Source organism: Hymenobacter qilianensis, from assembly GCF_014638675.1.
Taxonomy (GTDB): Bacteria; Bacteroidota; Bacteroidia; order Cytophagales; family Hymenobacteraceae; genus Hymenobacter; species Hymenobacter qilianensis.
Map to the genome: position 1 here is coordinate 57,672 of NZ_BMFN01000001.1, position 115,343 is coordinate 173,014.

The following is a 115,343-nucleotide window of genomic DNA, read 5'->3' on the forward strand; positions in this document are numbered from 1 at the left end:
TCGTGCCGAAAGCTCCCACAGAGCTACAGTCAGTGGAGCTGAATGTGCTACCGACCTTTGAAGTTGAAACCGCCGCCCAGGTAAAAACGGAGCCGAGTCTTTTACCAGCTAAAGAGCGCACCGACAAAAAGCCCTTGGGCAAATACCTGATCTTGGCGGGTCGTTTCTGGAAGGCTGAAAAGCAAGCTGAATTTCTGGCCGACCAGGTAGCCATAGCCAAAATAGACTCGACGTTTCCGGGCAAAGCCTCCCTGGTGTATGATCAATGGCGCGAGCTAACGCGCGTATTGGTGTATAACCATAATCTACGGCCGGTAATGCAGCAGCGCATAAACATGATGCATGACGTAGCCAACCGGCGCATGCAGTCGTTGCAGCAAATGCGCGAAAACTATTCTCTGGGTCGCCCACCAATGAATAGCGAAGTACTCAAGACCCTGGCACCGGTGGAGGATATGCTGTATGAGCTGCGCGGCGGTAAGCAGCCCACCCATCACATCGATCTGACGGTGGCGCGCTGAGAATCAGGCTACTGTCCTTATGGACCCCGACGAACCCCTCGATCTATTCGCCCAGAAAACCGATGCTGAGCTTTTCTTTCTAGCTCGGCAGGCGCAGCGCTTTCCGCCCGCGGTGGTCCAAGCGGCCGTACGCGAGTTGCAGCGGCGCGGCCTTGTGCCAGCCGAGGCCCCCGCGCCGCCCCCTCCTCCGCCCCCACCGCTCCCCGACGAAAGCACCGGCCGCCTGTTGCTGCGGAGCTTGCGGGCGATGCTGTGGCCGGCCGGGTCGTTCTTCGTCACGCCCCTGCTGCTCGACCTGAACTTGCTTATTTATGCGCTCCTAGCGCTAACGGCCGCCGATCCGCTCGCGCCGGGCGGCGAGGAGCTGGTAATGTGGGGGTCTAATTTTTCGCCTCTCACCCTGCATGGTCAGCCCTGGCGCCTGCTTACCAGCTGTTTTCTGCACGGCGGCGTGGCGCATTTGCTACTCAACGGGCTGGGATTGTTGTTTTTAGGATCGTTGTTGGAGCCGCTGCTGGGCCGTTGGCGCTTGCTGGGGGGCTTTTTGGTGTGCGGCATCGGGGGTAGCTTGGCCAGCTTGTGGTGGAATACCGCGGGCGTAAACTCGGTGGGTGCCTCGGGGGCCATTTTTGGGTTGTATGGGCTTTTGCTCGCTTTGCTTCTGACGCGTGCAGTGCCCTTCGGCCGCTCTCAGCGCCGAACCATGCTGTGGTTTGTTTTCTATTTTATGCTCAACGGACTGGTAGGCGGGCTGGGGGGCAATATTGACCACGCGGCGCATCTGGGGGGCTTATTTACCGGCTTACTGGTTGGGGCAATACTCGGCCGGACGCGGCTACCGGGCACTACTGGAACCTCCTGATTTTTTGCATTTTCTTACAAAAGCGCAGCGGCGTTCTTTTTGTTGCTCGAATTAGCTTCGAACAAACAACCAAATAGCTAATCAGCAACGTAGTGTACCCGTATCTTACAGCTGAGCGGGCCGCTGCTTTGCTCTTCTTTTATCCTACCTCAATCTGACACCTGCATGAAGGCTTCCTTACTTTCTCTTTTAGTACTCAGTGGTTTATGGTGGTCGGGCACGGCCGCGGCCCAAAGCACGTTAGCGAATGGCACTTTTGAAGCCTGGGTCACGGCAAGCAACGTAGAAGCGCCCACACAATGGATTACCTCCGACGAGATTGGAGCGGCAATCTTGCCCTTAGCCATAAACGGGGTATCGAAATCGACGGAAGCGCATGCCGGACAGTTTGCCGCCCGCCTGATGTTTAAGAGCTTAAGCATCCCGCTGGTAGGTACTATTCCGGTGCCGGCAGTACTGCTACTCGGTACCGAAACGCCGCTCATCAACCCCAATAATCTTCCTCGCACGCAGGAGGATATCCTGCGGCTGCGGCCCGGCGGCATTCCGTTTACGGCCCGCCCGACTTCTATGCAGTTTTGGTTTAAATACACCGGAGCCTCAACCGAGACGGGCCAAGTAGGCTTGGTATTGTCGAAAAGCGGCCAAATCATCGGACAAACCTCGATTCAGCTTACGGGTGGCGTACCCGATTATCGGCAAATCAATCTCCCTATCACCTACACCGCTACCACAGCACCCGATACGCTGCGCATTTTCTTTGTGGCCGGCACCGGTGCAACACCTTCTCCTACTGCCGCTTTGTTTGTGGATGACGTGACCCTGCCCCTCACGGTCACTGCCAACCGAAACCCACAACTGGACGCTGCTTTAGTTGTTTATCCCAATCCCAGCTCCAATGGTGACTTCTCGCTGGCTTCTTTACAAAAACCCGGTGTAGCCACTGCTCCTTTCACCATCTCGGATGCCGCTGGCCGGATAGTACAGCGACAGGGCGCGGCGCCCATCAGCGCCGCCAATGGCCGGCTTATCAGTCTGCGGGGCCAACCTGCGGGCGTTTATTTACTGCGCCTGAGCACGCCGGAAGGCACGCTGACGCGCAAACTATTGATTCAGTGACCGAAAAATTACCCCCCGAGAGCTCTGTACCCAACCCCGACGCTGATAGCCCACCGCCAGACCAAGAGCCGTCGTCGCGGTGGCAGCGGGCCAGAGCGGCTATGCGCCGGGCAGCCGCTTTGCCCGTCACGGGCCTTGATTTTCTGTATCGCACGGGTCAGGCGTACCGTCATTTTACCCTACCGGTGCTCAACGGCGCCATCGGCGACCAGCTAGCCGAGCGCCAGGACCGCCGGGCCATTCAGATGAGCTTTCGCCAACACGGCGCTGATGTCGACGTCGCTGATTTACGCCTGAGCAGTGAGCCGCAAAAAACCGTTGTGTTTTTGCATGGCCTGATGGGCGATGAGATGATCTGGCAATCGGGTGCGGCCGATACACCGCGCTACGGACCGCTGCTGCAAAAGGAGGCCGGTGTGCGGTCGCTGTATGTGCGCTACAATAGCGGCCTGCATATTTCGGAGAATGGCCAGCTGCTCAACACGTTACTGACCAAATTATTCAAGATTCACGCCGCTGCTATCGGCGAACTGGTGCTGGTGGGCCATTCCATGGGCGGCTTAGTCATTCGCAGTGCAGGCTATTATGGTACTCGTAAAGGTCAGGAGCAAGCGCCGTGGGTGAAGCACCTGAAGTCCGTATTCATGCTGGGCGTACCCAACGACGGCTCTTTTCTGGAGCAAAACAGCCACTTAACGTCGGTGCTGCTGCGCAAGATAAATGTGGCCCCCACGCGCTTTCTCAGCAAAGCCATGGATCAGCGCAGCAACGGCATCAAGGACCTGCGGCATGCCTGGCTGGTGGATGAGGACTGGCAAAACCCGCGCGCCAACGACATTTTTGCCCCCCGCACCGTGGTTCCGCCCCTGCCCGGCGTGCATTATCATGTGCTGGTTGGCTCCTTGCTCAAAACGATGGGCTCAGCCCTCGACCATTACTTCGGCGACGGCCTAGTGGGTGGCGGCAGCGCCATCGGCCGCACCTTCGGCGACCCGGCGCTACCAGCCGGCACCATAGTGACTACCAGCGTATTTGCTCAGCAAAGCCATATCGGGCTGCTCAGCAACCCCGAGGTGTATCAGTATCTGCGGGCACATGTGTAACTGGCTTCTCCGCGCAAAAAAGCCCCCCAGAAACATTCTGGGGGGCTTTTTCATAAGTAATTCTTACTAAGCAAGTGCTGTTATTTAATTACAACCTCCGCAAAACCTGCATGCACGATAACTTCGGGCAGCACTGCATCTGTCTCAGTCGTAGTTTCCGCCAATGCAGATGATTTGCTGTCGGTAGTAGCCTTCAGCGGCGCGAAAGGCAGACCGTGAAACACTACCCGATACGTGGTGAAGCTAGGCTGATAGTCGCCTTCAATTTCCTGACGGAGCGTGAGACTGGTGTCGGTGCCGATTACCGTGAAGCGGCGCGTGGTGGCGTGCCCTTCCTGGTAGCCGTAGCCTTCGCCCCCATCATCGTAAAGGACGCTGTACTCCGTGCCGTTTTTGTAGTACACATGCAGGGTTACTTCTTCCACTACCTTCTCGCCCACGTACTGCAAGATCGGATAAAGCGGAATAACAGCGCCAGCTTTCACAAAGAGCGGTATACGGTCAAGGTTGGCACTTGCCCACACTTCGGCGCCACCAGTACGTTCCTCATCCGTCCACCAGTAGTACCACTGGCCTTTGGGCAGATACATCCAGCGGCCATCGGCGCCGGCGGTGGTGATGGGGCACACGAGCAGGTGGTCGCCGAGGCTGAACTCAGCCATGCGCAGATACGTGTCCGTGTCGGTCTGGTCAAGGAAAGCCAGGGGGCGCAGCATGGGTGTACCCTGCTGCACATACTGCCAAAACGTAGTGTACACGTAAGGCAGCAGTTGGTAGCGCAGGCTGATAAACTTGCGCGCCAGATCGGTTACTTCTTCGCCAAAAGACCAGGGCTCCTGGTCGCCGTGGTCGCCGCTGGAGTGGGTGCGGAAGAACGGATGGAAAGCCGCCAGCGCAATCCAGCGGGCATACAGCTCGCCGTCGGGCGTTTCCACAAAGCCCCCCACATCACTACCCACGAAAGAGAAGCCGCTGATACTCAGACGCTGGCACTGAATATTAGCCAGCCACAGGTGATCCCAGGAGGCAATATTGTCGCCGGTCCAGGCCGAGGAGTAGCGCTGACCGCCAGCGTAAGTGCTGCGCGTGATGGTGAACGGCCGATTGGGATACGTGAACTGCTTTACGCCCGCAGCCGTGGCCCGCGCCATCTGCATTCCGTAGATGTTGTGCGCTTTTTTGTGCGAGGCGGGGTTGCCGTCATAGTTGAAGCGCACATCATCGGGGAAGGTACCTTTCTCGAACACGGCGGGCTCGTTCATGTCATTCCATACGCCGCGCACGCCATCTTCCTGAATCAGACCTTTAAACAGCCCCGCCCACCACTCGCGCACATCGGGGCGGGTGAAATCGGGGAAGTTGCACAGGCCCGGCCACACCGAGCCGCGCATGAGTGGCCCATCGGCGCGACGGCAGAAGTAGTCATTGGCTAGGCCTTCGGTGTAAACCGAATATTCGGGGTCGATCTTGATGCCGGGGTCGATGATGACAATGGTTTTGAAGCCATCGGCGGCCAGTTCCCGCACCATGATTTTGGGGTCGGGAAAGTGTGTGGGGCTCCAGGTAAAGCACCGGTAGCCATCCATGTAGTCGATGTCCAGATACAGGGCATCGCAGGGAATTTGCCGCTCCCTAAAACCCGCGCCAATCGCCTTGAATGTACTTTCGGGGTAATAGCTCCACTTGCACTGATGGTAGCCCAGGGCCCACATGGGGGGCATTTCGGGCGGGCAAGTGAGGCGGGTGTACTCCTGCGTGACTTCGGTAAGCGTGGGGCCGTAGAGGAAGTAATAGTTCATCTCGCCACCTTGGGCCCAGAAGCTGGTTACGTCAGCACGCTCGGCGGCAAAGTCGAAGCTGGCTTTGAACGTGTTGTCGAAGAAAATGCCGTGGGCAATTTTCTGGTGCAGCTCCAGATAAAACGGGATGTTCTTGTACAGCGGGTCAGAGCCTTTTACGTAGCCGTAGGTGTCGGTGCCCCAGTTGGTAAAGCGCTTGCCGCGCAGGTTCATATTGTCGGGCTTGTCGCCGAGGCCATAGTAGTGCACGCCGCTCTGCACGTGCTTGCTCATCTTCACGATGTCGTTGCCAGTGTCATCGTCGTGCTCCCAGTGAAAGCCTTTTTCATCGGCCGAAAGCACCGTACCGGAGCGGTCAAGCACGCGGGTGGTCAGGTTTTCCTTGGCAATGGTGCAGATAAGCCGGTCGGTAGTGATACGGTAGTGATCAGTCTTTTCCCGAAACTCCAAAAAATCCAGGGCGGCGCGAGGCAGATCGGCGGGTACGGCATAGCTGAAGTCGGGCGCGAAGCCAACTTCCGTAGCGTAGCGAAAACGGAGTATTTTATCCGTGATTACCTGCAAGCACAGCTGTACGCCGTTGTCGCAGGTGAACAGAAAGTCGTTATCTATTTGCTGGCATGATACAATCTGGCCGGGCGAAAGCTCTTGCTTCCCCTTGGTAGCCAGGTCGTTCACCATGTAATTATTTTCCTGAATGATATCAGCCATGAGCGTAAGCAGCAGTTGAGATGGGCAAAAAAATACCGGCAGCGCCGGAAAGTTTTTTCACATAAGTCTGCAAGGTAAAACTGATTACCGCGAAAATTGCCTAACCTTAGGAGCAGAATCCGTTAAACACGACTGTAGAGCTTCTACAGGGCTTTTTTGTTGCCCATTTTTTTCCTGTCATCGTCCCGTTCCCATGGAAAATCCCAATCTCAAGGTATTGTTGTTAGGCTGGGATGAGACAACGCAGGTCAACGACTCGGATCAGCCCGACTCGCTGCCGCTGTTGCAAGCCTTAGCTTCTCGCACTGCCCTGACGGCTATTTTGCCGCATCTGCCTACGGGCCAACTTTCTAACGCGCGCATTACAAGCCTCGACACGCTAACCCTAGCGGACCTGGACGAGCTGCAGCCAGTGCGTGATATTAGCTCCTGGCAAGCGCCGGCCGCGCCGTATATAGGCGCAACGCAGGATAAGGCAGAGAGTGCAGGCCTCAGCCAAACGGCGCCCGATGAGAAGGATTATCTAACACAAAATAGCCCCCCAGACCTTCTCCTGACCGATGAGCAGGCAGTGGAAGCGTCGGAGCCCGGAGCAGATGAGGCCCACGACCTGGACCACCCCGGCGATAATCTGACCCTGGACAAGCCAGCCGTGACTGTTCAGCCAGAATATTTGCCCCCCATCGAGTTTACGGCTGAGCGGGCTACGCTACGCAATCTGTTAACGGCATTGCCAGAATCTCCCGGCGACCTTAATTTTCAGATAATTCAGTACACGCGCTTCGCTACGCGCTTGGCTTTGCGCGAACAGTTCGGCGTGATCTACGCGCCCGAGTGGCATGTGTGGTTGGCGGGCCTCGAAATCCGGCAGCTTACCGGCCGGCCGTTGGTGTTACACGTGCATTCGCTGGCGCTGGACCGCGATTCGCTTAACGACCGGGGCTGGATTCTGGAGCTGGAGCGGTTGGCGCTTCGTCGGGCTACATTGGTTCTGGCCGCGTCTGAAATCTTGGCGGAGCGCCTGCAAAGCGCTTATTCTGTGGCCGCCGACCGTATTAAAGTGGTTGCGGCTCACGACGAGGAAGCCTTAACAGTAGCGCTGCAATCCATCAACCGGAACTAGTAGTAGTTGGCAGCGTTGTTTCTTTGTCAAAAAATTGACTGATGACGACTCCCTCCCCTACCGCCTCTGAGCAAACCTTCGACGCCCAGCTTGAGCTACACCGCTCCGATGGCGGCGTATTCCTGACCATTCCTTTCAATGTGGACGAAGTGTACGGACAGCGCGGCACCTTACACGTGCGCGGCACCATCGATGGCTTCCCGTTTCGTTTGCCCCTGACGCCCACCCCCGAGGGCGAGCACATATTGACCGTGCACAAGCAGATTCGCAACACGATTGATAAGACATGGGGCGAAACGGTGCATGTTGTGCTGACCCCCGACACTGAAGAAAGCGTTCTGGAAATTCCAGCGGAGCTGACGAATGCGCTGGCTCAAAACGATCTGCTCGCCAAGTTTGAGCAGCTTTCCTACGCTCAGCGCAAAGAGTACGCGCAGTGGATAACCCGCGCCAAGAAATACGAGAAGCGCGCCGAGCGGGTAGCGGAAGCAATTGAGCGGATTAAAATTGGCCGCCGCTTTCGGTAAGAAATCAGCCTACAAGCGAAACCGCCCTACCAAGCTATTACAGCTTGGTAGGGCGGTTTCGCTTGTAGTTGCCAGCCGTTTTTCTGGCTGTGTTGTCTTGTTATCGGATGCTAGCTTCAGCTACGGGCTGCTCTGGCATGACGGTGGATGGGTCCATGTACATGACTTCCCACAGATGGCCATCTAAATCCTGATACCCATGCCCGTACATATAGCCGTGGTCCTCAGGCTCTCTGGTTATGGTACCACCAGCATTTACCGCTTTGCTGATCATCTCATCTACCTGCTCGCGGCTATCCGCCGAAAGACAGATAATGGCCTCCGTACTTTTGGTAGCATCCACGATTTCTTTTTTGGTGAGAGTTTGAAAGAATGGCTCTACCAAAAGCATAACGTATATGTTCTCGCCTACAATCATGCACGTGGCGTTCTCATCCGTGAATTGCTGATTGAAGCGGTAGCCGAGTTTTGTAAAAAACTCCACCGACCTGAAGAGGTCTTTTACGGGCAGGTTTACGAAAATCTGAGTTGCCATAACGTTGTTGTTTTAAAGAGTACACAACAAAGATATTAGCCCCCCATAAGAGCGAAACTGTGTGAATGCGACAATGTAAGGGGGTATTTGCGACATATTTTTCAGCCGTGTTTACCTCTCACAATTTGACTCATTTGCCCTGATAAAAGCTTACACCCGCGCCAGCACCAACGCCGTGCGGCTCGTTACGTACAGGCTCAATTTGTCAACATCATCTTCCCTGAAAGTCTCATAAATCAGGGCGTCATCTACGCGGTTGAAGCCATCGAACTGAGGCGAATCGGAAGAAAGGATGACACGGTAGCGACCAGGATTGGGCACGAAGAATCGGTAGTCTGGCACACTGCGCTCAACATGGAAATTGAACACGAATATCAGCCCCCCACGCTCGAAAATAAGGACCTGGTTTTCGGGGTCATTGTTGAGCAGTTGCGCATGACCGGCGGCCAGCAGGCGGCGCGATCTGGCCATGCCTATCATTGCCTTATCGAAGGCCAGTAAGTACTGATATTTAAGGTCGGGGTTATCGGCCAACGACCACTGCCGACGGGCGTAGTGGTAGCTCCAGTCGTTGCCCTGCCGCGGAAAATCGACCCACTCAGGATGCCCAAACTCGTTGCCGATGAAGGTGAGATAGGCTTCTCCACCCAATGCCAGCGTGATAAGGCGAATCATCTTGTGCAGCGCCATGCCACGGGCTACAACCGGGTCGGGGTCATTTTTGCTCATGTGCGAGTAGATGGCCGCATCCATAAGCCAGTGCGCCAGGGTTTTATCCCCTACTAGCGCCTGGTCGTGCGACTCGGCGTAGGCCACGGTTTTCTCGCCCACGCGGCGGTTGGTGAGCGTGTACCATAGTTCGCCCAGATTCCAGTCTTCGTCGCGGCGGTGCTTGAGCAACTTAATCCAGTAATCAGGAATGCCCATGCCCAGGCGGTAGTTGAAGCCGACGCCGCCCTCGCTGATGGGCCGGCACAAGCCCGGCAAGCCGCTCATATCCTCGGCAATAAGCAAGGCGCCGCGCTTTAGTTCCTGCACCAGCGTGGAGGCCAGTTGCAGATACAAAATAGCATCTTCATCGGCCTCGGGGCCAAAATACTGCGCATAGGTACTGAACGCCACGCCCTCGCCGTGATGATGGTAGAGCATGGAAGTCACCCCATCGAAGCGAAAGCCATCGAAGTGAAACTCTTCCAGCCAGTAGCGCAGGTTGGACAGCAAAAACTGCTGCACCTCCGGCTGCCCGTAGTTGAAGAGCTTGGAGTCCCAGCCGGGATGGTTGCCACGGGGCCCAGCGTGGAAATATTGCCCCCCAGAGCCATCAAAATCGGCTAGTCCCTCAGCCTCATTTTTCACCGCATGCGAATGCACCACATCCAGCAGCACCGCGATGCCCCTGTTATGAGCTTCGTTTATCAGATGCTTCAGCTCTTCGGGTGTGCCAAACCGTGACGAGACCGCGAAGAAATTAGCCACATGGTAGCCAAAGGAGCCGTAATATGGGTGCTCCATCACGGCCATAAGCTGCAAGCAGTTATAGCCTAAAGCCTGCACGCGGGGCAGCACTTTTTCGGCAAACTCTAGGTAGCTGCCTACCTTCCCTTCTTCCGTAGCCATGCCTACGTGGCACTCATAAATGAAGGGCTCGCGCACATAATTATTGATGCGAAACTTCTGGTCAGTCCAGATAAAGGGCGCTTCAGGGCGCCACACCTGACCTGTATAATCTTTGGTCTCGGGGTCCTGTACGGCCCGGCGCAGCGTGGCCGGCAGGCGGTCTTTTGCCCCCTTCTGGGTGACTACATGCACTTTATAGCGGCTGTGGTGCGTGAGCCTTTCCTTGTAGTCTTTATCGGACAGAAACACCTCCCACACGCCATTTTCACCTTTTTTCAGAGGAGTGGCGGCGCGGTCCCAGCCATTAAAATCGCCCACCAGAAACAGCCCTTCGGCCGCCGGCGCCCACTCCCGAAACCAGTAGCCGCGGCGGCGGGAGTCATAGTTAAGGCCCAATTGCTGATGAGCGGTGGCAAATTTGCTCAGCGAGCCATGCGACTGCTCAATTTCCTGCAAACGCTGTCGCAGGCGCTCTTGCCGCGCCAGCAGCACAGGTTCGTAAGGTTCGAGCCAGGGGTCCTGCTGCACGATGGGCAGGCTAGCGGTGGGGGCAACAGTGAGGTCAGGAGTTTTCATAGCGCAACTAGAGTTTAGGCAAAACTATCATTACCGTCGGATTATCACCGGCTCTTCTTGCGGAGGCGGTGTTAGTGAGGCAGTTCGGTTCTTAAGCTACTCAAAGCTGCCTTATTTTTATCTTCTCAGCGTAACATGCCGTGCTGGGGGGCAAATTTGGGGTCGTTTTAAAAAATATATTTTACCAAGGCTATATTATTAAAAGGGGCACAAAGCTTGGTAACGGCTGTAAGCCTTATCTTACTTGCATGAAGTCCCGCTTTTACTCCTTCGTCCTGTTGGCGCTGCTGGCGTGCACCACCAGCACGCCAACCGCTTCTGTTACTCCCGCCAACACGCTGGCAGCGCCGTTGCCAGATTCCGAGCCGAGCCTGATTACGGCGCAGGCCATGGTAGTATCGGCTCACCCGGAGGCGTCGCGCATTGGTCTGGAAGTATTGCAAAAGGGCGGCAATGCTTATGACGCAGCCGTAGCGGTACAGTTTGCGCTGGCAGTGGCTTTACCAACGGCCGGCAACCTTGGCGGCGGCGGCTTCTTTCTGTATCGGGGGAATGAGGGCAGCATAGGCGCCCTGGATTTTCGGGAAATGGCCCCCAGCGCCGCCAGCCGCGATATGTACCTGGACAAGCAAGGCAATGTCATTACGGATCTGAGCACGGCGGGCCACCTGGCGTCGGGGGTTCCGGGCACAGTAGCCGGCATGATAACCGTGCACCAAAAGCTGGGCAAGCTCCCCTGGACCGAGCTGGTGCAGCCCGCCGTAGAGCTGGCTCGCCGCGGCGTGGTGCTCACGAGCAAAGAAGCCGCTGGCCTCAACCGCACCCGGCCGGATTTCATTAAGTATAACCCCAAGCATACGCCCGCCTACGTGCGGCCCGATGGCGATACGCGCCCCTGGCAGGCCAGCGACACCATTCGCTACCCCGACCTGGCGCGCACCCTAGAACGCATTCGTGACAAGGGCTGGGCGGGCTTTTATCAGGGTCAAACGGCCAAGCTCATCGTGGCTGAGATGCAGCGGGGCGGCGGCATTATTACCGAGCAGGATTTGCTGAGGTACCAACCCAAGTGGCGCGCTCCGTTGCGCGGTAGCTACCGGGGCTACGATTTGATTGCAATGCCCCCACCAAGCAGCGGTGGCGTGGCTTTGTTGCAAATGCTGCAAATGCTGGAGCCCTACGATTTGCGCGCCGCCGGCTGGCACTCGCCGCTGGCCGTGCATTATATAACGGAGGCTGAGCGCCGGGTGTATGCCGACCGCGCCACCTACCTCGGCGACCCGGACTTCGGTAAAGTGCCCGTAGCCCAACTCACCGATCCGACTTATGTTAAGAATAGGATGAGTACGCTGGAAAATAACGGCCGGGCCACGCCGTCGTCTGAGGTGCAGGCTGGCGCGGGCCTGCCCGTGTACGAAAGCGACCAAACCACTCACTACAACATCGTGGATGCTATGGGCAACGCGGTATCGTGCACTACTACGCTCAACGGTAGCTACGGCAGCAAAGTGGTAGTGGCTGGCGCGGGCTTTTTGCTGAATAATGAAATGGACGACTTCTCGGTGAAAGCTGGCGCGCCCAACTATTATGGCCTGGTCGGCGGCACTGCCAACGCTATTGAGCCCGGTAAGCGCATGCTTTCGTCTATGACGCCGACAATCGTTACGCAGGGCGGCAAACTGTTTATGGTGGTGGGTACGCCCGGCGGCAGTACTATTATCACCAGTGTGCTTCAAACCATCATCCACGTGCTCGATTATGGCATGACTATGCAGCAAGCGGTATCCGCACCGCGCCTGCATCATCAATGGCTCCCCGACCAGATTGACGCGGAAGAAAACGCCCTCCTCCCCGCCGCCCGCGACACGTTGCAACGGCGTGGTTACAAAATCAATCCGCGTAGTGCCTGGGGCCGCGTAGATGCCATCCGTGTGCTACCCGACGGCCACCTGGAAGGCGGCGCCGATCCAAGGGGCGACGATAAGGCGATGGGTTATTAAGGCGACTAATACTTAGTAGATCATACACTAAAAGAACGTCATGCAGAGCGGCAGCGAAGCATCTCGCGTGCTGATGTTGTGATAGTAAATCAACCAAACACGCGAGATGCTTCGCTCCGCTCTGCATGACGTTCTTACAAGCATAAGCTGATTTATAACCAAAGCAGGAGGTTGATTACATGCTATAAACCAGCATCTAATCAACCCCCTTCTTGTTCTTCTAAATGAGAATTACTTTAACTGGCCGGCCGCACTGCTGAGCATTTGGCCTAACTGCTGTAGCTTATCGGCGGTGGCGCCGTCGGCACCAGCGGCGGCTTTGATGGTATGCTCGCCCAGTTTAGTGAGCGACTGGCTAAGCTGGGAAGTATCCGGCATGGGTAAATCGAGCAGGTCTTTGAGATTTTCCAGCTCGTGGGCTACACCGTTTAATTTAGTATCGGCGCTCACCTTTAGGGTATCGATCCAGCTGTTGATGCTACGAGTAGCACCGTGACGAGCTTCGTGCAGGCCTCCATTAAGCGAATTGAGGGTCGAATCGAGGTGGGCGAGGTTATTTGGGGATGTTGACATAGCAGAGAAAGGCTTTGAAAAAGAGCAGAGAATAAGGATAAAGAAAATCGGACCATGCCATACAGCAACAATCCGATTTCTGGGGGGCAAAATGAGCGCTTAATGAATCTGGCTGGCGGCCGAGCTCAGTGCCTGACCTAGCTGGCGCACTTTTTCTTGTGAGCCTGGATCGGCCGATTCGGCGGCCCGCATGGTATGTTCGCCCAACGTTTTTAATGACTGCTGTACCTGCAAAGTATCGGGCGAGCTGCCCGATAGCGCGTCGTTGAGACGCTCCAACTCGGAGGCAATACCGGAGAGCTGGCCGTTATTGGAGTTCTGCAACGTGCTGATCCAGTTTTGAATATTAGAGCTAGCCTGGGGGGCTAATCCGGCAAGGTTGCCGCCTTGCAGAGCTTGAATAGTAGCGTCGAGTTGGGCAGTACCGGTGAATTTGCTTTCTTCTTGCATAACGATTGGGGTTTGGTAGGTGGATAGATGGGCTTACGAGACAGGTTTAGTACAGTTGAGTTTTAGATAGTGCAAAATTATGTCCAAAATACTCATTATCAGATACTTAAAACTAATATTAAGCTTGCTTGTTAAGCACCGAAACGAGCCGCAATAATTCTTCCTCAGTTGCTGTATTATGAATTCCAGGCAGTCTTAAGGGCCACTCTACTATACTCTTAAAGCTTCAAGCCTTCTGTTGCAAAAACAAGCACCACAGGGCACATTATGCGGCTCAATGACCATAGCTTGGAACTAACAATCAGCTGACGTTAAAATCCTTCGAACCCGTAAAAAGAGTCGGTTGCTTCTTCCTAGAGTAGCCGACTCTTTTTCTTGCTTCGGCTAATAGCCCATGACGATACGCCGGAGGCTATTTCACACCGTTGCTTTGGGAAGGAGCTTGCCCGCGGCTACATCCAGTATCTTGCCCCGCAAAGTCCCTACGCTATGCCCCTGCTGTTAAGCCATTGCCTTCTCCTGCTCTTTCTTTCAACCACGCTGAGCCTGCCGGGCTTCGGGCAGCGCGAAGGTGAAGGGCCACCTACCCAGGACCCATTCCAGAAGCCTGCCGCCCCGGCGCGCCCTATTGCGGCGTACCGCTCGCATCAGTACACGGCCGGCCAGCTCAGCATCAGGGCTACCGATGGGGCGACGCTGCGGGTGCGCCCGTGGGCGACGGGTGTGGTGCGCATAGAGTACTTCCCTGCTGGCAGCCCCGTGCAGCCCGATGCGTCGGTGAGTGTGGTCACGCAGCCAAGCGCTGGTCTGGCAACGGGTGTTCGTGAAACCAGCCGAAGTCTGGAGGTCGGGTTAGCCGAAAACCTGCGGGTGGCAGTCAGCAAGAGTCCGCTGCGGGTGCACCTGCTGCGAGGCCCCGATACGGTGGCGACGGAGGCCTGGGGGGCTTTTCAGCGCGGCGCAACTACCTCATCCTCAAATGAAACAGGCGTGAGCTTCCGGCTGCGGCCCGGCGAGCAGCTTTATGGCACCGGTGCCCGGGCCTTGCCGCTTGACCGCCGGGGCCGCCGCCTGGAGCTGTACAACCAAGCCCGCTACGCCTATCAGAACGGTACCGAAAACCTCAATTTAACGCTGCCAGTTGTGGTGTCGAGCCGGGGCTATGCGGTGTTCATTGACAACCACACGGCTGGCTACCTCGATCTGGGCGCAACCAATAAGAGCGTGCTGGAATACGGTGGCGAAGGCCTGCGCAACCTGGGCTACTTCCTCGTAACCGGCGACTCATACGCCACTATTCTGGACCGCTACACGGCGCTTACCGGCCGTCAGCCGCTGCCTCCGCGCTGGGCATTGGGCCTGATTCAGAGTCGCTTTGGCTACCGCTCCCAGGCCGAAACCGAAGCCGTGGCCCAACGCATGCGCCGCGAAGGGTTTCCGCTGGATGCGTTGGTGCTGGACCTGTACTGGTTTGGCACTACCAAAGACCAGGGCAACCTCGATTGGAACTACCCGAAATTCCCGAAGCCCGCCGCAATGATGCGCAATCTGGATTCGGTGGGCGTCAAGACCATCCTGATTTCGGAGCCGTACGTGATGCGCGCTTCCCGCAACGACTCCGTTGTGCGCACCCAGGGCCTGGTTGGCACCGACTCGGTGGGGCGTCCGTTCACGGTGGCTTCCTTCTGGGCCGGGCCGGCGTCGTTGCTCGATATGTTTAAGCCCAGCGCCCGCCAGTGGCTGTGGTCGTACTACAAAAAGCGCAAAACCGAAGGCGTGGGCGGCTGGTGGAGTGACTTAGGCGAGCCCGAAAATCACCCCGTGGAGATGCACCACGTCACCGGCCCCACGCGCCAGGTGCATAATGCTTATGGGCAGGCGTGGGCCAGCATTCTTGCCGAGAAATACGCCCAGGAATATCCACAGGAGCGATTATTCAACCTGGCGCGCTCCGGGTGGGCGGGCATGCAGCGCAATAGCGTGTTTCCCTGGTCGGGCGATATCAACCGGTCGTGGTCGGGCTTCCAGGCCCAGATTCCCATTATGCTAGGCGTGAGCATGGGCGGCGTGGGCTACATGCATTCCGATGCCGGCGGCTTCTGCGTGGGGCCCATCGACCCGGAACTGTACACCCGCTGGCTGCAAATGGCCTCGCTTTGCCCGATCATGCGCCCCCACGGCGAAGGCGTTCCGCCCGAGCCTTACTATTACCCGGAGCCCTACAAAAGCATCGTGCGCAATGCCGCCCGCCAGCGCTACGAGCTGCTTCCCTATCTCTACACTCTGGCCTGGCAGAATGCCCAGACCGGCGCGCCGCTCGCCCGCCCGATGAACTACGAGGCAGCTCCGGGGCTGGATAATGAGCAGCTGGGCAACGTGAACGACCAGTATTTGCTTGGGCCAAACCTGTTGGTGGCGCCCGTAGTGCAGCCAGGGCAGCGCCGCCGCAACGTGCTGCTGCCCGTCGGCAACTGGATTGATTTTCACTCCCATGAAACCCTGGCTGGGGGGAAAATAGCAGGGCGTAGTGCCCCGTTGGAGCGGGTGCCACTTCTGGTGAAGGCCGGTGCTTTTCTGCCGCTGGCACCCTACGTCAACACCACGGCCCGCTACCACACCGATACCCTGCGCGTGCGCTTTTATGCTGATTACGGCGTTCCTGAATCCAGCTTTACGCTTTATGAAGATGACGGAAAATCAGCGCAGGCAATGGATGGGGGGCAATTTCAGCTACTTTCTTTTGCGGGCACAACGGCCGCCAACCAAACCGAGATTCAGGTAAGTGCCAGTGGCCAGGGCTACGCCAAAATGCCCCCCAGCCGCGTTATCGAGCTTCTGATTCCGCGCGTAGCTGCCGCCCCTACCGCTGTGCTCGTAGCCGGACAGCCCGCCCCCGCCGATACCTGGCGCTACGATACTACCGAACAAGCTTTGCATGTGCGTGTTCGCTTTCAAAATCAGCCGCTTACCGTTGCTATTCAGGGCCTTCGCCTGAACAGTGCTTCTACTGCCGCCGCTCCCGAAACGTTAACGCTGACGGCCCCCAGCGACCGGGTGTTTGGCGGCCGCACTACCCTCCACTATACGCTGCACACGCCCGGCCAGCACACATTGCGCATCCGCGATGCCCAAGGCCAGGTAGTGCGCACTTTCCAGTCATCCACCGAAATGGGTCCTCACGAGCTGCCCTGGAATGCTGAAGACCAAAACGGTCGTTCCCTGCCCAGCGGCGTGTATACGGCCGAAATGCTAGGTCAGCATCAGCGCTTGGTGCTGGTGCGCCCCGACTAACACTTGGTGCTGGGACAACTGCCTCACTGACTTTTAGCCTTCTGGTTTCTTGCTTTTCCTACCCTACTCGCTTTCCAACGTAAACCGAAAGCATTTCTAACCTGGCTTATTTAAGCAAAACACCATCTATTATCATGAACAAGCGTCAACTAGGTAACTCTTCGCTCTCTATAGCTCCTCTCGTATTAGGCGGCAACGTATTCGGCTGGACCGCTGACGAGGCTACTTCTTTCGCCGTGCTCGACGCCTTTGTGGCGGGGGGCGGCAATGCCATTGACACCGCCGACGGCTACTCCGTGTGGGTGCCCGGCCATGTGGGGGGCGAATCCGAAACTATTATTGGTAAATGGCTGAAGCAGCGCGGCCGCCGCGACGACGTGGTTATTGCCACCAAAGTAGGCTGGGAAGTGAATGCGGAGAACAAAGGCTTGGCCAAGAACTATATTCTGCGGGCCGTGGAAGGCTCGCTCAAACGCCTCCAAACTGATTACATCGACCTATATCAGTCGCACAAAGACGACCTGACCGTGCCGGTAGAGGAAACGCTGGAAGCCTATGCTCAACTGGTGAAGGAAGGCAAGGTGCGCGTGATTGGTGCCTCCAACTTTTCGGCGGCACGGCTGCGCGAATCGTTGCAGGCCAGCAAGCAGCACGGCTTCCCCCGCTACGAGTCGTTGCAGCCTCTTTACAACCTCTACGACCGCACCGAGTTTGAGCAGGAGCTGCTGCCGTTGTGCCGAGAGCACAACGTAGGCGTCATTCCGTATTACGGCCTTGCCTCAGGGTTCCTGACGGGCAAATACCGCTCGGAAACTGACCTCAAGAAAAGCGCCCGCGGTGGTGGCGTTGGCCAGAAGTATCTGAACGAGAAAGGCCTATCTATTCTGGCAGCTCTTGATGCGGCCAGCGCCCGCCTGCACGCGACGCCCGCCCAAGTAGCCCTGGCCTGGATTATGGCCCAGCCCGGCCTCACCGCGCCTATTGCCAGCGCCACCAGCGTAACGCAAGTAGAAGAGCTGCTGAAAGCCACCGATCTACAGCTTGATGCAGAGGCGCTGGAGCAGCTGCAAGATGCCAGCGTAGCAGCCTAGCTCCAGCAGCAGAATCCGGCTTGCTCTTCGGATGTATCGATAAAAAAAGCCCCCCAGAAACCTGTATAAAGGTGTACTGGGGGGCTTTTTTATGAGCAGGCAACTTTTACTTACCTGAGTAATTGTAGGGCACATAATTCTCCCAGCGCCAGGGCGTGGCGGTATCGCCGAGTATCTTTTCCAGCAGCTCCTTGAACAGCTTATCCGCGTTGGAGCTGTTGCTCATGATAACCAGGCCCTTCTTCTGGTCACTAAACGCTACGCTGTGGTTTTCCCATCCGTCGTCGTGGCCTTCCTTGAAATAAGCAGGACCATACGGCGACTCAAACACGCCCCAGCCCAGCCCATAAGCCAGCTTAATCGCCTTGTTCTCGTCGGTGGCTACGGTGGCTAGCGGGCCAAACTGCGCCTTGAACGGAATAGCTACCTGCGCCCGCACCATCTCCTGCTTCGCCTTGGGAGTGAGGTCTTTGCCTTGCATCACGGCGGCCATAAAGGTTGCGTAGTCGGTGATGGTTGTTTCCATGGAGCCGGCCGCTTGTGCTTCATCGCGCTTTTCCTTGGGCACCGCCTTGCCATCCTCCATATAGCCAATGGCGTGGCTCAGCTCGAAAGCCGGCTGCCAGATATAGCTGGTGCGCGTCATCTTAAGAGGCTTAAACACTCGCTCCTCGCTTAGCTGAAGCAGGCCCTTTCGAGTAATTTTCTCCACCACCACTTGCAGTAGTTGGATGCCTTCGCCGGAGTACCAGTATTTGGTGCCGGGCGCAAACTTAAACCGCAGCTTCTCATCGGGTTCAAACCAGCGCCAGTTGGGGAAGCCGGTGGTGTGGGTGAGGGCCATACGCGCGGTAATTTGCTTCCAGCGCTCATCAGTAGCGAGGTCCTGATAACCTTTTATTTCGGGCAGGAGCTTGCCAAGATATTGATACAGTGGCTTATCCAGATCCAGGGCACCTTCCTGCACCAGTTGCATTACCAGGTAGGCAAACACAGCTTTACTGAAAGACGCGGCATACATGGCCGTCTGCGGTTCCAAAGGCAAACGCTTCTGCACGTTGCGATAGCCGAACGTTTTCACGTATTGCACCTTATTATCTTCCAGAACAGCCAATGCCAAGCCCGGCACCTGAGCCGAATCCATGAGTGCGAGCACCAATCGCTCTATTTCCGGCACGGATATACGACTACCATCAAGCCGCTCAATAGTAGCTTTCTGAGCCTGAGCGGCCGGAGCCATCGGTAGCACCAGCGTAAAGGCGAGCAGCAGCTTCCATAGTCGTAGGATCGTGTGCATGGGCATACTGATTAGTTGTACTCACCTATATTTTACGATATCAAATCATACACTACATGGGGAAAGTTAAGCATCTTTGGCTGTCCTGAAAAAGCCCCCCATGCGCCACACCCCCTACTATCTCTTCGTTCTTCTCACCTTTTTGGGCTGCGCCAAAACGCCTTCCCAAACCGCGCAGCAAACCACCCAGACCCAAACCGACCTCTACTTCCCCGCCGCCGGCGACGCCTGGCAGCGCAAAGAAGCCGCACAGGCAGGCATGGATGCGGCCTTGCTGGAACAGGCTGTAGCCTTTGCCAAGCAGCAGGAAACCACCCAGATGAAGCCCGACTTCTCCACCCAAAAGGAGATTTTTGGCGAGCCTCTTGGCCCATTGCCCCCCAGCCGGGCCGCCACCAATGGCCTTATTCTGCGTCATGGCTACATCGTGGCGGAGTGGGGCGATACCAAAGCCGCTGACCCCACTTACAGCGTGGCCAAAAGCGTGCTATCGACTATTGTGGGGCTTTCAGTAGAGAAGGGCATTATCAAAGATGTGCGCGACCCGGTGGCCAATTACATCAAAGACGGCAGCTACGCCTCCGAGCAGAACCGGTCCATTACCTGGGAGCATCACCTGCGCCAGACCAGCGAGTGGGCCGGCGCGCTGTGGGGCAAAAACGTCAATTTTATTGGCAAGGAAGCCTTTGGACAAGGCGAACGGAAGCCCCGCGCCCTCCAGCCGCCCGGCACATACTACGAGTACAACGATGTGCGCATCAATCGCATGGCGCTGTCCTTGTTGCAGCTTTGGCGCAAGCCGCTGCCGGACGTATTTCGGGATGAAATCATGACTCCTATCGGGGCATCCGACACCTGGAAATGGGTTCCTTATCGCAATTCTATCGTCGAAATTGATGGTAAGGTGATGCCTTCCGTGAGCGGCGGCACGCGCTGGGGGGGCGGCCTCTGGATCAGCACCCGCGACGAGGCCCGCTTTGGCTACCTCATGCTGCGCCAGGGTCGCTGGGGGGCAAAACAGCTCGTGCCGGCCAGCTGGATAAAGCAGGCCACTACCCGCGGCCCCGTCGGCCCCGACTATGGCTATTTGTGGTGGCTGAATACGGAGCAGAAAGCCTGGCCGAGCGCCCCAGCCACTAGCTACGCCGCTCTCGGGGCCGGCTCCAACACCATCTGGATTGACCCTGAGCATGATATCGTCGTTGTATGGCGCTGGCACGATGGCAAACCCGATGAGCTGATCAAGCGGATACTGGCGGCGGTACGGGAGTAAGCTTTGCTATATAGCGTTTGCAAAACGCTCCCGTATGGCAGACCACGCCCCTACCATTACAGTAGAGCTTGCCCTCTGGGGGGCTTCTCAGCCATTATCCTGTTTCAATCCCCTTTTATGTCTGGATCTGCTTCCTCCACCGCCTCCCTCGACATCCCAGCGTTGTCAATGAGTCGCCGAATCAAAAATACAGGCTTAGTACTGGTTGGTATTCTGTCTGCCGGCTTTGGGCTAAAGGGTTTTTTGCTTTCCAGTCATTTCATCGATGGCGGCGTCACGGGGGTTTCTATGCTGCTCTCATCCACTTTGGGCATTCCGCTATCCTGGCTGCTCATCATCATAAACATTCCGTTTCTGCTGCTGGGCTACCGCCAGATAGGGGTAGCATTCGCGATTAAAAGCGCCATAGCTATTGCTGGACTGGCGTTGTGCCTGGCCGTGGTGCCCTACCCCGATGTCACCCCCGATTTCTTCCTGACTTCGGTATTTGGGGGAGTGTTTATTGGCGCGGGCATTGGCCTGGCCATGCGCGGCGGGGCGGTGCTCGATGGCACGGAGGTGGCTGCGCTCCTCATCAGCAAGCGCAGCTCCCTGCTCAAGGTCAGCGACGTTATTCTGCTGCTCAACATCGTAATTTTTGGCATTGCCGCTTTTATTCTGGGCGTGCAGGTGGCGCTGTACTCTATTCTAACCTATGTATCAGCTTCCAAGGCGCTTGATTTTGTGCTCAATGGCATAGAGCAATACACAGGCGTTACCATTATTTCGGCCCAAAGTGAAGCCATCCGGCAGGCCGTTACTACCAATCTGGGGCGGGGCGTAACCATCTATCAGGGCAAGCGCGGCTTCGGTAATCGGGGGAGTACAGACCTGGAAATGGATATCCTGTTTACCGTGGTCACGCGCCTTGAGCTTCCTGCTCTCCGCGCCGAGATACGTCGCCTCGACCCGCAAGCCTTTGTTGTTCAGCACCATATAGATGATGCGGAAGGTGGCATGGTCAAAAAGCGCCCGTTTCATTAAAAGAAGCGAGAAAAAGTCAGGTGGGCGGCACCTGTAGCTCAACAATAAGTTGCACTACTTCGTTAGCGCAGAAGCCTTTATCTGCCTCTATGCTATTTCTTGCTGCCCCTGTTGAGCCCTTCGACTGGAACCGTATTTTTTTGTCCGAGGACGCGCCGCCTCTCTTTTTGCTAGAAATAGCCTTTCGCTGCGTACTTACTTACCTATTCATTATTGGCGCTCTGCGCGTTACGGGTCGGCGCGGCGTACGGCAGCTTTCCCTCTTTGAGCTGAGCATTATTCTGGCGCTGGGTTCGGCCGCCGGCGATGCCATGTTCTACGAAGATGTGCCCATTCTGCACGTGCTCGTGGTATTCTTGGTGGTGTCGGGCCTTTATCTGTTCTTCAACCGTCTGACCGAGCGGTATCCTGGCTTTAGCGACTGGCTGGAAGGCGCTCCTGTGCTCTTGGTGGAAAATGGTGAAATTCGCTTAGAGAATTTCAACAAGCAGAATCTAACCCAGAAAGAGCTTTTCGGCGAAATGCGCCAACTCCAGGTCGAGCATCTGGGCCAGGTTCGGCGCGCTTACATTGAAGCCACCGGCGACATTAGCCTCTACTTTTATGAAGACCAAGACGTGCGGCCCGGCTTGCCCATCTGGCCCGAGCGAGTAGCCGACACGCGCCGCCGGGCCCAAGAAGCCGGTTTTCATGCCTGCGCCCAGTGTGCTCATGTGCAGGAGTTGGCCCGTGGCGAAGCAACCAAGTGTATCGTCTGCCAGCACGACGCCTGGGTGCCCGCTTGCGCCACGCGCCGGATTGCATAAGAAGTTTTTGCGGCTCCCTTTACTTCATGTGGTATTATTGCGGCGTCACAGTCAAGCTGCTGTAGTCATTGGCTTTGTCTATTCTTAGAAATTATAGATTGCTGTGGCCAGTCCTCAACTTGGCTTTAAGCGCCATTTAGTTACATCTACAGCGCTAATTTGCCCCCCAATATGTCCAGCGTAACCCAGCCTCTGCCCTACCTTATCATCGACTTCGACAGCACCTTTACCCAGGTCGAAGGGCTGGATGAGCTGGCGGATATTGCCCTCCAGCATCATCCCGAACGCGAAAAAATCGTGGGGCAGATTCGGGCCCTTACGGATCGGGGGATGAGTGGGGAACTGAACTTCTCGGAGTCGCTAAAGCAGCGCCTGGCGCTGCTGGAGGCGCGGCGCGAGCATCTGCCCTTGCTGGTGGCCCAGCTCAAAACCAAAGTTTCGGACAGCATCGTGCGCAACCGCAGCTTTTTTGAGCGGTTTCGGGGCCGCATATACATTGTGAGCAGCGGCTTTCGCGAGTTTATTGAGCCCGTAGTAGCCGATTTCGACATCGCGCCCGAATTCGTGCTGGCCAATACCTTCACTTACGACGCTGGGGGGCAAATTACAGGCTTCGACCCCGATAACGTGCTCAGCCGCGACGGGGGCAAAATCGAGCAGCTCCGGCAGCTCGATCTGGCCGGCGATGTGTACGTGCTCGGCGACGGCTACACCGATTATCAGATGCGCGAAGCCGGCCTCGCCAACCGATTCTACGCTTTCACCGAAAACGTGGCCCGCGCCGCCGTAGTAGCCCAGGCCGACGAAGTCATCCCGTCCTTCGACGAGTTTCTCTACCAAAATAAGCTTCCCATGACGCTCAGCTACCCCAAAAACCGCATCAGCGTACTCCTGCTCGAAAACCCCGACGCCCGCGCCGCCGAGCTGTTCCGCCAGGAAGGCTACCAGGTGGAAAGCGTGCCCGGCGGCCTCGACGAAGATGAACTGGTAGAGCGCATTGCCGGCGTCAGCATCCTCGGAATCCGGTCCAAAACGCAGGTTACGCCCCGCGTGCTGGAAGCCGCCAACCGCCTGATTGCCGTGGGGGCATTTTGCATCGGCACCAACCAAATTGACTTAGTAGGCTGCATGAAAAAGGGCGTGGCTGTGTTCAACGCCCCTTTCTCTAACACCCGCTCCGTTGTGGAGCTGGCTTTGGGCGAAATCATCGTGCTGGCCCGCCGTATTCCTGACAAGAACCCAAAGATGCACCAGGGCGAGTGGGACAAATCGGCCCGCGGCAGCTTCGAGATTCGGGGCAAAAAGCTGGGTATTGTGGGCTACGGCAACATCGGCAGCCAGCTTTCGGTGGTGGCCGAAGCGGTGGGCATGCAGGTGCTTTATTATGACATAGCCGAAAAGCTTCAGCTCGGAAACGCCGTCAAGTGCCGCACCTTGCAGGAGCTTTTGCAGCAAGCCGACGTTGTGACGCTGCACGTAGATGGCCGCGCCGAGAACAAGAACCTCATTGGCGCCGAGGAATTCGCTTTGATGAAGCCGGGGGCCATTTTTCTCAACCTCAGCCGCGGCCACATCGTGGATATTCCGGCCCTGGCCGACGCCGTCCGCAGCGGCCACCTGGGCGGCGCCAGCATCGACGTGTTTCCTTACGAGCCCAAAACCAACCACGAAATCTTCGAAAGCGAGCTGCGCGGCTTGCCCAACGTGCTGCTCACGCCCCACATCGGCGGCAGTACGGCCGAAGCGCAGCGCAACATCGCCGAGTTTGTGCCCGAGCGCATCATGGGCTACGTGAATACTGGCAACACCCAACAAAGCGTGAATCTGCCTAATATACAACTGCCTGTGCAACAGGCGCATCGTCTTATTCACCTGCACGCCAACGTGCCCGGCGTACTGGCCAGCATCAACAATCTATTGGCGGATCATCAGGTCAATATTCTCGGTCAATACCTCAAAACCAACGAGCACATCGGCTACGTGATTACTGATATTGACAAGGAATATGCGCCGGAGGTAATTGGAGCCTTGCGCAAGGTGGAGCACACGATTAAGTTTCGGGTGCTGTATTAAAGTAACATAGCCAACTTCAGCTACTACTCAGGCAGATTCTCTAAGTCTCGCAGATCCTGGGGGCGCCCGGTGGCCCGCTTGGTTTGCCGCAGAGCAGCTAGGCTGATATGCTGTACTGGCACACCAGCGAAAGTTAATTCCAGGCTTCCATTAAGGCAATCCTCTAAACTTACTCCCAACAGTTGTGTCATCAGATCAATCCACACGCCATTGGAAGCAAAGGAAATGAAGTTAGGAACCGTCGTAAAATCCGTTTCCTCAAACTCGCCGTCAGTATAGCCAAAACGCTCAAGGGCCTGAACAACCCGGCGGGCATTGGCAGTTGAAGGCCGCACCAATATGTCCAGATCGCCGGTGGTGCGCGGAAAACCGTGGGCAATGACGGCGTAGCCCCCCACTACCACGTACTCAACGCCGATCTCTTGGAATAGGCGTAGTAGATTTAAGTACTCGTCTTCCATGTTGGTGGGGGGCAAAATCAAGCGACGAATTGGCCGGATTGGCCGCGTAAATAGCCCGCGCCTGCCGGTTCAGCTTTACGGCCAGCGCCACTCGCTCGTATGGCGTCAGCGACCAGAAATAGCGGCGCTGGGCTTCCTCCGCCTCGGCCTTGCTGCGGGTTTTGATAATGGGCTGCATAGAGGTAAAAATATATAATACCTGTAGAACGGCGTGGGGCCACACCTTTTTTGTCGTGGCACCACTATCGTTGCAGACGTTGCTTGCGTAGCGGAAGTTGAAATAGCGGCTGCGGTTTCAGTAAAAAAGCGCCCCAGCCGTCTTGTTCAACGATAGTGGTACCACCCGGCCAGGCTGGTGAGCGCGTTGCAACGCGCTCCTACATCCGCTCGCGCACTTCTTTCAATACCCGCTCCATTTCATGGCGCACCACAGTCGTCTCTGCCACGTGGTTATTGTTCATAAAACTGACAGCCAACAGCTTACCTTTCCTCGTTTTGAGGTAGCCACATACGTTGTGGTTGTTGCTGAGCGTGCCGGTCTTGCCCCAAAACCACGGCCCGGCCTTGTCGCGGTACACGCGGCGCAGCGTACCGTGGCCACCACCAGCCGCCAGCAGGCTCATTAAGCGGGGCTCCGGCACTTCCTGGTGCAGCTTGAGCAGCAAAGCTGATAGCGTGCGGGGCGTAATCAGGTTTTTGCGGGAAAGGCCAGAGCCATCTACCCAGTGTGGGGCGTCGGGCAGATCTTGCAAATACTGTGTGCTGACAGCCTTGATAACACTTTGGGTGCTCAAAGAATCGGCGCGCAGGCGCGCGGAGCACATAAGCAGCAGCTGCTCCGCCAAAAGATTGTCGCTGACTTGCAGCATCCGCCGGTACAGCGAATCAACGGGCAAGCCCGCTAGCGTACGTACGGCTTCCTGCGGGCGCACAGGTCGCCAGGAGGCATTTAGCACGGGCCGGCGCAAGGTGTCCTGCAACAGCTGAAGCACCAGCTGCGAGCTTGGGCGAAACGGTGTTTCGTCTATCCATTTCTTGGGCGAAGTGAAGTAAACGAAGCGGTTGTCGGTTAGCTCACGGCGCACATGGTCGTCGGCGGGATGCGGAAAACCGGCCGGGGCTTCTTTCACTACCGGATTGAAAAAACGAGGCCGCACGGACGGCCGCCGGTTTGGGCCAGCATAGAAGCGAATCACATTGCCATATACCGGAAATGCCGAGCGCTCGGGCTGGTAGTAGTAGTTGTAATCGTCCCAGCTCCAGCCGGGCCCAAAGGCGGCCTCGGTCATCGGAATTTCCCGATAGAAAAGCTTCTCGGGCCGGTTTTGCAGAAAGTCAAACGCTTTCCGCGAGGGCACATCGCCGTGCAGTAGCGTGGGGTCGCCGGTACCCCAGAACAGCAGGGAGTCGCCGCGCACAACGTAGCGCAGGCTGGGCAGAGAATCGCCCAACAGGTGCAGACCAGCATAAAAGCTGAAGAGCTTCATGTTGCTGGCCGGAGTGAAATAGCGGTCAGCATTCAGCTCGTACAGCTTTTCGCCCGAGGCGACTTCGGTAATCGAAATACCCACCTGATGCTGGCGCAGCACCACCGATTCGGCAATCATTTTATTCAGCCAGCGCGGCCCTTTGCCGCGGTTAGAACTCATCTCGGCCTCCTCATCGTCGCTCGAAACCCCGTAGCGCGGCGCGGCGGCGCTTAGAGGCAGCAGCAGCAAAATCAAGAAGGCGAGCAAACGGGAGTACGGCAGCATTGCTAGAGAGTTATTACCGCAATATGCACAAAATAATGCCGTAAATGAAGCGCTAGGGGGCTTTTTCGCAATGATTCTGCACTTTATTCCAGGCTTGAAGAGTTGCAGGAGTGTAGCGCGAACCCAAGGACGGCAGAGCCAAGCTTGGCCCTACAAACAACGATTTGCTGAGCATCTGACGGGCTTAGCGCAAAAAAGCTTCGTGGCCCCGGATATTCCCGCTAACTTTGTTTCCCGTTATGCCAGACCGAAATACCTCCTCCCCGACTGCAACGGCCAAGTACATCTTTGTCACCGGCGGGGTGACCTCCTCCCTGGGCAAGGGCATCATTTCTGCCTCCCTCGCCAAGCTCCTGCAGGCCCGCGGCTTCCGCGTCACCATCCAGAAGTTCGACCCCTACATCAACATCGACCCCGGCACGCTCAACCCTTATGAGCACGGCGAATGCTTTGTGACGGATGATGGGGCCGAAACCGACCTCGACCTGGGTCACTACGAGCGCTTCCTGAACACGCCCACGTCGCAGGCCAACAACGTGACCACGGGCCGCATCTACAACCATGTAATCAGCAAGGAGCGCGAGGGTGCTTACCTGGGCAAAACCGTGCAGGTGGTGCCCCACATCACCGACGAGATTAAGCGGCGCATGCTGCTGCTGGGCCAAGGCGACGAATTTGACGTCATCATCACCGAAATCGGGGGCTGCATTGGTGACATTGAAAGCCTGCCATTTGTGGAGGCCGTACGCCAGTTGCGTTGGGAATTGCCCCCCAATGATTCGCTGGTAATTCACCTCACGCTGCTGCCCTATCTGAAGGCGGCCGGTGAGCTAAAAACCAAGCCTACGCAGCACTCAGTGCGCGATTTGCGCGAGGCCGGCTTGCAGCCTGATATTCTGGTGTGCCGCTCTGAGCACCCGATTCCGCTGGAGATGCGTCGCAAAATAGCGCTCTTCTGTAATGTCCAAATCAACTCGGTTATTGAAAGCCTAGACGCCGATAGCATTTACTCCGTGCCCCTGCTCATGCGCAAGGAGCAACTCGATGAGCGAGTAATTAAACGCCTAAAGCTTACAGGCGGCGCCCAGCAGCCCGATTTGGAAGTGTGGAAGGACTTTTTGGGCCGACTAAAAAACCCAACCGAGGAAGTGACCATTGCCTTGGTTGGCAAATACGTAGAGTTGCCCGACGCCTACAAGTCTATTAACGAGTCATTCGTGCACGCTGGTGCTCAAAACGAGTGCAAAGTGACCCTGCGCAGCATTCAGTCGGAGCATATTACGCCCGAAAACGTTGGGCAGCTCTTGCAAGGCGTCGATGGCGTGCTGGTAGCGCCAGGCTTCGGCGAGCGGGGCTTTGAGGGCAAAGTGTGCGCGGTGCGCTACGTCCGCGAGAACAACATTCCTTTCTTCGGTATCTGCCTGGGTATGCAGGTGGCCATGGTAGAGTTTGCGCGCCACGTGCTGAACCTGCCCAACGCCAACTCTACCGAAATGGACCCCTTGACGCCCACTCCCGTCATTGCCATGATGGAGGAGCAAAAGAATATCACGCAGAAAGGCGGTACCATGCGCCTCGGCGCCTACGACTGCGACCTGCGCCGCGGCTCCAAAGCAGCCAAAGCCTATGGTCGTAACCACATCAGTGAGCGCCACCGGCACCGCTACGAGTTCAACAACGAGTATCTACAGCAATTTGAAGCTGCTGGCATGGTGGCTTCCGGCGTTAATCCCGGCACTGGCTTGGTGGAAGTGATAGAGCTGAACGGCCACCCGTGGTTTGTGGCCGGGCAATTTCACCCCGAGCTGAAAAGCACCGTTGAGAACCCGCATCCTTTATTTGTGCGCTTCGTGCGGGCTGCCATTCAGCACCACAAGAATGAGCTGTAACTAATTGATTAAGAACAAGGAGAGGAATTTGGTTGAGTTCATGTTACTACTCAGCCAGGTTCCTCTCCTTGCTTGTAACAACAGGGCAGTTTCCCTGTCACCTCGTCCGATTTTTCTACTTCTGCATAAAATAAGCTGCCACTACCGACCTTTGCAGCAGCGTTGCCGAATTATTGCTCACAAGCGTCGCGCGCTGGGGGGCATTTTTCCCGGCTATTTCCTTAGTACCGAACACCTTCGCATTTATTTCCCCTTCAATGGACAAGAACTCAGCAACCGGCCTGTTTTTGATTTCGGCCTTGCTCCTCATCTATCTGTTTTTCTTCGCGCCGAAGTCGGAGCCGGAAAAAGCCCCCGCTAAGCCCACCACTGCCGCTGCTACCGCCCCGGCTCAGTCGGCAGATACAGCGGCCGCCGCTACACCTGCTCCCCTCGACTCGGCCGCGCAGGCGCAGGCATTCGGCGCTTTCGCCACCGCAGCACAAGGCACCGCCCAGGATGTGCAGTTGAGCAACGAAGACTTGTCAGTAACTTTTTCGACCAAAGGCGGGCAGGTGCAAGCCGTACGCCTGAACAAGTACAAGACCTTCTTCGGTCAGCCCTTCGATTTGCTGGATAAGGAAAGCGCTAAGATTGATACCCGCTTTCGAATTACCGACGGCCGCACAGTACGCTTTTCAGACCTGTACTTTCAGCCAAGCGCACCTCAGCCTACTGCCGATGCCAACCGCCCAGGCCAGCGTCTAACCTTCACCGCCGCTGTGGCTGGGGGGCAAATTGAGCAGATATACACGCTGTATAACGACAACTATCAGCTGGCCTACGAGATGCGCTTCACGGGCCTGGGCAACGTCATTGCCCAGGAGCCGATCACGCTCACCTTCCTGGACCGCGTCCGCCAGACGGAGCAAGACCGCGCCCAGAACCGCAACCACACCACCATCAACCATTACTTGGCTAACGACGACGATGGCTCGCTGGCCGAGGCCAGCGAAGACCCTGAGGAAATCGTTATCAACGAGCCCGTGAAGTGGGCCGCGCATAAGCACGATTTCTTCGTGGCGGGCCTGATTGCCGAAAACCAGTTCAGCACCGGCAAATTCAACTCGACGGTGCCCGCCGCTGCCGATTCGACCAACAAGTTCATCAAAACGTTAAGCACTACGCTTACGATTCCGGCCGCCGATGTGCTGGGGGGCAAAGGTCAGTTCCGCTACTATTTTGGCCCTAACTCCTTCCAGATTCTGAAGGAAGTGGCGCCCGGCTTTGACCGCAACGTGTACCTGGGCTGGGGTATTTTCCGCTGGATGAACCGCTTCATCGTGATTCCAGTGTTCCATTTCCTGGAGCAGTTTATCAGCAGCTACGGTATTATCATTGCGCTGTTGGTGCTGCTTATTAAGCTGGTTACCTGGCCATTGACGTACAAAACCTACGTGTCGCAGGCGCGCATGAAGGTGCTGAAGCCGGAGCTGGACGAGATTAAGGAGAAGTACGGCGACGACCAGGCCAAAGTGCAGAGCGAAACCATGAAGCTCTACACGTCTATGGGCGTGAGCCCGCTCAGCGGCTGCATTCCCACTCTGCTCACGCTGCCCATTCTGTTTGCCATGTTCAACTTCTTCCCAAACTCAATTGAGCTGCGGCAAGAGGCGTTTTTGTGGGCCAAAGACCTGAGTAGCTATGACGTATTTGCGACGTTGCCCTTCGCCATTCCTTATTATGGCAGCCACATCAGTATGTTTACGCTATTGATGACAGCTTCCACCCTGCTGATGACCTGGCAAAGCAACCAGCTCAACACCGCCATGCAGGGCCCCATGAAGTTCTATAGCTACCTGATGCCGCTGATTTTCCTGTTCGTGTTGAACAGCTTCGCGGCCGGCCTCACTTGGTACTACTTCGTTTCCAACGTCATCACCTTTGGCCAGCAAGCCCTTACCCGCCGCTTCGTGGACGAAACCAAGCTGCGGGCTCAGCTTGAAGCCAACAAGGTGAAGAACAAGGACAAAAAGCCCGGCGGCTTCCAGGCCCGCCTCGCCGAAGCCATGAAAACCGCTCAGGAGCGCGAAGCCGAAGCCCGCAAGCAGGGTCCAGCAAAGTCGAAGAACAAGTAAAGTAAGCTATAGCATTATATAAAAAGCCCCCCAGAATAGTTCTGGGGGGCTTTTTTGTGAAGGCTGATTTGTAGTTTGGCTTGGCGAATCGTCCGGGTCATTGCTTAGGCACATATAGCGCGAAGCTTCCGCTTCGCGCTACATCCCAAGGGCGGCTCAAACTAGCGGTTGCTTTATAGTTTCCGCACCCGCTCCAGTACCAGCTGATTCATTGGGTTTGGCTTCAGGCCCTGCACGTTGTTTTGCGTAAGTCGCACTACCTCATCGTAATACAGCGGAATAACGGGGCTTTCTTCCACTATAATGCGGTCCATCTGGCGGTATAGATCGTAGCGCTTCTCCGTATCCTGCTCCAGTTGGGCGAGTTCATAGAGGCGGTCATAAGCGGCATTTTTAAAGTGCGTTTTATTGGGGCCGGCGGGCGAAAAGTTCTTGCTGTAAAACAGCGCCAGATAGTTTTCCGCATCCGGATAATCGCCCAGCCAGGACTTAGTAAAAAAAGCCGCACGTCCGTTATCCACATTCTCCTGATGAGCCGCCCCCTGACTCACATCGATGGTCACCTGCACGCCCACTTCCGCCCATTTCTTCTGCAGATACTCTGTTATTTCCTTGGTTTCAGCCACCGTACCCAGGCGCAGGCGCAGTGCTTTGCCAACCCCATAGCCAGCGGCCTTCAGTAGCTCGCGGGCCTTTTCGGGCTGATAGGTGTAGCCGGGAACCAGCTTCTCGCTAAACGACGGCAAAGAAGCCGGCACAAACCCTGAGTTGCCGGGCCGGCCCACATTATTGAGGAAATAAGCAATCAATTCAGGCTTATTGAGCGCGTAGCTTAAGGCCTGGCGCACCCGTTTATCGCGCAGCGCAGGATTCGCCGCCTCCCCCCGCAGATTAGTAGGATCCTGCTGAATTCCAAGATATTCCGTGTTCAGATATGGCACTTTCTCAAAGCGGAACTTGCCCTCAAAATCTTCGCGGACAGTGCCATCGGGGTGCAAAATCAAGTCGCGCGAGCCGGCCCTGATGCCGCTCACAAAGTCAAGCTTACCCTGCTGAAACGTTAGAAACTCGGTTTTGCGATCCTGGATAAAGGATATTTGGACGGCATCCAGGTACGGCAGCGGCTGACCCTGCGCATCCTTGCGCCAGTAGCGTGGATTGCGGTGGTAAACAATCGCATTGCCTTCGTCCCAATCCTTAAACTGAAACGGCCCCGTACCTACCGGGTGCTCCCGGAAGTCCTTGCCATAGCGCTGCACTGCCTCGCGGGGCACCACGTAGGCGTAAGGCATCGTCAGAATGCTCAGAAAGGGAATAAACGGCTCCTGCAAATATATTCGCACAGTGCTATCGTTCACTGCCACAAAGGCCGTATCCGAAGGCTCGCCCGCGGCGTTTTCCAGCACTTTGCCCCTGAAAATCCAGCCGCCAGTGCTGGCCGTAACAGGATCGAGCAGCCGACGAAAACTGTACACAAAATCCTGAGCCGTTACGCGCCGACCTTTGCCCCCCGGAAATACCTCGCTGTCGTGGAAGTATACATTAGGCCTAAGCGTGAATGTATAGCGGCGGCCATCAGACGAAATATCGTAGTGCCGGGCCAGAGCGGGGCCGGGTTTTAGTTGGTCGTCGAGCTCTACCAAGCCATTATATAACTGCGTCACGGCCCATGTATTAGCCTGATTGCGGGCAAAAGCAGGGTCAAGCGAACTGAGGGCTTCTGGCTGGTTATAACGGAAAACGCGGCGCTCGTCGGTAGGGCTACTTGGGCCACCGCAGCTAGCTAATGCCGTGAGCAACGGAAGGGCAAAACCAGCAAAACGACGCAAAAACGGAAACATGAGAAAGGCGAAACAGTGTATATTTGTGCTAAGTTCGGTGCAAGTGTAACGCTAAATTGGCGTCTGACCGCTCCTTTCCGCTTCGCTTTATTTATGAAATTGACCTATTACGGCCACTCCTGCTTCCTGGCTGAGATTGGCGGCACCAAAGTGCTCTTCGACCCCTTTATTCGTCCTAATGAGTTAGCGAAGAACATTGACGTCGAGAAAATTGAGGCTGATTTTATCTTGCTCAGCCACGGCCACGGCGACCACGTAGCCGATGCAGAAGAGATAGGTAAGCGCACGGGTGCTGAGTTGGTGGGGATGTTTGAAGTGCTCAGCTGGTTTGAAGCGAAAGGCTTGAAAGCCAACTACAAAATGAACCTGGGGGGCAAAATAAAGCTGCCCTTCGGTACTGTGAAGCTAGTGCCCGCTGCTCACTCTAGTTCTATGCCTGATGGCTCCTACGGGGGCTTAGCGGCTGGCTTTGTAATTGAAACCACCGAGAAAAACTTTTACTTCGCCGGCGATACCGCCCTCACCTACGACATGAAGCTCATTAATGAGCGGCATGAACTGGATTTTGCTATTCTGCCCATTGGTGATAACTTCACCATGGGCGTTGACGATGCAATCGAAGCGGCCAACTGGGTAGGGGTCCGCCAATTTATCGGCATGCATTACGATACTTTCCCGCCTATTAAAATCGACCACGACGCGGCCCGCGAACAGGCCACGCAAGCCGGAAAAGAATTAGTGTTGATGGCCATCGGGTCGACAATGGAGTTGTAATTCAACTAGTTAAAAGGCTGAACGATTGATTTATAACATCAGCAATCAGCCTTTTACTATTTAGAATATCAGCTATTAAACAAGTAAGAATAAACCCACATGGGAAAAATTATCGCGGTAGCCAATCAGAAGGGTGGAGTGGGAAAGACCACGTCATCCATCAACCTTGCAGCTAGCTTGGCGGCTTTGGAATACCGTACTCTGCTCGTTGACGCCGACCCACAGGCCAACGCTACTTCCGGTGTTGGCTTCGACCCCAAGGATATTCAGAACAGCATCTATGAGTGCATGGTAGATGGCATCAATGCTCAGGATATCATTCTGCAAACCAACATCTTGCCTCACCTCGACCTTATGCCTTCCCACATCGATTTGGTGGGAGCGGAAGTGGAGATGATCAATCTGCCTAACCGGGAAGAGAAGATGAAAGAGGCGCTGCGGCCACTGGCTGATCAGTATGACTTCATCATTATTGACTGCTCGCCGAGCTTAGGTTTAATAACGGTGAACGCCCTTACGGCGGCGCACTCCGTTATTATTCCGGTGCAGTGCGAGTACTTCGCGTTGGAAGGCTTGGGCAAATTGCTGAATACCATCAAAATCATTCAGAGCCGCCTTAACCCGGAGCTGGAAATTGAGGGAATTCTGCTGACGATGTACGATGTGCGCCTGCGCCTCTCTAATCAAGTGGTAGAGGAAGTAAAGCTCCACTTTCAGCAACTCGTCTTCGATACCATCATTCCGCGCAACGTAAAGCTGAGCGAGTCGCCGAGCTTCGGTATTCCGGTCATTCTGCACGATGCGGACAGCAAAGGCTCAATTAGCTACCTGAACTTAGCCCGCGAGATTGTGGAGAAGAACTCGGTAGCTGCCGACCCGGAAGCAGCTGAGGATGAAGCAGCTTAAGGTCTGATTAACCGATGAAAAAACGAAAGCTGGCAGGTGGTGTTCCATCTGCCAGCTTTCGTTTTAGGGCAATGAAAGCAGCGGGAGGTAAAATTTCAGGTCCTTCCCCGGCGTTTGTGTATTTTTGAATCCCGCTTTGGCCCGGTACTGGGCTCAGGCTGTTAGTAGGTATGTCAGAGAAGAACGAAGAAAAAACTCCCGCATCAGTTCCGAAGCGCAAAATTGGCGGCTTAGGTCGCGGGCTAAATGCCCTTATTGAAGGCAGCTACGAGAAAAAAGGTGAACGGCTGGTGCCGCATCCGGTTAATTCGGTGGGCTTCATTTCGGTGAATCATATCGAGGCTAACCCGTACCAGCCGCGTACGCACTTCGACCAGCAGGCATTGCAGGAATTGGCTGAGTCTATTCGGATTCAGGGCATTATTCAGCCCGTAACCGTGCGCCAGTTGGGCACCAATTCTTATCAGCTCATCAGCGGCGAGCGGCGTTTGCAGGCTTCCAAGCTGGCCGGCCTGGACACAATTCCGGCGTATATCCGCAAGGCCGATGACCAGCAAATGCTGGAAATGGCCCTGATTGAGAATATTCAGCGCGAGAATCTTAACGCGATAGAAATTGCCCTGAGCTACCAGCGACTGGTAAGCGAGTGCAGCCTAAAGCAGGAAGAACTCGGCGACCGGGTGGGCAAAAACCGCTCAACGGTAACTAACTACCTGCGGCTGCTGAAATTGCCCCCCGACATCCAGATCGGCTTGCGCGACGCCGAAATTTCGATGGGTCATGCTCGCGCCCTCATCAACATTGAGGATGCCGAGCAGCAGCTGATGCTATATCGTCGCATTGTGGCCGAAGACCTGTCGGTGCGTCGTGTAGAACAGATTGTACGTGGTGGCGGTGCGGCCAGTGCTCCGGCCACTACGCCTGGTCAGAAAGCTCCCGAAAACGCCCCACAGCCAGTTCCCGTAGCCGAGTTGCGCCGCACGGAGCGTCACCTCTCCGACCGCTTCGGCAGCCGGGTGCAGGTGAAGCCAAATCCGCAGGGCAATGGCGAGATCAGAATTGCGTTTGACTCGGTGGAAGACATGCAGCGCATTCTTCATATTCTTCAACCGTCTTAGTAGGTAGCAACGGCAGATGACTGGGCATTGGAAAGCGGCGATTTTGTTATGCTTAGTGGGAGCCCCACTGGCCCAGTCGGCGCAAGCCCAGGTAGTTACTGCAGGTTCCGATTCGACTCAGGTCAGCACCCCAGCGGTAGCTGATACCACGCGGCGCACCGAGAGGCTATTCGGGCTTCACCTGACGCGGCCAGGCAAGGCTGCCATGCTGTCGGCGCTGGTGCCCGGTGCCGGCCAGATCTACAACCGCAAATACTGGAAGCTACCGATTGTGTACGGCGTGTTAGGTACGGCTCTTACGGTGGAATTTCACTTTCAAAGTCGCTTTAAAGAGTTTCGGGAAGCAAAAGCAGCCCGCAATGATAACGACCCTTTGACCATTGATACCGGCCCGCTTTCCAGTACGATCGAGGACAATGCGACCATCGACCGCGGTTTGATTATCTACCGTCGTAACCGCGACAAGTGGATTGCTTTTTCAGCCGTGGCTTACGCAATCGGCGTGGTTGATGCCCTCGTGGATGCCCACTTACGCGACTTCGACGTCAGTGACGATCTAAGTCTGCGCTTGGAGCCCACGATGCTCTACATGCCCACGGCGCAGCCCACAGCCGGCATCAATCTTAGTTTAAATTTGAAGTCTACTACCCGCTCAACAAAATGAAATTGCTGCTGATTGGCTACGGCAAAATGGGCCAGGCCATTGAGGCCCAGGCTATTGCCCGAGGCCACCAGATTGCTGGCATCGTGGACCCCTCGCGGCCCGGCGCGCGCATCTCCGACTTTGACGCTACAACCGTTGACGCCGCCATTGAGTTTACCCATCCAGATGCTGCCTTCGCCAATGTGAGTGCTGCCCTGCGCCAGGGACTTCCAGTTGTTTGTGGCTCCACGGGCTGGCTGCACCATTTTCAGGAAGCCCGCGACCTATGCAAGGAAACGGGTGGGGGGCTTTTTTACGCTTCTAACTACAGTGTGGGCGTGAACCTGTTCTTCCATTTCAACGAATACATCGCCGCCAAAATGCACCACTTCGGGGGCTACGATGTGCAGGTGCGCGAAATTCATCATACGCAGAAAGTAGATCAGCCCAGCGGCACCGCTCTTACCGCCGCCGAATCTATCATTCGTCACTTTCCGACCAAGACCATCTGGCGCAACGAGCCTACTTCTGCTCCGCAAGAACTGGCTGTACTTTCGGAGCGGACAGGCCAAGTAGTTGGTACACACATTGTTACGTACTCATCCCCCGCCGACACCATTGAGCTAAAGCACGAGGCGCACACGCGTGATGGATTCGTGCAGGGAGCGTTGCTAGCCGCCGAATGGCTGCCAGGCCGCAAGGGTGTATTTGGCATGAAGGAGCTACTCGGATTGTAGGAACGCACTATATTATGATGCGTGTTATTTGTCGATTATTCAGTGTCTGACCTATACAAAGCACATTCCTTCATTAATTCGGATATTTAATCATTCAATTGTATCCTTGCTTTGCTTGGGCAGCGTGCTGTCCGTTTTCGTCTTGATTTATGGCCGTAAAATTCTGGGAGAAAACCTCCACTACCGAAGCAGCACCAAAAAAGCCGAAGGGCTTTTTGCGGGAGTGGGGCGACGCCATTCTCTTTGCCGTGGTGGTAGCCTCGCTTATTCGCTGGGCCACTTTTGAGGCATACACCATCCCGACGCCTTCCATGGAAAGCTCCCTGCTGGTCGGCGATTATCTGTTTGTGAGCAAGCTGCACTACGGTCCGCGCACGCCCCAAACACCTCTGCAGGTGCCACTTACCCACCAAACTATCTGGGGCACGAACATTAAGAGCTATTCCGATGCCATTCAGCTTCCCTCCTACCGCTTGCCCGGTTTTTCGGAGGTAACGCGTGGTGATGTTGTCGTTTTTAACATTCCTTTCGAGAGCGAGCACCCTGCCGACCTGCGTACCAATTACATTAAGCGCTGCGTAGCTGTAGCCGGTGATGTACTGGAAATAAAGAAAACGCAGGTGCATATCAACGGTCAGCCGCTTGAGAATCCGCCACAAATGCAATCCAGCTATTACTTACAGGTAGCTGAGCCTGTGCGCGATAAGGTATTCCAGGATTTGGGTGTAACGGACTCCAACACGCCTAACGGTGTGCCCCAGGCGCAAACAACAGCTATTGGACCGGCTTACGTGGTAAATACTACTTCTACAATAGCAGCTTATTTCAAGCTGCAGCCCTTCATTAAAGGTGTGGTGGAAGAAGTAGCGCAGCCGGGCCAAGCTGAATCAGAAGTTTTCCCGAACAACCCTGACTACCCACACAGCACGCCTACGGCTGCTTTTCCTTGGAACCGCGACAACTACGGTCCGCTGCAAATCCCGAAGAAAGGCCAGACCGTGGAGCTTACGCCGCAGAACACGGCTATCTATCAGAAAATCATCATGCGCTACGAGCGCAATGAAGGCGTGACGTACGCGAATGGAGTGTTGTCGCAGAATGGCAAGCCGCTCACCAGCTACACCTTCAAGCAAAACTACTACTTCATGATGGGCGACAACCGCCACAACTCGCTCGACTCGCGTTACTGGGGCTTTGTGCCCGAAGATCACATCGTAGGCAAGGCCGTTCTGATTTGGCTCTCCGTAGATCCTTACGCTGATTTCTTCAGTAAAATCCGTTGGAGCCGTCTATTCGATATTATCCACTAAGTCAATTTCGATTTGGAATCAAAAAAGCCCCCCAGAACAATTCTGGGGGGCTTTTTTGATTAAGAGAGCAAACATCAAACGCTACTTTACCACTTAATTGGTTCTAAGCCGTGCTGACGCAGATATTCGTTGGTTTTGCTGAAGGGCCGAGAGCCAAAGAAGCCACGGTCGGCGGCGTAGGGCGAAGGGTGCGCAGCTTTCAGAACCAGATGTTTTTTCTCATCAATCAGCTCCACTTTCTTTTGAGCATAAGCGCCCCACAGAATGAATACCAGGTGCTCTTTCTGCTCTGAAACGCGCTGAATAACCGTATCTGTGAACTGCTCCCAGCCCTTTTTTTGGTGGGAGCCCGGCTCAGCAGCCCGAACAGTAAGCGTAGCATTAAGCAAAAGCACACCTTGTTCGGCCCAGCGGTCGAGGTTGCCGTTGGGAGCCGGCGGAGTTTCGGGCAGATCGGCCTGGAGCTCCTTGAAAACGTTTTGCAAAGAAGGCGGCGTGCGCACGCCATCTGCTACCGAAAAGGCCAGCCCATGCGCTTGGCCCCGGCCATGATACGGGTCTTGGCCCAAAATCACGACTTTGGTCTGGTCGAAAGGGCAGGCCTCAAAGGCATGAAAAATTTGCCCCCCAGGCGGATACACGGTAGTTGTGGCGTACTCGCCTTTTACAAAAGCGATAAGATGTTGAAAATAGGGCTTTTCGAACTCGTCTTGTAGTACTTTGCGCCAGCTTTCTTCTATCTTTATGGACATAGGGAAAAGATTTTTACGGGTTCGGCAAGCCTTTCTGCAGGCGGCTTGCGTAGATAAACCAAATTCCAAGAACGGCTGTTAGTTATCCACCGAACCGCACAGGCGCCATGAATACTACCACTACGCAGGGAGTGACCGTTAGTGTTACGACCAACTATCTACCCGATTATTCCAGCCCCGGCCAGGAACATTACGTGTTTGCCTATAAAATTGATATTCGCAACAACAGCGAGTACACCGTAAAGTTGCTCCGTCGCCATTGGTACATTTATGATGCTAACGGCGTCGTACGCGAAGTGGAGGGCGAAGGTGTTGTAGGTCAGCAACCTGTATTAGAACCCAGCGAGGCTCATCAGTACGTGTCAGGGTGTAATCTCAAAACCGGCCTTGGCAAAATGCGCGGCACCTACCAAATGGAGCGCCTCGCCGACGGCCGCGAATTCACGGTTGAGATACCAGAATTTACGCTGGTTGTGCCGTATCGCCTAAATTAGACTTCAGGTCAAATGGCTGAGTGGTTAAATGGTTAATCGTTCAACGACCAGCCATGTAGCTATCCACCCATTTAGCCATTCAACTTCTTGCTTTACCAAGCATTCAGTTACATCCGATTTTTGCTCCGCTCGGGGAATGCGCACGGCTTGCATTCCCCGTTCGTTTTTGCGTTATATAATAATGTGGTGCGCCATACCGGCTTTTTTGCCCGCTACGAGGATGTTGAGCACTGCCGCACCGAATTACTAGCCAGTGAGCAGATTATAACCGTAACCGACTTCGGGGCCGGCTCCCATACGGGCGCCGGTCGGCAGCGCCGCGTGCGCGACATTGCCCGCACCGCCGCCAAGCCGCGGCAGCTCGGGCAGCTTCTGTTTCGGTTGGTGAATCATTTTCAGCCGCGCACGGTGCTGGAGTTGGGCACGTCGCTGGGCCTGACTACTGCATACTTGGCTACGGCAAACAGCAAAAGCCGAATAATTACGTTTGAGGGCTGCCCGGCCACCGCTGCCGTAGCTCGCGAAACATTCAATAGCTTAGGTCTGCGCACTGTGGAGCTTATCGAAGGCAACCTCGATGATACCCTTGCCCCTACCCTAGCCGCACTATCTGCCCCCATAGACTTTGCCTTTTTCGACGGAAACCACCGCTACGAGCCTACGGTGCGCTACTTCGAGCAGTGCCTCGCCTGCCGCACCGACCAAAGCGTGTTCGTCCTCGACGACATTCATTGGTCAGCAGAGATGGAGAAGGCCTGGGAAGCCATCAAAGCGCACCCGGAAGTGATGTTGACCGTGGACCTGTTTTTTATGGGCTTGGTATTTTTCAGGAAAAACCAGCCGAAGCAGCATTTCTCACTCCGTTTCGATCATGTGATGGATAAGCTGTTAGACCGGGCTCGCCGCCTTTCGGCCTAAGCTTAACGGCACGCTGAGTCGTTTTGATTACCGAATTGCATCCCGCACTCGTGTGAGCTTCACCATCAATGCCTCCAACTGATCCAGAGGCAGCATGTTAGCGCCATCCGATTTGGCAGTGGCGGGCGTCGGGTGCGTTTCGATAAACAAGCCATCGGCGCCAACAGCAATGGCGGCTTTGGCGATGGTTTCGATGAGGGCCGGCTGACCACCAGTCACGCCGCTGGCTTGGTTAGGCTGTTGCAGTGAGTGCGTCACGTCCATCACCACGGGCACATCGAAGCGTTGCATCACGGGCAGATTGCGAAAGTCAACGACTAAATCGGCGTAGCCAAAAGAGTTGCCGCGGTCGGTGAGCACCACGTGCTCATTGCCCGACTGCCGCACTTTATCCACGGCAAACTGCATGGCCTCGCCCGACAGGAACTGACCTTTTTTAATGTTGACCACCTTGCCGGTTTTGGCCGCAGCCAAGAGCAAATCGGTTTGGCGGCACAGAAAGGCGGGAATCTGAAGGACATCCACGTACTCGGCCGCGAGAGCCGCTTCATCCGACTCGTGAATATCCGTGACGGTCGGCACCCCGATTTCGCGCCCTACTTTTTGCAGGATGCGCAACGCCGTTTCGTCACCGATACCAGTATAAGAATCGAGGCGCGACCGGTTTGCCTTGCGGTAAGAGCCTTTGAAGATGTAAGGAATTTGCAGCTTGTCCGTGATGTGGCGCACACGCTCGGCGATGCGCAAGGCCATGTCTTCACCCTCAATGACACAGGGACCAGCCATCAAAAAGAACTGACCGGAGTTGGTGTTGCGAAAATGGGGGAGCGCGTTGGCGAGAGAATTAAACATGAGCAGGGTTTTGATTACTTTTTCTCCAAACAAATAAACAACTCCCTATCCTGCCGGGGCCGGATGGAGTTGTACGCAGTATCGAAGTGAATGAACTTGAAATACGGCTCAAAGTACGCTCGGTACTCCGAGCGGGTGCCACCGAAAGGTGGTTCGGATGAGGGGCCAAAATCTGCCTCGAATAGCAAGCCCACTAATTTGCCCCCCGGCCGCAATAAATGCGCGCACTGCCGAGCATAATCCGGACGAAGCGTGCGGGGCAATGCACAAAAGAACGTCTGCTCTACAATTAAATCATAAGGGGGCTCAGCCGACAGCGCAAAAAAATCTTGCTGCAATAAATGCCCCCCAGGGAAGCTGGGCACACGCTGCTGCAGCGCTTCCAGTGCCTCCGGCGCCAGGTCGGCTACGAACACCTCGCTGAAGCCTTGGCGGTGCAGGTATTCGGCTTCATACGCCCTCCCCGCGCCTGGAATAAGGATACGCCGATTATCGGGTGGCCCTAACTGCTTAAAATAATCCTGTAATGGGGGCGTTATGGCTCCCACATCCCAGCCGGTTTGGCCGGTAGCATACCGGGTACGCCAATAGGTCTCATCAAGCAGTAAATCCATATTCGTGCAAATGGAGTATTTAGTGCCGAAACTTGCCCACGTGGGTAAGTCCTTTATTTTTGTGCGTAAAGGTAGCGTACCGTCCTAACTAGCCGCGTACTTCCACATTAATTAACCAATCCCCTTCCTCAATGGAACAAAACGAAAACACGGAGCCTAAAAACAAGAGCCGTCTTTTGCTGATAGTGGCTCTATTTCTGGTTCTGGCCGGTATCAATGCCCTGCTTTTCTACATGAACAATCAGAAAGGCAAGCAAAATGAACAGCTGACAGCCGAGGTAAAGGCAAAGGATGTCCGGCTTGAAGAACAAATCAAACAATACGAGACCCTCAAAGCCGATTTTGAGCGTCAAAGCCAGGAAGTACAGGCCATGGGCCTTGCCAATGACTCGCTGGAAGCCCGCATTGCTACCATCAACTCTGACTTGCTGAAGCTTCGCTCCTTCCGCAAAGGCAGCTTCTCGCTGGCCGAGCAAGCCCGCTTCCGCAACCGCGCCACCAACCTGGAGCAGCAACTTCGCAAAAAGGACGAGGAAATTGCTCAGCTGAAAGCCGACAACGAAGTATTGTACACGGAAACTACCACGCTGAAAGAGCGTCAGAACAAGCTCACCGACACCATTTCGACTATCGCTCGCACCAACCAGGAGCTTTCGGAGAAAGTAGCGGTGGCCTCCCGCCTTCAGGCCGACAATATTCGCGTGAACGTGATTAACGCTCGGAACAAAGAGAAGGACGACGACGATAACGAGTTCAAAGCCAAGCGTGTAGAGAAAATCAAGGTGACCTTCAACCTTGCCCGCAACGACGTATCGCCTAAGGAAACCAAGCAGATTATGATGCGCCTCGTGGAGCCCGACGGCTCGGCGCTGTATAACCTAAGCACCGGCGGTGGCACTTTCATGATTGATGGCTCCGAGGCCTTCTACACGGCCAAGCAGGACATCGTGTATGATAATACCCGTCAGCCCGTGCAGTTTGTGTACGCGAAAGGCGCAGCCTACAAAACGGGTCTTCACACCGTTGAGCTGTATGAAGGAGGCGTGATGATCGGCAAATCGACCTTCACCCTGAAGTAAGCCGCAGATCATTTCACCTACAAAAAAGCCCCCCAGAAAGTATCTGGGGGGCTTTTTTAGTGAATATTGAACCAAGACAGCTTTTACGCTTGCACGATCTGTGCTTCAAACTCCTCGATCTGCTTGATTGTAGAAGGTATTTTCTCTGTAAAAACACTAATGACAGAGCCTGGCCGGGCAGTATGCAGTACGTGATGGATGGCTTCTGTCTCGTCTTCGATGTACGTAATCGGCAGATCAGGCTTGTCCATACGAAGGCCACGCGTCATCAGAGCATATATCTCCTCCCCTGACTTACCCCGCAGGTCTTTATCTTGGCGAAGGATCACTTCATCGAATATTTTTCCTGCTACGCGTGCAAAGCTTATAGTATCCTCATCACGACGGTCGCCCAACCCTGATACGATACCCACCTTGTGCGTGGCTGGTGTATTATTCAAAAACTCAGCGTACTTGGTAATTCCGGCCGTATTATGCGCATAGTCCACAATCACCTCAAATTCCGGAAACTTGAACACATTCATACGACCTGGAGTCTTGGCAGCTGAGGGTACGAAGGTTCGTAATGCAGTCTTGATAGAATCTTTCGTAAATCCGGCTACATAGCCAGCCAGCGCTACTGCTAAGCTATTTTCGATGTTGAAAGTAGCGCGTCCGCCTAGGGTAATAGGAAATTCAACGGCCCGATCTATGCGCAGCTTGTAGCTATTTTGATAGATAGTCACGTAGCCTTCCTCGTACACGGCTGCCACACCACCATTTTCAACGTGATCGAGAATGCGAGGATTTTTTTCGTTCATGCTGAAAAATGCTACGCGGCAGTGCAGTCGTTCGGCCATAGCGTATACCAAGTCATCATCGGCATTGAGAATAGCCCAGCCGTTTTTGCATACTGTGCGAGGCAATACCCCTTTTACAGCGGCCATTTCCTCTACCGTATTAATATCGCGCATGCCAAGATGGTCGGCCGCTACGTTGGTTACAATAGCGATATCGCAGACGTCAAATCCCAGACCGGAGCGGAGCATGCCGCCTCGCGCTACTTCCAGCACAGCATAGTTCACCGTGGGGTCACGCAGTACAAACTCTGTGCTTTGCCCCCCCGTACAGTCGCCTTGCTCTAGCTGGTTACCCTGAATATAGATACCATCGGTAGTCGTAAAGCCTACTTTGTAGCCTTGTGCAGCTACCATGTGGGCTAACATGCGGGTAGTGGTAGTTTTGCCATTAGTACCCGTGACGGCCATAATAGGAATACGCGAAGGAGTACCACGCGGAAATAGCATATCTACCACAGGTGCAGCTACGTTCCGAGGCAGGCCCTCAGCCGGCGAAATATGCATCCGGAATCCTGGTGCCGCGTTTACCTCAATCACAGCCCCGCGAGATTCGTTAAGCGGAATGGCAATATCTGAGGTAAGCAGATCGATGCCGCATATATCAAGGCCAATTATACCGGCTGCTCGCTCCGCTAATAGCACATTGTAAGGATGCACCAAATCGGTGACATCAGTAGCTGTACCACCCGTACTGATGTTAGCAGTACTCTTCAAAAACAACTCTTCTCCCTCCGGCAGTACTGATTTTAACGTCAGGTCGCGGGCTTCGAGAATGGCCATCGTATGCTTATCAGCCGTTATCTTGGTAAGAACCTTCTCGTGGCCCTCGCCGCGGCGTGGATCCTGGTTAACCTGGTCAATAAGCTCCTGAATTGTGCTTTTCCCATCGCCTAGGACGGAAGCAGGCTTGCGTTTTGCTGCTGCCACAAGCTGGCCATTAACAACCAGTAGTCGATGGTCAAAACCCTCTATAAACTGCTCTACGATGACGGCACGCGAATATACCTGGGCTTCCTTAAAGCCCGTTTGAGCTGTCTTCCAATCTGTAATGTTAATACTGGCGCCTTTACCATGATTTCCATCCAAGGGCTTCGTCACAATAGGAAACCCTAACTCTTCAATGGCAGTGCGCAATTCCTCGATAGAGTAGACCGTGGTACCGCGAGGTACCGGAATACCTGCATCAGCAAGCATTGCCTTTGTGCGGTTTTTATTACCTGCAATGTCTACTGCAAAAAACGCTGTATTAGTAGAAGTGGTAGCCTGAATTCGCTTTTGATTTACACCGTAGCCCAATTGAATAACAGACGTATTCTTGAGGCGGATATACGGAATATTACGCGAAACGGCTTCCGCCACTATACTATAGGTGCTGGGCCCAAAGAACTCCTCCTCCCGAATATTGTGCAGTTCTGTGATGATGGGCTTAATATCTACCTTTTGTTTTTGGCATAAGGCATCTACAATCTCCACCGCGGCCCGGGCGGCTACACGACCAGCTCGCTCTTCTTGATAAGAAAACACGACGAACTCCACTCCTTCCTCATGCGCTGAAGGGTAAGATTTGCCCCAATACACCGGCATCCCCGCCAAACGCTGTAACTCTAATGCTACGTGCTGAATCACATGGCACATTGGCTCACCGTCGGTAAGCTGCTCCAGTGTTAGAGGCGGGTACTTAAGTTTTTGTTTTGATGAATCGGGAGTGGGGCACGGCTGCCCTACTCCGGGTAGCAGCTTTGTGAGACGACTTGCTAACCCTGGAATAGCATTGGACCATTTGCCCGCCAGGTCCTCCAAGTCTACTTTCATCACAATGAGCTTTAGGTGCTTGACAGACCAGTAGCTCGGGCCGCGCATAGTGCGGAGGTCAATAATTTTCATAAGAAGTTGGGGCGGAAAAAAGTAAGCTAGCGGTTGTACGCACAAATGAAATGTAGGGATAATGCGATTGTAAACCCAAGGATCAGCCAGTGTAAAGTTGCCCAGACGAGCTTATAGTCAATATATTGACTTGAAATGACCTACACTTTGAACTTGATTGTATGTATTGTTGAAAAAAGATTGCTACAAGAGTCTTCATTGACCCTTACAGCAGGGTTTAAAAGCAAAAAACCCCGGTTGGGGCTAATCAACCGGGGTACTAAGCAAAAGAAAACAGGAACAGGAAAGAGGTGACGGGCGGATTCGAACCGCCGTAGGAGGTTTTGCAGACCTCTACCTAGCCACTCGGTCACGTCACCGGGTTAGGAGGGTGCAAACTTACGCCATTATCTGACCTTCGCCAAACCTGGGGGGCTTTTTTCAACCATTAGCGTCCTAAGCTATTGGCTACGTGCGAAGTAGTTTGAAATCACTCGTGCTTAAAGCTCACAAAAAAGGCCCTGACAACTGTCAGGGCCTTTTTATTACTCAAAAACTAAGAAAACTATGCTTTCTCTCCGTCCTTCTTGTCAGCATCTTCGTTGCCGGGCAGCAGATCTTTGGCTTTTTCAACCACATCGCCAGCTACTTCTTTCGCTTTCGCGAAAGCAGCTGAATCAGCTACGGTGTCTACTACGTCGCCAGCTACTTCCGATACCTTATCGAAGGCAGCGGAGGCAGCACCAGTTACGGCAGCCAGGATTCCACCTTCAGCGGCCGGAGTCTCTTCAGTAGTGTCAGCTTCAGCGGCAGGTGCTTCTTCGGCTTTAGCAGCCTTAGGAGCCTTCGCTTCCAGCTTCTGCACACCAGCGTCACGCTCGTTGCCCATCATCTTGTCGCGCAGAGCCGACAGAGCATCCAGGTCACCGAGGGTCGACTTGTCAGCCGTTGCCGGCTTCTTAAGGTCGCTCAGCTTGCCTTCGCCTTGGGCTGCAGCAGCACCAGCGGCTGGCTTCTTCTTAGCAAACTTCGAAGCACGAGTGTCTTCTTCCTGCTGCGCCTGATTGAACACGGCAGTGTGCGACAACACGATACGACGATCATCCTTCGAGAATTCAACCACACGGAAGTCTAGCGCTTCGCCGTTTTCGGCGTTCGAACCATCTTCCTTCACCAATGACTTGGGGTAAGCGAAACCTTCGATGCCGTAAGGCAACTCGAGTACCGCACCACGGTCGTTTTTCTCCGTAATAGTGGCTTTGTGCACCGAGCCAGGAGTAAATACAGTCTGGAACGTATCCCAAGGGTTTTCCTCCAATTGCTTGTGGCCAAGGGCCAAACGACGGTTAGCTACGTCAAGCTCCAACACCAACACGTCCAGACGGTCGCCCACCTTCACCACTTCGGATGGGTGCTTGATCTTCTTGGTCCACGACAGGTCAGACACGTGTACTAGGCCGTCTACACCTTCTTCCAACTCTACGAACAGGCCGAAGTTGGTCAGGTTGCGCACTAGGCCGTTGTGCTTGGTACCTACGGCGTACTTGCCGCCGAAGTCGCCACGAGTCCACGGGTCTTCGCTCAATTGCTTGATACCCAAGCTCATCTTGCGGTCTTCGCGGTCCAGCGTCAGAATTTGCGCTTCAACTACGTCGCCCTGCTTGATGAAATCCTGCGGATTGCGCAGGTGCTGGCTCCAGCTCATTTCCGAAACGTGGATTAGGCCTTCTACGCCAGGCACGATTTCCATGAATGCGCCATAGTCGGCTACGTTCACGATACGGCCTTTTACTTTCGAGCCTACGCCCATATCGGCGGGCAGTGAATCCCATGGGTGAGGAGTCAGCTGCTTCAGGCCCAACGAGATACGCTTCTTGGCTTCGTCGAAGTCAAGAACAACCACGTTAAGTTTCTGGTCAAGCTGCAATACTTCGCTCGGATGAGCGATGCGGCCCCACGAGATATCGGTGATGTGCAACAGACCGTCGACACCGCCGAGGTCGATGAACACACCGAAGTTTGTCATGTTCTTGATAACACCTTCCAGAATCTGACCTTTTTCAAGGTTGTTCAGGATGGCTTCGCGCTGCTTCTCCAGGTCCTTCTCAATCAGGACTTTGTGCGAAACAACTACGTTGTCGAAAGCGGCGTTGATTTTTACCACTTTCACTTCCATGCGGCGACCAACATAAATGTCGAAGTCGCGAATGGGCTTCACGTCAATCTGCGAGCCGGGCAGGAAAGCTTCTACGCCGTCCAGCTCCATGATCAGACCACCTTTGGTCCGACGCTTTACTACGCCTTCCAGGATGTTATCGAACTCCAGAGCGTCGTAAATCGACTTCCAAGCCTGCTTGATCTTCGCCTTCTTGCGCGAAAGGATCAGCTGGCCGTTCAAATCTTCCTGGTCTTCGATGAATACCTCTACCTGGTCACCGATTTTCAGGTCAACCAGGTCGCGGAATTCGGACAGGGGCACGAGGCCGTCGGATTTGAAGCCAATGTTCAGGATCACGTCGCGGTCGGTGATGCCGACTACGGTGCCTTTCACTACTTCTTCCTCCTGGACGGTGGTCAGCGTGTCGCCGTACATTTTCTCCATCTCGGCGCGCTGCTCGGGGCTATAATTGCCACCAAAGCCGGTCGCTCCGACGTTGTCCCAGTCGAAGTTATCTGCTACTTCTGCCATAGTTACTGTTTGGCCCTTATCTACACGTCCGGCTCAGGGCCACCTACCGGAACGCGTTATGAGTAACTCCCTGAAGCTGAGGCTCCAGACCCGCCACCCTGACGGGGCGGCAAAGATACAGGTTTTACAGCAGGATATTTGTGGCAACAGATTGTTTTTTCGTAGTATCTACTTGATATCACATCTGTTGCACCCGACTCTATACAAAGGAACGGTGCTATCATTTCTTATGCTTCTAAGCGGCTGCGGCTTCTACCAGGAGCAATTTGGTAGTTATCACAGAATTAAAGCCAGCAGCAAAGCTTTAACGGAAAAGGCTATCATCAGCTTGATTCAGGATGGCACCCTGCAAACCAGAAATCAACTGTGGCAGTTTCTACTTGCTAAAAGAGCAGCGCTAGGAGAGGTTCGGCTTGCAGGTACATGGGTTGACAGCACTCACGCAATTGGGCACCGAAACAGGAAATCATTCGTAATTTTTCATTCAAACAATCAGGTTTTTTACAGTTTGGCTTTATATAACTGTGGCGAGCCAGTGGTGTCACCGGAAGGATTGATCGGTCCCAACTGTGACCTCCGAATTGAAAGCATTAACGCGTTACAGTCGGACTCAGTCCTGCGTCAAGTGGAGTGGAAAGAGGCAAGCCCTGCCTTAACCGAGTTTAAAGAAGCTATTCTACCGATAATCAGACGACGAATAGAGCTAATGAAGCAGGCAGACTAATTCTTCAACTCTGCCAGAAACTCACGCGCCGTGAGCAGCCGGATGCTGGGAAACTTCACTTGCAGCAGCGCCCGAAAATGAGCGACGTTGGTGACCAGATAATCGGCTTGCCCCACCACAGCTGCCCATCTTATTTATCGGGCTAATTTGCTGACAGAGGTTAAATACCAACAAAAAAGCCCCCCAGAAACATTTCTGGGGGGCTTTTTTGTGCATTGAATAACCTACTTGCGGCCTAACTCCCGCAGATAAGATACGTGAGAGACTACGGCGTAGCGCATCTTCGGATACTCGTTGTAGGTAATGTCGAACTCTTCGCACATCTGCTTGATGATCTTGCTGATGGCGGGATAGTGCACGTGCGAAATCTTCGGGAACAAGTGGTGCTCTACCTGGAAGTTCAGGCCGCCCACGAGCCAGCTAATGACTTTATTGTGAGTAGCGAAGTTGGCGGTGGTTTTGATCTGGTGAATGGCCCACTCGTCTTCCAGCTTATTCGTGATTTCGTCGGGCATGGGGAAGGCGGCGTGTTCTACGGTATGCGCCAACTGGAACACCAAGCTAAGCGTGAAGCCAGCTATGGCTGCAAACACCACAAACCCTACCAGCCAGGCTACGAAACCGGCCGTGTAAATGGGCAGGGCCACGAATAATAAGAGATGAATTACCTTGAAGCCCCAGAAAACTGACTGGTCGGTGGCCGTCATTTTCTTGATGGGCATACCCCCGATTTTGCCTTTGAAATACTTCTGGTAATCCATGAAGAAGATCCAGGCGATGTAAAGCAGGGCGTAGAGAAACCAGAAATAGAGGTGCTGAAAACGGTGCAGCTTGCGGCGCGGCTGAGTGCTGCTCATGCGCATCCAGGGCTGCACGTCGAGGTCGTCGTCCACGCCGTCCACGTTGGTGTACATGTGGTGGATGAGGTTGTGCTTCATGTTCCACATGAAAGAATTGCCCCCCAACACGTTCAGGGTAAAAGCGGCAAACTGGTTGAGCCACTTCGACTTGCTGAAGCTACCATGGGCGCCGTCGTGCATGACGTTGAAGCCGATGGCTGCGCCGATAAGGCCGAGCAGAATGCACTCCAGAATACCGAGTAAGGCGCTTGGCGTGAAAAACACTAGGTGCAGATACACCAGCACAAAGGCCGTCGTCAGAATAAGCGCTTTGACGAAAAGCCCGGAGTTGCCGGTTTGCGGTTTGCCCGCTTCCTCGAAGTAGGCGTTGATCCGAGCCTTTAGCTCGGTGTGAAAAGAGCGGGAAGCCGCAAACTTGGGAACTGACATGAACGCTGGTTGGGTGGAACGGGGGGCAAAGGTATGCCTCTAACCTCAACCAGCGATGGTTAGTTTAAAGCCGAGCAGTAATTCCTTGGGTTAGTAGAAAAAACTGGGGCGGCAAACCTTGGTTTACCGCCCCAGTTGTAGCTCAATTCAGGTAATCGTGCCAGTTCTGATCTATGGTGCCGGCCGAGAGCTTCAGGAAGCCGGCTAGCGTTGGCTTCTTGGGCTGCTGTCGTACCGTGAGGCCTGCTTCGTGCGGTGTGCGGTGGCCTTTGGCGTGGTTGCAGCGGGCGCAGGCCGTCAGCAGATTGGTCCACGACGATTCGCCGCCGCGGGAGCGGGGCAGCACGTGGTCCAGGGTCAGGTTTTTAGTTGATCCGCAGTACTGACACTCGAAATGGTCGCGCTTCATAATGTTGTGCCGACTCAGGGCAATGCCTTTGTAGGGCACGCGCACATAGCGCTGCAGGCGGATAATGCTGGGCTTGGGGAAAGCCTGGCTGATGGAGCGCAATGTTCCGTCTGACCTGGCAATCATCTCAGCCTTGTCCAAAAAAAGCAGCACAAAAGCCTTCTGCACGCTGCAAAGCGTAATCGCGGTGTAGTCACCGTTCAAGACAAGCACTTTTTGATCCATACGCTCAGGGAGAATCGGGTTAGCGAAAGCTAGGTGATTCTTAGCGCATTAACAACAGCCGCCGGGTTAAGTTTCCTTTAGCTCAGGGCTGTGGGGGGCTTTTTTGGTCGTATGGCCCGGCGATACTTTAATCGGGCAGCAACCGCTTGATCAGGCGCAGCTTGTGCGAATATTTCTGGCGCTGTCGGTTGTAAATGCCGTTGTGGTCGAGCGGGTCGATGCGGACCTCGCCGCTGGCGTGCAGAATTTGCTGGTCTTCCAGCAGCATGCCTACGTGTACAATGTTGCCTTCGGCGTTATCAAAAAAGGCCAGATCACCGGGCTGGGTCTGCGAAACGAAATGCACAGTGCGGCCATGGTCAATCTGCTGGCGGGCATCGCGGGGCAGCTGAATATCAACCAAGCCATAAAGCTGCTGCATAAGCCCCGAGCAATCGACGCCAAACAGCGTTTTGCCCCCCCACAGATATGGTGCCTTCAGAAAGGCCTGGCCCATTTTCTGAAGCAGTGCGGCCTTGCGGCCAGGGTCACCATTGGACGTAGGATTGGTTGCGGCGCCGTTATAAAACAGCTGCCGCTCGCCCAGGCGCAAGGTCATGCCATCGAAAAAAGGCAGGCGGGCACCCAGCGAAATAGGCTGGCGCGTGTCCGCATCGCTTACCATCTGCACCACGTCGAGGCTGCGAGGGTGAGCATGTGCGCCCCATTCGGTGAAGTAGGTGCTGGTTACGGGTTGGTGTTGCTTCACATCCATCCAGCCCACGTATTGATCGGCCGCAATGCGGACCTGGCACCAATTGCCCTGCGTGAGCACGATGGTATAGCACTCGCCGAAAATGAGCTGGGTGACAATTTCGGCCCGATCAGTAGGCTCGGCCCGCACCGGTACCACGCTCAGGGGGCAAATTCCGTATTCCAAAATGGTGAAATTTTGAAGTTGTGAGTTTGTGGAATACGAACAGCTTTCACTCTGACTTGCTTACCTATTCACGCTGCGAAGCTCCGCCTTTCAATTGAAGCCACCAAGCCATCCTCCACAATTTCGCAATTTCACCACTTCACCTAATAATCGCGCGCCCGGTCCATTTCGCGCTTCTGATCCTTGGCCTTGATGTCTTCGCGCTTGTCGTAGAGCTTTTTGCCTTTGGCCAACGCAATTTCGAGCTTCGCAAAGCCCCGGTCGCTCACAAACAAGCGGATGGGAACAATGGTGAGGCCCTGCTCCTGGCTTTTGTCGGAAAGCTGACGCAGCTCGCGCTTGGTGAGCAGTAATTTCCGCTCGCGGGTGGGCTCGTGGTTGTTGTAAGTGCCTTCGGTGTACTTGGAGATGGAAAGATTGTGCACCCACAGGCTACCGTCGGGGTGGAAGATGCAGAACCCGTCCTGCATGTTCACGTTGCCGTCGCGGATGCTTTTTATTTCGGTGCCTTGCAGCATCATGCCCGCGTCGTACTTCGTCAGAAAAGAATACTCGTGACTGGCCCGGCGATTAACAATATTGACTTTGCGTGGTGCGTCTTTTTCTTTGGCCATAATAACAGAAAGCGCGCTGAGGCGCTGATTAAGCAGATGTTGGGGAACCGGCGCGCAAGGCGGCAAACCGAGCCGCTAGTTTTTCACGACTCACAATGCGCTGTCCGGTGCGGCCGGTAGCTACCAGCCGCTCGCCCACCCGTACTTCTACGGCGCAAGTCAGCTCGCGATTTTCCAGGGCGGCAAAAGTAGCGCGAAATTCCACGGTTTCGCCCGCGAAGGCTGGAGCGTGGTGCTCCACTTGCAGCATCGTCCCGATGCCCTCCTCCCCTGCTTCCAGCATTTCCAGTACAAACAGCCGCCCTGCCCACTCCATCCCGCGCCCCAAGGCAAACGTGCTCAGCACCTCATGCACCGTATGGCCTTCCATCGTCGCAAAGTCAGCTGCTGTCACGACGAAGGAATAGGTTTTGACGTCGCCGGGGTGGAAGGGGCTTTTCATGAAACGCTAACGGATAATGGCAATAAAGGCGGTCATGCCGAGGCGGAGCCGAAGCATCTCGCGTGCTAATGCTGGATTACTAATCTTACTAAACACGTGAGATGCTTCGGTTCCGCCTCGGCATGACTGCCTTTTTGTTTTTTGTCATCACCCCTCCTATCCCAACTTCAACCGTGGGTCAGGGCTGACGAGCTGGGGGGCAAAATCGCCGGCCTCGAACTGAAAATGCGCTGTCATGGCGACCATAGCAGCATTATCCGTGCAGTACTGAAACTCGGGAATGAATACGGCCCAGCCTTTTTCTAAAGCTAATTCCTGCAAAGCGGCGCGCAGACCGGAATTAGCGGCCACGCCACCAGCCAGCGCAATCTGCGTCAGGCCTAAGTCGGCGGCGGCGCGCTGAAGCTGGCGCAGCAGGGTCTGAATAATAGTGTACTGGATGCTGGCGCAGAGGTCTGGCAAATTCTCCTGAATGAAGTCCGGGTTCTTGGCCGATTGCTGACGAAGAAAATACATCACAGCCGTCTTGAGGCCGCTAAACGAGAAATCGTAGCCGGGCATGGCACCCACCGGAAACGGGAAGCGGGTGGGGTTGCCGGTGCTGGCCAGCTTATCCAGGTGCGGACCGGCCGGATACGGCAGGCCAAGCAGCTTGCCGGTTTTGTCGAAAGCTTCGCCGGCCGCATCGTCGATGGTCTGGCCGATTACCTGCATGTCTGGGGGGCTTTTTACGACCACCAGTTGCGTGTGGCCGCCACTCACCGTCAGGCAGAGAAAGGGAAACGTAGGGCGCGGCTCATTAATAAAATGCGCCAGAATGTGTGCCCGCATGTGATTGACAGCCAGTAGCGGCTTACCCAGCGCCAGCGCAAAGGTTTTGGCGAACATGCTGCCGACCAGCAACGAGCCCAGCAGCCCCGGCCCTTGAGTAAAAGCCACTGCATCAAGCTCAGCTTTGGTTACGCCAGCTTGGCGCAGTGCCTCCTGCACCACCGGAATCAGGTGCTGTTGGTGAGCCCGCGAAGCTAACTCCGGCACCACGCCGCCGTATTGTTCGTGTACACGCTGCGTGGCCACTACATTGGAGCGAATTTGCCCCCCAGCTAGCACAGCGGCCGAGGTGTCGTCGCAGGATGATTCGATGGCCAGAATGATTGGATACGGATTCATAGGATGCAAGCCAATGTGCCTTAGTACTACTGGCGTCAAAAGAGAGTAAACAGCAGTTAGCATTTCGTTAACCAACCGCCACAGATTTATAACCCAAAGGTCGTTTAAATACCTAAATTTCTGCCCTGCTGTCGACGCTTGAGGCTGCGTTTCCTGACTCGACAATTGATTGAGAAACTTAAAAAGCCTTGGCTTACAGGCCAAGGCTTTTTGTGTCAGAGTTCAACGATAAGGATGGTTAGGTTCAAAAGCCTAAACCCATCGTGAAGCCACTAATATCTCTATCAGAGTTAGGAACAAATAAGCTAACATCGCTTACTAATGTAGCCCTGCCCGTCGATAGATTAATGGTGTAGAGCCCGGTCGTAATGTTGCTGCTACCACTCCTATTCATAATAGCGTAGGCACTATTACTGGTGCTACCAATGTCGAAATCAGTTCTGCCAGCTCGCATACCCAAGGGTCCGATTTCTACCAACGTGCCCGCATTAGGGGGATTCTGCAGATAAAGGCTGTTAGCGTCGATGACATACAAATTAGTAGTTGTCGCACCCACAAAGTTGTTATCGTAGGCTACCGCACCGACAAATGGCCTGAAACCATTGAAATTCGGATTGAGACCTCTATCCCTTGTAACAGTTGCGTCAAGTGGATTTACACGCAGGTTAGCGTTAGTGTAACCCTCCACAATGCGGATCTCGTCTGTTACAGGATTAAAATCAAAGCCAAGAAAGAAATCAGCAAACACCACATCTAAGGAGCCAACAAACGTAGCCGCAGCTGTAGCTGCGTTGATCGTAACAAGCCGGTAATTAGTTGTAATTGCATAAATCTGTCCATTCGCCGGACGAAAGTCTATCCCTTGAATAAACTCATTGGTGAGTAGTCCTGTAATAGGCTTACTGACGCGAGCAGTGGGATTGGTAGGATTAAAAATTACTAAATCGTTGAATTTAATGGGATTTGTGTTCCTATAATTTGCCAGTACAGCATAGGCTACCGGTTGAGTTGGAATAGCCACTCCCGAGTACCCTAGGCTCTGACTGTATTGAGCAAGCGGTTGGGTATCGCCCGTATTCAGGTTAACCGTAAATAAGGTTGGTTTGCCGGCTACATCAAATAAGCCCAAAGCGGTACCACTTTTGGCGTCAATATCGAAGCCGCCGTCGCCGCTGATGCCGAGCTTGAGGTCGCCCACGACCGCCAGCATACCATTGTTGGGCGGATCCTGGCGGTAGAGCTTATCGGTGGCTGGGTCGAGGTCGTAGAGCACGGTGGCGCTGGCACCAGCTACGTTGTTGGTATAGGCAGAAGCCGTGATTATGGCTCCGGCAGCACCGTTGATGGTTCCGTCAACGATAGTTCCGGCCCCAGTCTCCGGATTCAGCCGCAGGTTCTGCCCCGTGCTGGTCACGATGCGGATGCGGTCAACCGTGGGATTGAAGTCAAAGCCCACTAGGCTGCCCTCTAATGCAGGCATAAAAGCACCCGAACCAACGGCATGGGCCCTGCCCGTCAGATGGTTAATTATATAAATGCGATTGGCGCTGCTTACTCCATAGAGCTGCCCCGAGGCGGGGCGGAAGTCGATAGCCAAGATGCGTTCACCACCCTGCAAACCTGTGATGTCGACCGAAGCCGTGCGAACGGCCGGAGCCTTAGTAGAGTACGCGTCTAATTTGGTACCACCAGACAAGGTATAAAACGGAATGTCTAAGCCTAGATTAGGAAAAGAAGGTGGTGGAGTGGGTTTAGGAAAGTACTGCTCCAGAATATCCTCACAACTAGTCAGAGAAGCCAATAGCAGCAAACACATACCAAGCTTCTTGAAGTATACAGTTTTTTTCATTCATCTAATTTTTTAGGATTTAAACAATAAAAATTTAAGTTATATGGTTTCTAACGTAGGGGGATTCTTTATGGATGCGTAATTTATAGTCTTATTTAAATAATATATTAAAAGCACCAATTAGGCTTATCGGAGGGCTTTTTGAGGAATCTGCTATGTATGTTTTCTACTTTAAAATCAAAAAACTCAGCTATTGATTAAACTAAACAGGTTTAATCGACTCTCTAAGGAAATGATGAAATCTTGAGGCCACGTTTAAGTCCCTGATTCGTACTTATGGCAACGTCAGCCAACGATTAGGCGAAAAGCAGCATCTTCGTCGTTACATTCCTTTCTGCTCATCCTCTTCCCGTGCCCCGTTTTATCTCCGTTCTGCTCAAAATCCTGCTGGGGCTGCTCCTGCTTGTGGTGCTGGCGGTGGGCACGGTGTTGGTAGCGCTGCGGATACCGAGCGTACAGACGAGAGTGGCGCAGCGGGCAGCCACTTATTTGTCGGATAAGCTGGGCCAGCGCGTGAGTATTGGACGGGTGGATATCCGGCCGTTTTCGCGGGTGCTGCTCCAGAATGTGCAGGTGCAGGACCGGCGCGGCGGCGAGCTGTTTCACATCGGGCAGGCGGAGGCGGATATTCAGCTGTTTTCGCTGTTGAATCCGCGCCATCTGCATGTAGGTCAGCTGGTGCTGAATGAGCCGCGCTTTGCTCTCGTCACGTACGCCGATGCCCCTGATTCTACCAATTTAAGTCAGTTTGTGTCTGCTGTGCGCTGCCTGCTCGGCCCCACCGACACCACCAAAGTTAAAAAGCCCTTCGATTTTCAGATTCAAAGCGTGGGGCTGCGCAATGGCCGCTTCGTGTTAGAGAGGCAAAACCAGCCGCGCGTCAAATACGGCATCGACTACGCACACATGCAAGTCGACAGCATCTATGCTGATTTCTCGGGCATCAAAATGCACGGCGACACTATCATCACCCGCATTCGGGATATGCGCGCCGTAGAAACGCCTTCGAAAACCCGCGTGCAGCACTGGGACACCGACATGACGTTTGCGCCCACCTATTGGGAGTTTGCCAATACCGACCTGCGCGTGGGCCGCAGCTACCTCAAGGACTACGTTCGCTTTGACTATAAGCGCTTTCTCAACTTCACGCACTTCAACGATTCGGTGCGCGTCACGGCGCGGCTAGGGCCCACGCGGCTTTTCTCCGACGATATCGCTCATTTTGCCCCCCAGCTCCGCGACCTGAACGAAACGGTGCTGCTTTCAGGTGAGGCCAAAGGCTACGTCACCAATTTTACCACCCGCAACCTCGACGTGCGCTACGGGCAAAACACGCACGTAGTAGGCAACATAAACGTGGAAGGGCTGCCAAATCTGAAGGAAAGCTTCGTGGAAATGCGCTTGCAGCCCTCCGTGATTGATGGGCGCGACATTCGCAAATTCGTGCCGGCCAAGGGTTGGGCTTATGTGCAGCGCTTGGGTACGGTGAAGCTCAAAGGGCAATTTCTGGGCTTCTATAACGACTTCGTCGCCAATGGATCCTTCAATACTGCTTTGGGTGATGTGGTTTCGGACGTTAATATCAAGTTCAAAACCGATCCGCGCTATTCTAATTATGAAGGCCAGGTAAAAACCACTGGCTTCCAGCTGGGCAAGTTTCTGGGCGACCAAAGCACCGTGCGCGACATTGCCTTCAGCGGGCGTGTGGAAGGCGTAGGCTTTACGCCCGAAGGTGCCCGCCTGCGGGCCAATGCCACCGTGCAAAGCATTTGGCTGAAAGGCTACCGCCTGCGCAACATCACCACCAACGGCCAGTTCAGCCGCGAAACCTTTGAGGGCAAGCTGGCCATTAATGACCCCGCCCTGCAGATATCCGCCGACGGCCGCGTAGACCTGAACAAGGCGCGGCAGGCTTTCGATTTGCGGGCGCAGGTGCGTCGCGCCGATTTGCGGGCCCTTGGCCTCACCGATCAGGCCGTTACCGTTGCCACCAAAGCCGATCTGCGGTTTCAGGGATTGAAGCTTGACGATCTGATTGGCCGCATTATTCTGCGCGAAACCAAGGTGGGCTACGCCGGCCGCAACGTGGCCATCGACACTCTCGATATTGTAAGCCAGCGCCAGAACGGGCAGCGCAGCGTGGCTGTGCGCTCCGAAGTACTCAACCTTACGGCCAACGGCGACTTCGACTTCACTACTGTAGCCCGTGATGTGCAGACGCTCATCAAGGAATATCAGCTCAACTTCGAAAGCAACGAGACTACGACCGCCAACTACTACCGCCGCAAGCGCCAGGGGGCAATTTCTGAGTATGCTATTGACTTAGATCTTCATCTGAAGCACGCTAATCCGGTGATTCAGCTATTCGTGCCCAAGCTGGAGATATCCGACTACTCGCGGGTGGAGGGTTCTTTCCGCAATGGCCCTACTTCTATTTTCACTCTGGCCGGGCAATTTGACAGCTTGCGCTACGATAGCATTCGGGCCGTGAATACGTCGATGGAGTTGCTCACCTCCAAGTTGCCCTATCAGCCCGAAATACTCGCACAAGCTAACATCACTTCCGAAAAGCAAAAGCTTCCCCTTCTGAATCAGACAGAAAACTTCTACGTGGAAGGGGTTTGGGATCAGGACAAAATCAATTTTTCGACCTCGCTCGCCCAAACCGGCACCACCAACCGGGGTGCTATTAATGGCTCAGTAGCTTTTTTGCCGCAGGCCGTGCAAGTGGTATTTCGGCAGTCGGGCCTCAACCTTTTGGGAAAAGACTGGACGCTGGCGCCTGAAAACGTAGTTCTTATTTCTAACGCCGGCAAAGAGATTGATATCCGCAGCCTGACTCTATCGAATGGTGCTCAACAGGTAAGTGCTCAAGGCTTCATTTCCACCGATCCGGCCAAAACGCTACAGCTTGCCGTTCAGAACCTGGAGCTGGCTACGCTAAGCTCACTGACCAAACAGAATATTACGGGCGTGGCCAATGCGCAGGGAACCGTGAGCGGCGTTTTTGGCGCCCTGGTTGTGAACAGCTCGCTGGTCGTCGATTCGCTTCGCTTTGATGATATCCTGATCGGTAACGTTACGGGCAGCAGCGACTGGGATAACACCACCAGTAAGCTGGGTGTGAACCTGGATGTGATGAACAGCCAGCAGCGCGTGCTCACGGTGACCGGCACCGTAGCGCCGCGCGAGCCTATACGCCAGCTCGACCTTACCGCCGTGCTCGACAGTGCGCCGGTGAAAATAGCGGAACCCCTGCTAGGCACACTCTTCGACAATATGCGCGGCACGGCCGTGGGTCGGCTGCGGCTGACTGGTCCGCTGGCCGGCCCCAACCTTGTGGGCGACGTGGATGTGAGCAATGGTCGTTTCAAGTTTATTTACCTGGGCACCACCTACCGCTTCACCGACCGTATTTCCTTCCGCGAAGATCGTATCGTTTTCCGGGAGGTAACGCTGCGCGACGTGTTCGGCAATACAGGCACGCTCGACGGGGAAATCCGACATCAGGGCTTTCAGAATATGGTGCTTAATCTGAGCGCCGATTTCCGCAAGCTCCAGCTGCTTAATACTACGCGCAAGGAAAACGAGCTCTACTTCGGCCGGGCCTACGGCACAGGCGAGGCGCGTGTGTTTGGCCCAGTCGATAACCTAACCGTGAACGTGACGGCGCGTAGCGAGGCGGGCACCCGGGTTTCACTTCCCCTGGATAATGCAGCCAAAGCCGAACAGGCCAGCTATATCAAGTTTGTAAATCGCAACCTGCCCACCGATACAACCTCCACCGTGCCCATCGTAGCGTCCGCTGCCGGCCGGGTTGATTTGTCGGGCTTGCAACTCAACTTCAACCTCACGGTGACTGAGGATGCTTACGTGGAGATTATTCTCGACGAAAGCACCGGCGACGTAATTCGTGGTACGGCTGTGGGGCAGTTGCGCCTAAACGTGGATACACGCGGCGAATTCAATATGTACGGTCAGATCGAAATCGTGCGGGGGGCTTATAATTTCACCTTGCAGGGCCTGATTAACAAGGAATTTGTGGTGCGGCCCGGCGGCACCATTTCTTGGAATGGCAACCCGCTGGATGGTCAGATGAACGTAACGGCCGCTTACACGCAGCGCACCTCTTTGGCGCCGGTACTAGGCACAGTTACTGCAAGCGGAGGCGCAGTAGTTCCCGTTACGGCCGTGATGAATCTGACGGGTCCGTTGTTGTTGCCGGCCATTCAACTAGGATTGGAATTTAATGACGCCCCTTCAGCTTTAGAAAGTGAGTTAGCCGCGTTTACTAACTCTCTTCGCAACGACGAGCAAGAGCTCAATCGCCAGGTTTTCAGTTTATTGGTCTTTAAACAACTTTCACCTCTTGGCTCTTTCGCTCAGCTTTCGTTGAGTGGCAGCAATAACACAGTCGGCAATAGCCTGGGGCAGGTTCTCTCTACGCAGCTAGGTCTGCTTACTTCCCAGATCGACCAAAACCTGGAAATTGACTTCAACCTCAACGGCCTTTCCCAGGAGCAGCTTCAAGCGTTGCAGGTGCGTCTGAGCTACAGCTTCATGAATGGCCGCCTGCGTGTGACCCGCGAAGGCGGCTTTACCAATTCCACCAACCTGGGCACCGTTCCCGGTTCCGACATCGACCAGACAGCCCAAACGTCCCTGCTCGGCGACCTGAGTCTGGAATACTACCTCCAGCCCGATGGCCGTTTTCGGGCGCGCTTACGCTACCAGACCACGCCCCGCGACCTAGAAACCATCAATCAGCCGCGCGCGGCCGTCAGCTTGCTGCATACGGAGCAGTTCGATTCGTTGCAAGAGCTTTTTGCACGTAAGCGCGTTCGTCGCCGCGACGAAGCCGCTCGCAAAGCCCGCGAAGCCCTCATCGTAGACGATGATCCTCGCACCATTATGTAGTCGACCACTATGCTGTGTTTGTGGGGAGGCCAGAATTGCGTTTTGACGGTGCTGGGGGGCTTTTTTCTAATTCAAATCTGGTAATTGCGTTCATTGCTAATTGCTAATCCTACCTTTGCGGCATGGCATCACCTCCCCGTTCGTCCACTCGTAAGAAAAAGCTGGGTAATTACCCGCACACGATGGTCGTGTTTAGTATCACGCTGGCGTTGCTGGTTATTGGGCTTTTTGGGCTGCTGCTGGTTCACGCCCACAAGCTTTCCAACTTAGTAAAAGAGAACCTGGAAATGCAGGTCTATCTAGACCGCGACCTGCCCGAAGCCCAGCTCCTACGCTTGCAGCAAGCCTTTTCGAGTAAGCCCTATATTGCCTTCCGCGACCGGCAGCCCCAAGTGCGATTCTTATCAAAAGAAGAAGGAGCCCGGCAGTTCATCGAGCAAACCGGCGAAGATTTCCAGCAGTTTCTGGGCGATAATCCATTGCGCGACGCGTATATTCTGCGCATCAATTCTGAGTACACTGACTCGCTCAACCTGCGCAAAATAGAGCAGGAGCTACGCGCTGAAAGTGGCGTGCATGAAGTGCAATACGTACAAAGCCTGATTACCAGCATCAACCAGAATGTACGCAAGCTCAGCCTAGTGCTGCTTGGCTTTGCCGTGGTACTTACGCTCGTCGTGACGATACTCATTAACAATACCATCAAGTTGGCTCTATTCTCCCAGCGTTTCCTGATTCGGAGTATGCAGCTGGTTGGGGCTACTTCCTTCTTTATTCAACGCCCGTTTTTGCGACGTGCTACCTGGCAAGGCTTTGTTAGCGGAACCTTGGCGGCCCTTATTCTCCTGGCTTTGCAGCAATACGCTTACTTGCAGGTAGATGAGCTTCGGCTTTTGCTCGATGAGCGGTTAATTGGCGCTTTGCTGGTACTGATGGTCGTGCTAGGCTGCGTCATTGGCTTTTTCAGCTCCTACCGCGCCGTGCGGAAGTACCTAGGCATGTCGCTCGACGATTTATATTAACATTAACTCACCTCTATCAAGCTGTGCCGAATACATAGCTTGAAACCCCATTTGGATTCCATGGAACAACGCCCCACTTCCCATTTCGCTTTCGGGCCACGCAATTATCGGCTCATGTTTATAGGCTTGGCCATGTTGGTGGCAGGGTTTATCACCATGACCCTCGACACTGCGGACTACGGCCTTGGGTTTCTGGGCATCACACTTGGTCCCATTTTATTGGTTGTTGGGTTCATTATTGAGTTTTTTGCCATTATGGCTAAGCCTGGGGGGCAAAGTTCAACCCCCGCCGAGACTATTTCAGTGGAGGCAGCCTCAACTGCCAGCGTCTCGCCACCAGTGGTTGCCCCTACCCCGGCAGCACGCCCTACTTACAAGCGTTAATAGATGAATTATTGGCATGCGCTGATCCTCGCAATTGTGGAGGGTCTGACGGAGTTTTTACCGGTATCCAGCACCGGCCACATGATTATTGTGGCCAATCTGCTCGGAATCGGGCAAGCTCCGTTTACGGAAGTTTACATTACCTCTATTCAGTTTGGGGCTATTTTGTCGGTAGTTGCGCTGTACTGGCGCCGCTTTTTGCAGAGCTTTGATTTTTACCTAAAGCTGGCCGTTGCCTTTATTCCGTTTGGAATTCTGGGCTTCGTGTTGAAAGACGTAATCACCGAATTATTGAAAAGCGTGACGGTGGTAGCCATTTCCTTGGTCCTGGGGGGCATTATTCTACTGTTCGTTGATAAGTGGTTTGATGGGGAGCGCAAGCAAGTGACCACACCCAACATCAAGCAGGCGTTCAAAATCGGTTTGTTTCAGTGCATCGCCCTGATTCCGGGCGTGTCGCGCTCGGCGGCCACCATCGTAGGTGGTCTTAGCCAGGGCTTCGACCGCCGCTCCGCCGCCGACTTTTCGTTTCTATTGGCGGTGCCCACCATGTTTGTTATTACTGCGTATCAACTCTATAAAGCCTACAAAATCACGCCGCTACAGCCCGGCGATTTGCAAGTGCTGGCGTTTGGTAATGTGGTAGCGTTTGTGGTGGCGCTGTTGGCGGTTAATTCGTTTGTAAACTTTGTGTCGCGCTTTGGCTTCCGGTCCTTTGGCATATATCGCATCGGCATCGGCGTTATTATTCTGCTAATGATAGGGTTGGGTATTGATCTGCAATTGATATGAAGCAGAAGGAATTTGACTTTGAGGCCGGCGAGGTTTTGTTACTGGACAAGCCGCTTACCTGGACGTCGTTTGACGTGGTGCGCAAGGTGAAAAACATGCTGCGCATCAAAAAGATAGGCCACGCGGGCACACTCGATCCGTTAGCAACTGGTTTGCTCATCTTGTGTACGGGCAAGAAAACCAAGGACATCGACTCGATTCAGGCGCAGGAGAAAGAATATACTGGCACCTTTCGCCTCGGCCAGACCACGCCTAGCTTCGATCTGGAAACGCCCGTCGATGCGGAGCTGCCCTATGCCCACCTCACCGAGGCCGACCTGCAAGCAGCTACTGCGCCTTTCGTGGGCCTTATTGAGCAGACACCGCCGCTATTCTCAGCCGTAAAAATCAATGGCGAGCGAGCCTACGAAGTAGCCCGCCGTGGCGATACTGCCGAAATCAAGAGTAAGCAAATTACTATTACCGCGTTTGAGCTAACCAGCATTTCCTTGCCTGATATTCAGTTTCGGGTGGTATGCTCTAAAGGCACCTACATCCGCAGTCTCGCTCGGGATTTTGGAGTGGCTCTTGGCTGTGGCGCGCATCTTACCCAGCTCGCTCGCACTCGTATTGGGGAGTACTCATTATCGGATGCACTTACTATAGCTGATATTGAAGCCCTGCGCCCACCCCGCTCAGAAGCTGACCTAGCCAAGCAAGCGCGGCCAGCCGATAACCGGCGGCGACCTGTGCGCCAGGGCTTAGCTTACTACGACGCTTCTACCGCCGCGGCAGCTTCCGCCGCCGACGAAAAAGCCCCCCAGGAATAGTTTTCCCGTCATTTAGCCACCCAAGCAGATGCAAGTTTTCCGTGACCCGGCGCAATTCCCGTTTCTAGGTCAAGCTGTCGTGACGAGCGGCACCTTCGATGGCGTACATGTAGGGCACCAGAAAATCCTTCATCGGCTATTGGAAGTGGCCCGGCAAAGCGGTGGCCCGGCCGTAGTCATTACCTATTGGCCGCACCCGCGCCTGGTGCTCGACCCACCACCTACTCACCCGGAGCCGCTTGATTTGCAGCTGCTTTCTACCTTGGATGAGCGAATTGAGCGCCTTGAACAGTTTGGTGTCGATTATCTGCTGATTGTTCCATTTACCCGCGAGTTCGCGCAGCTTTCTTCCGAGGAATATATTCAGCAGCTGCTCCTACGCACGGTAGGAACAAAAAAGCTGGTAATAGGCTATGACCACCGTTTTGGCAAAAACCGCGAAGGAGGATTTGAATACCTTAGCAAACATGCCGACCGCTACGGCCTGGAAGTAGAAGAGATTCCGCGCGAAGACGTAGACGCGGTTGGGGTGAGCAGCACCCGCATCCGTCGCGCTCTGCTTAGCGGCGACATTGCCACGGCCAATCGCCACCTCGGCTATCCTTACTCACTGACTGGCAAAGTGGTACGCGGACAGCAGCTCGGCCGCACTATCGGTTTTCCTACCGCCAATCTGGAACTGGAGGAGGCCTCTAAGCTGGTGCCGGCTCATGGCGTGTACGCCGTACTGGCTACCACCGCCGACGGGGATGTGCAGCAGGGCATGCTCAATATTGGCGTGCGTCCTACCGTAGGGGGCAATTTGGCGCAAACCATTGAAGTACATCTGCTGGATTTCTCGGATGACATATACGAGCAGCCGCTGACCATTCAGTTGATAGCCCGCCTCCGCGATGAGCAAAAATTTGCGAACCTAGATGAGTTGAAGGCACAATTGGCCAAAGACGCCGATGCAGCCCGCCAGCATTTGGTGGGGGGCTAATTTGCCGTCCTCTTCCGCGGAATCCATTATCCTTTTAACTTTCCGCTCCCAACTACCCCACCCGATATGATAAATAAAGTTGTAGCCGACGCCCAGGCGGCCCTGCACGGCATTACTGACGGCATGACGCTGATGCTCGGCGGCTTTGGCCTCTGTGGCATCCCCGAAAACGCTATTCAGGAGTTGCTGCGCCTCGGAGTGAAAGAGCTGACCTGCATCAGCAACAACGCTGGCGTCGACGATTTTGGTATCGGGCTCTTATTGCAAACCAAGCAGGTGCGCAAGATGATATCGAGCTATGTGGGTGAGAATGCAGAGTTTGAGCGGCAGCTATTAACAGGTGAACTGGAGGTAGAATTAATTCCGCAGGGCACTCTGGCCGAGCGCATTCGAGCGGGCGGAGCCGGTATTCCAGCATTTTATACGCCTGCCGGCTATGGTACTGAAGTAGGCGAAGGCAAGGAAAGTCGGGAGTTTAAAAGCAAAATGTACTTGCTCGAAACCGGCCTCACCGCTGATTATGCCTTCGTAAAGGCCTGGCGCGGCGACACCGCCGGCAACCTCATCTACAAAGGCACCGCCCGCAACTTCAACCCCATGATGGCCACGGCCGGCAAGATTACTGTGGCCGAAGTAGAGGAACTTGTGCCTGCCGGCGCGCTTGACCCCAACCAGATTCATACGCCCGGCATCTTCGTGCAGCGCATATTTGAGGGTAAGAACTACGAGAAGCGCATCGAGCAACGGACCGTGCGCAGCTAAGTTTAGTTGCTGATTTGCGGAAGTTGTGATTCAGCCCATCTGATTAGCGTTGACTGAAGATTTAGACGGTACTATGAAAAAGACTTCCCTTATTCTGTTGTTGGCGCTAAGCAGCTACGGCACTTTTGCTCAGGTTGCGGCACCGGCTAAAAAGACCACTCGCCCGAGCAAGGCGATGATGGCGCCCAAGCCGGCCAACTTCCAGCGCATTGACCAACTACTGCAGGAGTACACGGCCGACAGTCGCGTGCCCGGCGCAATTGCGCTGGTGATGCGCGACGGCAAAGTAGTCTACCGCAAAGCTTTCGGAGTGGACGACATGGCGGCCAAAACCCCACTACGCCCCGATGCCATTATGCGTATTGCCTCCCAAACCAAAGCAGTGGCCAGCGTGGGCCTGATGCTGCTCTATGACGAAGGCAAGTTTCAGCTCGACGACCCCATTTCGAAGTATTTGCCAGCCTTCGCCAACCCCAAAGTGCTGGCAACATTCAATGAGAAGGACTCCACGTACACCACCGTACCGGCCAAAAGCGAAGTCACCATCCGGCAGTTGTTTACGCACACGTCGGGCATCAGCTATCCGGTAATCGGCAGCAAGGAAGCACAAGCCATTTATGCAAAGGCAAACATTCCAAGCGGCATCGGCACGCCGGGGGGCAATTTGGCTAAGTCCATGGACGCGCTGGGGCCGCTGCCGCTCATGCACCAGCCGGGCGAGCGGTTCACCTACGGGCTGAGCGTAGACGTGCTGGGCCGCTTGATTGAGGTACTGTCGGGCCAGTCGCTGGACCAATACCTGCGCACGCGACTTTTCGAGCCGCTGGGTATGCGGGACACCTATTTCTACCTGCCGGCCAGTAAGCAAGCGCGGCTGGCCAAGCTCTACACCGAGGATGCAGCCACGAAAACCACCGTGCCTATGCGTCCGCGCCAAGGCATGATACCAGATTATCCCAAAGAGGCAGGCACGTACTTTTCAGGCGGTGCGGGCCTCTCATCAACCATAGATGACTATGCTGTCTTTCTGCAAATGATGCTGAACAACGGCACGCACAACGGCCGCCGCCTGCTCAAGCCTGCCACGGTGGCCTTGATAACTCAGAACCAAATGGGTGAAATAAACCAAGGCAGCAATAAGTTCGGCCTGGGTTTCAGCGTCACTACCGCCCAGAGCGCGGCTGCAAAACAGCCCGGCTTATCGGAAGGCTCATACGAGTGGGGGGGCATTTTTGGCACTACCTACTGGGTCGACCCTAAAGAAAAACTAGTGGCCCTGATTTATACCCAGAAGTATCCCAGCGGTACGGCCCGCGCCCTGGCCGACAAGTTCAAAACGGCTGTTTATCAGTCGCTGGCACCGCAGCAGATGGCTCCCGCTGCGGTGGCGGCTCCCGCAGCGAAGTAATTCTGTAACCCTCCCACTTTCCCACCCACATAATCCGCGACTCCGACTCATCCGTCGAATCAGTGGTTCATGACACTTCTTATGCTTGATAAACACGGCATCGCTAAACGCATCGCTCAGGAAGTGCGCGATGGATATTACGTCAATCTTGGCATCGGCATTCCCACGCTGGTAGCGAATTATATTCCGGCAGGCATCAACGTCGAGTTACAGTCCGAAAATGGCTTGCTGGGTATGGGCCCCTTCCCTACCGAGGCCGAAGTAGATCCTGACCTCATCAACGCAGGCAAGCAAACCGTAACCACGCTCCCCGGCTCCAGCCTCTTCAGCTCCGCCGACAGCTTCGGCATGATTCGCGGCGAGCACGTGGACTTGACCATTTTGGGAGCTATGGAAGTATCCGAGCGCGGCGACATCGCCAACTGGAAGATTCCGGGCAAGATGGTGAAAGGCATGGGCGGTGCCATGGATCTGGTAGCCTCCGCCAAAAACATCATTGTAGCCATGCAGCACGTGGCCAAAGATGGCAGTAGCAAGCTATTGCCCGATTGCACCTTGCCGATTACTGGTTTGCGCTGCGTGAAGAAAATTGTAACGGAGTTGGCCGTAATCGATGTTACGCCGGATGGCTTTGTGCTCCGTGAACGAGCACCCGGCGTGAGTGTAGAACAAATTAAAGCTGCAACAGCCGGCAAACTCGTAGTACCCGAGGGCGGCGTGCCGGAAATGCAATTATAGTCTGATAACTGGTAGTGCGATAAATAGCAAAAGCGGGTAAAGCCCGCTTTTGCTATTTATCGCACTACCAACGTGTAGCGTTACTGGTTTCCAGTTGTCGTCGTTTTGCGGGGTGGGGCAGAATATTCCTCGGAACGTACATTCTGGGGCATGTCGGGCACTGGCCCGGCTGAATCAACGCGTTCAGCAACGGCTGATGTATCGTTGGAAGTGGCAGCTGGCGTCATATCGGCGCCGTTTGTTGGCGCATCGGAAGCGGCAGGATCTGAAGTACACGCCCCAACGGACGCAAGCACAAAGAACAGAAGAAGGAAGCGGACAGCGCGCATAAGGCTAGGGTGCTAAGAGTGAATCACTACTACCCGAAACGAATCTTTGCACCTTGTAGTTATCTCCCGCGGCATCTGCTTATCTTTCTTTAGGCCATTGGCTGTTCTTAACTCCGCTTTCATTTATTAAGCTGCACTGATAAGGAAGTAGGCTTACTTCCAAGCTGAGCCTTAGCAATAGTGGCAATCTTTCCGGTTTTGGAAGGCCCTTCTATAAACCTTAGGGCCCAAAGCAGAGTACCCTACCCACAAGCCACGTTCTAACAGTATATTTCCAATAGGATACTGGCCTTTCGATTGCGTTTACAAAACCACATAATACCTATGGCAACAAGTTCAAACGGTAAGGCTGGCACTGGTGGCAGCCACGCCAAAAAAATTACGGACAAACCATCATTGCCAATTCCCGAGCTGCTTACGCCGACAGCCGTACCAGCTCACAAGTTGGTACTCCGGACCTTGCGCCGCTCCGACTTTAAGGCAGTGAAAGGCATCATGGATAAGGTGTACTCCAACATGGAGGGCTCTTGGTCATCTGACGAGTATTCCGCTTTGATCCGCAAGTTTCCAGAGGGACAAATTGGCATCGAAGACAACGGCACTTTAGTAGCCGCCGCTTTGGCTATTATCGTGCAATACAGCGACTTTGGAGACCGCCATACCTACGCCAAAATCACTGGCAACGGTAAGTTTGACACCCACAACCCTGATGGAGACACCCTTTATGGTGTCGACGTATTCGTGGACCCTGAGTACCGCTCCCTACGGCTGGGTCGGCGTCTTTATGATGCTCGCAAGGAACTCTGTGAGAACCTAAATTTGCGTGCGATGGTGGCTGGGGGGCGAATTCCGGGCTACGCGGCTTACGCCGACGAAATGACCCCAGCCAAGTACGTGGAAATGGTGCGTAACAAGGAAATCACGGACCCAATCCTGACTTTCCAGCTTTCCAACGAGTTTCACGTTCGCAAAATCATTCGCGGCTACCTGCCTTATGATTCTGAGTCGAAAGCTTTTGCTACGCTTCTGGAATGGCTAAACGTGTACTATGAGGAAGAAGAGAAGCTGATTGGCAATCAGAAAAGCAATGTGCGCATTGGCATTGTACAGTGGCAAATGCGCGCCACCCGCAGCCTCGAAGACCTATTGCAGCAAATCGAGTTCTTCGTAGATACCGTCAGTGGCTATAAGTCGGACTGCGTGATGTTTCCGGAGTTCTTCAATGCCCCGCTCATGGCGCTTACCAACGAGGATTCGCCCTCGGTAGCTATCCGGGCCATGGCTGCTTTCACAGAGCCCATCAAAGCGAAAATGATGGAGCTGGCAGTAAGCTACAACATCAATATCGTGGCCGGCTCCATGCCTGTGTATGAAGATGGCAAGCTGCACAACGTGGCTTTCCTCTGCCGCCGCGATGGCACCATGGACGAGCAATACAAGCTCCACGTAACGCCCGATGAAGCCAGCTACTGGGGTATGCGCGGTGGTGATAAGCTCAAGTGTTTTGAAACGGATTTTGGCAAAATCGGTATCCTCGTCTGCTACGATGTGGAGTTTCCTGAGTTAGCCCGCATGCTCTCCGATGAAGGCATGAAAATCCTGTTTGTTCCTTTTTGGACTGACACCAAGAACGCCTACCAGCGTGTGCGGCTCTGCTCCCAGGCCCGCGCCATCGAGAATGAGTGCTATGTAGCTATTACGGGTTCGGTGGGTAACCTGCCGCGCGTCGAGAACATGGACATTCAGTACTCGCAATCGGCCGTGTTCAGCCCTTCCGACTTCGCATTCCCCCACGACGCCATTGTGGCCGAGGCCACGCCGAATACGGAGATGACCCTCATTGCTGACCTCGACCTGGACTTGCTTAAGGACCTGAACAGCAGCGGCGCCGTGCGTAACCTCCGCGACCGTCGCAAGGATTTGTACTCCGTGAGTTGGGTGGTAAAGAAAGCCGATCGTGATGACGAACTGCTAAGCCAAGGCGAAGAGCGTGCGCCCCGCACAGGCAAGCGCAAGGCTATAGCGGCTGGGTAACTACCGTTGAATACTTATAGAAAAAGCCCCCCACAATACTATGTGGGGGGCTTTTTCTATTCAAAAAGCTTAGAATGCGTAACAAACAGCTGAGATAAAATAAGCTGGTTAATTTTGACACCTATCTGCTACTGTCCATATGCTTCGTCACCACTCTTTATCTTTCGCTTTCCTTACCTGTCTCTTACTGCTTTTCAGCAATAATAGCTACGCCCAACCGTCGGCGGCGGAGACGCGCAGCTTATTGCCAGTGCCCGCCCAGGTAAAATGGGGAGCAAGCCGTTTCGCCCTGAAAAATACCTGGCGCATACAGCTTAACGCCCCTGCTACTCCCGATTCGGCTGTACGAGCCGCTGCCCAGCGCATGAGCACCTGGCTAATTCAGCAAACAGATGCAAAGCGCTTAGCTCCTGAGTTTACTTCTTCCGGTGCCGCCGATCTTACCATCCGCTACGGTCAGGTGGGGCATATGGAGGCCGGCGATGAGGAGCGCTACAGTCTGCGCGTAACTCCGGCGGGCATTGCGCTGGACGCGCCTACTAGCTTAGGTGCCTTGCGGGGGCTGGAAACCTTGCGTCAGCTGCTGACCAAGGATAAAAAGAACTTCTATTTCCCCGAAGTAGACATCACCGATCAGCCCCGATTTGGTTGGCGTGGCCTACTCATCGATGCTGCCCGACACTTCATGCCGGTAGCTGTGATTAAGCGCAACCTGGATGGTATGGCGGCGGTGAAGCTCAACGTCATGCACTGGCATCTATCAGATGATCAAGGATTTCGGGTGGAAAGCAAAACATTGCCCCGCCTTCACGAAGTAGGAAGCGAAGGGCAGTATTATACCCAGGCGCAAGTGCGAGAAGTATTACGCTACGCCGCGGCCCGCGGCATTCGGGTTATCCCGGAGTTCGATATGCCCGGCCACGCTACCAGCTGGCTGGCCGCTTACCCCGTGCTGGCCAGCAACGATTCAACGTATGGCGTGGCGCAGCGCTGGGGAGTGCTTAACATTGCTATGGACCCCACCCGGGAAACGACCTACCAACTTCTTGACACCTTAATTGGGGAAATGGGAGCGCTTTATCCGGACCCTTATTTTCACATTGGCGGCGACGAGAACGACGGCCGGCAATGGCGGCGCAACCCGCGCATCGTGGAGTTTATGAAGCAGAAAGGCTTCATGACCGCCAAAGGCCAGCCCGACAAACATGCCTTACAGACTTATTTTAATCGGCGCATTCTGGAATCGGTAACGGCGCGGGGTAAGAAGATGGTGGGTTGGGACGAGATACTTGGTCCGGGTTTGCCCCCCAGCGCCGTTATTCAGAGCTGGCGTGGCCGCAAGGGTCTTTATGAAGCCGCAAAAGCCGGCCACGCCACTATCCTATCCAATGGCTATTACATCGACCTAAACTACAGTGCTGCTTCACATTACCTCAACGATCCGCTGCCCGCCGACGCGCCGCTTACGGCCGTTGAAAAGCAGCGCATCCTGGGCGGTGAGGCCACAATGTGGGCCGAGTTTGCGGATTCAGTTATTGTCGATAGTCGCATTTGGCCACGCGCGGCCGCTATTGCTGAACGGCTTTGGTCGCCGGCTATGGTGAAGGATGTACCGGATATGTACCGGCGGCTGGGGGGCATTTCTACCCTGCTCGAAACGCTGGGCCTCCAGCATAAGCGTGCGCCGGAGAAAATCCTGACTCAGTTGGCCGCAGGTCGGGAGGTGGCTCCGCTACGCACATTTGCCAGCGTACTGGAGCCCGTGAAGGAATATAAGCGTCACTTTCAGGGTATGAAGTACACAACCCAGACGCCCTTAAACCGGCTGGTCGATGCCGCGCCAGCTGAGTCGGATGCGGCTCGCGAGTTCGGCGTGGCAGTCGATAAACTGTTGCAGCTGCGTCAAAATGCCCCCCAGACTGGTTCTGCGCTTACTGCCGAATCTAAAGTGGCCGCCGTAGCCGTTGCGACATCGTTGCGCCAATGGCAATTGAATGACGCCCTTGTGCGCCCGATGCTTCTGGCTCAGCCTAGCTTGCAGGAATACGCGCCTTTGTCGGCGCAGCTAAGTAGTATTTCGGCGCTGGCTCTGGTGCGGCTACGGCAAATGGAAAAAGGCGAAAAGCCTTCAACTGCCTGGCAAACCGCAGCGCTCAAGCAACTCGATGCTGCCAAAGCACCGGCCGGACAAGCGGAACTGGCAATGATAGCAAGCGTACGAAAGTTGATTGAAAGCAAATAAGCTGCACTAAAACAGCACCGATACCTGCATCCGACCCGTATGCACGGCGCTCAGCCCATTGGGCTTGCGGCCATCATAAGCTAACGTCACGTTCAGACCATTGCTCAGCCGCTGCTCCACGTTCACATTCCACGTCAGATTGTTGCCGGGGCGCAGAGCATTCAGGATTTCCAGAGCTACAACCGAAGCTTGATTGCCTTCAAAATCGATGCGCACGTACCGCGTGGCCGCCGTAAGGGTGCGCTTACTCACCTGACTCAGACGGGTTTCCACTCCTAGTTCGTCGAAAACGCCACGGGTATTCTCATCAGGCCCGGCAAAGGTGTTGCGTTTGTTGGAATGCAGATAGGTGCCGGTAAAGCGCAGGGCCGGGCTCGGCTGGTAGCTCAGCTCGGGCGCAACTTCATAGAGCAGCACCCGAAAATTACGGGTTTCGAGGTAGTTAGACGTGTTTTCGCGAATACTGCGGGTGGTGATGAGGCGGCTCGTGAATGACTGCGCCAGCGTCCGCCGCAACAACACCGACTGGCTGGCCAGATTGCGAATGTCGGTGCCTTGGGTGAGAAGCGCCTTTTGCTGGGTTTGCTGCACCGTGAACTCAGCCCCAAAAATGGGATTGGAACGATTGAAATACAGCGTATTACGCAGAAGCTTATTCAGCGAGAGCAAAAACTGATCTTCGGTCTGAAAGGCAAATGGATTGAGACGAGAACTCAGGTCGCGCTCGGTAGTGCGCCGATCCAACGATACAGTGCTGATGCTAGTAAACCGGGCAGCGAAACCGCGGATGCCTGGCTGATCGCGCCATTGTCGGGGCAAACTGCTAGTGAGACGGTAGCTGAAGCGGTTGGTGAAGGCGATGATGTAATCATCGGTGGGCAAAAACACCTTGATATGCGTCCGATACTGCGCATCAGGCGTTTGGGCCTCAAAAAATTCCTCCTTATCCTGCCGGTTATTGGCGTTGGCATCGCCCGCGTAAAAGTGCGTGCCCTGGCCGTTGGGTACGGGCAAGAAAGAGTAATCGCGCCGCAACTCACGACCCGTAGCTACACTATAGCTTAGCTCTGAGCGCAGCAGATTATTGAAGAGAGAAGCGTTCCAGTCGAGCTTACCCAGCACGGTGCGTTGGCGAGCACTGTCGCGGGCGGCTAGGTCGCGGTAGGTTAGCAGCACCGACAAATCCTGGTTTTTGCCCAAGCGACTCGCAAACATTCCTTGCCACGTTTGGGCTCGGCCGCGGGTGCGCAGTTCGTCATTGAGTGGCGCTTGGTCGCGGCGGTAGGTATAGTCGAGGCGAAAGCGCGTGGTGGCACTATCGCGGCTTTGCACAAACACAGAATGTTCGTCGAAGTAGTTGGCCGACGTGAGCGAAGTGCCATCGGGCAGCGACACCCTGTTTTTGTCGAAACGATACGCGTAGCCCGGCACAATTGCCCCCCGAACAAATCGGGCTGTTGCCTCGCCCCGCGCCCAGTTGGACTGGCGCGCTCCCGCCTGCGAGTTCAACACAAAAAGCCCCCCACGCAACTCCACGTCGCCAATTTGCTGGGCTGCGTCCACCCAGTGCTGCACTCCGCTCACCTCACCTGCCCGGTAGCGCCGACTTAGGCGGTAGGAAAAAGCATTCTTTTCATTCTTTACTAAGCCAGCCGAGAAGTTAAAAATATTATCCTCGCGGGCGGGCCTGAAAGCGGCATTGCCTTGCACCGTGCTTGCGGTGCTCCAGTTGCGGTCAAACTCGATATCGCGGTAGCGGTCGATAGGAGCAAGCTGCCGGCTGCTGTACTCATAGTCTAGCGTAGAGCGCAGCTTGTATTGCTTCATAAATGGCAGATTTACAGGCTTATCCAGTACTGCGTAGCCCACCCGGAAAGCGCGGCCTTGATCCGACTGGGGCGAAAACCGGTTCAAATCCAGTTCGGATGAAGCCAGATCCATGAACACGGTACTGGTCGAATCGAGGCGGTAGCTGGCACCGGCCGTCACGAGCTGCTTTTGCAGGGGGGTGGGCAAACGTCGCTCTGCCCTGTAGTTTCCCCTTCCCGCTCCTACGTATTGAAATACGCGGCCATTGGCGTTGATATTCTCCGCGCTGGTGCTCAGAATATAATCTCCTTCGTTCTGAGTCACGCTTGTAAAACGCACATTGTACACGCCGCGCGTGGAGTCGGTGCTGTACACAAATATGGGAATGGGCTCCTCACCGGGCAACGTCAGCACTTCACGGCGGTACTGCACCTGGCGGCGGTCGTAGGCAACTGAGTCGGCGCCGGGAGTGGTTGCCAAGCTCACGTTGTCGCCGATATTGCGCAGCAGCTCACGATCGGTTTCGTTCAGAATCAGGTTAGGTGAGTTGTCGGGGTTGTCGGACTCACGGTAGTAATTCAGATGTAAGCTCAGCTTTCCCAACTCCTGATAATGGCTCAGATCGAATAGGGAGCGAGCGTAGTTGAAATCAGAATACTCGAAATCAACCCGGATGCGCGAGTTGCGGGTAATCAGGTGCTGGGGCGAAAACGTGACTTCAGCTTGGTTGTAGTCAATAATATAATCGAAATCGAAGCCCCGCGTCATCAGCCGACCATCGAGGTATACCCTCTCCGAATTAGCCAGAACCACGATAAACTGCTCGCCATTCGTGCCGCGCAAACGGTATGGGCCCTGAACATTTTCCAGGGGGGGCAATTCGATGGAGGCAAACTTGCCCTTGGCCACGCCGGCCGCGGCAGTGGTTACGCTACGCTTGCCGGCACCTTGGGTTAGTTTCGCCTCCACAGCAGCCCCTTGCACGTTTTTGTAAAACCTCAGAAAATAATCGGGGCGGTTGCGCAGCACTACGTCGCCGGCTGTCAGGCTCCAGCGCGGATGCGTAAGGGTAATATAAAGGCGGTCGAACTCTTGCAGCTGCTGGGTATTGCCTTCGGGCTGAAACGGCACATTTTGGTCTGAAATAGCGGCCGTGAGATTAATCTGATCAGTGAGTTTGCCCTCCAGCTGCAGATTCAGCGCCGAGTTCACAAAGACATTCTGCGTATTGCCGAAGGAAATGCCGCGCGCCAGACTACCCGTTTTGTTGATGCCTGGCGTTGCCAGAATCTGCTCTTTCACCGCAAAATCGTTGTAGCCGAATGACCGGGGGGCAAAATTGACGCTGTCAATAAGCGTTCGCGGGCGACGAGCTACCGGCGTCGCCAGCCGTAGCGGCAGTACCCGATAACAGACCAGCACCGAATCGGGCCCAGTGGGCTGAAACACAATATCTGGTTGGCCAGGATCGGGGGCTGGAAACCGACGGGAAGACCGGATAATGCGGTACTGATCCGTGTTTGGGTTGTAGCCGACGGAGCGCCCATTCGCTGTTACCGACGCCGGAACAATCGTTAGGGTATCGGGCAACGAAAAGTTGGTGGTGTCGCGGTTGGGTAGCAGGCGCACCCAGCGGCAGCGGCGCGTAGACGGCGGCCCAATTTGCTGAGCCGCTACCACCTGAGCCAACAGTAAAAACGTGAGTAGCAGGCTGAAACGCGGAAGACTTTGCGTAATGCTGCTACTCATGCTAGATATGTTTCAAGCGGGGGCTTTTTTCAGCTCCACAACGTGCGAAGCCGCCAGATTCGTGCCGTTAAACCAGAATAGGGCGTAACGCGCGGGCAAAAGAAGTGGAGGACTACAACCAACGTTTATTCCGGTGCCAACGGTAGCTCTATACAGAACCGCGTACCCACATTTTCCTCCGTTTCAAACCAAATTTGCCCCCCAGCGCTTTCAATTCCTCGCCGGGCAACAGCTAGGCCAATTCCCGACCCGGACGTCTTGGTAGTGAAGTTGGGCACAAATACCTTCGCCTGCACCTCCTCGGAAATACCGGCCCCGTTATCGGCTATACAAATCACGATGCGGTCGGTTCCGCGCGGCTCCAAGCTGGCATTTATCTGCGGCTTCCGTCCCTCTGGCACCGACTGCAGCGCGTTGATCAGCAAGTTGTTAAAGGTACGCACCAGCAGGTTTTCGTCGGCAAAAACAATATACCGGCCGTTCTTCGCGTCGGCGGGCACTTTCAACCGGATGCTGCCTTCTCCCACTCCGCCTTTGTGCAAACTCACGCAACGCCGCAGAATGGGCACTACATCCAGCCGCTCGGGGCGCATAGCTGGCAGGTTGGTGAAGGTAGAAAATGACGTAGCGATGTCGCTGAGCACGTCGATTTGGGTGATGAGCGTTTGGGATATTTTGCCAATCAGCTCCTCCGTATTTGGGCGGCGCTCCGCAATGGCTTTCTGCAAATACTGCAGGGAAAGCTTCATCGGCGTCAGCGGATTCTTGATTTCGTGAGCTACTTGGCGGGCCATTTCGCGCCACGCGGCTTCCTTTTCTTGGGTTGCCAGTTCCTGCTTACTTTCCTCTAGCTTCAGTAGCATGGCGTTGTATTCCCGTACCAGCAGCCCAATCTCATCCGACGATTCATAGGCCAGCATCTCATTTTGCCCCGTAAGCGTGGTTTGCTTAAGCTTCTCCGTGATGATCTTGAGCGGAGCCGTCAGAATACGGGAAGCGACAAAAGCCAGCACCAGAAAGATGATGAACATCACCGTGAAGATGTTCAGAATGGTCGAAATCAGCTCAATAAGCTTATTATCAAGCTCTTTCTCGGAATCGAAGAATGGAATACCGACGTAGCCAACGACCACGTCGGGGCGGCCGGGCCGCACTACTGCTCGCAGTGGCAGATACAGCGTATTGAAGGACAGGGAACCAGCCGTTTCGGTGAGTAGCACTTGTGGCTGCCCCTTCTCTGCCAATTCGGCTACCGCCCGCGGATGCATTAAGGTGCTCAGCAATCCTGACTCAAAAATCAAAGGCTGACTACTCACTTGCAGGCTGCCATCGGCACCATACAGGTTAAGATCCGTTTCGGTCAGATCTGATACGTTTTCGGCCAAATCAATAAGGGCGGCCCGGCCGGAGGAGTCGGCCAGCAGCGCCCGATTTTTCAGCAGGTTTTCCTGCACCGTTTTGCCCCTGCGCTCATACGTACGCCGCAAATCCCGCTGATACGACGACGTAACCTGGCTAGCCGTGGCGATACTCACAATGAGGAGCGGAACGAGAATACCGAAGTTGAGAAACAGCTGAATCTTGGTGCTGAACGTGGTACGAAAGACCTGAAAGTATTGCCCGCGCGCCAGCATGTAGCCTCCTATTACCAACAAGCTAAAGAAAGTGTGTAGCAGGAAGAGAAAGGAGAAATTGGCCAGCCAGTCGTTGAAAGCATAAGTGGCCGTCGTTACGACTACCATGCGACGCTGTGCACCACGAACAGCCAGATGATGGAAGCCCTCAACAGACAATCCTATACTAAACAGGCGCGGATCCTGCCGTTGAGCTGGGGTAAGCTGATTTACGTAGTCAAAGTCGCCTTCCTTATATACTAGCCGTCCGTTTTCGTAGCCGGCATAACTTAGGTCAGAGCCCAGGCCAGGCTGGAAAAACTTCTGATCGACCAGCAACTCAGGTACCACGCTATAGGCTGTCAGCTTTTTAAGCGAAAGCTCCAGCAGCACGGTGCTTGTACCGCCTGTGGAAGTAACTACCGGCACAAAAGCCACATAGCGGCGCGAGCTAAAGGAGTTGCTGTTGTGAATCAGATACAGGTCGGGATGGTCAGTGGATAGCGCCGTGCGCAAAAGGCGCCGCCGCAGCTGAGGCAGATTCAGCGTTTCCTCGTTCCCATCCAACGAGCGCCCCGCAGGATCGAAGAGCGTGACTACAATTTCATATTTATCGAAATAGTCACGGAGATAATACTTAACGATCTTCTGACGCACCACATCTTGGTTGGCAAAGGGGCGCGCCAGCATGGTCTGAATCAATGGGTCGGCGGCCATCTGCCGGGAGCGCTCTGCTAACAGGTACTCGCCCTGCAAGTCATTATCGACCAGAAGATTGCTAGCAATACGCTGTTTATTAATAACCAGCTGACGATCAAAATGCTCATATAAAGCCAAAGCACCTACTACCGAGCTCACCCCCAGCATCAGGAAGATAAACAGATAGACCTGATAAGGCACCACCGACGCTACTTGGCGCAGACCCGTTAGCCGTACGATGAAGAAGAAAAGCAGGGTGAGCCCAAACAGGATCCCGTTGGTCAGGCCAAAGGCAAGCCCCAAAGGCAGAATTGTAAGCGTAGCGAGCCCTAACAAGATAATACCTGCACTGCGTGTAGCTGGCCGAACTGCTGCTATGAACAACTGCGACAGCATATAAAACCCAACCAGATAGCTGCCGGTATGCAGAATGATAGCCAGACACAACAACCCCTTGAATACCGATACATCGATACTTTGGGTCACATCGAGTACTAGCTGAGAGTTATTGAAGCTATTGGAATAGAAACTAAACAGTAGCTGTAATAAGCCATAGAAGCTCAGTACTGCCGCGGTACCAATGATGAAAAGCAAGTAAAAACGGCGGATTTGCCGCACCCGGCGCACTATTCCAAAGCGCCGAAACAACAACAGGGCATAATACGCCAAGGCCACAAACAGGAAGGCGTTGATTAGCAAGTCGCCTAGTGAGGGTGAAAGCCACGAAGCCGCATACAAGCGTGGATCGAACAAGGGCACTTCTACCAATGAGAAAGGAAGCCCTAAAAACAGCAGAGCCGCTCGCATTGCCATGAGCGACAGTACGACGGAACCGACGCCGGCAAATACCCGACCGGTGGAGAACAACCCGATTGCCAACCGGAGACAACCCGCCAGATACAACCCGAAACCCAATAGCAAAAAAGCTACCGGCAGGTATTTACCCGTTACAGGATCGGGCGCAGAGCTTTCTATCGAGAAGAGGTAATCACCTTCTTCAGAAAACAGGCGCGGTAATCGGGGATTGTTATTGACAACTAACCGCACATTTGCCCCCCGGAACAGAGCTTGCTCGGCGCCCTCGCGCAGGTAACGGTTGCTGATGCCATACCGCTTTTCCAGAGGAACATACGTGAGAATAACGTGCCGCCCAACGGAGCGGCGCAATACCAGATATTGCCCAAAGCGCATATCTACCAGCTTCTCGCGGAAGTCCTGGCCTGCATTGGCTACCTCCGGCCGGATCGTATGGTCCGACCAATACAATAGCTTCTCGCCCTCAAATACGAAGCAAGGGTAAGTCGTTAATCCAATAAGGGAGTTAAAATTGAGTGCTTGACCCTGCAAGCGCTCAGCCACTTCGTCGGCTTCGCGTTCGGCAGTGCGCTGGGCTTCAATTACCAGGTTTTGCAGACGCGTCGTTTCGGCACGCAATAACACCTCCGGCACTTGGCCATATCGATTGCTCAGATAAGCCGCTACGAAGCAAAGCGTGGCAGCTAACAGCAAAACCAGCGGGGAGGAACGAACTAGCTTCAAAGGCAATCAGGATGCTAAAGCACCACCACAGATGAGAATAGGGTTTCAACAAAAATGCCGCCATTCGGCGGCATTTCCTATTCTATTAAAAGCTATGCTCTCTATCAACACTAGATTATCAGTGCTTCTTAGCCCTGTTTTTTTGCTTGGCTATGCCGATACCAAATAAACCCGACAACCCCCATCAGCACATAGGGCACCGTCATAAGCATCAATATTCCTTTGTTTAAGCCAGAAGCATCGTACTCATCTTTATCGCCCCGCGCCGACTCAACTTGCGTTTTACACATCGAGCATTGAGCTTGTGCGGAAATTGGGGCTATACAAAGTAATAAGCCCAATAAGAAGGTAAACAAACCGGTAATAGCTGCCTTTTTCATACTATTTCAACACATTTAAGAAGACAAAGTTTCTTTATTGCTAGGTGTAATAAGGCGAGATCATAAAGTACACGATAACGCCCGTGACCGATACATACAGCCAAACTGGAAAAGCCCAGCGAGCTATCCTACGGTGTTTGACGAACTGCTCCGTCAAAGCAAAGTAAAGCGTGAACAACACTAACCCTACTGTTACGACTGCTAAAGCAATATGTGTAAGCAGAAGAAAGAAGTACACATATCGTATAGTCCCCACTCCCCCAAACCGAGTAGAATCTACCTGAGAGTGGTATACCACATAAGAGAGCAGAAAAATGCCCCCCAGCGTGAAAGCAGTAGCCATCATGGCTCGGTGACGAGCTACTTGTCTGTTTCTAATAAAGTAGAAACCTAGTAATAAGCATAACGCCGTTAGCGAATTAAGTACGGCATTTAGGGCAGGCAAAAACTTTACTTCTGCGCCTGGAATACGGAAAGCATTGGGGAAATAATGCAGGACTGCGACTAGCAGAGGTACAACAGCCGCCAGAATACCGAGGATGATTTTGTACTTAGTAAAATCGCCCGGTTTAAGTGCGGGGTTCGTTGTTGTGGTCATAGGTGTAAAGCAACACGGTAATTTCGGTGATCAGGCGGTCAATCTCCCTCGCTTTCGTACCGTCATAAATGCCCCGTACCCGGTGGTTGCGATCTACTAGGAACAACTGCTGACTATGCTGTATTGTAGGCGCCACTCCCGTAAGAGCAGGAAGTCGATACTCTTCCGTCAATAACCGGTTGAGCTGGTTTTTGTCACCAGTTAGAAAAAACCATTTGCCCGCAATAGCTCCATATCGCTCGGCATAGCGCTCTAACACAGATACTGAATCCTGCGCTGGGTTTACGGTATAAGAAACCAGCCGAACTCTTGGCTCAAGGCGAAACTTCTCCTGTACACGCGTAAGCTGGCTGTTCCGCTGTGCGCAGTCTTGGGGACAGGTTGTGTAAAAGAAACTGGTTACATAAAGACCATCTTTCAGATCCTTTTGGCCTATAATCCTTCCCGTTTGAGAAGGAAAGCTGTAATCCTGCAATTGGTGAAAAACAGTATCGCGCTGCCACTTACCGTCGACCTGTGTTGAATCAACACTGTCGGGCAGGTAAGTTGGCAGCGCGAAACGGTTTGTACCGAATGACTTGAGGAACAAGAAAGCCAGTACCGGTACCAAAAGAATAAGGCCCAGAAACAATGTTTGTTTGGGCCTCATTACTTAGTTGAGCGCGTTTTGAATTGACTCTCCGACATAAGAGCCTTCACTGACTAAAGCTACTAATAGCCAAATCAGGAGACCCATTGGAATAAGAATAGTCCAGATCAGTCCTTTAGTTTCATGCTTCAAGTGCATGAATTCGGCTACAATAAAGAAAGCCTTGAAAATTGTGAGAATAATGAAGATTGTATTCCGCAGAGTGCCCGGATCCATAAGAAACACGAACACGAACTCAAGCGCTGTAATACCTACAAGTACCCAGAATGTCTTCCATATCCAGCCTGTATTAGGCTTTGGGATTTCGCCTAGCTGTGGCGGCTGGTTGCTGCTATGTTGAGCCATAACTTTTGAATTTAGATCTTAACTCAAACGATCAAACGCAAATCGTTTTTATTAGGGTTTTAGCTTCTGAGGTATTAAACGAGGTAAAAGAAGGTAAACACGAATACCCATACCAAGTCTACAAAGTGCCAGTACAAACCGATCTTTTCTACCATCTCATAATGGCCTCTTTTTTCGAAGGTACCGTTAGTAGTAGCAATAAATGACCAGATCAGTAAGCAAATCCCACTAAATACGTGAGTACCATGGAAGCCGGTAATAAAGAAGAACAAGTCGGCGAAAAGCACTGGGCCATACTGATTTCTTTGCAAGTTAGCTCCAAAGAACCGCGTCCCATCTTCCATTAACGTACCTTCATCTGTTCCGGCAATAAAGTGAGACCACTCCCAAGCTTGGCAGCTTATGAAGGTGATACCGAACAAAATGGTCCATAACAGCCACTTTTGAACATCCTTCTTATCCATACGATGGCCAGCCTCAACAGCTAATACCATTGTAACAGAGCTAAAAATAAGAATCATGGTCATTAGAGCCACGAATCCAAGAGGTAGATCTATACCGTGGAGTCCAGGAAAAGCATTAAATACTTTATCCGGAATAGGCCAATAAGCTGTTGAGAACTCAAACGCCTCGTTGGTGCCGGTATAGGCCAAATGGCGATGACGCATCAAGCCATAGGTAGTCAGAAAGGCAGCAAACGTAAAGGCATCCGACAACAGGAAGAACCACATCATCAGCTTGCCATAGCTAGCCTTGAAGGGCTCATTGCCCCCGTCCCAGGTGCCAGTGCGTGGCTGCTCTTGGGTAGATGGCGAGGATAGAGTCTGTGTCGTGGAGGTAGTGGCCATATAAAGCGGGTAAGGACGAAATCAGTGGTTCAAAAGTAGGAACAAATACAAGTACAACCAAAGCGCTCCTAAGAAGTGCCAATAGATAGTTCCATTCGTAATGGCTAACATTTGGCGAGAATGCACCTGATAGCGCAGACTCTTAACCACTACCAATACGAGAAAAATAAGTCCAGTGATTAAGTGAAATCCGTGAAGTCCTGTGAGCACATACATAAAAGAGCCCGACGGATTGGAATCAGCCCCACCAAAGTATACTCTATTGCTCACTAATTCACTCCATACCTGCCACTGACCAATCAGAAAAAGTATCCCTAAAGCCAGGGTGATCAGCATTCCGATTTTGACCTGACGCAAATTGTCATTGCGGGCGGAAAACCAAGCCCACTGCATGGTAGCAGAGCTAATGGCAATAACGATCGTATTAAATAATAGTCCGGTAGGCAGATCGAACTCCAGCCAGTTACCCTCATCGCGGCGCACAATATAGCCGCTGGTTAAGCCTGCGAACATCATAAGAATACTGATGATTAGCAGAATGAGAAGTAAGCGCAGCGGATGCAAGCCGGTGCCGGTCTCTTTGTCGGTAAGCGTTTCAGAAGGATGCATACAGCAAAAGCTTTATAGTTTGTCGAATACCAGCGCAATCTGAACGATTGGCAGGTACAGAAAAGACCCAAACATGATGTTCATCGCCGCTTTTTTGGAGCAGGTGCGCATCAGGTAAAAAGTCTGCATGAGAAATAATACTCCACACACAACCGCAATCATGGCTGATACTTTGCCGGCCATCCCAAACTGAAGAGGCAATAGACTTAGTGGAATCAGCAGAAGCGTGTAGGTCATTATCTGGAAAGCGGTGCGCAAATCCTTGCCCCCCGGAGTAGGAAGCATCTTAAATCCCGCACGCTTGTAGTCCTCATCTAGAACCCAGGCGATGGCCCAAAAGTGCGGAAACTGCCACATAAACTGGATACCAAATAACACCCAAGCCTCTACCCCTAACACCCCTGTGGCGGCGACCCAACCAATGAGTGGCGGCATACCGCCTGGAATGGCCCCCACGAAAACACAGATTGGTGAAATGGTTTTAAGGGGCGTATAAATGAAGCCGTATAAGATGAGCGACAGCAGAGAGAGGGCCGCAGTCAATGGGTTGAAATAATAAGCCAATAGGCCTAAACCTGCCACTCCTAAGACCAATGCGAATACCCAAGCCTCCGGAATACTGAGTACTCCCGTTGGTAAAGGTCGCTTAGCGGTGCGCTTCATGAGCTTGTCTAGGTCCCGTTCATGAATCTGGTTAATTGTATTGGCCGAACCTGTTACAGCTAACCCACCGAGCATTACCAGCAAGGCCCGACTCCAGTCTAATTCGTGTACCCCAAGAAGGTAACCGATAGCACTTGAGAAGGCAACAGTGATGGAAAGCCGGAATTTGAGCAGCTGAAAATAAGCTTTGAGTTTCGTCATCAAGGATGGGTACAAAACGTCCGCCTGAACTTTGTCAAACGGGGCCGCAAAGTTACGCAACAACATGCGGATAAGCGGGCTTCACTACTGATTTAGCCCTTCTATGATAAGCCACCAACAACAGAAATTGCCCCCCAAACAATAATGTAGCTACTGTAAGGTGTACAGGCTGCACAGCGGCGGGCACCGCAAAATAAGCGAGAATAATACCAGCCAGAATCTCCAAACCCAAGAAGCCAAGCATTGCGGTAGTTAATGTATGTATCCGCCTAGATGGTAACTGGTACAGTTGGTAAGCGACATAGATATTAAGAATCAATAACACCAAGGAGAACGTCCTGTGTACCTTAAAAATGCCCCCCAGTTGCTCAACCCAGCCTTCACGATTACTATAGTTCATCGATGACGCTACCAAGTCTACTTCTTCACGCACTTGCGTACCAAGTACAATCTGGCCAAATGTGAGCAAAACCACTACCCATAGCCCAGCTGCTAAGACAGGAGAGAATGGTATTGTTTCCGTTCGTTCAGCGGATTGCTGAGAACGATCGACAGCATACAGGAGCATAGCCACAATCACGAGTGCTAACCCCATATGAATAGTCACCATTATAGGCAGCAAGTTCGTGGAGACAACCAATGAACCCAACCATCCTTGCACCCCTACCAGAATAAAACTTCCGAAGGCAAGCCATAACACAGTTTTATCGAGTCGCCAATAAGGCAAGGCAAAAACTACTGTTATAAAGACAAACACTCCAATCAGGGCTCCCAACAATCTGTTCAAATACTCAATCCACGTTTTCGTAACATTGAAATCCGTTTCAATGTACTGTGTTGGGTGCGCGAAGATGTCGCCGGCTACCTGCGCAAATCCAAATCGCTCCAGTGTAGCAGCCAGTCGTTTGTTTTTGGCTACTCGTTGGGCAGTATAAATTTCTTTGTAATCAGAAGGGAGCTGACTTATGTGAGTAGGTGGTATCCAGGTGCCAAAACACTTGGGCCAGTCAGGGCAGCCCATTCCCGAACCAGTACTTCTTACCACTCCACCTACTAAAATTAGCAGATAAACAGCAGCAACTGTCAGGATACCAATAAAGCGAAATCGGCGCACGAAAGCAGGAATCATTATGCTCAGAGGTTGTCGAGTCTGTTTTGATATATAACAATCAGAACTGAGTTTTTGCCCAAAAAAGAAGGGAAATTCAGGTCGACCAGCCGACACTGAACTTCCCTTCTAATAAAAAAGAGCCGCCGTAAATACAGCGGCTCTTTCTCTTTTACTGGGGGCAATTATTCCGCCATCTCCCGCTCATTCGGCAGGTTAGACGACTGCGTCTGTGAATACGGTACGTTCTGGGGAATAAAGTCTTTCTCAGCGCCAGGCTTGCTATAATCATAAGGCCAGCGGTGTACTGCGGGAATAGCGCCGGGCCAGTTGCCATGACCAGGATTGATTGGAGTAGTCCACTCCAAGGTGTTCGAATTCCACGGGTTCTCCGTAGCACGGCGGCCACGCCAGATGCTATAAAAGAAGTTAAAGATGAATACGAACTGACCAATGAAAGCAAAGATGGCAGCAGCTGAGATGAACTTATTTAAGTCAGCAAATTGGCTGAAGCTATCAAATCCTGTGAAGGCGTAATAGCGACGTGGGAAACCTGCGATACCAACGTAGTGCATCGGCATGAATACCAAGTATACGCCAATGAAGGTGAGCCAAAAGTGAACGTAGCCCAGCTTCTCGTCAAGCATGCGTCCAAACATTTTTGGGAACCAGTGATACACACCTGCAAACAGGCCAAAGAATGCTGAGCTACCCATTACAAGGTGAAAGTGAGCTACTACAAAATATGTGTTGTGCATCTGAATATCCAGAGCAGCATTACCCAGAATAATTCCGGTCAAACCACCTGAGATAAACAACGATACGAAGCCAATGGAAAACAACATAGCCGTAGTGAAGCGAATATTACCTCTCCACAACGTAGCCAGCCAATTGAACACTTTTACACCGGATGGTACAGCAATAATCAATGTCAAGAACATGAATACTGACCCTAAGAACGGGTTCATGCCCGTCACAAACATATGGTGGGCCCATACTACAAATGACAGCAGAGAGATACCTAGCAACGAGCCAATCATAGCACGGTAACCGAAAATAGGCTTACGTGAATTGGTTGCAAGAATCTCTGAAACCATACCCATGGCAGGCATGATAACGATGTACACCTCTGGGTGACCCAAGAACCAGAACAAGTGCTGGAACAGAATAGGGCTACCACCAGTGTTGCTTAGTGCCTGACCAGCAATGTATATATCCGACAAAAAGAAACTAGTGCCAAACGAGCGGTCAAAAATCAGCAATAGAGCTGCTGAAAACAGAACGGGGAATGAAAGCAACCCTAATACCGCTGTCAAAAAGAATGACCAAATCGTAAGCGGCAGCTTGGACATCGACATTCCACGAGTCCGCAGGTTAATCACTGTAGTAATATAGTTAACCCCACCCAGCAACTGAGATATGATGAACAACGCCATACTCACAAGCCAAAGCGTCATACCAGCTCCTGAACCTGGAATTGCCTGAGGCAATGCACTCAATGGGGGATAGATTGTCCAACCAGCGGAAGCAGGCCCTGTCTCAAGAAAAATTGAGATAAACATGATAATACTGGAAGCGAAGAAAAACCAGTACGATAGCATGTTCATGAACCCTGAAGCCATATCACGCGCTCCAATCTGCAATGGGATCAGGAAGTTGGAAAATGTACCACTCAATCCAGCAGTTAGCACAAAGAACACCATGATAGTGCCGTGCATCGTAACAAGTGCTAGATAAAATTCTGGATTGAGCTTACCAGCTTCAACCCATTTGCCAAGTACAGGTGTTAGCCATGACATAGTTGACTCCGGCCAGCCTAATTGAATCCGGAAGAGACTAGAAAGCGCTCCTCCCAAAATGGCCCAGAAAATACCAGTTATAAGAAACTGCTTAGCAATTACTTTATGATCCTGACTGAAAATATATTTAGTCAGGAAGCTTTGCTCGTGATGCTCATCATGATGCATATGCTCGTCGTGCTCAATATGAGGCACTACGGGCATTCCATGCACTGGAGCGTTGGTGGGAATATTAGCAGCCATACAGTGGAGCGTGCGTTATAAGGTAAGTTAAAGCGAAGCTTTGGTAGTCTGATTCATGACAGCGGCAGCATCAGTATTCTTGCTTTTAACAAGTTTATCTGACTTCTGTTTGAAGCTAGCTAAAACATCAGGATTCTGCTCTGCGAATGACTTTTGCTGAGCAAACCAAGCTACATAATCGTCAGGCTCATCTACAACTATGATTGCTTTCATAGCAAAGTGACCACGACCACAGATCTGGGAACATGCTAACTCATAATTGAATTTTGGATTCCCCAACTGAGCACGCATCTCATCCGTTGTCTTCGTAGGAGTAAACCAAAACTTGGTTGGCATACCCGGTACTGCGTACATCTGAACCCGGAAGTTTGGCATATAAACTCCATGTAGTACATCGCGTGAGCGAATCTTTAACAGCACAGGATGGCCCTTCGGCACATGGATTTCATTTACAGTAAAATCGTCCATGGCATTATTGTCATTCAAGTCGAATCCGAACTCGTTTGTAGCATCAATCAGGCGATAGTTAACAACACCTAATTTCTGATCACGTCCAGGATAGCGTACCAGCCAGTTGAACTGCTTGCCCATTACTTCAAGTACAATGGCATCCTTAGGAGCCGGACCGGTAATTTTAGTCCACTCTTTCCAACCTGCAAACACGAGGCTAGCCATTACGATGGCCGGAATCAGTGTCCAGATAATCTCAATCTTGTTATTGTGAGAAAAGAAAAAGGCTCTCCGTCCATCCTTATGCTGATAGCGATATGAGAAGATGAACAACATAAGATGGGTAAGTGTAAACGCTACGCCCAAAATGATCATCGTAGTCCAAAACATATTTTCCACCGCATACCCATGAATGGATGCAATAGGAGGATTCATCTTGGCGTAGTTGTCGATGAACGACCAAGCGAAAGCGCCTCCGCCGACCACCATGAAGACGATCATTAGGATGGCATTAACGCGGTTGCTCATACCGATTTCGCGGGTCAGGCTACCAGAAAAGATGGAAGTAAGGATCTGGAGGCGGAACAACAAGCCGAATACGACCAGAAGCAGCACCAATACCAGTAAGATACCAAGAGCAATCATTATCTAGGGATAGATGTGAGTACAGCATTTTTGAATGTGTAAACAGCGATGACACTATTTACATAGGTGATTTATCACCCAACACTCAAATCAATTTTAGGTCGTGTGGTGCACACTTTCATCGAGGAAAGGGTGATTCACAGGCACCAACGAAGCCTGAGTCAAACGCTTCGTAAACAACAACAGGAAAGAGCCCAAAAAGATCAGTGCGATGCCTATTTCAATTACAAACCCGCTTTCACCTTTCATAGTTGCAGGCATTATCATCAAGTAGAAATCAAACCAATGACCTATCAGGATGGCAATGCATACAATTTTCAGCATGATCATTTGACGCTTTGCATCCCGTGTCATCATCACCAGAAATGGGAAAGCAAAGTTGATAATCAAATTGAAATAGAAGATCCAAGTGTAATGGCCATTAAAGCCCCCCAAGCGCTGATTGAAGTAAACAGCCTCTTCTGGCAGGTTGGCATACCATATCAACATGAATTGTGAGAACCAGATATATGTCCAGAAGATACTAAAGCCAAACATGAACTTGCCTAGATCATGTAAATGGTTGGCATTCAGAAATCGTAAGTAACCGGCTTGCTTTAAGTAGATAGCGGTAAGTGTTACAGCTGCCAATCCAGATACCCACCAGCTTGCGAATACGTACCACCCAAACATTGTACTAAACCAATGTACATCGATTGACATAACCCAGTCCCAGGCTGCCATGGATGAAGAAACAGCGAATAGAACTAGAAATAAAGCACCGACATTAATGCTTTTGTGGAAATATTCTGTTCCGCCATTTAGGTCTTCTTCAATCGAAAGTTTTCTAAGTTTTTCAGAGAAGAACCACCAAATACCTAAGTATATGACCATTCGGATAACATAGAATGGCAGGTTCAAGAAGCCGCTTTTGCCAGCAACAATAGCATCGTAATTTTCATGACCAGGGGTCATAATACCATCATGCGTCCAATGAAACAGGTCGTGACGACCAACAAAGAACACAATAAGCATAATGATAGCGCCAGGTAGCAGCCATGCACTCAATGCCTCAGAAATACGTTTGATTAGTACTGACCAACCAGCATAAGCTACATATTGTAGTGCGACGAAGAATGTGCCGATCACAGCAATACCAATGAAGTAAACATTGCTATGCCATAGGCTAACAAGGATTCGCTTAACCCAGACAGGGCTTCCTTCGTGATGTTCAGCAGATGCTCCTGCACCAGTCCCAGCTTCATGCCCAGCAGCAGCACTATGCTCCTCTCCTATTCCTAGAGCAGCTAATACTGCTCCAATTATCAACAGGATAATGCCCGCCGCAATTATTGCAATAAATTTTTTACGAGTGCTAGGCGGCAGTTGTAAATGTTCAGCCGTAACACTGTCTTGGTGCGTCAGAGTTGCCATATTTATTGGTTCGCCGTTCCGTTTCTTGCTTCTGTACCACCTTGTCCTGGGGTCTTCGATGCTTTGTCAGCCTGAGCCTCTTCTATTGGACTTTGGTTAGCACGATCAGTCATCTCAGTTGAATCTTGACTAATGTCTACTAATTTGGCTAACCCATCAGGGCCTTCACCTTGTTGTAGTACACGAACGTACATGGCTATTTTCCAACGTTCTTCAGGATTAACAATGGAGCCATGTGGCATCATGCGGTTACGTCCCCATTGAATGACATGATAAATATGCCCATCATTCATTGTTTTGTAAGCGCCTGCAGAGTAACTCGGCACACCCTTAAACTTAATGCCTACAGGGCCCTGGCCTTTTCCGTCTTCACCATGGCAATGAGAGCAAACTCTAGTATAGAGTGCTTTTCCTTCTTCTAGGTTAGCCTTTGAATAAGGATAAGGATTACGTAACACGCGTTCCGCAATACCAACACTATCCTTAGGTATATGTGTGTAGTAATCTAGTTTACCCAATGGAACGGTTCCTACAACTGGAACACGTTGGTTGGTACCCATTGGGTTAATTACATTGACGTTTGTTTGTTTGAGCGCTTCATATGGAATGGGCTCATACATTTCGGGGGCATATTGGATAGCCGGAACATCAGCACGATTGCAGCTAGTAGCTAATACTGCAGCAAAGAGCATCGTAGACCCCTGAAGACTTACTTTCAGCCAGTGCATCATTATTTCTGGGTCATTTCTTTTTCGTTGACTTCTGACGCACCGTTTTCACGGAGTAATTGAGTTAAGCGGCTCAATTCAGAAGCATCATCCTTTAATTCTATTGCCATTACAAACTTATCGTCTGTAGCACGCACGTCCATCACTGGCACCTTCCAACGTGGATATAGTTTACTAATTGTGAAGAAGGTAAGTACCATGCCGTGGGCACAGAAAAGAACTGTCATTTCAAAGCTCACAGGAATAAATGCTGGTAAAGCGATGTGAGGTTTGCCACCAATGATCATTGGCCAGTCGAAACCCAGCATATAAATCTGCATCCACAGAGCAAATGATAAGCCTGTCAGACCAAAGAAGAATGCTGCAATTGGTAAGCGTGAGCGCTCAATTCCGAGAGCGTCGTCAATACCATGAACAGGGTAAGGAGAGAACACATCGTGGATCTTAACCCCAGCGGCGCGGATGTTCTCGATGGCGTGCAATAGCACGTCCTCGTCGTCAAAGATTCCGAGGGCGAAGCGCTTAGTCATGCTTGTTATAGTTTACGGGAGCTGAAGCTGGTATTGCAGGTGCAACGGGTTGATGAGCTGGAGCAACTTGGTGGGCATGACCATGATGACCAGTGTAGGTTGGGCCATTATCAACCCCATACTTAAGAATAGTCTTTACTTCAGCCATATTCACTACTGGGAAGAATTTAGCGAAGAGAAGGAAAAGAGTAAAGAACAAGCCTAGCGTACCTACATAAATTCCAATATCAACCCATGTTGGAGAGAACATCACCCAGCTTGAAGGCAAATAATCACGGTGTAGAGACGTAACAATGATTACGAAGCGCTCGAACCACATACCGATGTTCACGATAATAGAAAGAATGAACGTTGCCGGAATGCTGTAACGGATGCGACGGAACCATACCAACTGAGGTGTAATTACGTTGCAAGTCATCATAGATGCATATGCCCACCAATACGGTCCTGTAGCCCGGTTGATAAATGCATATTGTTCGAATTCAACTTGTGAATACCAAGCGATGAAGAATTCAGTGATATATGCAACACCTACAATGGAACCTGTGATCATCATGATTTTATTCATGAGAGCGATGTGTTCTATTGTAATATAATCTTCAAGCTTAAATACTACTCGCGTGATCAGCATCAGTGTTAACACCATTGCAAAGCCCGAGAAAATGGCTCCTGCAACGAAGTAAGGAGGAAAAATAGTAGTGTGCCAACCTGGTACTACAGAGGTGGCAAAGTCCATTGATACAATAGTGTGTACTGAGAGTACCAAAGGCGTAGCAACACCTGCTAATATCAGAGACACAGTCTCATAACGTGACCAAGCTTTAGCCGATCCCTTCCAACCAAAGCTTAGCAACGCATAAGCGCGCTTAGCTATAGGTCCTTTAGCCCGATCACGAATTGTAGCAAAATCGGGAATGAGACCGATATACCAGAAAACCAGTGAAACGGAGAAATATGTGGATATAGCAAAAACGTCCCACAGAAGAGGAGAGTTAAAGTTTACCCATAGAGAACCGAAAGTGTTCTGGAATGGGAATACCCAATAAGCTAACCAAGGGCGGCCCATGTGTAATACTGGGAACATGGCCGCACATATTACAGCGAAGATGGTCATTGCCTCGGCTGCGCGGTTAATCGAACTCCGCCATTTCTGACGGAATAGTAACAATACAGCTGAAATCAGGGTGCCAGCGTGGCCGATGCCTACCCACCATACAAAGTTGGTGATGTCCCAAGCCCAGCCAACTGTTTTATTCAGGCCCCATTCTCCTATACCATACCATAAGGTGCGGTATACAGAATAGAAAAAGATACCTAGAAAAAAGAGCGCCACGCTCAGAGCTGCCATCCACCGGATGTTTGGCTTAGCTTCCACTTGGCGGCACACGTCCTGCGTGATGTCGTGGTAAGTTTTGCCCCCCGTAACGAGCGGCTCTCTTACTGGCGATACGTGCTGCATAATATTGAATGTAAAAAGTGGCGAGACGAGCTATTTTACCAGTGATATAATCCCTTGTCCCTTCGCTGTTTCTAGACTGTTAGCTCTTTGTTTGGCTCCACATTACGAATCTTAGTCAGATACGTGATGTTTGGCTGCACGTTAATGGCATCGAGTACGTGGAAGCCACGCTCCCCATCCTCACGACGAGTAACTTGTGATACACGTGAATTTGGATCACGTAAGTCACCAAAGATGATAGCTTGAGTAGGACAAGATTGAGCGCAAGCAGTTACTACTTCACCATCCACCGGACGACGACGCTCTTTTTTAGCTTCAAGCTTAGCAAGCTGAATCCGCTGTACACAGAAGCTGCACTTCTCCATTACACCGCGTGCCCGTACGGTTACATCGGGGTTCAGAACCATGCGACCAAGGTCAGTGAACATATGACCGTTCACTGCTTCAAACTTTTCGTTTGTGTAGTAAGAGAACCAGTTAAAGCGCCGCACTTTGTAAGGGCAGTTATTAGCGCAGTAGCGAGTCCCTACACAACGGTTGTAGGTCATCTGATTTAAGCCTTCGCTGCTGTGCGTTGTAGCTAGCACTGGGCAAACCGTCTCGCAAGGAGCATGATTGCAGTGCTGGCATAGCATTGGCTCGAAGATCACACTCGGGTTTTCCGATGGATCCTCCATTGCTGCATAAGTGTCTAGCTTACCTTTTTCCGCAAAATCCTCTTTGGTTGTATCTGAGCTATAGTAGCGGTCAATACGCAACCAATGCATCTCACGACGATTAATTACTTCTTGCTTGCCTACTACTGCTATGTTGTTCTCTACTTGGCAACCGATCACGCACGCCCCACAGCCGATACAGGAGTTCAGGTCGATGACCATACCCCAGTGATGGTTTTTGTACTCGTAATCCTGCCATAAAGAGACTTTATTCGGCTTCTCTAAACCATCAGGAGTGGCGATTTTGTCGTATTCAGTGACCTCTTTCGGGTTCTTAATATACTCAGCCAAAGTAGCTTCCTGTACTACTGGCTTACGATCCATGACCGTATGATGCGTTTGCGTCTGAGCTATAGGGGACTTTGCATCGGTCTTCTCCAGCGTAGCAATGCCATTATACTGCAATGAGTTGCCGCGCACGGTGGCTAGTGGGTAAGCGTTTGCTCCCACTTTGCTCCCTACTTTTCCAGCCAACTCCCGGCCATAGCCGACAGCAATACTAACCGATCCTTTTGCTTGACCGGGCTGAATGAGAACAGGAAGTTCAATAGATGTGCCGTTAGCGGTGATTTTAACTACATCACCTTGCTCCCACTCATTCGCTACGGCCATATCCCGTGGTACGGCTACATAGTTACCCCAAGTAGCTTTAGATATTGGATCAGGTAGTTCTTGTAACCAAGGGTTATTGGCTTCAAAGCCGTTGCCAACGCCTACTTTCTCATAAAGCGTGAATTCAACGCCTGCACCTTTTGGGGCGCGGGTTATTGAACTGATTGCTTGGTTAATATCAATTGCAGCAGCAACTGGGGCCGCAGATGCAGGAGAAAGAGTACCAGCAGCAACACCATCATGAACAGCCTTATCCCAACCTTGCTGGAAATTGCCCCCCAGAATACTTCTCCAGTTGGCACGCAAGAAATTATAGTAGCTCTGGGCGTTACCAGCCCACGTCAGCAAACTATCCTGAGCCTGACGAGTAGCAAATAATGGCGAAATCGTAGGCTGAGCTAAACTCAATGAGCCACGCTTGGGCTCATAGTCGTTCCACGACTCTAGGTAATGATGGTCAGGAGCAGCGTAATAACAAAGGCTACCTGTCTCATCCAACCGGTCATTAAGAGAAATACTTAAAGGCACTTTAGCAATCCCCGTTTTAACCTTAGCAGCTAGCGGGTGATCATAAACAGGATTAGCATGATAGAATATCACAGCGCCAACGCTGCCCGCATTCATCTCATTTACAAGACGGATCATGCGTGCATCGTCTCCCTGACGTACCAAGGAAGGATTTGCAGTATCTATTGCCGCGCCTACGTTGCCTAATGACTGGTTAATAGCAGCTACAAGCGTTTGAATAGCTACATCATTTGAGCCAGCTACAACTAAGCTACGTCCTCTATTAGCTTTCAGCTCGGATGCGGCCTTTTTCAGTTGTGCATTATTATACGTTGATGCAGCACCGCCACCTACTACCTCATTATACAGTGCCAGCGTAGCCTGGCCCATTTCTGACGGCTTCAGTGGTACGCGCACATCGGCATTAGAGCCCGTTAAAGAAAGGTTGGGCTCAAACTGAAAGTGACGCGACATCGTTTTTTTGTCGCTTGATACTTTCCGATTGGTGATATACTGATGAGCATGCTCAACTGGCGATACCCAAGTACCTAAGAAGTCGGCTCCCAGGCTTACAATCACGTTAGCTTTGCTAAAGTCGAAAGAAGGCAGTACACCTCCATTAGCCTGTATCAATGCCGACTGCGACTGAGAATCGTACATCACGTGTTCCGTAGCAGGATAGCGTGAGGCAAATTCAGCAATAGCTCTTTTAGTCGAAGGACTAATAATGGTTGGTGATACGATAGCAATTTTGCCCCCCGTAGCTGCCAGCTTACTGCGAATCTCTTGGTCAACGCGATCCTTGTCAGCCTGTTGACCTTTGATGGCAAAATGCTGCAGACGAGCGCTGTCATATAAGCTCAAGACGGATGCTTGAGCACGGGCTGACAAACCGCCACGCGTAATTGGTGACTCCGGATTTCCCTCCAATTTAATTGGGCGACCGTCCCGAGTCTTTACTAATACGCTGTTGTAATCTGCACCGTTGAAATAAGTCGAAGCATAGAAGTTAGCAATGCCTGGATCAACTTCCTCGGGTTTGTTCAGGTATGGAATTGCTTTATGAATGGGTGCTTCACAGCTAGCCAAAGTGGCTGCAGCTAAGCTGAATCCCATTAGCTTCAAAAAATCACGCCGTGGAGAAACAGTGGCGTCAGTAGAGCTATTTTTTTCGCTCACCGGCAGGAAATCGGCGAATTCGCTGAAAGCATTCTTTGCAAACTCTGGTGAGTTCTCTAGCTCTTCGATTCCTTTCCAGTACTTGGGCGACTCTTGCATTTTGTTTGACTTATATTCTTGGAGATTCAAAACCCTGAGAGCAACTCAGTTGGATCTCTAAGTAAGACGTATTATTTTGAGTTACTGGGCTTAATGTATTACCAGAAAATCGGCTAACATTTAAGCTATATGCAAACTTAATAGTGGCACTTAGAGCACTCAGTACCACCATTCGATGACACAGTGAATGCGGCACCTTGGTTGGCAGCATCGTGCAATTTCACGAGGTTGTCATAGTAACCGTTGCCCTTTGTGTTAAGCGGCTGCTCGCGGTGGCAGTTGATGCACCAGCCCATAGTTAGAGGCGAGTACTGGTACACTACTTCCATATTCTGAATAGGGCCGTGGCACGTCTGGCACTCAATACCGCCTACCTGTGTGTGCTGTGAGTGGTTGAAGTAAGCCAGATCTGGCAGGTTGTGTACACGTACCCACTGAATAGGCTGCTTGCGCTCAATGGCACGGTAAATCTTCTTGATTTCGGGCGATTCCGTTTTGATCTGCGAGTGGCAGTTCATACAGATGTTAGCCGAAGGGATGTTAGCGCTCTTGCTTTTGTACACGCTAGTGTGGCAGTAGGCGCAGTTGATCTGATTCTCGCCAGCATGCAGTTTATGCGAAAAGGCAATGGGTTGAGTAGGCTGGTAGCCCTGGTCCAAACCGATAGCCATTACACCTTGTACTGACTCATATAGAACTACGAGAACAAAAAGCCCCACAGCCAAGCCGCGTACTAGATTAGACTTATAGATCTTGCTGAAATCAAACTTCTGATCAAGCAACTCCACGTCGCGGCCATCAAGGTCTTTGCGACCTTTCAGCACATCGCCCATAATATTGGCAATGATAACCAGCGTTACTACCAGTACGATCAGAACTACTACTAATACGATTAAGAGCAAATCAACATATTGACCCGCGCCTGTACCAGCAGCGCCTGCTCCTGCAGCTTCCTGACCATCAACTTGGCCAGCATTTCCGGCAGTAGCACCACCGGCAGTTACTTGAGACGGCTTCTCGCTCTCGGCGGCGATGTAAGATACAATAGAGGTGATTTCAGCATCAGTCAGTGCGAAGCTGGGCATCTGCTGCTTCTGGTACTGGTTAAAGATCTTAACCGAATACTCATCCCCGCTGGCGACCATCTTGCTGGAATTCTTGATCCAGGGAATCAGCCAGGAAATAGGGCGGCGTTTGTGAACATCCTTCAGTGCGGGGCCTACTACAACCTCGTTGATGGCGTGGCACTGGGCACAATTACCTTTGTATAAAGCGTCGCCAGCGGCAATTGCGGCGGCGTCGCCGGTAGTAGTGCCTGCGGCGGCAGCGGGCGCAGCTTGGGCTGCAGCCCCTGGGACCACTCCTTCTTTACTCACATCCGGAGCGGAGCCAACGTCCTGTGCCGAAGCACGGCCGACGGAGGCAAACGTCAGAAACAGAGCAAGAAAGAAATGGGGGAGGGTACGAAGTCGGATGCTATCCATAGCACAAATTCACTGGGGAAAAGAAACGCAGGGGTGCCTTAAGGCCACAAATGTAGGTCGGGAATCGCAGGAAACAAAAGCGATACTTCTAATTTTTGGGAAAGGAAAACACAGCAAAACCCATCAAAAACCCACTTCGTAGCACCTTGGCACTAAATAAGGTGTTGTAGCTCAACTCGCCAGATATAAGTCCAAGATACTAGCACGCTTGGCAATTATCGTGAGCTGTTAGTTATCCAACTGCTGTTTCCAGTGAAAGGTTTTACTTAGTTTAGAGTAAGTAGCGTTCCAATAAAAATTCTCATTTGGCACCTCTATATAGTTGTTTGGCAGGAAGTTGATTTTCTGGTTTTGAGGAAAAATAAGTAGCGTGTTTAATGCAGATATCCTGCGATTTAGCTACCTTTGCCCCCTAATTTAGTTTTTCACTTAATTTTTTCATCCCGTCTAATGGAAGTAAGAAATTACGAGACGGTCTTTCTCCTGACGCCCGTTCTGAACGAAGGTCAGGTGCAAGAGACGATCGAGAAGTTCTCGCAGGTGCTTAAGGAAAATGGCGCCGACATTATCAACACTGAAAACTGGGGCCTCAAAAAGCTTGCTTACCCAATTCAGAAGAAATCAACCGGGTATTATCACTTGGTAGAGTTCTCTGGCGCGGGTAACATAGTGGACCAGCTGGAGCTAGCATTTCGCCGCGATGAGCGTGTGATTCGTTTTTTGACTACGGTGCTGGACAAGCATGCAGTAGCTTATAACGAGCGCCGCCGCAACGGAGAAATGAATCAGCAGAAAGCCCAGAAACAATCGGAAGCAGTTGCCCAATAACAAGAAGATGAGCCTCGCCAACGAAAAGATCCACAAGCAGGATACCCGCAAAAAGTACTGCCGCTTCAAGAAGAACGGTATTAAGTACGTAGACTACAAAGACCCGAACTTCCTTCTGAAGTTTGTAAATGAGCAGGGCCGCGTGCTGCCCCGGCGCATTACGGGCACTAGCCTGAAATTCCAGCGCAAAGTGGCTCAGGCCGTGGCTAAAGCCCGTCACCTGGCTCTTATGCCCTACGTAACCGACTCTTTGAAATAGACAGTTGTTGAAAGTTAAATTGTTGGTTGTCAAATGGTTATTCTTCACAATCAGTAACAATCAGCAATCAACTATTTAGCAATCAGCCATTTAGAAATCATGGAAGTAATTCTGAAAGACGACGTAAAGAATCTGGGCTACAAGAACGACATCGTGACGGTAAAGCCTGGATATGGTCGCAACTTCCTGCTCCCGCAGGGTTTGGCTATTCTAGCCGACAAGACTAACAAGAAGATTGTAGCTGAAAACGTACGCCAAGCGGCGCACAAGGCTGAAAAGATTAAGACTGAAGCTCAGGGCATCGCCAACCAGATTGGTGACGTTGCTTTTGACATTCGCGCCAAAGTAGGCGAGAGCGGTAAGATCTTCGGCCGGGTGACTACGCTTCAGCTTGCTGAGGCGTTGAAAGCCAAGGGCATCGACGTAGACCGCAAGCGTATTTCTTTTGATCAGGAGCCAACTTCTGTTGGCGAGTACACTGCTACTATCAACCTGCACAAAGAAGTAAAGCATCAGGTTCGTTTCAATGTTGTAGCTGAGTAAGCTGCTTCGCTTAAATAAAAAAGCCCCCCAGCGCGATGCTGGGGGGCTTTTTTATTAATCATCCTTACTCATTTGATCAAGGACAGTAACTTTGAAAATGCCATGTCTATTGGCTGAATGGAAGGCTAGCATTACAGGAGGTGAAAACCGCTGTTTTGGCTAAAAGAGGAGAGTTGAGTAGGTTGCTTACCCATTGACCCATTTCTGGTCATTTATTATTCTGATGTTTCGTACTGAAATACCGCTAACGCCTCACCCTACCCCCTTATCGCTCGCGGCCCGCGTGCTGACCATAGGCTCCTGCTTTTCAGATGTACTGGGTAATCGCCTGAGCAACTATAAAGTACGATCTCTTGCTAATCCGTTTGGGACCGTTTTTAATCCCTTGTCGGCCTGCAAACTGCTACGGGCAGCAGCCGGAGAGGAGACGGATTGGCAACAGCACTTAGTGCCGGCTCGGGGACGCTGGCAGAGCTATGATTTGCATGCTACGGTAGGGTCCGACTCGCCCGTGGAGCTACTACAGCACATTCAGGAGCTTATGCAGCGTACTGGCCAGTTTCTCGAAACGGCTGATGTAGTTGTTTTGACTCTGGGAACGGCTTACGCGTATCGATTGCGTGAAACGCAGGAAATAGTAAGCAATTGTCATAAGGTGCCTGCTGACCAGTTTGAGAAAGAGCTTCTCACTCCCGACGAAATTATTAATGCCATAGCTGAGACTCATGCTTTGCTGCGGCGGCGCAATCCGAAGCTGCGCTTTGTGCTGACGGTGAGTCCTGTACGTCATATCAAGGATACGCTGCCACTGAACGCGGTCAGCAAATCGATACTGCGGGTGGCTTGTCATTACCTCAGCGAGCTGTTGCCTGATGTGACGTATTTCCCGGCGTATGAGCTGCTAATGGATGATTTGCGGGATTATCGGTTCTATGCCGCTGATATGATTCATCCGACGGCAGTGGCGGAAGAATACGTCTGGGAGCGTTTCTCGCGCGAATATTTCGACAGCAATTTTGGACGCTTTCTAAAAGAGTGGGATGCTGTGCGCCAGGCAATGGCTCACCGTCCGCTGTACCCAGCTTCTCCCGAGCACCGACAGTTTCTGGAAGCTACGCTTACTCGTCTGCAACGGCTTGGCAACCAAGTGGATGTGCGGCCAGAAATTCGAGAGGTGCAGAAACAGCTTCACTCGCTGCCAGCACCCATTAAGCCCCACCCAATTGCGGTACCTGAAGTTGATGAAGAAGAGCGTATTGATATAGGAGAGGCTGAAAATGCCCCCCAGCGTATAATAACTCCTGCTGCGGTTGCTTCTTTACCTGCGCCCTACATTCCTCCTGCCTTGGATGAAGCAGTGAGTGACGAAGAAACACCTGAGGTGACAGAAGCCGCCCCATTCAAGAAGAAACGTCGGTCGCGGGGTGGAGCTAAGCGCAGTGGCCGCAAGAAGGCCGCACAGTTGGCCGCGTCGTTAGCCAATTCAACAGATGACGAACTTCCGACTGCTGATGATTCTTCCCAGCAACCAGAAATAGTAGAAGCGGCGGTAGAGATGCCCCCCAGCTTACCAGTCGAGACGGCTGACTACACAGACTCAACTGTTGAGGCTTCTGCTCAGTCCGCTGTAGTGGAAGAACAGGCTACTTCTGAGGTAGCAGAATCCGGAACAGCGCCGGTCACTTCCACACCTGCATCGGCGCGGCCTAAGCGACGTACAGCGGCGCAGATAAAAGCAGCCAAAACTTCCCGCAAACCTACTAAAGCAGCTGCGGCGAAGTCTGAAAGCAAGCCACGCGCTGCTCGTCCGGCCCGACGTAAGCCAGCCAGCGAGCCGCCGACACCAACTCCTGAGCAACTTTCCCTTACGTTGGTCGCGCCTAGCTCGCCAGCCTTGGACGCTCCCATAGCGCCTGCACAGGAAATGCCCCCCACGGCGGAAACAAAGCCTGCTAAAACGACCCCCAAGCGCCGGGCAAGGCCTCCGCGCAAAAAGCCGGCACCCTCGGCCGACCAACCTACTTCTGAAACGTAAAATGAAACCCGGTCTTTTTAGCCGGGTTTCTTCGTTAACAAGCATCATATCTATTTTATCCTATGTCTAGCCCTCAAATGCCCGCTTATACCAACTTTCTTAGCCGCGAAACCAGCCCCTACCTACTCCAGCACGCGCACAATCCGGTAAACTGGTACCCGTGGGGTGAGGAGGCGCTGCAAAAGGCCAGAGCCGAGCAAAAGCCGATACTGGTAAGCATTGGATACGCCGCCTGTCACTGGTGCCACGTGATGGAGCGTGAGTCGTTTGAAAATGAGCCCATTGCGCAGATAATGAACGAGTATTTCGTGTGCATCAAAGTAGACCGGGAAGAGCGCCCCGACGTGGATCAGGTGTATATGGATGCCGTACACGCGATGGGCGTACAAGGCGGCTGGCCGCTCAATGTATTTTTAAACCCCGATGCGAAGCCTTTCTATGGCGGCACCTACTTCCCACCGCGCAACTGGACCCAGCTGCTCACCAGCATCGGCCAAGCATATCAGGGGGAGCACCGGGCTGAACTGGATGAATCGGCAGAGCAGTTTGCCAATATTCTGCAAACCAGCGACTTGGCTAAATACAGTTTAGGGCCAGCCGCCGCTACGGTGTCGGACAAACAATTTGAGTTGCTACTGGATAATCTGGGGGGCAAATTTGACCGGGAACGGGGTGGCCTGAACCGGGCGCCCAAGTTTCCAATGCCCAGCGTCTGGCGCTTTCTGCTGCGTGCCCACCATCTGACAGGCAACCAGGACCTCTTCGACCAGATTAACCGAACCCTCCGTGAAATGGCCTGGGGGGGCATTTATGATCAGGCAGGCGGTGGTTTTGCCCGCTACTCGGTTGATGAGGAGTGGCTTGCGCCTCACTTTGAGAAGATGCTCTATGATAACGGGCAACTCGTCAGTCTGTATGTTGAAGCGTATCAAGCGACGAAGGACGAGTTGTACAAGAAAGTGGTGTATGATACAGTTGAGTTCGTACGCCGGGAGCTGACAAGTCCGGAAGGCGGGTTCTATTCCTCGCTGGATGCCGATAGTGAAGGTGTAGAAGGAAAGTTTTACGTCTTCACCAAGAATGAATTACGCGATATTCTGGGTGATGAAGAGCTGATGTTCTCAGCCTACTACAACTGCACGGCTGCCGGCAACTGGGAGCACGGGCAGAACATCCTGCACCGCCGCCAGTCGAACGAGGACTTCGCACTGGCCCACGAAATTGCCCCCCAGGTGCTTGCGGAGCTGGTGGAGGGCTGGAAGAAAAAGATCATGGCGGCTCGTGCCAAGCGCGTGCGGCCCGCTACCGACGACAAGATTCTGACGGGCTGGAATGCTCTCATGCTCAACGGCCTCATCAACGCATACCGCGCTTTCGGTGATAAATCGTTTCTGGAATTAGCCCTGCGCAACGCACAATTTATTCAAACAAACCTGCGCAATGGTTCGGGTTTGTGGCGCAATTACAAAGCGGGCCGGGCCACAATTGCCGGATTCCTGGAAGATTATGCCTTGGTCATTCAGGCATATATGAATCTGTACGAAGCCACTTTTGACAGCCAATGGCTGCGTGAGGCCGCGGCACTTACTGATTATGTACAGGAAAACTTCTTCGATCCAGCAGAGAATCTTTTCTTCTATACTGATGCCAATGGCGAGGCCTTAATTGCCCGCAAAAAGGAGCTATTTGACAATGTCATTCCTGCCTCCAACTCGCTCATGGCGCACAACCTGCACCGGCTGGGCCTGCACTTAGAAAAAGCACCCCAGAGCGAACTGGCCGCTATCATGTTGGCGCAAGTGCAGGAGTTGATGATAAAAGAACCGCAGCACCTCACCAATTGGGCTAGCTTGTATGCGGCCTTCCTGCGGCCGACGGCCGAAATTGCGATTGTGGGACCTGAGGCAGAAGAGGCCCGAAAAGAACTGAGTCAGCACTTTTTGCCCAATGTGGTGTTAGCAGGTAGCCTCACTCCTACCGACGAGCTTCCCTTATTGCAGCAGCGCCCGGCGCTTGGTGGTCAAACCACGCTTTACGTGTGTTTCAATCGGGCTTGCCAACAGCCGGTTCATACTGTGGCTGAGGCATTAGCGCAGCTGTAGCAGTAATTGGCAGGGGATTTTTTGGGGCATTTAACCCTTATAACGGTTTAGTAAATAGGGTGTGTATACTGCCGCATTCCTAAGAATAGCAGAGAGCAAGCGCAGGTCCGCGCCGCATCTCCTGTTATCTTTACCTTCCGACCTTGCCTATTCTTTCCGTTGAGCCTCACTTTTGATTTTGTTTCGCCGGAGCCGGCGGCTACCGACCGCGTCACGCTGTTTGCCGACGTAATCCTGCCCTTGCCCCTGCCCAAGCTGTACACCTACCGCGTGCCCTACGAGATGAACGACGAGGTCGTGATCGGGGGACGGGTAATTGTGCAGTTTGGAGCCAAAAAAACGCTTAGCTGCATCGTAGCGGCTGTACACGAAACTCCACCAGCCCAGTATCAGGCCAAGTACATTCTCGAATTCATCGACGACGCGCCCGTCGTGACGCAGCCACAGTTGAAGCTATTTCGCTGGATGGCTGACTATTATATGTGTACGCTGGGCGAGGTTATCAACGCGGCCTTGCCCTCGGCGCTGAAGCTTAGCTCCGAGTCGCGCATTCAGCTGCACCCCGCTTTTATAGCCGAGGGTAGCCCCTACCCTATCTCGGAGCAGGAGCAGCAGATTCTGACGGCGCTGAGCACTGAGGATGGTAAGTCGATGACGTTTACCGAAGTTGGGGAGCTGCTTGGCAACAGCAACTTTCATAAGGTAATTAAGTCCTTGATGCAGAAGGATATCATCTTTCTGTTTGAGCATCTGGCCGATAAGTATTCGCCCAAAGTGGTGAAGAAAGTGCGGCTGGCCCATCATTTTATTGAGGAAAGTGCGCTGGAAACGCTGTTTGGCCAACTAGCTGGCCGGCCCAAGCAGCTTGATGTGCTGATGCGCTATTTGCAGCGTGTGCCGGTGTATCAGAATATCCACGCCAATCATCGGGGCTTAGAGAAAAGCGCCCTGACCAGTAGCCCGCACCTCTCGCCGTCGGCGGTGAATACGCTCATCAAAAACGGCGTGCTGGAGCAGTTCGACGTGATCGTGTCGCGCTTCCCGCTTGATGATGAGCCCGAAGCCAAGCTGCACTTTACGCTGAGCGAAGCCCAAACCACTGCCCGCGACGAAGTATTAACCCAGTTCAGTCAGCGCGACATTGTGCTTTTGCACGGCGTGACGGGCGCGGGCAAGACCGAAATCTACATCGACCTTATCCGTAATGCCTTGGATGGTGGTGGACAGGTGCTGTACCTGCTGCCCGAAATTGCCCTTACCGCCCAGATCGTGACTCGGCTGATGCGGGTATTTGGAACGCGTTTGGGCGTATATCACTCCAAATTCTCGGATAACGAGCGGGTGGAAGTGTGGAACGGGGTGCTCTCAGGCCGGTTTCAGGTGGTGGTGGGTGTGCGCTCGGCGGTGTTTCTGCCGTTTGATAACCTCGCGCTGATTATCGTGGATGAGGAGCACGAGTCGAGCTACAAGCAGTACGAGCCAGCACCGCGCTACAACGCCCGCGAGGTGGCGCTGATGATGGCCAACTTCCAGGGAGCAAAAACGCTGCTCGGCTCGGCTACACCGGCTGTCGAAACCTATTACCAGACTAGGGCTGGACGTTGGGGCTTAGTACAGCTTACCAAGCGCTTTGGCGAAGCTGGCCTGCCTGAAATCGAGCTGGTGGATACGCGCAAGCAGCGCGAGGCGAAGAAGATGCACAATCACTTCACGCCCGAGCTGCTGAGTGAGATTGAGCGCAAGCTGGGCTTGAAGGAGCAGGTAATTCTGTTTCAAAACCGCCGCGGCTACTCCCCTTTTATCAATTGCCTCGACTGCGGCTGGATTCCGAAGTGTAAGAACTGCGCCGTGAGCCTAAGCTACCACAAGCACAGCCACGAGCTACGCTGCCACTACTGCGGCTACAACGACCGTATGCCCGTGGAATGTCCCGCCTGCGGTTCTCGCGCTCTGAAAACAGTCGGTTTTGGCACCGAGAAGATTGAGGACGACCTCAAAATCATGCTGCCCGCCGCCAACGTGCAGCGCATGGACCTAGACACGACCCGCGCCAAAAACTCATACCAGCAAATCATTGCTGACTTCGAGAATCAGGTGACGAACGTGTTGGTGGGTACGCAAATGGTGACCAAGGGCCTAGATTTCGCCAATGTGAGCCTCGTGGGCATTATCAATGCCGACAGCATCATTCACTACCCCGATTTTCGGGCGCACGAGCGGGCCTTCCAGATGTTTGTGCAGGTAAGCGGCCGCGCCGGGCGTAAAGGCAAAAAAGGCAAAGTCATCATCCAGACCGCCGACCCGACTCAGGTTATCTTCGATAAGGTGATCCGCAATGACTACCTCGAATTCTATGAGTACGAAATAGGGCAGCGCCGCGAGTACGGTTTTCCGCCCTTCATGCGCGTAATCCGGCTTACGGTGAAGCACGTAGATCAGCTGCTGGCTGAGCAGGCCGCTATTTTGCTTACGCAGGAGCTGGTGGAAAGGCTGGGGCGCGAAGCTGTTTTGGGGCCGGAAGCGCCGTATATCTTCCGCATCCGCAACTTCTACCTTCAGGAAATTACGGTTAAGATTGACCGGGAGCATACGGTGCTCAAGCAGGCCAAGGCCGAAGTGCTGGCGGCTATAAACGTGGTGAAGGACCAGAAGGAGTTCAAGCAGGCCCGTATCGTTGCTGATGTAGACCCGATGTAATTCTGATTCAATTCAAGCACAAAAAAGCCCCCCAGTGTAATACTGGGGGGCTTTTTTGTGGAATATTATTCTTATAACTCATCCAGCAAATAGAGAACAATAAGAACTATACCTACAAGAACGAGAATGGTAGATATTATACCGAATATCGTTCCGATTGGCCCACCAACGAAACCTAATAAGCCTACCAAGAGACCAACAATGACTAGGATGATACCTTGACGCAGTTTGCCTCCAAGTCTTTCAGCTTCTGCTGTTTCAGTGCGCTGTTTTATCTGCATTTTGCTTGACAGCTTATCGGCTTTCTTAGCGATTTTTTGCACTAACGCCTTCTGCATCAAGTTCAGCTTAGGAGCCGTCACGGCAGACTTTGCTGGCGTAGCAACTACTGCGGTAGCAGCTTGAGCAGGAGCTTCAGTTACGGCTACAGAGGCCGTGGGAGCCTCAACCGGCCGAGCAATAGCTACTTCTTCTGAAACTGCTACAGGAGCCTCGGCAACGGGAGCAACTTCGGTTACGGCAGTTTCCTTGGTGGCCGGAGCTACCGTTACGGCGCGCTGTGCAGTGCCATGATACGATGTTGTTTTGGGCAGCATAGCGTATTCGGCGCGATTACAGCTACTCAAAGCGGCAGTTACGGCTACAACGAGTGTCAGCTTGTGCCAGAGTCCGGACAGGTGTTTCATGGGGCGTAAAATGTGGTTAAAAGAAACAAAAACGATGTTTTGTACGGGCCAAAGGTAGAAAGGGGTGGATAAAATCGTCGTTTTGAATATATTTTTTCTGAATTAGCCGACGTTATATAAAGCGCTTCCGCTTGTGGCGGAGTGCCAAAGTGCGGTCAGATTTATTTTCCGAACGCTTCGGGCCTCTCGGCTGTTTAGCTCATCTGTAGCATCCCTGTTTGTTTCTATGCATATCGTTTCGCTGATTTTTTCGTGGATTGTATTGCCAGCCGCGCTGCTTATCCAGACCACTTCCTGCACGCAGCCCCCCACCGAAAGCCGTTTCCCGCTCGAAACGGAGCAGCGCCTGAGTGCCTCGCGCGATACCAGCGGTTACCAAATTAAGCCCCCCATCGACCCCAATGGCATCGGCAAGTACTATATGGGCCGCCAGATTGCCCACGTAATGGGTCATGAGGGCGCGGGCTGGCTGGAGCGCGATGATCGGCAGCAGGAGGAAGGCACCGATATTCTGCTGCGCGAGCTCAAGCTGAAGCCCACTGACGTGGTGGCCGATATTGGCGCGGGCACCGGGTACTTCGCCTTTCAGATGAGCCAGCTGGTGCCGCAAGGCAAAGTACTTGCGGTTGATATTCAGCCGGAGATGATTGCTTATTTGAAAGAGAACAAGGCTCGCAACAAAGTATCCAACGTTGAGCCCATTCTAAGCACCAAGCAAAACCCCAATTTGCCCCCCAACAGTGTCGATCTGGTACTCATCGTGGATGCCTACCACGAGTTTGACTACCCACGCGAAATGATGACCGCTATCCGCAAAAGCCTCACGCCTACGGGGCGGCTGGCGTTGGTGGAGTACCGTGCCGAGGACGTAAATGTGCCCATTAAGCGTATCCACAAGATGAGCATAGAGCAGGCCCGCAAGGAAATGGCTGCCGTGGGGCTCGAGTTTATTGAAAGCGTGGAAAGCCTGCCGCAACAGCATTTGATGTTTTTCCAACGGGCGGATTAAGCACATTGATTTGCAAGAATCATCTATCATACAGAGCGCAGCGAAGCATCTCGCGTGCTGATGCTTGATTAGTACTCTCGCTAAACACGCGAGATGCTTCGCTACCGCTCTGCATGACGTTCTTACCGTAATGGGCGGCTGACTTTTGCGCGCCAGCCGCCGACGGCCTGCTTACCTTTGCAGCCATGTCCGCCTTCTCCGATCCTCGTCAGCTTTCCATTCAGGATTTCACCTACGAATTGCCCCCCAGCCGCATTGCGCCGGAGCCCTTGCCCAACCGCGACCAGTCGCGCCTGCTGGTGTACCGTGGGGGGCAAATCTCCGATCAACGCTTCCACAATCTACCTTCCGAATTGCCCCCCGGCGCTCTGCTGGTCTTCAACGACACGAAGGTGGTGCGGGCGCGGCTGTTTTGCCAGAAGCCCACGGGTGGCGTAGTGGAGCTGTTTTGTCTGGAACCCGTAGCGCCTCACCGGGCCGTGGAGCCAGCCATGCAGCAAACCGGCAGCTGCATTTGGAAATGCTTGGTAGGCAATGGCAAGCGCTGGAAAACAGGGTCCGTTCAGCTGGTTTTTAGCGTTGATGAAAAACCAGCAATGCTTACAGCGGAACGCGTAGAGGCTGCCGAAGGCTATTCGCTTATTCAGTTCAGCTGGGAACCGGCCGCGCTGCCTTTTGCGGAAGTATTGCGCTACGCCGGGCATCTGCCGCTGCCGCCCTACCTCAACCGTGAGGATACCGACGTGGATGCGGTGCGCTATCAAACCGTGTACGCGGCAAATGAGGGCGCCGTAGCGGCTCCCACGGCCGGCCTGCACTTCTCCGACGCCGTCCTGACCGACTTAACCGCCCACGGCTTCCAAACGGCTCGCGTGACGCTGCACGTGGGTGCAGGCACTTTTCAACCGGTGAAGGCCGAAATGATGGCCGGTCACGCCATGCACGGCGAGCATTTTGTGGTGGACGCGGCCGTGCTCCGGCAATTGCTGGCGCATGCGCCCTTACCCATCATTGCAGTGGGTACCACCAGTCTGCGCACCCTGGAAAGTATGTACTGGCTGGGCGCCAAGCTAGCCAACCAACCGACCGACGTGCCAGCTACCGAGCTGCACGTTGGACAGTGGCAGCCTTACGAGGAAGCAACCGCTGTTTCTTTCACGCAGGCCTTACAAGCGCTGCTTCAGCACCTGGAAAGCACGGGCAGCTCCTTTCTGCGCGCTACCACCCAGTTGCTTATTGCGCCCGGCTACCAGTTTCGGGTAGCAAATGGCTTGGTAACCAACTTCCACCAACCGGAAAGCACTCTTTTGCTGCTTGTAGCGGCACTTATCGGCCCCGATTGGCGGTGCGTTTACGACCATGCTTTAGCGCACGATTATCGGTTTTTGAGCTACGGCGACAGCTCGTTGCTGCTGCCAACTGAGCCCAAGTTGTAGCTCAACTGTAAGAAAGAAGGAAATAAGACGTACTTATTTGCGGGCCTGCCGTATAAGGCCCCGTAAGACACATTTGTCTTCTCCCTTACTTATCAAACTCGTTATGAAAAAGGCTCTTTTGCTGTTCTTCGCAACAGCTTTTTCTTCCGCTGCCTTCGCGCAGACTACTACCACTACTACTGGCAACGAAGCTACCGGCAACACCACCAAAACGGAAGTTGACGTGCGTGACAATGGTACTGTAAAGTCAGAAACTACCACCCGCACCGGCCGCACTGAAGTTGGCCAGAAGCGTTACAACACTACCCAAGACGTAAAGCGTGCTGGTAAGAAAACTGGCAAAGCCGTAGAAAAAGGCGCCAAGAAAACCGGTAAAGCCGTGAAGAAAGGTGCTAACAAAGTCGGCAACAAAGTTGAAGACGTTGTCGATTAGTATTTTTTAGTTTTTGTGCATTAAAAAAGCCCCCCAGAACTTCTGGGGGGCTTTTTTAATGCACTTATTAGGAGCACGGAGCCTACTGTCCGACAAAGAACAGCGCATTGCCAAACAGCAGCTTGCCCCCCTGCCAGAACCCGCGAAACAGCGGATTATCAGCCAGATACACTACCTGGCCACGGCCCATGCCTTGTGTACCGAGCACAAACGTATCGGTGAGCTTCTGGCGGGCCCGACGGCCGGTGAAGCCTGCGGCAGAGCCTTCCTTTTTGAGAATACCCACGTTCCAGCCACCGTCGCCCAGAAAGCGGTAATTGAGCGTATCGCGCACCAAAGCGTAGTAAGTAGAGCCGTAGCCGAAGGCCAGGGGGTGCGTATTGTCGAGCTGCACCCGGTAAACGCTGCCCTGCACACGCTCCTCAATCTGACGCCGCTCGGAATCGGCGTAACGGCGCAGCGGCGCGTAAGGACTGGCTTTTTTGGCGGCAGCGGTATCGGCTGGCTTCGTTTTCAGCAGGAAATCCTTGCGATTGGCGAGGTAAGCGGCGGCACCTTCCATCGCAATCAGCTTACCACCGGCCCGCACCCAGGTCTTCAGATTTTCCAGGCTTTTTTCGGGGTAGATATCGGCATAGTTGCCATCGGGCAGAATGAGCACGTCGAATTTTTGCAGCGGAATGCTATTCAGGTAGTCCGTGCCTATTACGGTAACAGGGTAGCCGATTTGCTGCTCAAAGAAGTGCCATATCTCGCCAAACGCGGTCGGCGAAATGCCTTCACCGGCCACCAGGCCCACCGTAGGCTGTTTCACATAACGAACCGAGCTAGACCCAAAATCGGCGCCCGTAGTGGAGAAGCCCGAGCGCACGGCCTGCACCATCACCCCCATCGAGTCGGCCTGGGCGCGTACAATCTGGTCGAAGCGAGGGCCCATGTTTTCGTTGCCGGTGCGGGTAATAACCAGCGTACCGGCCTGATACTTTTGTCCTTCCGCTTCAAATGGCAGCTCCGCTACCCGCACTTTCACCTTTTTCTGCAAGAGTTGACTCAGAAAGCGCAAGTCCTGAATATTGGTCCAGCGGGCCACATAGGCATACGGAGTACCAGTAGCGGGCGCGTTACGAATTGGTGCTGAAGGTGCTCTGGCAGTTGCTGCATCGCTACCTTTCAACTGTTCTTTCAGCGCATATGCCTTCAAGCCATAGGCATACGGCAAAGCCCAGGCGGTAATGTCGTAGGTCAGTGAATCTTCCAGCGCGGGGCGCGGCTCAAACAGCACCTTCACCAGCGTCGACTTAGGCTGATACATGCTCACCACAAGGTCGCGGGGCTGTATTTCCACCGATTCATTTTTGCCAGTGGTGTAGTTGAAGCCCTTCGTGCGCATTTTACGCGGCGCATAGCCATAGCTGATCTGCTGCCGATCGAGGTATTTGCGAAGGCTTTCCAGTTGGCCAGGGTCGTTGGAGGCGGCCAGCACGTACGTTTTGTAGTCACCGCCGGGCTTGGTGCGAGCGGTGGTATAATACTTCTCAAACTCCCGTACCAGCGGGTCGTGGCGCTCGGCCGTGGCTTGAATAGTGGCCATGCTCGCGGCGTGGTGGTGGGCAATCCGCTGGCTGAGCGTGAGCGTGTCGCCATCAGATTTCAGAATCTGAACCCCGGCCCGGCCCGATCCACCTTGCTCATAGGTCATCCCGATGGCGCCGTTGAACGAAGGATACGTGTCGCCGTAGCTGGGATAGAACAGGTCGTAGGTTTCGCGGGTGAAGTACAACCAGTTGTTCTGGTCGAACACCTTACGGTTGTACTCGCCAATCGTGTTCTGGAATTCCCGCTGAAAAGGCGTTATATCCGCGTGAAAAGGCTTGGCCGCGGGCGAGAAATAATACGGGTTATCTACGCCCATCTCATGAAAGTCGGCGTGTACCTGGGGCAACCACTGGCTATACAGTGCCACGCGCTGCTGGCTTTCCTGCTGCGTTTGCCAGGCCCAGTCGCGGTTCAAATCGAAGTAATAATGGTTAAAACGCCCCCCAGGCCAAGGTTCGTGGTGTTCCCAGGCGTAAGGTGAAGCGTTGGGTGTGCGGTTGCGCACGCGGTTGTACCACTGCGCATACCGCTCGCGGCCATCAGGGTTTACGCACGGGTCCAGCAGCACCACCGTATTCTGAAGCCACTGCTGGGTCTGTTGATTCTGAGGGTTGGCCAAGTCGTAAAGCACCTGCATCATGGCCTCCGACGATACCGCTTCGTTGCCGTGAATGTTGTAGCTCAACCACACGATGGCTGGTTCAGCGGCTTTAGCCGCACCGCTTTCCAGGCCGGCCCGACGCAGGTTGTTGCGGCGGATTTCTTCTAGCCGACTCAGGTTCTCGGGCGACGCGATTTGCACCACTTCCAGCGGCCGATTTTCGTAGGTGCGGCCGTAGGGCTGCAGGCGCATCCGGCCACCGGAGTTCTGCACTACATGGTCTACGTAGCGTAGCAGCTCTGAATGGGGCGTAAAATTGCCCCCCAGCGGATAGCCCAGGAATTGGGAAGGCGTAAGCAGAGTGCCAGCGTTGGAAGCTGGCGCGGTCGTTTGGGCCTGGGCCGCGGTCAGGCTCCAAAGCGGTAGCAGTAAAAGGAAAAACAGGGTTTGGAAAGAGCTGGCGGAGAGGTAAGTCTGCCAGGTAGTGGGTTTCTTCATGGATTAAAAATGACCAGCTAGTGCTGGAACAACAAAAAGGACAAATAACTCAGCGGACAGAGCAGCTCAGCGCAACTTTTAAAGCAAGGTACTATTCCGCTGGTAGCAGTGCGCGAATCTCTGTTACTTTCGTCGTATTCTTTCTGCCGACCATCCACTTTTTCCTCCGCCGATGAAGCTACCGTTATTCTTTCGCCTGCTAGCCACCGCCGTGCTGCTGACCAGCACAACCGCGTATGGGCAGAAAATCAATGCCGACTCGGTGTATGTGCGCCAGCATTACACCAAAACGGAGCAGCTGGTGCCTATGCGCGACGGCCGCAAGCTGCACACCATCATCTACGCTCCCACCGACGCAGCCACCAAGCGCTACCCGGTGCTCATGAACCGCACGCCGTACTCGGCCGGCCCTTATGGCCCCGACACGTATAAAACAGCGCTCGGTCCATCACCTACCATAATGCGCGAGGGCTACATTTTTGTGTATCAGGATGTTCGGGGGGCTTATATGTCGGAGGGCGAGTTTGTGAACATGCGCCCGGCCAAGGATAAGCCTCGTGGCAAACAGGACATTGACGAAGGCACCGACACGTTTGATACCATTGAGTGGCTGGTCAAAAAAGGCCCCCGCAACAATGGCCGCGTGGGTCAGTGGGGCATTTCGTATCCGGGCTTCTACACGTCGGTGGGCCTGACTAGCCGGCATCCGGCGCTCAGGGCTTCCTCACCGCAGGCCCCAATTGCCGACTGGTTTTGGGACGACTTTCACCACAATGGAGCCTTCTTTCTGCCCCATGCTTTCAACTTCCTGGCCAGCTTCGGGCAGCCCCGCCCCCAGCCCACTCCCAACCGCAACCCGTCGTTTCAGCACGGCACGCCCGATGGCTACGACTTCTTTCTGCGCCTTGGGCCACTCAAAAATGCCAATGAGCGTTATTTCAAGGATAATGTTGCCTTCTGGAACGACCTGATGGCTCACCCCAACTACGATGAGTTCTGGCAGGCGCGCAACCTGCGTCCGCACCTGAAAGATCTGAACACGAAGACGGCCGTGCTCACCGTAGGCGGCTTCAACGACGCCGAAAACCTATTCGGAGCGCTGCAAACCTACAAAACCATCGAAAATCAGAACCCTAAGCTTTCCAATCGCATCGTGATGGGGCCGTGGGTACACGGCGGCTGGGCGCGGGGCACCGGCGAAATGGTGGGCAACGTGGCCTACGGCGCGTCGCCGTCGCTTTTCTACCAGGACAGCATTGAAGCGCCGTTTTTCCGGGCGCACTTGAAAGCCGAGAAGCCAACCGACCCAAAACTGCCCGAAGCCTACATCTTCGAGAGTGGCACGAACCGCTGGCGCACCTTTGATGCTTGGCCGCCCAAGCAAGTGAAAGATCGGACGTTGTTTTTCCAGCCTGGGGGGCAAATTTCGTTCAGTAAACCCACCGCTACTGCCGCTGGGGGGCTTTTTGACGAATATATCAGTGACCCCGCCAAGCCGGTTCCCTTCACTGAAGCCACCGCCACCGGCATGACGCGCGAGTACATGACCGACGACCAGCGCTTCGCCAGCCGCCGCCCCGATGTGCTCACCTACCAGACTGACGTGCTCACCGAAGACCTTACCCTTGCTGGCCCTATTCAGGCGCTGCTGCAAGTAGCCACCACCGGAACCGATGCGGATTGGGTTGTCAAAATCATTGATGTGTACCCAAACGATACGCCCGACAACCCACGCAACCTGCCCAATGTAAAGCTGGGCGGCTACCAGCAGCTCGTGCGCTCTGAAGTAATGCGCGGCCGTTTCCGGGAAAGCTTTTCGCAACCCAAAGCCTTTACACCCAATGAAGTAACGGCCGTACCCTTTGCCTTGCAGGACTTGTGTCACACCTTCAAGAAAGGCCACCGCCTGATGGTGCAGGTGCAAAGCTCCTGGTTTCCGCTCGTCGACCGCAATCCGCAGACCTTTGTGCCTAATATTTACGAAGCCAAAGACGAGGATTTCCAGAAAGCCACGCACCGCCTCTACCACTCGCCGGAGCACGCTTCGCAGTTGGTGGTGAAGGTGCTGTAGAAGAATACCTCTGCTGCTCAGGCCGCGTATTACTCTCTTTCTATGGAAATTACGCTTACTACCCCGGCGCTACTCTTTCCGGCATTGTCGCTGCTGCTGCTGGCTTATACCAACCGCTTCATGGCCTTGGCCAACCGCGTGCGCACGCTCAAATCGCAGTATCAGACCACGCATAGCTCGCACCTGATGCTCCAGATTCAGAACCTGCGCCAGCGCCTCGTGATTGTGCGTAATATGCAGGCGGTGGGGATAGCCAGCATGTTTGGCTGCGTGCTGTGCATGTTTCTGCTGTTTGCGGGCTTCGTGCAGGCGGGTCAGTTTATCTTCGGCGCGAGTTTGCTGGCGCTGCTGGTATCATTGGCGATGTCGCTGCGCGAAATTCAGATTTCCGGCGACGCGCTTAATATTGAGCTCAATGATATGCAGAATGATGAAGAGCGCCGCCGCGAAGCAGCGGGCCTGTCTGGGCTGCAAAACCCCGACGGAACATAATAATTCATGCTTTCAAAAAGCCACAAAAAAGCCCCCCGAAGCGCGCTACGGGGGGCTTTTTATTCTACATCCTCTCTGATAGTTGAGAAGCAACATCGCACCCCGAATTTATCCGGCGCGATTTAATGATTACTCCTGCGGAATCTCAGCTGCTACAACCGCCGACGGGCCTTTCTCCCGGATTTCGTGCAGCACGCCTTCAGCCACGCCCCGCCCAAATACACATAGTCCGGCATTGAACACGCCCAGCGCCAATGTACCGGCGGCTACCCACTCGCCGGTAGGCACTTGTTTGCGCTGCAAAGCGGTAGCCCACTGAATCAGGCAGGTGCCAAAACCAATAATCATGAGCCCGGATGGGGCAAATAGCAGCCATTTTTTCTTATGTGTCATCTGTAGGAAGGTTGGAATGATAGGATATAAATGAAGGAATTTTGTCGCCGCCTCAGGGCAGCTGAGCGAGCGGCTGCAATGAAGTGACGGCTAAAAAGCGCGCGCGTCTTTTCTTCAATCGTACCTTTCGCTCTTTAGGTTACGTCATTAGTAGCTGGGGGGCTTTTTCGGAGCCAACCCAGGCCAAGCTCAGCCTTTTCTTCCTTCTCCATATTTCCCTGCCACCATGAGTGCTCTTCGCTACGAACAACTGCTGCGCGCTGCCTTCCGCACCGACGCCGATGCGGCCTACTACCTCACTGAGCCCGACACGGCCGCGTATGCCACTTTCGAGCACGCCACCCGCGCCGATGTTCCCTTCCGGTTTGAGCGCGTGCGCCTGGGCGTAGCTATGTCCTTGCTTAAGCTGCTCACCGACCTGGGCGACCACGAAGAAAGCCGCCGTGTGCTGGATGTGCTGCACCGCGCGCTGGGCGCTCGCTCCGTCGCCGACATCGACAACGTCATTACCCGCGACGCCAAGCTGTTTGAGCGCCTCTACACCAATCTGTACGTGAACGACGAGGGCGAGCAGATTCTGCAGCTTTTCGAGCGCACCCTCGACGCGGATACCAAGCCCATGATGGATGCTGTTATCGAAGAAGCCTTGGAATTGGCCCAAGAAATCGACTTCGATGCGCTGAATGAAGACGATGAGGACGACGAGGACGAGCAGGAGGTGGGGAAATAGCCAAGTAGAAGCCGGGCTTCCAAAACAGCCGGCAAAAGCTTATCTTTTCGTAGCGGCTGAGGGGCAATTTGCGCTGACTTGGCCGCGTCCTGTTCCACCCAAATCCCTCGGCTATGACCCTAGTTTTCGTTGGCCTCGTGCTACTTATTGTGGGGTATAATGCGAGTAAGATATCGTATT

At 53.4% G+C, this 115,343-nt stretch carries 94 protein-coding genes and 1 tRNA gene (2 of these 95 cut by a window edge); 49 read left to right on the forward strand and 46 right to left on the reverse strand.

Annotated features, from left to right (window positions below):
* From IEW06_RS00235 to IEW06_RS00250, 4 genes are all read left to right on the forward strand, one after another.
* Positions 1 to 521, forward strand: the 3' portion of a protein-coding gene (locus IEW06_RS00235; RefSeq protein WP_187731283.1) for a hypothetical protein. Its footprint begins 304 nt before the window's first position; the window shows 521 of its 825 coding nt (coding positions 305–825); the start codon falls outside the window, past its left edge; the stop codon is at positions 519 to 521.
* Between the two features lie 19 nt (positions 522 to 540).
* Positions 541 to 1,383, forward strand: a complete 843-nt coding sequence (locus IEW06_RS00240) for a rhomboid family intramembrane serine protease (protein WP_188547126.1) — start codon at positions 541 to 543, stop codon at positions 1,381 to 1,383.
* A 165-nt stretch (positions 1,384 to 1,548) separates the two neighbouring features.
* Complete coding sequence (locus IEW06_RS00245) at positions 1,549 to 2,502, forward strand: T9SS type A sorting domain-containing protein (RefSeq protein WP_188547128.1); 954 nt, start codon at positions 1,549 to 1,551, stop codon at positions 2,500 to 2,502.
* On the forward strand, positions 2,499 to 3,605 hold the full coding sequence (locus IEW06_RS00250; protein ID WP_187731279.1) for an esterase/lipase family protein: 1,107 nt from the start codon (positions 2,499 to 2,501) through the stop codon (positions 3,603 to 3,605). The genes IEW06_RS00245 and IEW06_RS00250 overlap by 4 nt, the downstream gene beginning before the upstream one ends.
* A gap of 80 nt (positions 3,606 to 3,685) precedes the next feature.
* On the opposite strand, the gene IEW06_RS00255 is transcribed toward IEW06_RS00250, so the two are convergent.
* The gene (locus IEW06_RS00255) at positions 3,686 to 6,115 is read right to left on the reverse strand and encodes a glycoside hydrolase family 31 protein (protein WP_223284401.1); all 2,430 of its coding nucleotides are present in this window, start codon (positions 6,113 to 6,115) and stop codon (positions 3,686 to 3,688) included.
* 193 nt (positions 6,116 to 6,308) lie between these two features.
* On the opposite strand from IEW06_RS00255, the gene IEW06_RS00260 reads away from it, so the two are divergent.
* Positions 6,309 to 7,238, forward strand: a complete 930-nt coding sequence (locus IEW06_RS00260; RefSeq protein WP_188547130.1) for a glycosyltransferase — start codon at positions 6,309 to 6,311, stop codon at positions 7,236 to 7,238.
* A gap of 41 nt (positions 7,239 to 7,279) precedes the next feature.
* On the forward strand, positions 7,280 to 7,765 hold the full coding sequence (locus tag IEW06_RS00265) for a DUF1905 domain-containing protein (RefSeq protein WP_187731276.1): 486 nt from the start codon (positions 7,280 to 7,282) through the stop codon (positions 7,763 to 7,765).
* Positions 7,766 to 7,865: 100 nt separating this feature from the next.
* On the opposite strand, the gene IEW06_RS00270 is transcribed toward IEW06_RS00265, so the two are convergent.
* Together IEW06_RS00270 and IEW06_RS00275 are read right to left on the reverse strand one after the other, a co-directional pair.
* A complete protein-coding gene (locus IEW06_RS00270; protein WP_187731275.1) occupies positions 7,866 to 8,300 on the reverse strand; it encodes a VOC family protein in 435 nt (144 codons plus the stop codon).
* Positions 8,301 to 8,450: 150 nt separating this feature from the next.
* Complete coding sequence (locus IEW06_RS00275) at positions 8,451 to 10,493, reverse strand: alpha-amylase family glycosyl hydrolase (protein WP_188547132.1); 2,043 nt, start codon at positions 10,491 to 10,493, stop codon at positions 8,451 to 8,453.
* Positions 10,494 to 10,741: 248 nt separating this feature from the next.
* Between IEW06_RS00275 and ggt the strand changes: the two genes are divergently transcribed.
* Positions 10,742 to 12,493: a gamma-glutamyltransferase gene (gene ggt, locus IEW06_RS00280; RefSeq protein ID WP_187731274.1), complete on the forward strand. Its 1,752-nt coding sequence runs from the start codon at positions 10,742 to 10,744 to the stop codon at positions 12,491 to 12,493.
* Between the two features lie 231 nt (positions 12,494 to 12,724).
* Here ggt and IEW06_RS00285 read toward each other — a convergent pair whose 3' ends face one another.
* On the reverse strand, positions 12,725 to 13,066 hold the full coding sequence (locus tag IEW06_RS00285) for a hypothetical protein (protein ID WP_187731273.1): 342 nt from the start codon (positions 13,064 to 13,066) through the stop codon (positions 12,725 to 12,727).
* Positions 13,067 to 13,165: 99 nt separating this feature from the next.
* Positions 13,166 to 13,516 carry a hypothetical protein gene (locus tag IEW06_RS00290; protein ID WP_188547135.1) on the reverse strand — a complete coding sequence of 117 codons (351 nt, stop codon included), beginning with the start codon at positions 13,514 to 13,516 and terminating at the stop codon, positions 13,166 to 13,168.
* A gap of 489 nt (positions 13,517 to 14,005) precedes the next feature.
* Between IEW06_RS00290 and IEW06_RS00295 the strand changes: the two genes are divergently transcribed.
* Together IEW06_RS00295 and IEW06_RS00300 are read left to right on the forward strand one after the other, a co-directional pair.
* Positions 14,006 to 16,807: a TIM-barrel domain-containing protein gene (locus IEW06_RS00295; RefSeq protein ID WP_188547137.1), complete on the forward strand. Its 2,802-nt coding sequence runs from the start codon at positions 14,006 to 14,008 to the stop codon at positions 16,805 to 16,807.
* A 134-nt stretch (positions 16,808 to 16,941) separates the two neighbouring features.
* On the forward strand, positions 16,942 to 17,898 hold the full coding sequence (locus IEW06_RS00300; RefSeq protein WP_188547139.1) for an aldo/keto reductase: 957 nt from the start codon (positions 16,942 to 16,944) through the stop codon (positions 17,896 to 17,898).
* 106 nt (positions 17,899 to 18,004) lie between these two features.
* On the opposite strand, the gene IEW06_RS00305 is transcribed toward IEW06_RS00300, so the two are convergent.
* Positions 18,005 to 19,195, reverse strand: a complete 1,191-nt coding sequence (locus IEW06_RS00305) for a serine hydrolase domain-containing protein (RefSeq protein WP_223284399.1) — start codon at positions 19,193 to 19,195, stop codon at positions 18,005 to 18,007.
* A gap of 100 nt (positions 19,196 to 19,295) precedes the next feature.
* Here IEW06_RS00305 and IEW06_RS00310 point away from each other — a divergent pair, with 100 nt between their 5' ends.
* The 4 genes from IEW06_RS00310 (at position 19,296) to serA (ending at position 24,370) form a co-directional block, all read left to right on the forward strand.
* Positions 19,296 to 20,468: a serine hydrolase domain-containing protein gene (locus IEW06_RS00310; RefSeq protein ID WP_188547141.1), complete on the forward strand. Its 1,173-nt coding sequence runs from the start codon at positions 19,296 to 19,298 to the stop codon at positions 20,466 to 20,468.
* Positions 20,469 to 20,585: 117 nt separating this feature from the next.
* Positions 20,586 to 21,491 carry a YitT family protein gene (locus IEW06_RS00315; protein WP_229743014.1) on the forward strand — a complete coding sequence of 302 codons (906 nt, stop codon included), beginning with the start codon at positions 20,586 to 20,588 and terminating at the stop codon, positions 21,489 to 21,491.
* 89 nt (positions 21,492 to 21,580) lie between these two features.
* Complete coding sequence (locus tag IEW06_RS00320) at positions 21,581 to 22,297, forward strand: DUF421 domain-containing protein (protein WP_187731268.1); 717 nt, start codon at positions 21,581 to 21,583, stop codon at positions 22,295 to 22,297.
* Positions 22,298 to 22,468: 171 nt separating this feature from the next.
* Positions 22,469 to 24,370 (forward strand): phosphoglycerate dehydrogenase, encoded by a 1,902-nt coding sequence (gene serA / locus IEW06_RS00325; RefSeq protein WP_187731267.1) that lies wholly within the window; start codon positions 22,469 to 22,471, stop codon positions 24,368 to 24,370.
* Positions 24,371 to 24,393: 23 nt separating this feature from the next.
* On the opposite strand, the gene IEW06_RS00330 is transcribed toward serA, so the two are convergent.
* The 3 genes from IEW06_RS00330 to IEW06_RS00340 form a co-directional block, all read right to left on the reverse strand.
* Positions 24,394 to 24,831, reverse strand: coding sequence for a nucleotidyltransferase (locus tag IEW06_RS00330; RefSeq protein ID WP_187731266.1), 438 nt, complete (start codon positions 24,829 to 24,831; stop codon positions 24,394 to 24,396).
* Positions 24,779 to 25,009, reverse strand: a complete 231-nt coding sequence (locus tag IEW06_RS00335; RefSeq protein ID WP_187731265.1) for a hypothetical protein — start codon at positions 25,007 to 25,009, stop codon at positions 24,779 to 24,781. The genes IEW06_RS00330 and IEW06_RS00335 overlap by 53 nt, the downstream gene beginning before the upstream one ends.
* Before the next feature lie 199 nt (positions 25,010 to 25,208).
* A complete protein-coding gene (locus IEW06_RS00340; RefSeq protein WP_187731264.1) occupies positions 25,209 to 26,585 on the reverse strand; it encodes a D-alanyl-D-alanine carboxypeptidase/D-alanyl-D-alanine-endopeptidase in 1,377 nt (458 codons plus the stop codon).
* 239 nt (positions 26,586 to 26,824) lie between these two features.
* On the opposite strand from IEW06_RS00340, the gene pyrG reads away from it, so the two are divergent.
* On the forward strand, positions 26,825 to 28,474 hold the full coding sequence (pyrG, locus tag IEW06_RS00345; RefSeq protein ID WP_187731263.1) for a CTP synthase: 1,650 nt from the start codon (positions 26,825 to 26,827) through the stop codon (positions 28,472 to 28,474).
* Positions 28,475 to 28,731: 257 nt separating this feature from the next.
* Positions 28,732 to 30,591, forward strand: coding sequence for a membrane protein insertase YidC (yidC, locus tag IEW06_RS00350; RefSeq protein WP_188547143.1), 1,860 nt, complete (start codon positions 28,732 to 28,734; stop codon positions 30,589 to 30,591).
* Positions 30,592 to 30,764: 173 nt separating this feature from the next.
* Here yidC and IEW06_RS00355 read toward each other — a convergent pair whose 3' ends face one another.
* The gene (locus IEW06_RS00355) at positions 30,765 to 32,432 is read right to left on the reverse strand and encodes an ABC transporter substrate-binding protein (RefSeq protein ID WP_188547146.1); all 1,668 of its coding nucleotides are present in this window, start codon (positions 32,430 to 32,432) and stop codon (positions 30,765 to 30,767) included.
* A gap of 93 nt (positions 32,433 to 32,525) precedes the next feature.
* Between IEW06_RS00355 and IEW06_RS00360 the strand changes: the two genes are divergently transcribed.
* The 6 genes from IEW06_RS00360 to lepB all read left to right on the forward strand — a co-directional run bounded on the left by IEW06_RS00360 (position 32,526) and on the right by lepB (position 37,920).
* Positions 32,526 to 33,206 (forward strand): metal-dependent hydrolase, encoded by a 681-nt coding sequence (locus tag IEW06_RS00360; protein WP_188547148.1) that lies wholly within the window; start codon positions 32,526 to 32,528, stop codon positions 33,204 to 33,206.
* Positions 33,207 to 33,305: 99 nt separating this feature from the next.
* Positions 33,306 to 34,112 carry a ParA family protein gene (locus IEW06_RS00365; protein ID WP_133272017.1) on the forward strand — a complete coding sequence of 269 codons (807 nt, stop codon included), beginning with the start codon at positions 33,306 to 33,308 and terminating at the stop codon, positions 34,110 to 34,112.
* A gap of 170 nt (positions 34,113 to 34,282) precedes the next feature.
* Positions 34,283 to 35,230, forward strand: a complete 948-nt coding sequence (locus IEW06_RS00370) for a ParB/RepB/Spo0J family partition protein (RefSeq protein ID WP_187731262.1) — start codon at positions 34,283 to 34,285, stop codon at positions 35,228 to 35,230.
* A gap of 55 nt (positions 35,231 to 35,285) precedes the next feature.
* Complete coding sequence (locus IEW06_RS00375; RefSeq protein WP_187731261.1) at positions 35,286 to 35,894, forward strand: DUF5683 domain-containing protein; 609 nt, start codon at positions 35,286 to 35,288, stop codon at positions 35,892 to 35,894.
* Positions 35,891 to 36,610 carry a 4-hydroxy-tetrahydrodipicolinate reductase gene (gene dapB, locus IEW06_RS00380; protein ID WP_187731260.1) on the forward strand — a complete coding sequence of 240 codons (720 nt, stop codon included), beginning with the start codon at positions 35,891 to 35,893 and terminating at the stop codon, positions 36,608 to 36,610. The genes IEW06_RS00375 and dapB overlap by 4 nt, the downstream gene beginning before the upstream one ends.
* A gap of 149 nt (positions 36,611 to 36,759) precedes the next feature.
* The gene (gene lepB, locus IEW06_RS00385) at positions 36,760 to 37,920 is read left to right on the forward strand and encodes a signal peptidase I (protein WP_187731259.1); all 1,161 of its coding nucleotides are present in this window, start codon (positions 36,760 to 36,762) and stop codon (positions 37,918 to 37,920) included.
* Positions 37,921 to 38,006: 86 nt separating this feature from the next.
* On the opposite strand, the gene IEW06_RS00390 is transcribed toward lepB, so the two are convergent.
* Positions 38,007 to 38,672 carry a uracil-DNA glycosylase gene (locus tag IEW06_RS00390; protein WP_187731258.1) on the reverse strand — a complete coding sequence of 222 codons (666 nt, stop codon included), beginning with the start codon at positions 38,670 to 38,672 and terminating at the stop codon, positions 38,007 to 38,009.
* 107 nt (positions 38,673 to 38,779) lie between these two features.
* On the opposite strand from IEW06_RS00390, the gene apaG reads away from it, so the two are divergent.
* Both apaG and IEW06_RS00400 read left to right on the forward strand, forming a co-directional pair.
* Positions 38,780 to 39,166, forward strand: a complete 387-nt coding sequence (gene apaG / locus IEW06_RS00395) for a Co2+/Mg2+ efflux facilitator ApaG/CorD (RefSeq protein ID WP_133272011.1) — start codon at positions 38,780 to 38,782, stop codon at positions 39,164 to 39,166.
* An 87-nt stretch (positions 39,167 to 39,253) separates the two neighbouring features.
* Complete coding sequence (locus tag IEW06_RS00400; protein WP_188547150.1) at positions 39,254 to 40,084, forward strand: O-methyltransferase; 831 nt, start codon at positions 39,254 to 39,256, stop codon at positions 40,082 to 40,084.
* Positions 40,085 to 40,111: 27 nt separating this feature from the next.
* Here IEW06_RS00400 and kdsA read toward each other — a convergent pair whose 3' ends face one another.
* Together kdsA and IEW06_RS00410 are read right to left on the reverse strand one after the other, a co-directional pair.
* Positions 40,112 to 40,936 carry a 3-deoxy-8-phosphooctulonate synthase gene (kdsA, locus tag IEW06_RS00405; protein ID WP_187731257.1) on the reverse strand — a complete coding sequence of 275 codons (825 nt, stop codon included), beginning with the start codon at positions 40,934 to 40,936 and terminating at the stop codon, positions 40,112 to 40,114.
* Between the two features lie 14 nt (positions 40,937 to 40,950).
* Positions 40,951 to 41,550 carry a methyltransferase gene (locus IEW06_RS00410; RefSeq protein WP_188547152.1) on the reverse strand — a complete coding sequence of 200 codons (600 nt, stop codon included), beginning with the start codon at positions 41,548 to 41,550 and terminating at the stop codon, positions 40,951 to 40,953.
* A 131-nt stretch (positions 41,551 to 41,681) separates the two neighbouring features.
* Between IEW06_RS00410 and IEW06_RS00415 the strand changes: the two genes are divergently transcribed.
* Positions 41,682 to 42,629: a DUF8428 domain-containing protein gene (locus IEW06_RS00415; RefSeq protein ID WP_187731256.1), complete on the forward strand. Its 948-nt coding sequence runs from the start codon at positions 41,682 to 41,684 to the stop codon at positions 42,627 to 42,629.
* Positions 42,630 to 42,712: 83 nt separating this feature from the next.
* On the opposite strand, the gene cphA is transcribed toward IEW06_RS00415, so the two are convergent.
* From cphA to rpsA, 3 genes are all read right to left on the reverse strand, one after another.
* Complete coding sequence (gene cphA, locus IEW06_RS00420) at positions 42,713 to 45,352, reverse strand: cyanophycin synthetase (RefSeq protein ID WP_188547154.1); 2,640 nt, start codon at positions 45,350 to 45,352, stop codon at positions 42,713 to 42,715.
* A gap of 288 nt (positions 45,353 to 45,640) precedes the next feature.
* Positions 45,641 to 45,711, reverse strand: a tRNA-Cys gene (locus IEW06_RS00425).
* A gap of 185 nt (positions 45,712 to 45,896) precedes the next feature.
* Positions 45,897 to 48,020: a 30S ribosomal protein S1 gene (rpsA, locus tag IEW06_RS00430; protein ID WP_223284396.1), complete on the reverse strand. Its 2,124-nt coding sequence runs from the start codon at positions 48,018 to 48,020 to the stop codon at positions 45,897 to 45,899.
* Positions 48,021 to 48,078: 58 nt separating this feature from the next.
* Here rpsA and IEW06_RS00435 point away from each other — a divergent pair, with 58 nt between their 5' ends.
* Positions 48,079 to 48,744: a hypothetical protein gene (locus IEW06_RS00435; RefSeq protein ID WP_187731255.1), complete on the forward strand. Its 666-nt coding sequence runs from the start codon at positions 48,079 to 48,081 to the stop codon at positions 48,742 to 48,744.
* Here IEW06_RS00435 and IEW06_RS20840 read toward each other — a convergent pair.
* The 8 genes from IEW06_RS20840 to IEW06_RS00470 form a co-directional block, all read right to left on the reverse strand.
* Positions 48,741 to 48,863: a hypothetical protein gene (locus tag IEW06_RS20840; protein WP_262891914.1), complete on the reverse strand. Its 123-nt coding sequence runs from the start codon at positions 48,861 to 48,863 to the stop codon at positions 48,741 to 48,743. The genes IEW06_RS00435 and IEW06_RS20840 overlap by 4 nt on opposite strands.
* 105 nt (positions 48,864 to 48,968) lie before the next feature.
* Complete coding sequence (locus IEW06_RS00440) at positions 48,969 to 50,033, reverse strand: fatty acid desaturase family protein (RefSeq protein WP_188547156.1); 1,065 nt, start codon at positions 50,031 to 50,033, stop codon at positions 48,969 to 48,971.
* 142 nt (positions 50,034 to 50,175) lie between these two features.
* Positions 50,176 to 50,667, reverse strand: a complete 492-nt coding sequence (locus tag IEW06_RS00445) for an HNH endonuclease (RefSeq protein WP_187731254.1) — start codon at positions 50,665 to 50,667, stop codon at positions 50,176 to 50,178.
* A gap of 127 nt (positions 50,668 to 50,794) precedes the next feature.
* On the reverse strand, positions 50,795 to 51,586 hold the full coding sequence (locus IEW06_RS00450; RefSeq protein ID WP_229743015.1) for a C40 family peptidase: 792 nt from the start codon (positions 51,584 to 51,586) through the stop codon (positions 50,795 to 50,797).
* A gap of 143 nt (positions 51,587 to 51,729) precedes the next feature.
* Positions 51,730 to 52,200, reverse strand: a complete 471-nt coding sequence (gene smpB / locus IEW06_RS00455; protein ID WP_084446556.1) for an SsrA-binding protein SmpB — start codon at positions 52,198 to 52,200, stop codon at positions 51,730 to 51,732.
* Positions 52,201 to 52,228: 28 nt separating this feature from the next.
* A complete protein-coding gene (locus tag IEW06_RS00460) occupies positions 52,229 to 52,642 on the reverse strand; it encodes a thioesterase family protein (protein WP_187731253.1) in 414 nt (137 codons plus the stop codon).
* A 156-nt stretch (positions 52,643 to 52,798) separates the two neighbouring features.
* Entirely contained in the window at positions 52,799 to 53,812 is a 1,014-nt protein-coding gene (gene tsaD, locus IEW06_RS00465; RefSeq protein WP_188547158.1) for a tRNA (adenosine(37)-N6)-threonylcarbamoyltransferase complex transferase subunit TsaD, read from the reverse strand.
* A gap of 244 nt (positions 53,813 to 54,056) precedes the next feature.
* Positions 54,057 to 55,661 (reverse strand): DUF4394 domain-containing protein, encoded by a 1,605-nt coding sequence (locus IEW06_RS00470; RefSeq protein ID WP_187731252.1) that lies wholly within the window; start codon positions 55,659 to 55,661, stop codon positions 54,057 to 54,059.
* Positions 55,662 to 56,012: 351 nt separating this feature from the next.
* Here IEW06_RS00470 and IEW06_RS00475 point away from each other — a divergent pair, with 351 nt between their 5' ends.
* From IEW06_RS00475 to IEW06_RS00515, 9 genes are all read left to right on the forward strand, one after another.
* Positions 56,013 to 60,578: a translocation/assembly module TamB domain-containing protein gene (locus tag IEW06_RS00475; protein ID WP_187731251.1), complete on the forward strand. Its 4,566-nt coding sequence runs from the start codon at positions 56,013 to 56,015 to the stop codon at positions 60,576 to 60,578.
* 122 nt (positions 60,579 to 60,700) lie between these two features.
* A complete protein-coding gene (locus tag IEW06_RS00480; RefSeq protein ID WP_187310194.1) occupies positions 60,701 to 61,600 on the forward strand; it encodes a cell division protein FtsX in 900 nt (299 codons plus the stop codon).
* Between the two features lie 60 nt (positions 61,601 to 61,660).
* Positions 61,661 to 61,984: a DUF3098 domain-containing protein gene (locus IEW06_RS00485; protein WP_187731250.1), complete on the forward strand. Its 324-nt coding sequence runs from the start codon at positions 61,661 to 61,663 to the stop codon at positions 61,982 to 61,984.
* Positions 61,985 to 61,987: 3 nt separating this feature from the next.
* Complete coding sequence (locus tag IEW06_RS00490) at positions 61,988 to 62,776, forward strand: undecaprenyl-diphosphate phosphatase (protein WP_187731249.1); 789 nt, start codon at positions 61,988 to 61,990, stop codon at positions 62,774 to 62,776.
* On the forward strand, positions 62,773 to 63,585 hold the full coding sequence (gene truB, locus IEW06_RS00495; protein ID WP_187731248.1) for a tRNA pseudouridine(55) synthase TruB: 813 nt from the start codon (positions 62,773 to 62,775) through the stop codon (positions 63,583 to 63,585). The genes IEW06_RS00490 and truB overlap by 4 nt, the downstream gene beginning before the upstream one ends.
* Positions 63,586 to 63,613: 28 nt before the next feature.
* The gene (locus tag IEW06_RS00500; RefSeq protein ID WP_187731247.1) at positions 63,614 to 64,567 is read left to right on the forward strand and encodes a bifunctional riboflavin kinase/FAD synthetase; all 954 of its coding nucleotides are present in this window, start codon (positions 63,614 to 63,616) and stop codon (positions 64,565 to 64,567) included.
* Positions 64,568 to 64,633: 66 nt separating this feature from the next.
* On the forward strand, positions 64,634 to 65,329 hold the full coding sequence (locus tag IEW06_RS00505) for a CoA transferase subunit A (protein ID WP_187731246.1): 696 nt from the start codon (positions 64,634 to 64,636) through the stop codon (positions 65,327 to 65,329).
* A gap of 73 nt (positions 65,330 to 65,402) precedes the next feature.
* Positions 65,403 to 66,737, forward strand: a complete 1,335-nt coding sequence (locus tag IEW06_RS00510; protein WP_188547159.1) for a serine hydrolase domain-containing protein — start codon at positions 65,403 to 65,405, stop codon at positions 66,735 to 66,737.
* An 81-nt stretch (positions 66,738 to 66,818) separates the two neighbouring features.
* A complete protein-coding gene (locus IEW06_RS00515) occupies positions 66,819 to 67,475 on the forward strand; it encodes a CoA transferase subunit B (protein ID WP_187731245.1) in 657 nt (218 codons plus the stop codon).
* 80 nt (positions 67,476 to 67,555) lie between these two features.
* Here IEW06_RS00515 and IEW06_RS00520 read toward each other — a convergent pair whose 3' ends face one another.
* Complete coding sequence (locus IEW06_RS00520) at positions 67,556 to 67,804, reverse strand: hypothetical protein (protein WP_229743016.1); 249 nt, start codon at positions 67,802 to 67,804, stop codon at positions 67,556 to 67,558.
* A 495-nt stretch (positions 67,805 to 68,299) separates the two neighbouring features.
* On the opposite strand from IEW06_RS00520, the gene IEW06_RS00525 reads away from it, so the two are divergent.
* Together IEW06_RS00525 and IEW06_RS00530 are read left to right on the forward strand one after the other, a co-directional pair.
* Entirely contained in the window at positions 68,300 to 69,838 is a 1,539-nt protein-coding gene (locus IEW06_RS00525) for a bifunctional GNAT family N-acetyltransferase/carbon-nitrogen hydrolase family protein (protein WP_223284946.1), read from the forward strand.
* 139 nt (positions 69,839 to 69,977) lie between these two features.
* Complete coding sequence (locus tag IEW06_RS00530; protein ID WP_188547160.1) at positions 69,978 to 72,080, forward strand: beta-N-acetylhexosaminidase; 2,103 nt, start codon at positions 69,978 to 69,980, stop codon at positions 72,078 to 72,080.
* 6 nt (positions 72,081 to 72,086) lie between these two features.
* Here the strand turns inward: IEW06_RS00530 and IEW06_RS00535 are convergent, their stop codons facing one another.
* The 18 genes from IEW06_RS00535 to IEW06_RS00620 form a co-directional block, all read right to left on the reverse strand.
* A complete protein-coding gene (locus IEW06_RS00535) occupies positions 72,087 to 75,638 on the reverse strand; it encodes a DUF8818 domain-containing protein (RefSeq protein ID WP_188547161.1) in 3,552 nt (1,183 codons plus the stop codon).
* Between the two features lie 125 nt (positions 75,639 to 75,763).
* Positions 75,764 to 79,489 carry a sensor histidine kinase gene (locus tag IEW06_RS00540; protein ID WP_188547162.1) on the reverse strand — a complete coding sequence of 1,242 codons (3,726 nt, stop codon included), beginning with the start codon at positions 79,487 to 79,489 and terminating at the stop codon, positions 75,764 to 75,766.
* 128 nt (positions 79,490 to 79,617) lie between these two features.
* Positions 79,618 to 79,869 carry a CAMCR motif-containing small membrane protein gene (locus IEW06_RS00545; protein ID WP_187731235.1) on the reverse strand — a complete coding sequence of 84 codons (252 nt, stop codon included), beginning with the start codon at positions 79,867 to 79,869 and terminating at the stop codon, positions 79,618 to 79,620.
* A 40-nt stretch (positions 79,870 to 79,909) separates the two neighbouring features.
* Positions 79,910 to 80,467 carry a DUF420 domain-containing protein gene (locus IEW06_RS00550; RefSeq protein WP_188547163.1) on the reverse strand — a complete coding sequence of 186 codons (558 nt, stop codon included), beginning with the start codon at positions 80,465 to 80,467 and terminating at the stop codon, positions 79,910 to 79,912.
* Positions 80,439 to 81,116, reverse strand: a complete 678-nt coding sequence (locus tag IEW06_RS00555) for an SCO family protein (RefSeq protein ID WP_187731234.1) — start codon at positions 81,114 to 81,116, stop codon at positions 80,439 to 80,441. The genes IEW06_RS00550 and IEW06_RS00555 overlap by 29 nt, the downstream gene beginning before the upstream one ends.
* 3 nt (positions 81,117 to 81,119) lie before the next feature.
* Positions 81,120 to 81,461, reverse strand: coding sequence for a cytochrome C oxidase subunit IV family protein (locus IEW06_RS00560; RefSeq protein WP_187731233.1), 342 nt, complete (start codon positions 81,459 to 81,461; stop codon positions 81,120 to 81,122).
* Between the two features lie 74 nt (positions 81,462 to 81,535).
* The gene (locus IEW06_RS00565) at positions 81,536 to 82,309 is read right to left on the reverse strand and encodes a cytochrome c oxidase subunit 3 (protein ID WP_187731232.1); all 774 of its coding nucleotides are present in this window, start codon (positions 82,307 to 82,309) and stop codon (positions 81,536 to 81,538) included.
* Between the two features lie 21 nt (positions 82,310 to 82,330).
* Complete coding sequence (locus IEW06_RS00570; protein ID WP_187731231.1) at positions 82,331 to 82,918, reverse strand: cytochrome c oxidase subunit 3; 588 nt, start codon at positions 82,916 to 82,918, stop codon at positions 82,331 to 82,333.
* A 12-nt stretch (positions 82,919 to 82,930) separates the two neighbouring features.
* A complete protein-coding gene (gene cyoE / locus IEW06_RS00575; protein ID WP_187731230.1) occupies positions 82,931 to 83,782 on the reverse strand; it encodes a heme o synthase in 852 nt (283 codons plus the stop codon).
* A gap of 52 nt (positions 83,783 to 83,834) precedes the next feature.
* Positions 83,835 to 84,911, reverse strand: coding sequence for a COX15/CtaA family protein (locus IEW06_RS00580; RefSeq protein ID WP_229743017.1), 1,077 nt, complete (start codon positions 84,909 to 84,911; stop codon positions 83,835 to 83,837).
* Positions 84,912 to 85,075: 164 nt separating this feature from the next.
* Positions 85,076 to 86,893, reverse strand: a complete 1,818-nt coding sequence (locus IEW06_RS00585; protein WP_187734257.1) for a cytochrome c oxidase subunit I — start codon at positions 86,891 to 86,893, stop codon at positions 85,076 to 85,078.
* A 66-nt stretch (positions 86,894 to 86,959) separates the two neighbouring features.
* Entirely contained in the window at positions 86,960 to 88,027 is a 1,068-nt protein-coding gene (locus IEW06_RS00590; protein WP_187731229.1) for a cytochrome c oxidase subunit II, read from the reverse strand.
* A gap of 96 nt (positions 88,028 to 88,123) precedes the next feature.
* Positions 88,124 to 89,440 (reverse strand): quinol:cytochrome C oxidoreductase, encoded by a 1,317-nt coding sequence (locus IEW06_RS00595; RefSeq protein WP_229743018.1) that lies wholly within the window; start codon positions 89,438 to 89,440, stop codon positions 88,124 to 88,126.
* Positions 89,441 to 89,442: 2 nt separating this feature from the next.
* Entirely contained in the window at positions 89,443 to 90,171 is a 729-nt protein-coding gene (locus tag IEW06_RS00600) for a c-type cytochrome (protein WP_187731228.1), read from the reverse strand.
* Complete coding sequence (locus IEW06_RS00605) at positions 90,171 to 90,698, reverse strand: DUF3341 domain-containing protein (protein ID WP_187310172.1); 528 nt, start codon at positions 90,696 to 90,698, stop codon at positions 90,171 to 90,173. The genes IEW06_RS00600 and IEW06_RS00605 overlap by 1 nt, the downstream gene beginning before the upstream one ends.
* Positions 90,691 to 92,157: an NrfD/PsrC family molybdoenzyme membrane anchor subunit gene (gene nrfD / locus IEW06_RS00610; RefSeq protein ID WP_223284394.1), complete on the reverse strand. Its 1,467-nt coding sequence runs from the start codon at positions 92,155 to 92,157 to the stop codon at positions 90,691 to 90,693. Before nrfD ends, IEW06_RS00605 begins: the two co-directional genes overlap by 8 nt.
* Before the next feature lie 71 nt (positions 92,158 to 92,228).
* Positions 92,229 to 95,270 (reverse strand): TAT-variant-translocated molybdopterin oxidoreductase, encoded by a 3,042-nt coding sequence (locus IEW06_RS00615; protein ID WP_188547917.1) that lies wholly within the window; start codon positions 95,268 to 95,270, stop codon positions 92,229 to 92,231.
* Between the two features lie 137 nt (positions 95,271 to 95,407).
* A complete protein-coding gene (locus IEW06_RS00620; RefSeq protein WP_187731227.1) occupies positions 95,408 to 96,754 on the reverse strand; it encodes a c-type cytochrome in 1,347 nt (448 codons plus the stop codon).
* A 450-nt stretch (positions 96,755 to 97,204) separates the two neighbouring features.
* Between IEW06_RS00620 and rpsF the strand changes: the two genes are divergently transcribed.
* From rpsF to priA, 6 genes are all read left to right on the forward strand, one after another.
* Complete coding sequence (gene rpsF, locus IEW06_RS00625; protein WP_187731226.1) at positions 97,205 to 97,582, forward strand: 30S ribosomal protein S6; 378 nt, start codon at positions 97,205 to 97,207, stop codon at positions 97,580 to 97,582.
* Between the two features lie 7 nt (positions 97,583 to 97,589).
* Positions 97,590 to 97,841 carry a 30S ribosomal protein S18 gene (gene rpsR, locus IEW06_RS00630; protein ID WP_086593116.1) on the forward strand — a complete coding sequence of 84 codons (252 nt, stop codon included), beginning with the start codon at positions 97,590 to 97,592 and terminating at the stop codon, positions 97,839 to 97,841.
* A 99-nt stretch (positions 97,842 to 97,940) separates the two neighbouring features.
* Complete coding sequence (gene rplI / locus IEW06_RS00635; RefSeq protein ID WP_187731225.1) at positions 97,941 to 98,384, forward strand: 50S ribosomal protein L9; 444 nt, start codon at positions 97,941 to 97,943, stop codon at positions 98,382 to 98,384.
* Between the two features lie 223 nt (positions 98,385 to 98,607).
* Positions 98,608 to 100,419: a GSCFA domain-containing protein gene (locus IEW06_RS00640; RefSeq protein ID WP_188547164.1), complete on the forward strand. Its 1,812-nt coding sequence runs from the start codon at positions 98,608 to 98,610 to the stop codon at positions 100,417 to 100,419.
* Positions 100,420 to 100,481: 62 nt separating this feature from the next.
* On the forward strand, positions 100,482 to 102,521 hold the full coding sequence (locus IEW06_RS00645; RefSeq protein WP_229743019.1) for a thioredoxin domain-containing protein: 2,040 nt from the start codon (positions 100,482 to 100,484) through the stop codon (positions 102,519 to 102,521).
* 159 nt (positions 102,522 to 102,680) lie between these two features.
* Positions 102,681 to 105,218 carry a replication restart helicase PriA gene (priA, locus tag IEW06_RS00650; RefSeq protein ID WP_187731223.1) on the forward strand — a complete coding sequence of 846 codons (2,538 nt, stop codon included), beginning with the start codon at positions 102,681 to 102,683 and terminating at the stop codon, positions 105,216 to 105,218.
* Positions 105,219 to 105,289: 71 nt separating this feature from the next.
* On the opposite strand, the gene IEW06_RS00655 is transcribed toward priA, so the two are convergent.
* Positions 105,290 to 105,814, reverse strand: a complete 525-nt coding sequence (locus IEW06_RS00655) for a hypothetical protein (protein ID WP_187731222.1) — start codon at positions 105,812 to 105,814, stop codon at positions 105,290 to 105,292.
* Positions 105,815 to 106,130: 316 nt separating this feature from the next.
* On the opposite strand from IEW06_RS00655, the gene IEW06_RS00660 reads away from it, so the two are divergent.
* The 3 genes from IEW06_RS00660 (at position 106,131) to IEW06_RS00670 (ending at position 108,782) form a co-directional block, all read left to right on the forward strand.
* Positions 106,131 to 106,913, forward strand: coding sequence for a class I SAM-dependent methyltransferase (locus IEW06_RS00660; protein ID WP_188547165.1), 783 nt, complete (start codon positions 106,131 to 106,133; stop codon positions 106,911 to 106,913).
* A gap of 185 nt (positions 106,914 to 107,098) precedes the next feature.
* Positions 107,099 to 108,349, forward strand: coding sequence for an S-adenosylmethionine:tRNA ribosyltransferase-isomerase (locus tag IEW06_RS00665; protein ID WP_188547167.1), 1,251 nt, complete (start codon positions 107,099 to 107,101; stop codon positions 108,347 to 108,349).
* A 103-nt stretch (positions 108,350 to 108,452) separates the two neighbouring features.
* Positions 108,453 to 108,782, forward strand: coding sequence for a hypothetical protein (locus IEW06_RS00670; protein WP_187731219.1), 330 nt, complete (start codon positions 108,453 to 108,455; stop codon positions 108,780 to 108,782).
* Positions 108,783 to 108,864: 82 nt separating this feature from the next.
* Here IEW06_RS00670 and IEW06_RS00675 read toward each other — a convergent pair whose 3' ends face one another.
* Positions 108,865 to 111,477 (reverse strand): M14 family metallopeptidase, encoded by a 2,613-nt coding sequence (locus IEW06_RS00675; protein ID WP_187731218.1) that lies wholly within the window; start codon positions 111,475 to 111,477, stop codon positions 108,865 to 108,867.
* Positions 111,478 to 111,649: 172 nt separating this feature from the next.
* On the opposite strand from IEW06_RS00675, the gene IEW06_RS00680 reads away from it, so the two are divergent.
* Together IEW06_RS00680 and IEW06_RS00685 are read left to right on the forward strand one after the other, a co-directional pair.
* Positions 111,650 to 113,548: a CocE/NonD family hydrolase gene (locus IEW06_RS00680; RefSeq protein WP_188547169.1), complete on the forward strand. Its 1,899-nt coding sequence runs from the start codon at positions 111,650 to 111,652 to the stop codon at positions 113,546 to 113,548.
* 42 nt (positions 113,549 to 113,590) lie between these two features.
* Positions 113,591 to 114,040 carry a DUF2721 domain-containing protein gene (locus IEW06_RS00685; protein WP_187731217.1) on the forward strand — a complete coding sequence of 150 codons (450 nt, stop codon included), beginning with the start codon at positions 113,591 to 113,593 and terminating at the stop codon, positions 114,038 to 114,040.
* Positions 114,041 to 114,169: 129 nt separating this feature from the next.
* Here IEW06_RS00685 and IEW06_RS00690 read toward each other — a convergent pair whose 3' ends face one another.
* Positions 114,170 to 114,433: a hypothetical protein gene (locus IEW06_RS00690; RefSeq protein WP_187731216.1), complete on the reverse strand. Its 264-nt coding sequence runs from the start codon at positions 114,431 to 114,433 to the stop codon at positions 114,170 to 114,172.
* Positions 114,434 to 114,659: 226 nt separating this feature from the next.
* Between IEW06_RS00690 and IEW06_RS00695 the strand changes: the two genes are divergently transcribed.
* Both IEW06_RS00695 and IEW06_RS00700 read left to right on the forward strand, forming a co-directional pair.
* Positions 114,660 to 115,163: a hypothetical protein gene (locus IEW06_RS00695; RefSeq protein WP_187731215.1), complete on the forward strand. Its 504-nt coding sequence runs from the start codon at positions 114,660 to 114,662 to the stop codon at positions 115,161 to 115,163.
* A 113-nt stretch (positions 115,164 to 115,276) separates the two neighbouring features.
* On the forward strand, positions 115,277 to 115,343 hold the 5' portion of the coding sequence (locus IEW06_RS00700) for a prohibitin family protein (protein WP_188547171.1). 842 nt of this gene lie beyond the right edge of the window; the window shows 67 of its 909 coding nt (coding positions 1–67); its start codon is at positions 115,277 to 115,279; its stop codon lies beyond the right edge, outside the window.

Bases quoted from the DNA above. Each gene is read 5' to 3' on its own strand.
- IEW06_RS00245 (WP_188547128.1), top strand. From the start codon at position 1,549: ATGAAGGCTTCCTTACTTTCTCTTTTAGTACTCAGTGGTTTATGGTGG.
- IEW06_RS00660 (WP_188547165.1), top strand. From the start codon at position 106,131: ATGCATATCGTTTCGCTGATTTTTTCGTGGATTGTATTGCCAGCCGCG.
- IEW06_RS00585 (WP_187734257.1), bottom strand. From the start codon at position 86,893: ATGCCCGTAGTGCCTCATATTGAGCACGACGAGCATATGCATCATGAT.
- IEW06_RS00295 (WP_188547137.1), top strand. From the start codon at position 14,006: ATGCCCCTGCTGTTAAGCCATTGCCTTCTCCTGCTCTTTCTTTCAACC.
- IEW06_RS00545 (WP_187731235.1), bottom strand. From the start codon at position 79,869: ATGAAAAAGGCAGCTATTACCGGTTTGTTTACCTTCTTATTGGGCTTA.
- serA (WP_187731267.1), top strand. From the start codon at position 22,469: ATGTCCAGCGTAACCCAGCCTCTGCCCTACCTTATCATCGACTTCGAC.
- IEW06_RS00275 (WP_188547132.1), bottom strand. From the start codon at position 10,493: ATGAAAACTCCTGACCTCACTGTTGCCCCCACCGCTAGCCTGCCCATC.
- IEW06_RS00490 (WP_187731249.1), top strand. From the start codon at position 61,988: ATGAATTATTGGCATGCGCTGATCCTCGCAATTGTGGAGGGTCTGACG.
- smpB (WP_084446556.1), bottom strand. From the start codon at position 52,200: ATGGCCAAAGAAAAAGACGCACCACGCAAAGTCAATATTGTTAATCGC.
- IEW06_RS00670 (WP_187731219.1), top strand. From the start codon at position 108,453: ATGAAAAAGGCTCTTTTGCTGTTCTTCGCAACAGCTTTTTCTTCCGCT.
- IEW06_RS00695 (WP_187731215.1), top strand. From the start codon at position 114,660: ATGAGTGCTCTTCGCTACGAACAACTGCTGCGCGCTGCCTTCCGCACC.
- IEW06_RS00320 (WP_187731268.1), top strand. From the start codon at position 21,581: ATGCTATTTCTTGCTGCCCCTGTTGAGCCCTTCGACTGGAACCGTATT.
- IEW06_RS00360 (WP_188547148.1), top strand. From the start codon at position 32,526: ATGAAATTGACCTATTACGGCCACTCCTGCTTCCTGGCTGAGATTGGC.
- IEW06_RS00370 (WP_187731262.1), top strand. From the start codon at position 34,283: ATGTCAGAGAAGAACGAAGAAAAAACTCCCGCATCAGTTCCGAAGCGC.
- IEW06_RS00265 (WP_187731276.1), top strand. From the start codon at position 7,280: ATGACGACTCCCTCCCCTACCGCCTCTGAGCAAACCTTCGACGCCCAG.
- IEW06_RS00590 (WP_187731229.1), bottom strand. From the start codon at position 88,027: ATGATTGCTCTTGGTATCTTACTGGTATTGGTGCTGCTTCTGGTCGTA.
- cyoE (WP_187731230.1), bottom strand. From the start codon at position 83,782: ATGACGAAACTCAAAGCTTATTTTCAGCTGCTCAAATTCCGGCTTTCC.
- IEW06_RS00300 (WP_188547139.1), top strand. From the start codon at position 16,942: ATGAACAAGCGTCAACTAGGTAACTCTTCGCTCTCTATAGCTCCTCTC.
- IEW06_RS00305 (WP_223284399.1), bottom strand. From the start codon at position 19,195: ATGCACACGATCCTACGACTATGGAAGCTGCTGCTCGCCTTTACGCTG.
- IEW06_RS00565 (WP_187731232.1), bottom strand. From the start codon at position 82,309: ATGGCCACTACCTCCACGACACAGACTCTATCCTCGCCATCTACCCAA.
- IEW06_RS00290 (WP_188547135.1), bottom strand. From the start codon at position 13,516: ATGCAAGAAGAAAGCAAATTCACCGGTACTGCCCAACTCGACGCTACT.
- apaG (WP_133272011.1), top strand. From the start codon at position 38,780: ATGAATACTACCACTACGCAGGGAGTGACCGTTAGTGTTACGACCAAC.
- nrfD (WP_223284394.1), bottom strand. From the start codon at position 92,157: ATGCAGCACGTATCGCCAGTAAGAGAGCCGCTCGTTACGGGGGGCAAA.
- rpsA (WP_223284396.1), bottom strand. From the start codon at position 48,020: ATGGCAGAAGTAGCAGATAACTTCGACTGGGACAACGTCGGAGCGACC.
- IEW06_RS00315 (WP_229743014.1), top strand. From the start codon at position 20,586: ATGTCTGGATCTGCTTCCTCCACCGCCTCCCTCGACATCCCAGCGTTG.
- IEW06_RS00330 (WP_187731266.1), bottom strand. From the start codon at position 24,831: ATGGAAGACGAGTACTTAAATCTACTACGCCTATTCCAAGAGATCGGC.
- dapB (WP_187731260.1), top strand. From the start codon at position 35,891: ATGAAATTGCTGCTGATTGGCTACGGCAAAATGGGCCAGGCCATTGAG.
- IEW06_RS00340 (WP_187731264.1), bottom strand. From the start codon at position 26,585: ATGCTGCCGTACTCCCGTTTGCTCGCCTTCTTGATTTTGCTGCTGCTG.
- IEW06_RS00410 (WP_188547152.1), bottom strand. From the start codon at position 41,550: ATGGATTTACTGCTTGATGAGACCTATTGGCGTACCCGGTATGCTACC.
- IEW06_RS00555 (WP_187731234.1), bottom strand. From the start codon at position 81,116: ATGAGGCCCAAACAAACATTGTTTCTGGGCCTTATTCTTTTGGTACCG.
- kdsA (WP_187731257.1), bottom strand. From the start codon at position 40,936: ATGTTTAATTCTCTCGCCAACGCGCTCCCCCATTTTCGCAACACCAAC.
- IEW06_RS00500 (WP_187731247.1), top strand. From the start codon at position 63,614: ATGCAAGTTTTCCGTGACCCGGCGCAATTCCCGTTTCTAGGTCAAGCT.
- IEW06_RS00525 (WP_223284946.1), top strand. From the start codon at position 68,300: ATGGATAAGGTGTACTCCAACATGGAGGGCTCTTGGTCATCTGACGAG.
- IEW06_RS00355 (WP_188547146.1), bottom strand. From the start codon at position 32,432: ATGTTTCCGTTTTTGCGTCGTTTTGCTGGTTTTGCCCTTCCGTTGCTC.
- IEW06_RS00520 (WP_229743016.1), bottom strand. From the start codon at position 67,804: ATGCGCGCTGTCCGCTTCCTTCTTCTGTTCTTTGTGCTTGCGTCCGTT.
- IEW06_RS00570 (WP_187731231.1), bottom strand. From the start codon at position 82,918: ATGCATCCTTCTGAAACGCTTACCGACAAAGAGACCGGCACCGGCTTG.
- yidC (WP_188547143.1), top strand. From the start codon at position 28,732: ATGGACAAGAACTCAGCAACCGGCCTGTTTTTGATTTCGGCCTTGCTC.
- IEW06_RS00655 (WP_187731222.1), bottom strand. From the start codon at position 105,814: ATGCTGCCCAAAACAACATCGTATCATGGCACTGCACAGCGCGCCGTA.
- IEW06_RS00510 (WP_188547159.1), top strand. From the start codon at position 65,403: ATGAAAAAGACTTCCCTTATTCTGTTGTTGGCGCTAAGCAGCTACGGC.
- IEW06_RS00595 (WP_229743018.1), bottom strand. From the start codon at position 89,440: ATGGCAACTCTGACGCACCAAGACAGTGTTACGGCTGAACATTTACAA.
- cphA (WP_188547154.1), bottom strand. From the start codon at position 45,352: ATGAAAATTATTGACCTCCGCACTATGCGCGGCCCGAGCTACTGGTCT.
- IEW06_RS00310 (WP_188547141.1), top strand. From the start codon at position 19,296: ATGCGCCACACCCCCTACTATCTCTTCGTTCTTCTCACCTTTTTGGGC.
- IEW06_RS00680 (WP_188547169.1), top strand. From the start codon at position 111,650: ATGAAGCTACCGTTATTCTTTCGCCTGCTAGCCACCGCCGTGCTGCTG.
- IEW06_RS00365 (WP_133272017.1), top strand. From the start codon at position 33,306: ATGGGAAAAATTATCGCGGTAGCCAATCAGAAGGGTGGAGTGGGAAAG.
- IEW06_RS00580 (WP_229743017.1), bottom strand. From the start codon at position 84,911: ATGATTCCTGCTTTCGTGCGCCGATTTCGCTTTATTGGTATCCTGACA.
- IEW06_RS00690 (WP_187731216.1), bottom strand. From the start codon at position 114,433: ATGACACATAAGAAAAAATGGCTGCTATTTGCCCCATCCGGGCTCATG.
- pyrG (WP_187731263.1), top strand. From the start codon at position 26,825: ATGCCAGACCGAAATACCTCCTCCCCGACTGCAACGGCCAAGTACATC.
- IEW06_RS00415 (WP_187731256.1), top strand. From the start codon at position 41,682: ATGGAACAAAACGAAAACACGGAGCCTAAAAACAAGAGCCGTCTTTTG.
- IEW06_RS00445 (WP_187731254.1), bottom strand. From the start codon at position 50,667: ATGGATCAAAAAGTGCTTGTCTTGAACGGTGACTACACCGCGATTACG.
- IEW06_RS00550 (WP_188547163.1), bottom strand. From the start codon at position 80,467: ATGACCACAACAACGAACCCCGCACTTAAACCGGGCGATTTTACTAAG.
- IEW06_RS00255 (WP_223284401.1), bottom strand. From the start codon at position 6,115: ATGGCTGATATCATTCAGGAAAATAATTACATGGTGAACGACCTGGCT.
- IEW06_RS00480 (WP_187310194.1), top strand. From the start codon at position 60,701: ATGGCATCACCTCCCCGTTCGTCCACTCGTAAGAAAAAGCTGGGTAAT.
- IEW06_RS00485 (WP_187731250.1), top strand. From the start codon at position 61,661: ATGGAACAACGCCCCACTTCCCATTTCGCTTTCGGGCCACGCAATTAT.
- IEW06_RS00460 (WP_187731253.1), bottom strand. From the start codon at position 52,642: ATGAAAAGCCCCTTCCACCCCGGCGACGTCAAAACCTATTCCTTCGTC.
- IEW06_RS00665 (WP_188547167.1), top strand. From the start codon at position 107,099: ATGTCCGCCTTCTCCGATCCTCGTCAGCTTTCCATTCAGGATTTCACC.
- IEW06_RS00470 (WP_187731252.1), bottom strand. From the start codon at position 55,661: ATGAAAAAAACTGTATACTTCAAGAAGCTTGGTATGTGTTTGCTGCTA.
- IEW06_RS00645 (WP_229743019.1), top strand. From the start codon at position 100,482: ATGTCTAGCCCTCAAATGCCCGCTTATACCAACTTTCTTAGCCGCGAA.
- IEW06_RS00390 (WP_187731258.1), bottom strand. From the start codon at position 38,672: ATGTCCATAAAGATAGAAGAAAGCTGGCGCAAAGTACTACAAGACGAG.
- IEW06_RS00515 (WP_187731245.1), top strand. From the start codon at position 66,819: ATGCTTGATAAACACGGCATCGCTAAACGCATCGCTCAGGAAGTGCGC.
- lepB (WP_187731259.1), top strand. From the start codon at position 36,760: ATGGCCGTAAAATTCTGGGAGAAAACCTCCACTACCGAAGCAGCACCA.
- rplI (WP_187731225.1), top strand. From the start codon at position 97,941: ATGGAAGTAATTCTGAAAGACGACGTAAAGAATCTGGGCTACAAGAAC.
- IEW06_RS00435 (WP_187731255.1), top strand. From the start codon at position 48,079: ATGAGTAACTCCCTGAAGCTGAGGCTCCAGACCCGCCACCCTGACGGG.
- IEW06_RS00530 (WP_188547160.1), top strand. From the start codon at position 69,978: ATGCTTCGTCACCACTCTTTATCTTTCGCTTTCCTTACCTGTCTCTTA.
- IEW06_RS00260 (WP_188547130.1), top strand. From the start codon at position 6,309: ATGGAAAATCCCAATCTCAAGGTATTGTTGTTAGGCTGGGATGAGACA.
- IEW06_RS00675 (WP_187731218.1), bottom strand. From the start codon at position 111,477: ATGAAGAAACCCACTACCTGGCAGACTTACCTCTCCGCCAGCTCTTTC.
- IEW06_RS00285 (WP_187731273.1), bottom strand. From the start codon at position 13,066: ATGTCAACATCCCCAAATAACCTCGCCCACCTCGATTCGACCCTCAAT.
- IEW06_RS00440 (WP_188547156.1), bottom strand. From the start codon at position 50,033: ATGTCAGTTCCCAAGTTTGCGGCTTCCCGCTCTTTTCACACCGAGCTA.
- IEW06_RS00535 (WP_188547161.1), bottom strand. From the start codon at position 75,638: ATGAGTAGCAGCATTACGCAAAGTCTTCCGCGTTTCAGCCTGCTACTC.
- rpsR (WP_086593116.1), top strand. From the start codon at position 97,590: ATGAGCCTCGCCAACGAAAAGATCCACAAGCAGGATACCCGCAAAAAG.
- tsaD (WP_188547158.1), bottom strand. From the start codon at position 53,812: ATGAATCCGTATCCAATCATTCTGGCCATCGAATCATCCTGCGACGAC.
- IEW06_RS00505 (WP_187731246.1), top strand. From the start codon at position 64,634: ATGATAAATAAAGTTGTAGCCGACGCCCAGGCGGCCCTGCACGGCATT.
- IEW06_RS00600 (WP_187731228.1), bottom strand. From the start codon at position 90,171: ATGATGCACTGGCTGAAAGTAAGTCTTCAGGGGTCTACGATGCTCTTT.
- IEW06_RS00685 (WP_187731217.1), top strand. From the start codon at position 113,591: ATGGAAATTACGCTTACTACCCCGGCGCTACTCTTTCCGGCATTGTCG.
- IEW06_RS00240 (WP_188547126.1), top strand. From the start codon at position 541: ATGGACCCCGACGAACCCCTCGATCTATTCGCCCAGAAAACCGATGCT.
- rpsF (WP_187731226.1), top strand. From the start codon at position 97,205: ATGGAAGTAAGAAATTACGAGACGGTCTTTCTCCTGACGCCCGTTCTG.
- truB (WP_187731248.1), top strand. From the start codon at position 62,773: ATGAAGCAGAAGGAATTTGACTTTGAGGCCGGCGAGGTTTTGTTACTG.
- IEW06_RS00335 (WP_187731265.1), bottom strand. From the start codon at position 25,009: ATGCAGCCCATTATCAAAACCCGCAGCAAGGCCGAGGCGGAGGAAGCC.
- IEW06_RS00615 (WP_188547917.1), bottom strand. From the start codon at position 95,270: ATGCAAGAGTCGCCCAAGTACTGGAAAGGAATCGAAGAGCTAGAGAAC.
- IEW06_RS00270 (WP_187731275.1), bottom strand. From the start codon at position 8,300: ATGGCAACTCAGATTTTCGTAAACCTGCCCGTAAAAGACCTCTTCAGG.
- ggt (WP_187731274.1), top strand. From the start codon at position 10,742: ATGAAGTCCCGCTTTTACTCCTTCGTCCTGTTGGCGCTGCTGGCGTGC.
- IEW06_RS00605 (WP_187310172.1), bottom strand. From the start codon at position 90,698: ATGACTAAGCGCTTCGCCCTCGGAATCTTTGACGACGAGGACGTGCTA.
- IEW06_RS00640 (WP_188547164.1), top strand. From the start codon at position 98,608: ATGTTTCGTACTGAAATACCGCTAACGCCTCACCCTACCCCCTTATCG.
- IEW06_RS00560 (WP_187731233.1), bottom strand. From the start codon at position 81,461: ATGGCTCAACATAGCAGCAACCAGCCGCCACAGCTAGGCGAAATCCCA.
- IEW06_RS00620 (WP_187731227.1), bottom strand. From the start codon at position 96,754: ATGGATAGCATCCGACTTCGTACCCTCCCCCATTTCTTTCTTGCTCTG.